This window comes from Janthinobacterium sp. GW823-FHT03B06, assembly GCF_058796955.1.
This window is the reverse complement of sequence record NZ_JBXAJE010000001.1, coordinates 171,036-283,755: the sequence shown is the minus strand read 5'-3', so window position 1 is coordinate 283,755 and position 112,720 is coordinate 171,036. Positions and strand designations below refer to the sequence as shown.

112 protein-coding genes and 1 tRNA gene (2 of these 113 only partly in view) are annotated in these 112,720 nt (G+C 62.6%); 68 read left to right on the top strand and 45 right to left on the bottom strand.

Annotation, left to right across the window (positions count from 1 at the left end; translation table 11 throughout):
* Positions 1-1,377: the 5' portion of a class I poly(R)-hydroxyalkanoic acid synthase gene (gene phaC, locus AC1RBA_RS01370; protein ID WP_070291543.1), read on the bottom strand. 369 nt of this gene lie to the left of the window's left edge; the window shows 1,377 of its 1,746 coding nt (coding positions 1-1,377); the start codon lies at positions 1,375-1,377; its stop codon lies beyond the left edge, outside the window.
* 217 nt (positions 1,378-1,594) lie between these two features.
* On the opposite strand from phaC, the gene AC1RBA_RS01365 reads away from it, so the two are divergent.
* A complete protein-coding gene (locus tag AC1RBA_RS01365; RefSeq protein WP_227741988.1) occupies positions 1,595-1,828 on the top strand; it encodes a hypothetical protein in 234 nt (77 codons plus the stop codon).
* 16 nt (positions 1,829-1,844) lie between these two features.
* Here the strand turns inward: AC1RBA_RS01365 and pgeF are convergent, their stop codons facing one another.
* Together pgeF and AC1RBA_RS01355 are read right to left on the bottom strand one after the other, a co-directional pair.
* Entirely contained in the window at positions 1,845-2,627 is a 783-nt protein-coding gene (gene pgeF / locus AC1RBA_RS01360; protein WP_492416157.1) for a peptidoglycan editing factor PgeF, read from the bottom strand.
* Positions 2,627-3,652 carry an RluA family pseudouridine synthase gene (locus AC1RBA_RS01355; RefSeq protein ID WP_070220225.1) on the bottom strand — a complete coding sequence of 342 codons (1,026 nt, stop codon included), beginning with the start codon at positions 3,650-3,652 and terminating at the stop codon, positions 2,627-2,629. The genes pgeF and AC1RBA_RS01355 overlap by 1 nt, the downstream gene beginning before the upstream one ends.
* An 89-nt stretch (positions 3,653-3,741) precedes the next feature.
* Between AC1RBA_RS01355 and AC1RBA_RS01350 the strand changes: the two genes are divergently transcribed.
* The gene (locus tag AC1RBA_RS01350) at positions 3,742-4,545 is read left to right on the top strand and encodes an outer membrane protein assembly factor BamD (RefSeq protein ID WP_070220227.1); all 804 of its coding nucleotides are present in this window, start codon (positions 3,742-3,744) and stop codon (positions 4,543-4,545) included.
* A 35-nt stretch (positions 4,546-4,580) separates the two neighbouring features.
* On the opposite strand, the gene yaaA is transcribed toward AC1RBA_RS01350, so the two are convergent.
* Positions 4,581-5,351, bottom strand: a complete 771-nt coding sequence (yaaA, locus tag AC1RBA_RS01345) for a peroxide stress protein YaaA (RefSeq protein WP_070220229.1) — start codon at positions 5,349-5,351, stop codon at positions 4,581-4,583.
* Between the two features lie 30 nt (positions 5,352-5,381).
* On the opposite strand from yaaA, the gene AC1RBA_RS01340 reads away from it, so the two are divergent.
* From AC1RBA_RS01340 to AC1RBA_RS01330, 3 genes are all read left to right on the top strand, one after another.
* Positions 5,382-5,816 carry a putative toxin-antitoxin system toxin component, PIN family gene (locus tag AC1RBA_RS01340; RefSeq protein ID WP_034755336.1) on the top strand — a complete coding sequence of 145 codons (435 nt, stop codon included), beginning with the start codon at positions 5,382-5,384 and terminating at the stop codon, positions 5,814-5,816.
* A gap of 83 nt (positions 5,817-5,899) precedes the next feature.
* Positions 5,900-7,078: a pyridoxal phosphate-dependent aminotransferase gene (locus tag AC1RBA_RS01335; protein WP_492416154.1), complete on the top strand. Its 1,179-nt coding sequence runs from the start codon at positions 5,900-5,902 to the stop codon at positions 7,076-7,078.
* Positions 7,079-7,119: 41 nt separating this feature from the next.
* Positions 7,120-8,223: an HD-GYP domain-containing protein gene (locus AC1RBA_RS01330; protein ID WP_070220233.1), complete on the top strand. Its 1,104-nt coding sequence runs from the start codon at positions 7,120-7,122 to the stop codon at positions 8,221-8,223.
* A gap of 38 nt (positions 8,224-8,261) precedes the next feature.
* Here the strand turns inward: AC1RBA_RS01330 and AC1RBA_RS01325 are convergent, their stop codons facing one another.
* The 3 genes from AC1RBA_RS01325 to AC1RBA_RS01315 all read right to left on the bottom strand — a co-directional run bounded on the left by AC1RBA_RS01325 (position 8,262) and on the right by AC1RBA_RS01315 (position 10,075).
* Complete coding sequence (locus AC1RBA_RS01325) at positions 8,262-8,726, bottom strand: nuclear transport factor 2 family protein (RefSeq protein WP_492416153.1); 465 nt, start codon at positions 8,724-8,726, stop codon at positions 8,262-8,264.
* Between the two features lie 236 nt (positions 8,727-8,962).
* The gene (locus AC1RBA_RS01320) at positions 8,963-9,622 is read right to left on the bottom strand and encodes a DUF2625 family protein (RefSeq protein WP_492416151.1); all 660 of its coding nucleotides are present in this window, start codon (positions 9,620-9,622) and stop codon (positions 8,963-8,965) included.
* 228 nt (positions 9,623-9,850) lie between these two features.
* Entirely contained in the window at positions 9,851-10,075 is a 225-nt protein-coding gene (locus AC1RBA_RS01315) for a hypothetical protein (RefSeq protein ID WP_492416149.1), read from the bottom strand.
* Positions 10,076-10,208: 133 nt separating this feature from the next.
* On the opposite strand from AC1RBA_RS01315, the gene AC1RBA_RS01310 reads away from it, so the two are divergent.
* Genes AC1RBA_RS01310 through AC1RBA_RS01300 form a run of 3 tightly spaced genes read left to right on the top strand, consistent with a single transcriptional unit; the run spans position 10,209 to position 11,845 of the window.
* The gene (locus AC1RBA_RS01310) at positions 10,209-10,781 is read left to right on the top strand and encodes a helix-turn-helix transcriptional regulator (protein WP_492416147.1); all 573 of its coding nucleotides are present in this window, start codon (positions 10,209-10,211) and stop codon (positions 10,779-10,781) included.
* Positions 10,782-10,810: 29 nt separating this feature from the next.
* Positions 10,811-11,620 (top strand): serine hydrolase domain-containing protein, encoded by an 810-nt coding sequence (locus AC1RBA_RS01305; RefSeq protein ID WP_492416146.1) that lies wholly within the window; start codon positions 10,811-10,813, stop codon positions 11,618-11,620.
* Positions 11,621-11,623: 3 nt separating this feature from the next.
* Entirely contained in the window at positions 11,624-11,845 is a 222-nt protein-coding gene (locus AC1RBA_RS01300; RefSeq protein ID WP_492416145.1) for a hypothetical protein, read from the top strand.
* Between the two features lie 7 nt (positions 11,846-11,852).
* Here AC1RBA_RS01300 and AC1RBA_RS01295 read toward each other — a convergent pair whose 3' ends face one another.
* The 17 genes from AC1RBA_RS01295 to AC1RBA_RS01215 all read right to left on the bottom strand — a co-directional run bounded on the left by AC1RBA_RS01295 (position 11,853) and on the right by AC1RBA_RS01215 (position 27,124).
* On the bottom strand, positions 11,853-12,755 hold the full coding sequence (locus AC1RBA_RS01295) for an alpha/beta hydrolase (protein WP_492416143.1): 903 nt from the start codon (positions 12,753-12,755) through the stop codon (positions 11,853-11,855).
* Positions 12,756-12,858: 103 nt separating this feature from the next.
* Positions 12,859-13,275 carry a hypothetical protein gene (locus AC1RBA_RS01290; RefSeq protein ID WP_492416142.1) on the bottom strand — a complete coding sequence of 139 codons (417 nt, stop codon included), beginning with the start codon at positions 13,273-13,275 and terminating at the stop codon, positions 12,859-12,861.
* 644 nt (positions 13,276-13,919) lie between these two features.
* Positions 13,920-14,978 carry a tetratricopeptide repeat protein gene (locus tag AC1RBA_RS01285; RefSeq protein WP_492416141.1) on the bottom strand — a complete coding sequence of 353 codons (1,059 nt, stop codon included), beginning with the start codon at positions 14,976-14,978 and terminating at the stop codon, positions 13,920-13,922.
* A 17-nt stretch (positions 14,979-14,995) separates the two neighbouring features.
* Positions 14,996-15,898, bottom strand: coding sequence for an ExeA family protein (locus tag AC1RBA_RS01280; protein ID WP_492402800.1), 903 nt, complete (start codon positions 15,896-15,898; stop codon positions 14,996-14,998).
* Positions 15,899-17,677, bottom strand: coding sequence for a pilus (MSHA type) biogenesis protein MshL (gene mshL / locus AC1RBA_RS01275; protein ID WP_070291636.1), 1,779 nt, complete (start codon positions 17,675-17,677; stop codon positions 15,899-15,901).
* 38 nt (positions 17,678-17,715) lie between these two features.
* The gene (locus tag AC1RBA_RS01270) at positions 17,716-18,111 is read right to left on the bottom strand and encodes an MSHA biogenesis protein MshK (RefSeq protein ID WP_492402798.1); all 396 of its coding nucleotides are present in this window, start codon (positions 18,109-18,111) and stop codon (positions 17,716-17,718) included.
* On the bottom strand, positions 18,096-18,779 hold the full coding sequence (locus AC1RBA_RS01265; RefSeq protein WP_492416140.1) for a hypothetical protein: 684 nt from the start codon (positions 18,777-18,779) through the stop codon (positions 18,096-18,098). The genes AC1RBA_RS01270 and AC1RBA_RS01265 overlap by 16 nt, the downstream gene beginning before the upstream one ends.
* Positions 18,779-19,438, bottom strand: a complete 660-nt coding sequence (locus AC1RBA_RS01260) for a PilN domain-containing protein (RefSeq protein WP_070220256.1) — start codon at positions 19,436-19,438, stop codon at positions 18,779-18,781. Before AC1RBA_RS01260 ends, AC1RBA_RS01265 begins: the two co-directional genes overlap by 1 nt.
* Entirely contained in the window at positions 19,435-20,394 is a 960-nt protein-coding gene (locus AC1RBA_RS01255; protein WP_070312058.1) for a type IV pilus biogenesis protein PilM, read from the bottom strand. The genes AC1RBA_RS01260 and AC1RBA_RS01255 overlap by 4 nt, the downstream gene beginning before the upstream one ends.
* A 130-nt stretch (positions 20,395-20,524) precedes the next feature.
* On the bottom strand, positions 20,525-20,959 hold the full coding sequence (locus AC1RBA_RS01250) for an agglutinin biogenesis protein MshP (protein ID WP_227741989.1): 435 nt from the start codon (positions 20,957-20,959) through the stop codon (positions 20,525-20,527).
* 5 nt (positions 20,960-20,964) lie between these two features.
* The gene (locus AC1RBA_RS01245) at positions 20,965-21,885 is read right to left on the bottom strand and encodes a prepilin-type N-terminal cleavage/methylation domain-containing protein (protein WP_492416138.1); all 921 of its coding nucleotides are present in this window, start codon (positions 21,883-21,885) and stop codon (positions 20,965-20,967) included.
* Positions 21,882-22,448 carry a type IV pilus modification PilV family protein gene (locus AC1RBA_RS01240; RefSeq protein ID WP_121669838.1) on the bottom strand — a complete coding sequence of 189 codons (567 nt, stop codon included), beginning with the start codon at positions 22,446-22,448 and terminating at the stop codon, positions 21,882-21,884. Before AC1RBA_RS01240 ends, AC1RBA_RS01245 begins: the two co-directional genes overlap by 4 nt.
* Positions 22,435-22,971 (bottom strand): pilus assembly FimT family protein, encoded by a 537-nt coding sequence (locus AC1RBA_RS01235; RefSeq protein WP_492416136.1) that lies wholly within the window; start codon positions 22,969-22,971, stop codon positions 22,435-22,437. Before AC1RBA_RS01235 ends, AC1RBA_RS01240 begins: the two co-directional genes overlap by 14 nt.
* 138 nt (positions 22,972-23,109) lie before the next feature.
* Complete coding sequence (locus AC1RBA_RS01230) at positions 23,110-23,613, bottom strand: type II secretion system protein (protein WP_492416134.1); 504 nt, start codon at positions 23,611-23,613, stop codon at positions 23,110-23,112.
* Between the two features lie 85 nt (positions 23,614-23,698).
* Entirely contained in the window at positions 23,699-24,184 is a 486-nt protein-coding gene (locus AC1RBA_RS01225; protein WP_070291526.1) for a type II secretion system protein, read from the bottom strand.
* Positions 24,184-25,419 carry a type II secretion system F family protein gene (locus AC1RBA_RS01220; RefSeq protein WP_070291525.1) on the bottom strand — a complete coding sequence of 412 codons (1,236 nt, stop codon included), beginning with the start codon at positions 25,417-25,419 and terminating at the stop codon, positions 24,184-24,186. Before AC1RBA_RS01220 ends, AC1RBA_RS01225 begins: the two co-directional genes overlap by 1 nt.
* Position 25,420: 1 nt before the next feature.
* Complete coding sequence (locus AC1RBA_RS01215) at positions 25,421-27,124, bottom strand: GspE/PulE family protein (RefSeq protein WP_070291524.1); 1,704 nt, start codon at positions 27,122-27,124, stop codon at positions 25,421-25,423.
* A 213-nt stretch (positions 27,125-27,337) separates the two neighbouring features.
* Between AC1RBA_RS01215 and AC1RBA_RS01210 the strand changes: the two genes are divergently transcribed.
* The 17 genes from AC1RBA_RS01210 (at position 27,338) to AC1RBA_RS01130 (ending at position 48,173) form a co-directional block, all read left to right on the top strand.
* Positions 27,338-28,066 carry an ABC transporter ATP-binding protein gene (locus AC1RBA_RS01210; RefSeq protein WP_070312061.1) on the top strand — a complete coding sequence of 243 codons (729 nt, stop codon included), beginning with the start codon at positions 27,338-27,340 and terminating at the stop codon, positions 28,064-28,066.
* Entirely contained in the window at positions 28,063-29,448 is a 1,386-nt protein-coding gene (locus AC1RBA_RS01205) for an ExeA family protein (protein ID WP_492416131.1), read from the top strand. Before AC1RBA_RS01210 ends, AC1RBA_RS01205 begins: the two co-directional genes overlap by 4 nt.
* Positions 29,449-29,555: 107 nt before the next feature.
* Positions 29,556-31,508 carry a pilus (MSHA type) biogenesis protein MshL gene (locus tag AC1RBA_RS01200; RefSeq protein ID WP_070220286.1) on the top strand — a complete coding sequence of 651 codons (1,953 nt, stop codon included), beginning with the start codon at positions 29,556-29,558 and terminating at the stop codon, positions 31,506-31,508.
* Positions 31,505-32,923: a tetratricopeptide repeat protein gene (locus AC1RBA_RS01195; protein WP_492416129.1), complete on the top strand. Its 1,419-nt coding sequence runs from the start codon at positions 31,505-31,507 to the stop codon at positions 32,921-32,923. The genes AC1RBA_RS01200 and AC1RBA_RS01195 overlap by 4 nt, the downstream gene beginning before the upstream one ends.
* 7 nt (positions 32,924-32,930) lie before the next feature.
* Positions 32,931-34,634 (top strand): GspE/PulE family protein, encoded by a 1,704-nt coding sequence (locus AC1RBA_RS01190; protein ID WP_070224563.1) that lies wholly within the window; start codon positions 32,931-32,933, stop codon positions 34,632-34,634.
* Positions 34,634-35,839 carry a type II secretion system F family protein gene (locus AC1RBA_RS01185; protein ID WP_070224564.1) on the top strand — a complete coding sequence of 402 codons (1,206 nt, stop codon included), beginning with the start codon at positions 34,634-34,636 and terminating at the stop codon, positions 35,837-35,839. Before AC1RBA_RS01190 ends, AC1RBA_RS01185 begins: the two co-directional genes overlap by 1 nt.
* A 21-nt stretch (positions 35,840-35,860) precedes the next feature.
* Complete coding sequence (locus AC1RBA_RS01180; RefSeq protein WP_492416128.1) at positions 35,861-37,429, top strand: hypothetical protein; 1,569 nt, start codon at positions 35,861-35,863, stop codon at positions 37,427-37,429.
* A complete protein-coding gene (locus AC1RBA_RS01175; RefSeq protein ID WP_492416126.1) occupies positions 37,426-38,109 on the top strand; it encodes a hypothetical protein in 684 nt (227 codons plus the stop codon). Before AC1RBA_RS01180 ends, AC1RBA_RS01175 begins: the two co-directional genes overlap by 4 nt.
* Positions 38,106-38,552, top strand: coding sequence for a hypothetical protein (locus tag AC1RBA_RS01170; RefSeq protein WP_492416124.1), 447 nt, complete (start codon positions 38,106-38,108; stop codon positions 38,550-38,552). Before AC1RBA_RS01175 ends, AC1RBA_RS01170 begins: the two co-directional genes overlap by 4 nt.
* Positions 38,549-39,283, top strand: coding sequence for a hypothetical protein (locus AC1RBA_RS01165; protein ID WP_492416122.1), 735 nt, complete (start codon positions 38,549-38,551; stop codon positions 39,281-39,283). Before AC1RBA_RS01170 ends, AC1RBA_RS01165 begins: the two co-directional genes overlap by 4 nt.
* Positions 39,280-39,990, top strand: a complete 711-nt coding sequence (locus AC1RBA_RS01160) for a type II secretion system protein (RefSeq protein ID WP_492416121.1) — start codon at positions 39,280-39,282, stop codon at positions 39,988-39,990. Before AC1RBA_RS01165 ends, AC1RBA_RS01160 begins: the two co-directional genes overlap by 4 nt.
* Positions 39,990-40,763 carry an ABC transporter permease subunit gene (locus AC1RBA_RS01155; protein ID WP_492416119.1) on the top strand — a complete coding sequence of 258 codons (774 nt, stop codon included), beginning with the start codon at positions 39,990-39,992 and terminating at the stop codon, positions 40,761-40,763. Before AC1RBA_RS01160 ends, AC1RBA_RS01155 begins: the two co-directional genes overlap by 1 nt.
* Positions 40,763-41,482, top strand: a complete 720-nt coding sequence (locus tag AC1RBA_RS01150) for a hypothetical protein (RefSeq protein WP_492416118.1) — start codon at positions 40,763-40,765, stop codon at positions 41,480-41,482. Before AC1RBA_RS01155 ends, AC1RBA_RS01150 begins: the two co-directional genes overlap by 1 nt.
* Positions 41,483-41,569: 87 nt before the next feature.
* On the top strand, positions 41,570-42,142 hold the full coding sequence (locus tag AC1RBA_RS01145; RefSeq protein ID WP_070291219.1) for a prepilin-type N-terminal cleavage/methylation domain-containing protein: 573 nt from the start codon (positions 41,570-41,572) through the stop codon (positions 42,140-42,142).
* Positions 42,143-42,169: 27 nt separating this feature from the next.
* Complete coding sequence (locus AC1RBA_RS01140; protein ID WP_070222900.1) at positions 42,170-42,535, top strand: YgiW/YdeI family stress tolerance OB fold protein; 366 nt, start codon at positions 42,170-42,172, stop codon at positions 42,533-42,535.
* A 233-nt stretch (positions 42,536-42,768) separates the two neighbouring features.
* Positions 42,769-47,253 carry a PAS domain-containing protein gene (locus AC1RBA_RS01135; protein ID WP_492416116.1) on the top strand — a complete coding sequence of 1,495 codons (4,485 nt, stop codon included), beginning with the start codon at positions 42,769-42,771 and terminating at the stop codon, positions 47,251-47,253.
* Positions 47,250-48,173, top strand: coding sequence for a diguanylate cyclase domain-containing protein (locus tag AC1RBA_RS01130; RefSeq protein ID WP_230504841.1), 924 nt, complete (start codon positions 47,250-47,252; stop codon positions 48,171-48,173). The genes AC1RBA_RS01135 and AC1RBA_RS01130 overlap by 4 nt, the downstream gene beginning before the upstream one ends.
* Before the next feature lie 86 nt (positions 48,174-48,259).
* On the opposite strand, the gene AC1RBA_RS01125 is transcribed toward AC1RBA_RS01130, so the two are convergent.
* From AC1RBA_RS01125 to AC1RBA_RS01095, 7 genes are all read right to left on the bottom strand, one after another.
* Positions 48,260-48,715 carry a MaoC family dehydratase gene (locus AC1RBA_RS01125; RefSeq protein WP_070222902.1) on the bottom strand — a complete coding sequence of 152 codons (456 nt, stop codon included), beginning with the start codon at positions 48,713-48,715 and terminating at the stop codon, positions 48,260-48,262.
* Positions 48,708-49,196, bottom strand: a complete 489-nt coding sequence (locus tag AC1RBA_RS01120) for a MaoC family dehydratase (RefSeq protein WP_492416114.1) — start codon at positions 49,194-49,196, stop codon at positions 48,708-48,710. The genes AC1RBA_RS01125 and AC1RBA_RS01120 overlap by 8 nt, the downstream gene beginning before the upstream one ends.
* Positions 49,193-50,338 carry an acyl-CoA dehydrogenase family protein gene (locus tag AC1RBA_RS01115; protein WP_492416112.1) on the bottom strand — a complete coding sequence of 382 codons (1,146 nt, stop codon included), beginning with the start codon at positions 50,336-50,338 and terminating at the stop codon, positions 49,193-49,195. Before AC1RBA_RS01115 ends, AC1RBA_RS01120 begins: the two co-directional genes overlap by 4 nt.
* A gap of 16 nt (positions 50,339-50,354) precedes the next feature.
* The gene (locus tag AC1RBA_RS01110) at positions 50,355-51,545 is read right to left on the bottom strand and encodes an acyl-CoA dehydrogenase family protein (protein WP_492416110.1); all 1,191 of its coding nucleotides are present in this window, start codon (positions 51,543-51,545) and stop codon (positions 50,355-50,357) included.
* Between the two features lie 183 nt (positions 51,546-51,728).
* Complete coding sequence (locus AC1RBA_RS01105; RefSeq protein WP_099411435.1) at positions 51,729-52,079, bottom strand: VOC family protein; 351 nt, start codon at positions 52,077-52,079, stop codon at positions 51,729-51,731.
* Positions 52,080-52,109: 30 nt separating this feature from the next.
* Positions 52,110-52,424, bottom strand: coding sequence for a hypothetical protein (locus tag AC1RBA_RS01100; RefSeq protein ID WP_492416108.1), 315 nt, complete (start codon positions 52,422-52,424; stop codon positions 52,110-52,112).
* Positions 52,425-52,509: 85 nt separating this feature from the next.
* Positions 52,510-53,097 carry a TetR/AcrR family transcriptional regulator gene (locus AC1RBA_RS01095; protein ID WP_070222914.1) on the bottom strand — a complete coding sequence of 196 codons (588 nt, stop codon included), beginning with the start codon at positions 53,095-53,097 and terminating at the stop codon, positions 52,510-52,512.
* Positions 53,098-53,329: 232 nt separating this feature from the next.
* Between AC1RBA_RS01095 and AC1RBA_RS01090 the strand changes: the two genes are divergently transcribed.
* Complete coding sequence (locus tag AC1RBA_RS01090) at positions 53,330-54,538, top strand: MFS transporter (RefSeq protein ID WP_492416106.1); 1,209 nt, start codon at positions 53,330-53,332, stop codon at positions 54,536-54,538.
* A gap of 12 nt (positions 54,539-54,550) precedes the next feature.
* Here AC1RBA_RS01090 and AC1RBA_RS01085 read toward each other — a convergent pair whose 3' ends face one another.
* From AC1RBA_RS01085 to AC1RBA_RS01075, 3 genes are all read right to left on the bottom strand, one after another.
* Complete coding sequence (locus AC1RBA_RS01085) at positions 54,551-56,140, bottom strand: aspartate:alanine exchanger family transporter (protein WP_492416105.1); 1,590 nt, start codon at positions 56,138-56,140, stop codon at positions 54,551-54,553.
* A gap of 245 nt (positions 56,141-56,385) precedes the next feature.
* Entirely contained in the window at positions 56,386-56,883 is a 498-nt protein-coding gene (locus AC1RBA_RS01080; protein WP_492416103.1) for a hypothetical protein, read from the bottom strand.
* 88 nt (positions 56,884-56,971) lie between these two features.
* A complete protein-coding gene (locus AC1RBA_RS01075; protein WP_492416102.1) occupies positions 56,972-58,459 on the bottom strand; it encodes an FAD-dependent oxidoreductase in 1,488 nt (495 codons plus the stop codon).
* A 76-nt stretch (positions 58,460-58,535) separates the two neighbouring features.
* Between AC1RBA_RS01075 and AC1RBA_RS01070 the strand changes: the two genes are divergently transcribed.
* Positions 58,536-59,192 (top strand): TetR/AcrR family transcriptional regulator C-terminal domain-containing protein, encoded by a 657-nt coding sequence (locus AC1RBA_RS01070; RefSeq protein WP_121669858.1) that lies wholly within the window; start codon positions 58,536-58,538, stop codon positions 59,190-59,192.
* 643 nt (positions 59,193-59,835) lie between these two features.
* On the opposite strand, the gene metE is transcribed toward AC1RBA_RS01070, so the two are convergent.
* Together metE and alaC are read right to left on the bottom strand one after the other, a co-directional pair.
* Positions 59,836-62,124 carry a 5-methyltetrahydropteroyltriglutamate--homocysteine S-methyltransferase gene (gene metE / locus AC1RBA_RS01065; protein ID WP_492416100.1) on the bottom strand — a complete coding sequence of 763 codons (2,289 nt, stop codon included), beginning with the start codon at positions 62,122-62,124 and terminating at the stop codon, positions 59,836-59,838.
* A 363-nt stretch (positions 62,125-62,487) separates the two neighbouring features.
* Entirely contained in the window at positions 62,488-63,705 is a 1,218-nt protein-coding gene (gene alaC, locus AC1RBA_RS01060; protein WP_070291227.1) for an alanine transaminase, read from the bottom strand.
* A gap of 308 nt (positions 63,706-64,013) precedes the next feature.
* On the opposite strand from alaC, the gene AC1RBA_RS01055 reads away from it, so the two are divergent.
* Both AC1RBA_RS01055 and AC1RBA_RS01050 read left to right on the top strand, forming a co-directional pair.
* A complete protein-coding gene (locus tag AC1RBA_RS01055; protein WP_492416098.1) occupies positions 64,014-64,697 on the top strand; it encodes a pentapeptide repeat-containing protein in 684 nt (227 codons plus the stop codon).
* Positions 64,698-65,031: 334 nt separating this feature from the next.
* Positions 65,032-65,988, top strand: a complete 957-nt coding sequence (locus AC1RBA_RS01050; RefSeq protein WP_492416097.1) for a hypothetical protein — start codon at positions 65,032-65,034, stop codon at positions 65,986-65,988.
* Between the two features lie 158 nt (positions 65,989-66,146).
* Here the strand turns inward: AC1RBA_RS01050 and AC1RBA_RS01045 are convergent, their stop codons facing one another.
* Positions 66,147-67,361: an MFS transporter gene (locus AC1RBA_RS01045; protein ID WP_492416095.1), complete on the bottom strand. Its 1,215-nt coding sequence runs from the start codon at positions 67,359-67,361 to the stop codon at positions 66,147-66,149.
* A gap of 120 nt (positions 67,362-67,481) precedes the next feature.
* Here AC1RBA_RS01045 and AC1RBA_RS01040 point away from each other — a divergent pair, with 120 nt between their 5' ends.
* On the top strand, positions 67,482-68,408 hold the full coding sequence (locus tag AC1RBA_RS01040) for a LysR family transcriptional regulator (protein ID WP_492416093.1): 927 nt from the start codon (positions 67,482-67,484) through the stop codon (positions 68,406-68,408).
* 198 nt (positions 68,409-68,606) lie between these two features.
* Here AC1RBA_RS01040 and AC1RBA_RS01035 read toward each other — a convergent pair whose 3' ends face one another.
* Entirely contained in the window at positions 68,607-70,874 is a 2,268-nt protein-coding gene (locus AC1RBA_RS01035; protein ID WP_492416092.1) for a carboxy terminal-processing peptidase, read from the bottom strand.
* 510 nt (positions 70,875-71,384) lie between these two features.
* On the opposite strand from AC1RBA_RS01035, the gene AC1RBA_RS01030 reads away from it, so the two are divergent.
* The gene (locus AC1RBA_RS01030; RefSeq protein WP_492416091.1) at positions 71,385-73,355 is read left to right on the top strand and encodes a methyl-accepting chemotaxis protein; all 1,971 of its coding nucleotides are present in this window, start codon (positions 71,385-71,387) and stop codon (positions 73,353-73,355) included.
* Between the two features lie 49 nt (positions 73,356-73,404).
* Complete coding sequence (locus AC1RBA_RS01025; protein ID WP_492416089.1) at positions 73,405-73,677, top strand: putative signal transducing protein; 273 nt, start codon at positions 73,405-73,407, stop codon at positions 73,675-73,677.
* 9 nt (positions 73,678-73,686) lie between these two features.
* Here the strand turns inward: AC1RBA_RS01025 and AC1RBA_RS01020 are convergent, their stop codons facing one another.
* A complete protein-coding gene (locus tag AC1RBA_RS01020) occupies positions 73,687-74,235 on the bottom strand; it encodes a thymidine kinase (RefSeq protein ID WP_034755172.1) in 549 nt (182 codons plus the stop codon).
* Between the two features lie 291 nt (positions 74,236-74,526).
* Here AC1RBA_RS01020 and AC1RBA_RS01015 point away from each other — a divergent pair, with 291 nt between their 5' ends.
* Positions 74,527-75,918, top strand: a complete 1,392-nt coding sequence (locus AC1RBA_RS01015; RefSeq protein WP_492416087.1) for a pyridoxal-phosphate dependent enzyme — start codon at positions 74,527-74,529, stop codon at positions 75,916-75,918.
* Positions 75,915-77,096 carry a trans-sulfuration enzyme family protein gene (locus AC1RBA_RS01010; RefSeq protein ID WP_492416085.1) on the top strand — a complete coding sequence of 394 codons (1,182 nt, stop codon included), beginning with the start codon at positions 75,915-75,917 and terminating at the stop codon, positions 77,094-77,096. The genes AC1RBA_RS01015 and AC1RBA_RS01010 overlap by 4 nt, the downstream gene beginning before the upstream one ends.
* A gap of 107 nt (positions 77,097-77,203) precedes the next feature.
* On the opposite strand, the gene AC1RBA_RS01005 is transcribed toward AC1RBA_RS01010, so the two are convergent.
* Positions 77,204-79,423: an acylase gene (locus tag AC1RBA_RS01005; protein ID WP_492416083.1), complete on the bottom strand. Its 2,220-nt coding sequence runs from the start codon at positions 79,421-79,423 to the stop codon at positions 77,204-77,206.
* Positions 79,424-79,437: 14 nt separating this feature from the next.
* The gene (locus AC1RBA_RS01000; RefSeq protein WP_492416081.1) at positions 79,438-80,277 is read right to left on the bottom strand and encodes a hypothetical protein; all 840 of its coding nucleotides are present in this window, start codon (positions 80,275-80,277) and stop codon (positions 79,438-79,440) included.
* 226 nt (positions 80,278-80,503) lie between these two features.
* Between AC1RBA_RS01000 and AC1RBA_RS00995 the strand changes: the two genes are divergently transcribed.
* The 9 genes from AC1RBA_RS00995 to AC1RBA_RS00955 all read left to right on the top strand — a co-directional run bounded on the left by AC1RBA_RS00995 (position 80,504) and on the right by AC1RBA_RS00955 (position 89,131).
* Positions 80,504-81,196: a hypothetical protein gene (locus tag AC1RBA_RS00995; protein WP_492416079.1), complete on the top strand. Its 693-nt coding sequence runs from the start codon at positions 80,504-80,506 to the stop codon at positions 81,194-81,196.
* A gap of 36 nt (positions 81,197-81,232) precedes the next feature.
* Positions 81,233-81,679, top strand: coding sequence for a DUF2939 domain-containing protein (locus AC1RBA_RS00990; protein ID WP_492416077.1), 447 nt, complete (start codon positions 81,233-81,235; stop codon positions 81,677-81,679).
* A 125-nt stretch (positions 81,680-81,804) separates the two neighbouring features.
* On the top strand, positions 81,805-82,308 hold the full coding sequence (locus AC1RBA_RS00985; RefSeq protein ID WP_070222954.1) for a DUF2939 domain-containing protein: 504 nt from the start codon (positions 81,805-81,807) through the stop codon (positions 82,306-82,308).
* 85 nt (positions 82,309-82,393) lie between these two features.
* A complete protein-coding gene (locus AC1RBA_RS00980; RefSeq protein ID WP_070222955.1) occupies positions 82,394-82,606 on the top strand; it encodes a hypothetical protein in 213 nt (70 codons plus the stop codon).
* Between the two features lie 11 nt (positions 82,607-82,617).
* Positions 82,618-83,007: a nuclear transport factor 2 family protein gene (locus AC1RBA_RS00975; RefSeq protein WP_070222956.1), complete on the top strand. Its 390-nt coding sequence runs from the start codon at positions 82,618-82,620 to the stop codon at positions 83,005-83,007.
* 311 nt (positions 83,008-83,318) lie between these two features.
* On the top strand, positions 83,319-85,052 hold the full coding sequence (locus AC1RBA_RS00970) for a methyl-accepting chemotaxis protein (protein ID WP_492416075.1): 1,734 nt from the start codon (positions 83,319-83,321) through the stop codon (positions 85,050-85,052).
* 435 nt (positions 85,053-85,487) lie between these two features.
* Positions 85,488-87,773, top strand: a complete 2,286-nt coding sequence (locus tag AC1RBA_RS00965) for a TonB-dependent receptor (protein ID WP_492417156.1) — start codon at positions 85,488-85,490, stop codon at positions 87,771-87,773.
* Positions 87,774-87,868: 95 nt separating this feature from the next.
* A tRNA-Leu gene (locus AC1RBA_RS00960) sits at positions 87,869-87,955 on the top strand.
* 168 nt (positions 87,956-88,123) lie between these two features.
* Complete coding sequence (locus AC1RBA_RS00955) at positions 88,124-89,131, top strand: tyrosine-type recombinase/integrase (RefSeq protein WP_492416073.1); 1,008 nt, start codon at positions 88,124-88,126, stop codon at positions 89,129-89,131.
* Positions 89,132-89,405: 274 nt separating this feature from the next.
* Here the strand turns inward: AC1RBA_RS00955 and AC1RBA_RS00950 are convergent, their stop codons facing one another.
* Positions 89,406-89,726: a hypothetical protein gene (locus AC1RBA_RS00950; protein ID WP_492416071.1), complete on the bottom strand. Its 321-nt coding sequence runs from the start codon at positions 89,724-89,726 to the stop codon at positions 89,406-89,408.
* A 758-nt stretch (positions 89,727-90,484) separates the two neighbouring features.
* Between AC1RBA_RS00950 and AC1RBA_RS00945 the strand changes: the two genes are divergently transcribed.
* Entirely contained in the window at positions 90,485-91,306 is an 822-nt protein-coding gene (locus tag AC1RBA_RS00945) for an AlpA family phage regulatory protein (RefSeq protein WP_492416069.1), read from the top strand.
* A 113-nt stretch (positions 91,307-91,419) separates the two neighbouring features.
* Here the strand turns inward: AC1RBA_RS00945 and AC1RBA_RS00940 are convergent, their stop codons facing one another.
* Genes AC1RBA_RS00940 through AC1RBA_RS00930 form a run of 3 tightly spaced genes read right to left on the bottom strand, consistent with a single transcriptional unit; the run spans position 91,420 to position 94,498 of the window.
* Positions 91,420-91,635 (bottom strand): hypothetical protein, encoded by a 216-nt coding sequence (locus AC1RBA_RS00940; protein WP_230503847.1) that lies wholly within the window; start codon positions 91,633-91,635, stop codon positions 91,420-91,422.
* A complete protein-coding gene (locus AC1RBA_RS00935) occupies positions 91,632-92,702 on the bottom strand; it encodes a phage portal protein (RefSeq protein WP_492416067.1) in 1,071 nt (356 codons plus the stop codon). Before AC1RBA_RS00935 ends, AC1RBA_RS00940 begins: the two co-directional genes overlap by 4 nt.
* Positions 92,699-94,498 carry a terminase ATPase subunit family protein gene (locus AC1RBA_RS00930; protein ID WP_492416066.1) on the bottom strand — a complete coding sequence of 600 codons (1,800 nt, stop codon included), beginning with the start codon at positions 94,496-94,498 and terminating at the stop codon, positions 92,699-92,701. Before AC1RBA_RS00930 ends, AC1RBA_RS00935 begins: the two co-directional genes overlap by 4 nt.
* A 136-nt stretch (positions 94,499-94,634) precedes the next feature.
* On the opposite strand from AC1RBA_RS00930, the gene AC1RBA_RS00925 reads away from it, so the two are divergent.
* The 24 genes from AC1RBA_RS00925 to AC1RBA_RS00810 form a co-directional block, all read left to right on the top strand.
* Entirely contained in the window at positions 94,635-95,423 is a 789-nt protein-coding gene (locus AC1RBA_RS00925) for a GPO family capsid scaffolding protein (protein ID WP_492416065.1), read from the top strand.
* A gap of 49 nt (positions 95,424-95,472) precedes the next feature.
* Positions 95,473-96,492: a phage major capsid protein, P2 family gene (locus AC1RBA_RS00920; protein WP_492402183.1), complete on the top strand. Its 1,020-nt coding sequence runs from the start codon at positions 95,473-95,475 to the stop codon at positions 96,490-96,492.
* Positions 96,492-97,208, top strand: a complete 717-nt coding sequence (gpM, locus tag AC1RBA_RS00915; RefSeq protein WP_492416063.1) for a phage terminase small subunit — start codon at positions 96,492-96,494, stop codon at positions 97,206-97,208. The genes AC1RBA_RS00920 and gpM overlap by 1 nt, the downstream gene beginning before the upstream one ends.
* A 96-nt stretch (positions 97,209-97,304) precedes the next feature.
* Positions 97,305-97,808, top strand: a complete 504-nt coding sequence (locus AC1RBA_RS00910) for a head completion/stabilization protein (protein ID WP_492416062.1) — start codon at positions 97,305-97,307, stop codon at positions 97,806-97,808.
* A complete protein-coding gene (locus tag AC1RBA_RS00905) occupies positions 97,808-98,023 on the top strand; it encodes a tail protein X (RefSeq protein ID WP_492416061.1) in 216 nt (71 codons plus the stop codon). Before AC1RBA_RS00910 ends, AC1RBA_RS00905 begins: the two co-directional genes overlap by 1 nt.
* A 47-nt stretch (positions 98,024-98,070) precedes the next feature.
* Positions 98,071-98,442, top strand: a complete 372-nt coding sequence (locus AC1RBA_RS00900; RefSeq protein WP_035820867.1) for a hypothetical protein — start codon at positions 98,071-98,073, stop codon at positions 98,440-98,442.
* Positions 98,442-99,002: a glycoside hydrolase family 108 protein gene (locus AC1RBA_RS00895; RefSeq protein WP_492416060.1), complete on the top strand. Its 561-nt coding sequence runs from the start codon at positions 98,442-98,444 to the stop codon at positions 99,000-99,002. The genes AC1RBA_RS00900 and AC1RBA_RS00895 overlap by 1 nt, the downstream gene beginning before the upstream one ends.
* On the top strand, positions 98,999-99,511 hold the full coding sequence (locus AC1RBA_RS00890; RefSeq protein ID WP_492416058.1) for a lysis system i-spanin subunit Rz: 513 nt from the start codon (positions 98,999-99,001) through the stop codon (positions 99,509-99,511). Before AC1RBA_RS00895 ends, AC1RBA_RS00890 begins: the two co-directional genes overlap by 4 nt.
* Positions 99,495-99,983, top strand: a complete 489-nt coding sequence (locus AC1RBA_RS00885) for a phage tail protein (RefSeq protein ID WP_492416056.1) — start codon at positions 99,495-99,497, stop codon at positions 99,981-99,983. The genes AC1RBA_RS00890 and AC1RBA_RS00885 overlap by 17 nt, the downstream gene beginning before the upstream one ends.
* Positions 99,980-100,447, top strand: coding sequence for a phage virion morphogenesis protein (locus AC1RBA_RS00880; RefSeq protein WP_492416054.1), 468 nt, complete (start codon positions 99,980-99,982; stop codon positions 100,445-100,447). The genes AC1RBA_RS00885 and AC1RBA_RS00880 overlap by 4 nt, the downstream gene beginning before the upstream one ends.
* Before the next feature lie 142 nt (positions 100,448-100,589).
* Positions 100,590-102,068, top strand: a complete 1,479-nt coding sequence (locus tag AC1RBA_RS00875; protein ID WP_492416053.1) for an ATP-dependent nuclease — start codon at positions 100,590-100,592, stop codon at positions 102,066-102,068.
* A gap of 247 nt (positions 102,069-102,315) precedes the next feature.
* Complete coding sequence (locus AC1RBA_RS00870) at positions 102,316-102,987, top strand: phage baseplate assembly protein V (protein WP_492416051.1); 672 nt, start codon at positions 102,316-102,318, stop codon at positions 102,985-102,987.
* Entirely contained in the window at positions 102,984-103,328 is a 345-nt protein-coding gene (locus tag AC1RBA_RS00865; protein ID WP_492416050.1) for a GPW/gp25 family protein, read from the top strand. Before AC1RBA_RS00870 ends, AC1RBA_RS00865 begins: the two co-directional genes overlap by 4 nt.
* Positions 103,325-104,236: a baseplate assembly protein gene (locus tag AC1RBA_RS00860; RefSeq protein ID WP_492416048.1), complete on the top strand. Its 912-nt coding sequence runs from the start codon at positions 103,325-103,327 to the stop codon at positions 104,234-104,236. Before AC1RBA_RS00865 ends, AC1RBA_RS00860 begins: the two co-directional genes overlap by 4 nt.
* Positions 104,229-104,849, top strand: coding sequence for a phage tail protein I (locus AC1RBA_RS00855; protein WP_492416046.1), 621 nt, complete (start codon positions 104,229-104,231; stop codon positions 104,847-104,849). Before AC1RBA_RS00860 ends, AC1RBA_RS00855 begins: the two co-directional genes overlap by 8 nt.
* The gene (locus AC1RBA_RS00850) at positions 104,846-106,375 is read left to right on the top strand and encodes a phage tail protein (protein WP_492416045.1); all 1,530 of its coding nucleotides are present in this window, start codon (positions 104,846-104,848) and stop codon (positions 106,373-106,375) included. The genes AC1RBA_RS00855 and AC1RBA_RS00850 overlap by 4 nt, the downstream gene beginning before the upstream one ends.
* Positions 106,376-106,609: a hypothetical protein gene (locus tag AC1RBA_RS00845; protein ID WP_492416044.1), complete on the top strand. Its 234-nt coding sequence runs from the start codon at positions 106,376-106,378 to the stop codon at positions 106,607-106,609.
* Between the two features lie 5 nt (positions 106,610-106,614).
* Positions 106,615-107,790, top strand: a complete 1,176-nt coding sequence (locus AC1RBA_RS00840; protein ID WP_492416043.1) for a phage tail sheath protein — start codon at positions 106,615-106,617, stop codon at positions 107,788-107,790.
* A gap of 59 nt (positions 107,791-107,849) precedes the next feature.
* Positions 107,850-108,359 (top strand): phage major tail tube protein, encoded by a 510-nt coding sequence (locus tag AC1RBA_RS00835; protein ID WP_492416041.1) that lies wholly within the window; start codon positions 107,850-107,852, stop codon positions 108,357-108,359.
* 39 nt (positions 108,360-108,398) lie between these two features.
* Positions 108,399-108,707, top strand: coding sequence for a phage tail assembly protein (locus AC1RBA_RS00830; protein ID WP_492416040.1), 309 nt, complete (start codon positions 108,399-108,401; stop codon positions 108,705-108,707).
* An 8-nt stretch (positions 108,708-108,715) separates the two neighbouring features.
* Complete coding sequence (locus AC1RBA_RS00825; RefSeq protein WP_071650284.1) at positions 108,716-108,829, top strand: GpE family phage tail protein; 114 nt, start codon at positions 108,716-108,718, stop codon at positions 108,827-108,829.
* The gene (locus tag AC1RBA_RS00820; RefSeq protein WP_492416039.1) at positions 108,830-111,700 is read left to right on the top strand and encodes a phage tail tape measure protein; all 2,871 of its coding nucleotides are present in this window, start codon (positions 108,830-108,832) and stop codon (positions 111,698-111,700) included.
* A 15-nt stretch (positions 111,701-111,715) separates the two neighbouring features.
* Positions 111,716-112,324 carry a phage tail protein gene (locus tag AC1RBA_RS00815; RefSeq protein WP_492416037.1) on the top strand — a complete coding sequence of 203 codons (609 nt, stop codon included), beginning with the start codon at positions 111,716-111,718 and terminating at the stop codon, positions 112,322-112,324.
* Positions 112,321-112,720 carry the beginning of a phage late control D family protein gene (locus AC1RBA_RS00810; protein WP_492416036.1) on the top strand. 833 nt of this gene lie beyond the right edge of the window, so 400 of the gene's 1,233 nt are visible here — the first part of the coding sequence; it begins with the start codon at positions 112,321-112,323; its stop codon lies beyond the right edge, outside the window. The genes AC1RBA_RS00815 and AC1RBA_RS00810 overlap by 4 nt, the downstream gene beginning before the upstream one ends.

The window sequence follows — 112,720 nt, the reverse complement described above, 5'->3', positions numbered from 1 at the left end:
ATGGTCTTCGCGCGAACCGTAGATGAAAGCGGGCGCATCGATGCTGCTCAGGTCAACCTTTTCGCCGGCCACCGTCAGCTTGCCCGGCACTTTCAGGCTGTTTTCCAGGTAGGTGTTGCGCAGATACCAGCAGAACATGGGGCCCGGCAAGCCCGTGCCGTCGCCATTCCAGTACAGCAAGTCGAACGCGGGCGGCTCCTTGCCCTTCAGGTAATTCGACTGCACGTAGTTCCACACGAGGTCGTTCGGCCGCAGGCTCGAGAAAGTGCTGCCCAGGTCGCGGCCCGACATCAGGCCGCCCTTGGCCAGGGTTTGCTCGCGCAGCGCCACTTGCGGCTCGTCGATGAAGACGTCGAGCGCGCCCGCGTCGCAAAAGTCGAGGAAGGTGGTCAGCAGGGTCAGGCTGGCGGCCGGATTCTCGCCGCGCGCCTTGAGCACGGCCAGCGCCGTCGAGACGATGGTGCCGCCCACGCAAAAGCCGAACATATTGAGCTTGTCCTGGCCGGAAATGTCCTGCGTCACCCGGATGGCTTCGATCACGCCCTGCTCCACGTAATCGTCCCACGTCAGATGCTGCATGCTCATGTCCGGATTGCGCCAGGACATCAGGAACACGGTATTGCCCTGCTCCACCGCATAGCGCACGAGCGAGTTTTCCGGCTGCAAGTCAAGGATATAGAATTTATTGATGCACGGCGGCACCATCAGCAGGGGCCGCTGGTGTACCGTGGGCGTACTTGGCGTGTACTGGATCAGCTGGAACAAGGCGTTTTCAAACACCACCGTGCCCGGCGTGGTGGCCACGTTGCGGCCCACTTCAAAGGCCGATTCGTCCGATTGCGAGATGCGGCCCTTTTGCATGTCGGCCAGCATATTGCTCAAGCCCTTGGCCAGGCTCTCGCCCTTGGTCTCGATCAGGGTTTGCTGGGCGTCGGGATTGGTGGCCAGAAAGTTGGCGGGCGACATGGCGTCGACGATTTGCTGCACGGCAAAGGCAATCTTTTGCTTCTGGTGCGGCGTCGCTTCCACGGCATCGGCCATGGCGCTGAGAAATTCCGCATTGAGCAGGTAGGCGGCCGCGTTGAAGGCCGACAGGGGGCTGGCGTGCCAGGCGGGCGCGGCAAAGCGGCGGTCTTTCAACTCCGGCGCCTTGCCAGCCATAAAGTCAGCCCACAAGCCCGTCAGCTTGGCCACGTAGGCATTTTTCAGTTGCTCGATCGCTTCCGGCTTGATGCTGGCGCCCGCATCCTGCAAAATGCCGGCAATCGGATTGCCCTGGGGCTGCGGTACCATGTTGAACCACGTCTTCCACTGCTCAGGATTGCTGATCTGCGCCATCCATTCCTTGGTCATCATTTGAGGATCGGGCATGTTCATAGCTATATAAGTCCATTCAAGAATTGGGGACGCCGAACAAAACCTACTGCGCGTCGGTATAGGCGGCCTGCGATGCTCACCGTACCTTCGTACGGTTGCGCATCTTAGCCACCTCTCCCTTCCGCTCGCTACGGTTTTGCGCGGCGTCGAAACGTAGTCGAAAAATAGAAAACTTTAATATCAACTGCATGCAAACTCTTACTAATTGCCAATACCAATGATGCTCATGACCGCTGTTGCCTGGATCTATGTCGTCGGCCTCATGGCGCTGACGGAACCGTCCATCGTCGCCGGGGTGATGACCTTCGTGCTGTACTGCGTCATCCCGCTGTCCATCCTATTCTATCTGACGGGCTCGCGGCGACGCAAACGCAAGGCGGCGCGTATCGCTGAACTGAACGCCCGCGCGCTCGCCTCAGCAGACGATAAAACAAAAACGGCAGACACATAAGTGTCTGCCGTGCAGATTATTTGCGCCAGATCAAACTGGCCTGTCTTCCCGTGACGCCGTCGCGCCTGTACGAGTAAAACTGCGCCGCATCGCTGACGGTGCAATATTCCCCGCCCGCCACTTGCGCCACGCCATCGCGCAGCAGCATGGTGCGCGCCAGCGCATAAATATTCGCCAGATACTTGCCCGGCTTGCCATCGATGGCGGCGAACGCATCCGACAACACTTGCCGCTCGACGTCATCGCGCGCGCCGTCGCGGAACGCCTGCAGCACGTCCTGCCCCACTTCGAATTGCTGCGGACCAATGGCTGGCCCCAGCCAGGCGAGGATCTCCGTCGCGCCCTGCGCGCGCATGCTGTCCACCGTGCGCTGCAAGACGCCGTTGGCCAGGCCGCGCCAGCCCGCGTGGGCCGCGCCGACGACCAGGCCATCGGTCGAACTGAACAGCACGGGCAGGCAATCGGCCGTCATTACCACGCACACGGCGCCCGCCTGCGTGGCGATGCTGGCGTCGGCGTCGGGCACGTGGCCGTCCAGCTTGCCAGCATCGGCAACGGCCACGCCATGCACCTGCGACAGCCAGGCCGGCTCGGCAGGCAGGATGGCTGCCAGCCGCGCGCGGTTGGCCGCCACATGGTCAGGGTCATCGCCCACGTGCGTGCCCAGGTTCAAGCCGCCGCCCTGCCCGTCACCATATGGCCCCTGGCTGACGCCGCCCGCGCGCACGGTCGCCAGCGCGCCCACGTTGGCGGGCAGGCCGGGCCAATGGGGAACAATGCAAGGCAACGGCGACGTCATCAGACCTGTTCCGGCTCGGGAATGCCGGCCGTGGCGATCAATTGCGCGAAATCATCGGCCAGCGGCACGATCCATTCGCACGCTTCCAGGGTGCCCGGATGCACGAGGCCCAGGCGGCGCGCCTGCAGCGCCTGGCGCGAGAACACGGACACCAGGTGCTGCTTGCCGTACACGGAATCACCGACCAGCGCGAAGCCCAGGTGCTGCATGTGCACGCGGATCTGGTGCGTGCGGCCTGTTTCCAGACGGCATTGCATCAGGCTCACGGGACGGCGGTCGAGTTCGCCGCTGCCGATCAATTCATAGTGCGTGATGGCGGGCTTGGCGGTGAAATTCTCCGACACGGCCATCTTGACCCGGTCGCGCGGGTGGCGCGCGATGGACGCATCGATGGTGCCTGCCATTTTCGGCGTGCCCCACACCAGCGCGAAATATTCGCGCTTGACGGTGCGCGCCTGCAACTGGCGCACCAGGTCCGTTTGCGAAGCCAGCGTCTTGCCGACCACCATCAGGCCGCTCGTATCCTTGTCCAGGCGGTGCACGATGCCGGCGCGCGGCACGCCGGCCAGTTGCGGGCAGTGGTGCAGCAAGCCGTTGAGCAGGGTGCCCGACCAGTTGCCGGGGCCCGGATGCACGACCAGTCCGGCCGGTTTGTTGATGACGATGATATGCTCATCTTCGTGCACGATGTTCAATTCCATCGCTTCCGGCTTAAAAGCCTCGTCTTCCGGCGCGCTTTGCGGCAGAATGACGATCTTCTCGTCGCCATAGGCGGTCATGTTGCGTTTGGCAACTTTTCCATCGACGGTCACGAAACCGGCTTCCAGCCACAATTGCAAGCGGCTGCGCGAGTATTGCGGCACCAGCTGGGCGATGACTTTATCGAGGCGGTGGCCGCAGGCGTCCGGCGTCAGTTCCAATGTAATCGGGGCCATTTCCTCGAAGACGTCGTCGGCGGCAAAATCGCCGTCAAACGCCTCTTCGGCGGCATGGTCAGAAAGGGAGTCAAACGCGGGGTCAGCCAAATTAGGCTTCGGAGTTAATATCACAGCATTCCCATCGGCTATAATCAGCCTATTGTAAAATCTTGGTTAAAACCTTCTTGCAAAACGTCATGCAAAAAAAATTATCGTTGGTAGTCGCTTCAGTCGTTCTGCTCGGCATGTCCGCTTGCAGCTTGTTGCCTGAAAAAGTGGATGAGACCAAAAACTGGTCCGTTACGAAATTATACTCGGAGGCGCGTGAAGAAATGGCCGGGCAGCACTATGAAGCTGCAATCGGCCTGTTCCAGAAGCTGGAGGCTAACTATCCTTTCGGCAACTATGCTCTGCAAGCGCAGATGGAGATCGCTTACGCGTATTATAAGTCGGGAGACCAGGCGCAGGCATTGGCTGCCGTCGAACGCTTCATCAAGTTGCATCCGAACCACGCCAATGTAGACTATATGTACTACTTGCGCGGCCTGATCAGCTTTAACGACCAGATCAGCTTCCTGAACTTCCTGTACGAGCAAGATCCGACCGAGCGCGATCCGAAAGCCACGCGCGAAGCGTTTGCGGCCTTCAAGCAACTGGTCGACAAGTTCCCAAATAGCAAATACGCGCCCGATTCGCTGGCCCGCATGAACTATTTGATCGATGCCATGGCGAAATACGAAGTGCACGTGGCGCGCTATTACTACCGCCGCGGCGCCTACCTGGCCGCCGCCAACCGCGCGCAAACGACGGTCAAGGACTTTGCCGCCTCGCCCGCCATCGAAGAAGCGCTGTTCATCATGTACCGCTCGTACGACAAGCTGGGCTTGACCGACCTGCGCGACGATACCTTGCGCGTGCTGACCAAGAACTACCCGAACACGGCATTCCTCAGCCCGGAAGGGGTGAACAAGGAACGCAAGTGGTGGAAATTCTGGCAGTAAAATAAGAAAAAACCGGGCTAGCCCGGTTTTTTTACTTATTCGCCGACCTTGCGCCGGAACACCCAGCTGGTGTCGTTCGACGCTTCCGGCACGAAACCGTAGCCGTCCACGTCGAACTGCTTGAGCTGCTGCGGATCGCGGATATTGTGGACGGCCGCATAGCGGGCCAGCATGCCGCGCGCGCGCTTGGCGTAGAACGAGATGATTTTATATTTGCCGTTCTTCCAGTCCTCGAACACGGGCGCGATGACGGGCACGTCCAGCTGGCGCGGCTTGACGGATTTGAAATATTCTTCGGAAGCAAGATTGACCAGCACTTGCGCGCCCTGCTCCTTCGCTGTGCGGTTCAGGCCGTTGGTGATGGTGTCGCCCCAGAACGCATACAAATCCTTGCCGCGCGTGGTGGACAGCCGCGTGCCCATTTCCAGGCGGTGCGGGTGGATCAGGTCCAGCGGGCGCAGCAAGCCGTACAGGCCAGATAAAATGCGCACGCGCGACTGGGCATAGTCGAGCTGGGCCGGCTGCAGGCTGCGCGCCTCGAAACCGGCATACACGTCGCCATTGAAAGCCATGATGGCCTGGCGCGCGTCCTCCAGTTGCGGCGTCCAGGACGCGTAGCGGGCCACGTTGAGGGCCGACAAGGCGTCGGAAATGCCCATCAGGCTGCCCACTTCGGCGGGCGAGAACTGGCGCATGCGGGCTATGAGCTGGGCAGAATGGTCGAGAAAATCGGGGGTGCTGTGCAACGAGGTTGTTGGCGGCGTCTCCAGGTCGAGACTCTTGGCGGGCGAAAGCACGATCAACATAAATTATCACTACAGAATAGAATTGCCGACATGATACCTGCTCCACAAAAACTCGTCCTCGACACCAACGTTTGCCTCGACCTGTTCGTCTTCAACGACCCGCGCTGGGCGGGCCTGCTGGCGGCCATGGAAAGCGGCGCCGTGCACGCCATCACGCGCGAAGATTGCCGCGCGGAATATCTGGTCGTGCTGCATTACAAGCATTTGCCGCTCGATGAAGCCAGCCGCGCCGTCGCCGCCGCCCGCTTCGACGCCCACATCACGGTGGTGGCGCCGCCCGTGTCCGGCGTGCGCCTGCCCGTCTGCACGGACAAGGATGACCAGAAATTCCTCGAACTGGCGCGCGACGCCAACGCCGACATCCTCATCACCAAGGACAAGGCGCTGCTGAAACTGGCCCGCAAGACGGCCAAGGCCGGCATGTTCAAGATCATGGTGCCGGAAGGCTGGGCATTGCCCGGCTGAGCCGCCAAAGCCCCGCACGCGACGGGGCGCGCTGCGCTAGAATGGGAAACGATTCCACTTTCCGCACCGCGACCCTACCGTTCATGAACAGCCCGTCCCTGCCCCACCTGACTCCCACCCTGACCACCCGCTTGCCTCTGGTGGGCACCACCGTGTTTACCCGCATGTCCAGCCTGGCGGCCCAGCATGGCGCCGTCAACCTGGGCCAGGGCTTTCCGGACTTCGATTGCGACCCGGCACTGGTCGAACGGGTCAGCGACGCCATGCGCGCCGGCCACAACCAGTATCCGATGATGACGGGCGCCGCCCCCCTGCGCGAAGCCATCGCCGCGAAGATCGCCAGCCTGTACGGCCACGCCTACGATGCGGGCACGGAAATCACCGTCACGGCCGGCGCCACGCAGGCGCTGACCACGGCGATTTTATGCTGCGTGCATCCGGGCGACGAAGTCATCGTCATCGAACCGGCCTACGACAGCTACCTGCCCGCCATCGCGCTGGCCGGCGGCGTGCCCGTGCTGGTGGCCATGCAAGTGGGTGAACAAGGTTACAGCGTGCCGTGGGACAAGCTCGCTGCCGCCGTCAGCCCCAAGACGCGCTTGATCATCATCAATACGCCGCATAACCCGACGGGCACGATTTTGCGCCCGGCCGACGTGGCCGCGCTGGCCGACATCGTGCGCGGCACGCAAATCCTGATTTTATCGGACGAAGTCTACGAGCACATGGTGTACGACGGCGTGCCGCACGCCTCGCTCTCGCGCCACCCTCAACTGGCGGCGCGCAGCTTCATCGTGTCCAGCTTCGGCAAGACGTATCACGTGACGGGCTGGAAAGTCGGGTACGTGGCGGCGCCCGCGGCGCTGACGGCGGAATTTCGCAAGGTGCACCAGTACAACGTGTTTACCGTCAACACGCCCATGCAGCACGGCATTGCCGGCTACATGGCCGACCCGCAGCCCTACCTGGACTTGCCCGCGTTTTACCAGCGCAAGCGCGATTTGTTCCGCGACGGCCTGGCGGGCAGCCGCTTTACCCTGCTGCCGGCCGACGGCACGTATTTCCAGTGCGTGCGCTACGATGCCATTTCGCAAGAGACTGAAGCGCAGTTCGCCGAATGGCTGACGGCGGAAATCAAGGTGGCCGCCATTCCCGTCTCCGCGTTTTACGCGCAGGGCAAGGAGTCGGGCATCGTGCGCTTCTGCTTTGCCAAGCAGGACGAGACCTTGCGCCTGGCGCTGGAGCGCCTGCGCAGCATTTAACGACAGTATTTCTCCGCCACGGCGGAGTAAAGGATGACAGCATGGTACAGCGTCGCATCGGCCCGGCCGACCTGGTTCCCGGCGAACCCCTGCCCTGGGATCTGTTTCTGGCTGACCACAGCGCCGGCCCGCAACTGCGCAAGGGGCAGATCATCACGGACGGTGCGCAGCTGGGACGGCTCATGCAATTGGGCCTGTATGTGGGCACGCCGGAGCAGCCGTCCGTGTTGCGCTTGCTCAATGAAGCGGCGCAGCGCCTGGAGCGCCTGCTGCTGGCCTTGCGCAGCGAAAGCAATGCCGAGCGCGACGTGCGCGACATCGCCCGCGAACTGCTGCGCGCACTCGAACACGATGCCGACATCGCCCTGGCCAGCATCCTGCTCAACCAGATCGCCGGCAGCTACGCCGTGCGCCACTGCATCGAAACGGCCTTGCTGGCCATGCTGGTGGGCCGCAGCATGCACAAGTCCCACGATGAACTCTTATTGATCGGCGCGGCCGCGCTGACGATGAACGTGGGCATGCTGCGCCACCACGACAGCTTCCAGGACCGGCGCGGCCCCCTGAACGACGAAGAAATGCGTATCGTGCGCCAGCATCCGCAGGAAAGCACGGAACTGTTGCGCTGCGCCGGCGTCGACGACGAGGAATGGCTCAGTTGCGTGCTGCTGCACCATGAAAACGACGACGGCAGCGGCTACCCGCAGGGGCGCACGGCCGACGAAATCCTGCAAAACGCCAAGCTGATCGGCCTGGCCGACCGCTATTGCGCGCGCGTCTCGGCGCGCAACTACCGCCGCTCCATCGTGCCCGACCAGGCGCTGCAGCACATCTTCCTCGACCAGGGCGTGCCCATTGATCCGCTGCTGGGGGAACGGTTCGTCAATCTGCTGGGCAAGTATCCGCCCGGTACCCTGGTGCGCCTGCGCAGCGGCGAACTGGGCGTCGTCACGCAGCGGGGCGCCGCCCTCGTGCATCCGCTCAGCGACCCGCTGGGCGCGCCGCTGGCCGCCGCCCAGCTGGCGCAGATGACGCCGCGCGACACGGGCGACAGCCAGTTCGCCATCGTCTCGTCGCTGCATGAAGACGATGCGGGCGTGCACTTCAGCATGCGCCATGTGTGGGGCGATGAAGCGCGGCTGTAGTCTGGCCGGGCAACGCCGGCGGACAGCGCCACCAAATGTTATTTCGCGGTTTTCGGCGGACGGATGCCCGTGTACTGTGCGCTGACGAGCAGCCATTGCTTGTCGACTAGCCGGGCGACGTACCCTGCGCGCATGGCGAAGTTGCGGGCAACCCCTTCCTGATTGACGCGGTAGGACAACCGGGCCGAGATGAGCGCCGTATCGCCAAAGAGGCGCACCGCCGGTTCATCGACCTGGACTTCCGGACTCGGCCGCTTCTGCTCGGGCGCATAGAAGGACAGCATTTTTTCACGCCCGTCCACCTCGCCGACCGGCGATATTTCCACATAATTCTCGGCCGTGACGGCTTTCAAGGTAGCTTGATCGAAGCTGCTCTGGGCCTGCGCATGGCGCTGCACCAGGGCCAGCAGTTCCGCATCGGCGGGAGCCGCCTGCGCACCACCCATCGCGCCCAAGGCGCCCAGCAGGCAGGTGGAAAGAAGATATGAAAGGGGTAATTTCATGCGTATGTCATCCTGATCGAGGTCATTGGGAAGCATCCGTTGATGACGGCGCTACCGTCAGCATCGAACACTCGCTTGCGGGCAGCCCATCATGAGGAAACCCATCACATGCTATCGCCTTGCCATTTTCTCGCCCATGCCATTGCGACAAACTGCTGAATCGGGGGATTGAAACGCCATTCCACCGCGTCGGGATGCGCATGGCGATGCTTTCAGATATGCCCGCAAGCCTTGCCTCAGCGCGCGTCGGGCAACTTCTTTTGCAGATCAAGGTTGAGCGCCCACTGCTCTTCCACGGCAATGACGCGCCGCGAACTGGTCTTGAGCGAGCCCTCTTGCGTCCACAGAAATGGATAAAAATTCAGGCATAGCTCGCCGGGCAAGGGCAATTCGGGCAATTCGTCAAAGTCCTCCGCGTCGCCAGGCTGGCGGCCGTAAAACTGCCGCAACTGGCTGGTAAAAGCCCATTGGACAAACGTCGTGAAGCCGATCTCCAGCGCTTCCCACTCCAGCGTCTCGGGAGCCAGGTAATACATATTGCCCTGGTCGTCCCCGAGTGCGCCGCCATTGATGGCAAAAAATCCGCCCAGCACGTCGTCGGCGACCAGCAGAAAACCGTCGGCCTTTCCTTTGTTCCAGGCAGCGATATCCCGGCCCAGCCTGGCATGTCCCGACCCCAGTATGCGCAGCCAGCCGTCATCCACCAGGATGCCCCCCGTTTCATAGGCTATCGCCCCCAGGGGAGAACGCGTGGTGACCTGCAGGCTCAGCAGCACATCCTCCCTGCCGGCCGCGGGCGGCAGCAATTCCACCGGCAAGTCGGCCTCGTCGGCCCATTGCCTGATCAGGGGAAACGCCGGGTCTTCGCTATCGAGTAATTCATTCAATGTACGCATGCAATCTGACCTTATCGATGACCGCTTCCGGCGGTCGGAATGTGCACGGCGACGCAGGCACTGTCTGGCGGGCACCGCCAGGCATGCCAGCCGCTTGCCCATGGCGTGATCCGGTATCAATGATGCAACCTGAACACTTTGCAAATTTTACACAGATACACCGCTGCACGGCCGCACGCTTGCCACGGCAAGCCGGCTTGATGCCACGCAACTCCCGTGCATTCCCCTTTATCGACCGTTCATCCTGCGCCTGGCGCCATTCGTCGGCCCGCGCTGGCCTGGCCTGGCGGCCGCACATACCATGCCGATATGACCACTCCACTCCAGTTCAAGTCCGGCCAGTTCTATGGCGACGTGCATCACGGCGCGCGCGGCAGCATCTTCGATATCCGCCGCCTGAAGGCCACGCGCGGCGAGGATGAAGTCGAAACGCACCGGCATGACGATGCCCATTTCGTCTTCGTCCTGTCGGGCACCTATATTTCCAGTGCCCTGCACGCCCCGCCGCGCGCGCCTTCGCCCACCCTCGTCTTCAATCCGGCCGGCACGACGCCGCGACCGCTTCGTCGATGGCAAGGGCAGTTTCATGACGGTATCGCTCGACCCGGCCCTGCTGTCGGGCGCCGAGGAATTGCATGCGGCCCAGGAGTGCGCCACCGTGCTGCGCGATACGGCCAGCGCGGCCGCCGCGTTCCGGCTGGCGCGCGAAATCGGCCGCGGCGGCGATGGCGGCTTGATGGAAGCGGGCGCGTGGGAGATGCTGGCCAGCCTGCACAGGTCGCCCCAGCAGGCGCGCCCGTCCTTGCCCGGCTGGGCGCACCAGGCCTATGCGGCCGTGATGGACCTGGCCAATGACACGCATCTGCGCATCGCCGACGTGGCCGCCGCCCTGGACGTGCATCCCGTGCACCTGGCCCGCGTCTTCCGCCAGGCCTGGGGCTGTTCGCCGGGCGACCTGCTGCGCTGGCGCCGCGTCGAGCAAGCCGGCGGCCTGCTGCGCCGTCCGGAACTGAGCATGGCCGAGGTGGCGCTGAGCGTGGGCTTCGCCGACCAGAGCCACATGACCCGCGCCTTCCAGGCCCGTTACGGCATGACGCCCAGCAACTATCGCCGCCAAATGTTTCAAACGTCCAAGACAATGCCCGATTTGCAAGACTAGACTGCACTTTTCCAACCTCGGAGTACACCATGTTGCGATATCTACCCCTACTTCTGGCCTTCGGCAGCAGCGTCCACGCGGGCGAGCTGGACGGCATCACCACCGCCATCGAAGCGGGCGACTTCAAGCAGGTCACCAGCGTCGTGGTGGCGCAGCGTGGCAAGTTGCTCTACGAACACTACTTCGACAAGGACGGCGCGGAAAGCCTGCGCAACACGCGCTCGGTCGGCAAGACGGTGGCGGGCATGCTGGTCGGCCTGGCCATCGAGCGCAAGTTCTTGCGCGCCGACACCCCCGTGCTGCCCTATTTTCCGGAACTGCGCCCGCTGGCCTACGCCGACCCGCGCAAGGACAAGATCACGGTCGAGGATTTCCTGACCATGAGCTCGCTGCTCGAATGCGACGACGACAACCAGCATTCGCGCGGCAACGAAGAGCGCATGTATCTGGTGGAAGACTGGAGCCGCTTCGTGGCCGACTTGCCGATCCGCGGCTTTCCCGAATGGCAGCCCCGCCCCGAGCAATCGCCGTATGGCCGCGCCTGGAGCTATTGCACGGCGGGCGTAACCCTGCTGGGACCGCTGCTGGAAAAAGTGAGCGGCCAGAGCGTGCCCGACTTCGCCGCCGCCAACCTGTTCCAGCCGCTTGGCATCGACAAGGTCAAATGGCAATTCCAGCCCAAGGGCAGCGCCATGACGGGCGGCGGCTTGCAGCTGCGCAGCGTGGATCTGCTGAAGCTGGGCCAGCTCTACCTTGACGGCGGACGCTGGAATGGCAAGCAGGTGATGCCCGCCGACTGGGTCAGGCGCTCGATCGCGCCCCACGCCAACGCGCGCTAAGGCATGGACTACGGTTACCTGTGGTGGCTGCAGCCGTTCACGGCCAATGGCCGCACGGTGCCAAGCTATGGCATGGCCGGTTCGGGCGGCAATAAAGTGCTGGTATTGCCGGAACTCGATGCCGTGGTCGTCATCACCACGACCAACTTCCAGGTGCGCGACGCCCATGGTCTCAGCGAAAAATTGCTGACCAAGCTGATCCTGCCGGCATTGATGCGCCCCTGAACGCCCTTCATTTCGAGGACGTCAGATACGCCCGCAATCCATGCGTGAGCACAAAAGGAAACACGCTCGCATGGTCTTCGTCCTCGAACACGCGCAAACGCGTTTTCAGATTTGGAAACTTGCGCGATTTCAGCTTGCCGTCGAATTCGCGCACGTCGGCCACCATGTCGGCGTCTTCCTCGGAGCGCGAACGTTTCTTGCCTGCCGCCAGCTTTTCCAGGCCGCCGATGCCGAAGAACACGGAAGCTGGCAAGTCCTTGTGGCTGGCGGCATACGCCTGCTCGCGGTCGAACATCACGCCGGCGTCGTACCACAGCGACGGACTGCCAAGGATGTAGTGCTCGAAGGTGCGCGGTTCCGTCAGCAAAAATTGCAGGCCCAGCAGACTGCCGTAGGAATGGCCGATAAACACCTTGCGCTGCATATTCACGCGATAGTTACTGGCGATAAAGGGAAACACCTCGCCCGCGATGAACTGGCCATACGCCTTCGCTTCGCCGAACGCCGGCTGGCGCCCCGGCATGTCCGAGCGGTAATCGTGCTTGCGCGGCGTGGTGGGCGTGTAGTCGCGGCGGCGGCTGTACACACCGCCATCGCCGTTGGCGTACGACAGGCCGACCACCACTACTTCTTCCATCCCGGCATGCTTGTTCAGGCGCTGCGCGATATTGCGCACGACGGGAAACGCATAATTGGCATCGACGACGAACAGCACCGGGTAGCGTTTATTCCCCTGCCGATAGGAGTCGGGCAAGGCCACATACACCTGGTAGTCGCGCTTCAAGGTTTGCGCATGGATGTCGCGCACTTCCGTATTCTCCAAAACGTAACTGGCGGGGGCGGTGGCGGGGGCGGCATGGGCATTGTTGAGCAGGCAGCAGAGTGCGAGCAGCAGGCTGAGGGATTTCAAACGGGGTTCCTTGACGTAGTCAGTGATGGCGCGATGATATCAACAATCCGAAAAAGAAATGACACTGTTCCAATCATGCCAAAAATACATCCGCACTACAATATCAAAACTCGCCCTCCATGAGCAAGTCTTCCGGCAAGGTCTCTGGCATGAGGGCCAGCAGCGCTGGCGGGATATATTGCACGGCTTGCCGCTCGTCTTCCGCCAGACATTGAAAATCGACGATGAAATGCGCGATATGGCTCAGATACTGCTCGACCAGTTTGCGATACGGCTCGCTGACAAGTTCTGCCTTCAACTCCAGCAGCGTTGCATGGGCGCGCTGGAGGAAAATAGGGATCACGTAATAGTTCTTGCTCAGGAAAAGGCCCGTCACCTGGTTGACATGGCACACCAGCGCATACGTCGGGCTGGCCATGCGGTAACACTGGTCCGGACAAAGGCGCGGCGAATTGATATGTTCCTGGTAGCGCCTGATTTCCCGGCACGCCTCTTTAGCCCCCTCGCGTTCATTGCGCATGGCGCGTCCTTTCAATCTTGTTCACTAGCAATATCCGCCACATGCAGGGGGTGGAACGCGAGCAGGTCGCCATAGCTGGCCACCGCATGCTGCGGATGGTTCGCGATGGTGCCGCTGTAGCAGAGCATCGCGTACCGCGGCCGGCGGCGGCTCGATATCCGTCAAATAGCGGGAAAGCCAGACGGCGTCTTCCAGGTAATAGCCCTGTTCGGCAAACGCGGGAAACGGCTTGTCCTTGAAACGCTCCCAGTGTCCCGCCCCGTCATCCCGCTGCGCGCCCCAGCCACAGGGCAAGTCATGCAACTCTGCCAGCAAGTCATCTCTTCGTATCATGTCTGTCAGACAGACAATCTTGACTGAACTCAACATCGTTTCAGTTGAGGCCGCGTGAAATTGCCAATCCCCTTCGGGGACACCAGCACGATGGGAGCGCCGTTCAAGACCTCCGTGATCGTGAAGCAGGCGGTATTCGGGGCATCGGGGAATTTCCAGGCAGCGCTCATCTTGTCTTGTCCACGGATTCATCCGTTCCAGGCAATTGCCGTGGCGGCGGCTGTGGATAGCGCCAGCAACGCTGCCGACAGGAGAAGCGTACGTATCGTGCCCGCCCCGCTTGCCAACGGCGGCGCCGCAATCGGCCGCACTTACTTGGCCGCCGTCAACTGCACCAGCTTGCGCTCGACAAACGCCTGCAGCTGCGGCGACAGGGTTTGCAAGCCCTTGGCGCGCTCGAACGCCTGGCGCGCCTGGGCCGGATGGTTGTCCGCTTGCAAGGCGATGCCAAGACCCATCCACCAGACGCCGTTGTCGGGCGCCGCCTGCAGGGCCAGCTGGTAGTGCTCGGACGCTTCGCGGTAGCGCTGCTCGCGCTGCAGCACGCCGGCCAGGAAGGCGTGGTATTCGCCGCTGTCGGCGGCGTACGGCAAGCTGCGCATCAGGGTGTCGAGGGCCGCCGCGCCGCCGTTGGTCTTGTCCAGCTGCAGACGGGCCAGCATCATCGCTTGCGCCGGCTGTTTCGGGTCCAGCGCCAGGCTCAGCTGCAGCTGGCGGGCCGCCTCGTCCGGACGCTGCGCTTCGAGCAGCAGGCGCACCAGGGTTTCGCGCGCGCCCTGGTGGCGCGGGTCCAGCTGCAGGGTCTGCTGCAAACCGGGCAACGCTTCGGAGACGCGGCCATCCTGCAACTGGGCCAGCGCGCGCCGGTATGCATTCTCCACGCGCTGCTGCGCAGTCACTTGCTTGCCGTCGATGAGGCGTTCGCTGGCGGCGGGCGCTGCCGTCCTTACAACGGGCGCAGCGGCAGGCTTGGCGGGTTTTTCCGTGACGCGCCGCATTTCGGCGGGCCGCGCCCTGGCGGGCGCCGGGGAAGCTTCCTCGGCCTGGGACACGGGTTCGGGCTCAACCGCCGGGGCGGACACCACCGGCGCAGGCGCTACGGCGACAGGCACAGGAACGGGTACCGGGACAGGCGCCGGAAGCGGGTTGCTGGCCACATTCACCAGCACGGGCGGCACGGGCGGGCGCTTCAGGTAGACCCAGCCCAGGGCGATGGCCGCCGCCGTCAGGCCGGCAGCGCCGCCGAAGATCAGCGCGCGCGGCAAGCCCCGCTCGCGTTCGGGCACGGAGCGGATGCCGGCCGCGTCGCCGCGTCCATCGGGAGTGCCGCGCGCATCGAGGTCTTGCAACATCTTGTTAATCAGGCTCATCTACAGGCTCATCTTCGTCATCGGTTCAATAAAGTCCAGCTCACGGCGCAGGCGGCGGCCAGCACGCCGGCGCCAGCCAGCCATGGCCAAGGCTTCCGCCACAAGCGCGGCTTGCTGGCCAGGGTATCGCTGGCGGCCAGCGCCACGTGGCGCCCGCCGACCTGCTGCCGCCCTTCGCCATACGCCACCATCAGCGCCTTGTGCGCCATGATGTTGATCAGGCGCGGGATGCCGCCGGAAGCCTGGTACAGCTTGCGCACGCCGCCCCGGCTGAACAGACGCGCGCCATCGAAACCGGCCACGCGCAGACGGTGCGCCACATAGAAATCCACGTCGTCGCGCGACAACGGCCCCAGGTGATAGTGAAAGGTGATGCGCTGCGCCAGCTGGCGGATTTCCGGCAGGGCCAGCTTGACGTCGAGTTCGGGCTGGCCGAACAGCACGATTTGCAGCAGCTTGCGTTTTTCCGTTTCCAGGTTCGTCAGCAGGCGCAGCGCTTCGAGGCTGTCGACGGGAATCGCCTGCGCTTCATCCAGGCACAGCAGCACGCGCTTGCCTTGCGCCGCCAGGTTAAGCAGGCGCAAGTTGAGGGATTTGAGTAGCTGGTGCTGATCAGCATCTTTCTCCAGCAATACATCGAGGTCGTCCGCCAGCGCCAGGATCAGCGATCGGGGCGGCAGGTTAGGATTCGGGATATAGGCCGTGACGAAATCCGGCCCCAGCGATTGCATGAACTTGCGGCACAAAAAGGTTTTACCAGTGCCCACTTCGCCAGTGATCTTGATGAAGCCCTCGCCATTGCGCGCCGCCACCAGCAAGGTGTTGAGCGCCTTTTGCGACTGCGGGCCGTTGAAAAAGAAACTGGTATCGGGCGTGAGGCCGAACGGCGCCTCGCGCAAGCCGAAATGGGCCTGGTACATTTAGCGCCGCTCCGACGGCCGGCGCGGGTCGAGCGCCTCGATGCGCTTGCCCGAATCGAGCAAGTCCTCGTTCCAGCTGTTGGCGCCTTCGACGATGGTGGGCTTGATCAGCACCACCAGTTCGCGCTTCTGGATCACCTGTCCCGTGTTGCGGAACAGCGCGCCCAGCACGGGAATATCGCCCGCGCCCGGCACCTGCGAGCGGTCCGAGGTCGTGGCCTGGCGCATCAGGCCGCCGATGGCGACGATGCGCCCATCCTGGCTGCGCACCATGCTGTCCATCTCGGACGTGCTGGAAGCGGCCAGCGGCAGTTTCAGCGAGCCGGCGCTGCCCAGGTCGATTTCCTTGCTGATGGTCGACACCTGACTGACGGACGGGTGCACGTGCAGGATGATGTTGCCATCCGCATCGATCTGCGGCGTCACGTCCAGCACCACGCCGGAAAAGAACGGCTGCAAGGTCACGTTGGGGCTGGTGGTGGCGCCGCTGGCCGTCGTATTCGTGGTGGTGGACACGCCCGTCACGTAAAACTCGTCCGTGCCTATCTTCAGCACGGCCTTCTGGTTGTTCATGGTGGCGATGCGCGGACTCGACAGCACGTGCACAGAGCCTTGCGATTCCAGGAAGGAAATCATGGCGGCAAAGTTGGCCGTCTGGAACGCCAGGCCGAACATGGAGCCGGCCGCCGTCGCCGCCGAGCTGAGGCCGAAGCCGCTGCTGGCCGTCAGGCCGCTGCCATTCGTCATGTTGGGCGGCTGGCCGCCGTTGAACGGCAGCGGCGCCAGGCTGCCGCCCGGCTGGATGAAGCCCGTCGAGATGCGGTTCGTGTGGCCGCTCTTGATCGAGGCGAACGAGGCCCAGTTGATGCCCGTCTGCGTGTTGTCGTTGAGCTCGACTTCGAGGATTTTCGCTTCGAGGATCACCTGGCGGTCGACGGACAGCTGCGTGGCCTTCAGATACATGTCGACGTTGCGCAGCTCTTCCGGCATGGCGCGGATGACGATCACGCCCGACTGCGGGCTCAGCACCACTTGCCGGCCGCCCTCGGTGCTGCCGACGATGGCTTCCAGCGCCGCCTTCAATTCCGGCCAGAAGTCTGCCGTGGACGAGGTGGTGAGGTTGCTGCTGTCCAGGGTGCGGCCGCCCTGGCCGCCATTCGTCTGCTGGTTCTGCTCGCTATTCTGGTTGTTGCCCTGGTTGCCATTGCCGCCCGAACCGCCCGAACTGGTCGAACCGACCGAGCCCACCGAGGTCGACGACACGCGCAGGTTGGAACTGCCCCTGCGCGCGCCCGTCAGGTAATTGACATGGAACAAGCGCGTCTGCATGGTCAGCGGCTTGATGTAGATCTGCGTGCCTTCGACCTTGTAGTCGTAGCCGTACAGCTCGCGCACGGCGTCGAGCGCCTGGAACAGGGTCACGTCCTTCAGGTTGGCCGAAATCGTGCCGCCGATATCGGGATGGACCAGCATGTTGTAGCGCGTGCCGGCCACGATGGAGGTGAAGAACTGGCGCGCCGGCACATTGTTGAAGGCCACGTTGAAGCGCTCGTCGAGCGCGGCGCGGGCCTTCGGCAATTGCTGGGCCAGGGCCGCCACGGGCGGCAGCAGCGCCGCTTCCACGGCATCGGGCTGGGCTGCCGGCGTGGTGGTGGCCGCCGCGCCCTTGACGGCGTCGGTAATCGCATTATAGGTATCGCGCTTGACGGGCGCGACATTGCAGCCGCCCAGGCCCAGGCTGACGCTGACAAGCGCCGCCATCGTGCTGATCTTGAACATGCTCGCCTTGTGTTGATTGAATTGCTTGGCCACTTCTTCTACTCCTGCTTGCGGTCGGTCTTGCTGTCGGTCTGAGGCGGTATCTTGCTGCCCGGGTACAGCTTGAAGGTTTCCAGTGTTTTGCCACGCCGCAATAATACGGCCGTGTCGCGGATCTCCGTCACCACGGCGTCGCCCACCTTGCTGCCGACCTTGACTGTCTGGCCATCGATGACGGCGAGGCGGCGGCCGCCCGGCTGGGTGGAGATGAGCACCGATTGCAGGCGCGGCTGTGCGGGCGCGACGGGAACGGCGCTGGCGGGCGCCCACAGGGCCGCGGGCGGGCGCGTGGGGTCGTCCAGCGCCTGCGCCTGCACGCCGCTGCAGGCCAGGCACAGCGCCAGGAGCGGCGCCCAGCGGCGCGGCGCGCGGCCGGCGGTCACAGTGCGATCCATGTGTCATCCATGCTGAGGGTATATAAAGTCAGGGTCAGCGTCGCTTGCGGGTAGGTTTCGGCCTCCAGGCGGGCCTGGCCCCAGAAGACCCGCGTCGGCATCGCCTGCAGCGCCTGCATGTACTGCAGCATGTCGGCATAACTGCCCTGCAGCACCACTTCCACGCCATGCCGGTGCAGCAGGGGCGCCGGGGCGCTTGCCTTGGCGGCGCCGTCGCCGGACGCTGCGGCTGCCGGGGAAGCGCCCACGCCACCTCCAGACAAGGTTTTCAGCGCGACCACGCGCAGGCCGGCATGCCGGCGCAGCAACTGTTCCAGCAGCGCGACCATGCGTTCGGGCGCCACCAGGCCGTGCTGCTTCTGGCGCAGCTGCTCTTTCATTCTCGCCCCTTCCGCCAGCAGGGCCGCCAGACGCGCGCGCGCATTCTGGTCCGGATCCACTGCGTGCGCCAGCATGGTCAGTTCGATTTCCTTGGCGATGGCTGCCTTCTGGTTTGGCTTTTGCGCAATGCTCGCATGCAGCGCCGCGCGTTTCGCGAACAGCGGATTAAAGAACAAAAAATAGAAGACGAACAGGAGCGCGGCCACGCCCGCGCCGAACAGCATCAGCCGCTCGCGCCGGCTGAGGGCGTCGAAGGCAGCGGCCCATTTTTTCAGCAAGGGCTGCATCAGTGTTTTCCTCCCGCTGCCGCGGCGGACGCCGCAAGCTGGCTTGATGATTGCAAGCTGAAAGTCACATACGGCGCCGCCGGTGCCTTGCCTTCGGTGACAGCCGGCACCGGCGGCTGGCCGATGTCGAGGCTGGCGAAGCTCTTGCCTGCCAGCATATCCTGCTGACCCAGACGCGTGATATACGCGGGCAGCAGCGACGCGCGCAAGGCGCGGCCCTGCAAGCCGAGTTCACTGCCGGCACCGGCGATATTGATGTTCGTCAACCATACGCCTTCCACCCTGGCCTGCGCCAGCGCGCGGAAATAGCCGGCAAAGCCCTGGGTATTGCCCAGTTCGCCACTGGCCAGCACGGCCGACGCATCCAGCAGCAACTGGCGCTGCGCCTCGGCGGCCGCGACTTCCTGCGCCAGCGCCGGATCTTTCTTGCGTGGCGGAAAATCACGCAAGGCCTGGTCGCGCCTCGCCTCTTCTTTTGCCAGCGCCGCCTGGACATCCGCGTCCTGGCGCTGCAGTTCCGTCAGCGAGCGCTGGCCCAGCACGCACAGCAGCAGCAAGCCCAGCGCCAGCGCACCGAGGCAGGCGCCGGCGGTGCGCGCCGACATCTGGTGGGTCGTCTGTTCGAACTGGGGGTTGAACAGATTGATCTGCTGGCTCATGCGCCCTTCCCTTCGCTCTTGCCCGGGAGCATGCCCCCCTCGCGCAAGGCCGCGCCCAGCGCCAGGAAGTAGCGCGCCTGCATGTCCGGCTCGCGCAAGGCGGCAACCCGGGAAAAGTCGAACACCTGATTCAGGTCCAGCCGTTCGACCGGCATGTACAGATTATCGGCCAGATAGCCGTGCAAGCCATCGCTGGCGCCCGTCATCAGCATCAGGCGCGAGAGCGAAATGAAGTGGAACTGGCGGTCGAAGTGGTCGAACGAGCGCTGCAGCTCCAGGGTGACACGATCGTAATACTGGCTGGCGTCGGGAGAGTGCAATTGCGGCAAGGTCACATCGATGCGGCGCGCCTGGTACAGCTCGCCATTGAAACTCATGGTCAGCAAGCCGCCGTCGCCATCGAAGGACAGCACGGCGATGCCGCGCCCCGGCGTTTCCAGCAGGGTGGCGATATTGCGCTGCGCCATTTCCGGGATATCGATCACGGACAGGCCGATCTTGCATACGCCATACAGCCCCTGGCGCCGCGACACGGCGCTGTTGCGCGCGGCGACGGCAAACACGCTGCTGCCGCGCTGGGTGCCGTTCGGGTCGCCGGGGATGTCGAACACGTCGATGGTGGCCTCGGCCAGGGGAAAGTCCAGCATGTCCTTCAGGCGCCAGCCCACGGCCGTCTTCAATTCCTCGCGCGGCACAGCCGGCGCTTCCAGCGACAGCAGCTGGTACTCGCCGCCGGCCAGCACGGTACTGCAGTGGCGCGCCGCGGCCTGCAGTTCCTTGCCCAGCTTTTCCAGCACCTCGGCCGACGCGGGCCGTTCCGCCGCCTGGTAACTGGCGCACAGCACGCGCGGCAGGCCGTCGGCGGGACGCTCGACAACGACGGCGCTGACACCTTCGCGGCCAAACGCCGTCGCCAGCCAGCCATCGTATTTTCTTGCTCTTGCGAATAAACCCATGCGAACTATCCAGTGTAAGTGCCTGCCCGACTTGTCGCGCAGATAATGCATCAAGCCAATTCTAATTCATGAAACCAATTTTGTTGTGTAAAAACAATAAATTAGCGATCTTTTTTTCAAGCAGTTGACCTTACTGCGACAGCACGGCCTGCAGGCGGCGCTGGACGTAATCGGGGTTGTTGCCCGCGTGCGGACATAACGGCTCGGCCGCGGCCGGCTGGTTGCAGGACGTGGCCGTGATGGTCCAGCTGCTCAGTGTGCCCGGACCCGTGGCCTTGACGCACTGTACGCTGACAGAAAAGGAGGACAGCGATGTGCCTGCCGGCAAGGCAAACGACACGGAAGGAGCGCAGTTTCCATCGATCAGCTGGCTGTACACGCCCCACTCGATGCCGGCGCGCGCGGCCTGCTCGGCGCGCACGCCCTGCACGTCCATCGCCGATTCAACTTGCTGCAGGGTAAACACGTTCACCATCACGGCGCCCAGCCCCGCCAGCACCACCAGCAGGAAGATGGCCGTCACCAGGCTGAAGCCGCGCATGCGGCGGGAGGGAAATATTCTCATGGCGCTCATGGTGTGTTACTGACCTGTACCTGCTGCACCAGGCGCAGCGTGCCGGTATTGCTGTTTTCCGCGCCGAGGCTCAGGACGATGCTGAGCAGGCCGCGCGGCCCGTTCTTCAACACCTCATAGGTAAAACAGCCTTCGGGGGGAGCCTCTGTTTGACCAGACCGCGTCACCGTGTTTTTCAGGATTTTTTGCGCCAGCAGTGCGCGCACGGGGGCCGTTGACAAAGGCGCCGCCGCCGCATCGAGCGGCTGCGCCGCCTGGATGACATAGCCGGAATAACGCATCAGGGTACCGGCCTGCGGATCGCAAACATAGCTGACAGGCGTCGTCACCACCTGAAAACGGTGCGATGGCGAGGGGAACTTCAGCGGCGCCTGCGCGAGGAAGGGATTGCTCTTCAGGGTCACCAGCGTGCCGCTGACGGCATCGACCTGCGCCAGATTGCAGATGCCGGCGTTGACGGCACAGCCGTAGGCATCCGGCAGGTTGTCGCCCATATTGTAGACGGCGATAAAGTCGCCGGGCGCGATCTCCGGCGCGCTCCCGACGACGGTAAATTGATTGGCGTTCGCGCCGGCGGCGACGGGATTGAAGGCCAGCACGGCTCCGAGACCCGGTGCATCGTCCTCGGACAGGTAGCGGCCGCCCGATTTCGTCAACAGCAACTCCAGGTATTTCCCGTCCGCGCTGACGCGCACGCTGTTCGGCAGGGCAAGGCGCACGTCGCGCGCGATGCGCCGCGTGGCGGTATCGGCCAGGTCGGCCAGGTCGGCGCGGGCATTGGCATCGATATAACCTTGCACGGGCAGGCGGATGAACATGGCCACCATGCCGCCGATGATGCCCGTGATGACGATCACAATGATCATCTCCACCAGGGTAAAGCCGCGCGCGCGGCGCCGGAAAGAAGAGGTATTCATGGGATGCTGTTCGGCGCGTAGCGCGTGCGGTAGCCGTCGAGTACGACCTGCTGCTTGTCGCCATAGGCGACGCTGACCTGGATATGCAGCACCTTGGGCGCCGCGATGCCGTTCAGCGCAACGGTATTGATGCTCACCGTCGCCGCATACTGACCGGCAAGCGCTGAGAACGGGTTGCCGGCCACATCCGTGGTGTATGTCGAGGTTCCGCCGTCGCTGGCCACGTAATCATTGACGTTGTCGTAAGGCCGCTGCGTGGTGGCGCCCTGTATGCCAAACGCTTCCTTCGTGGCGCAACCGGCCTCGCCGGTCGCCGTCTCGGCTGCCGGGTCATCCACTGCGCAATAAGTGAAGCGCGCGCCCTCGATTTCGTCGAGCATGCCTTGCGCAATGGCCAGCGCCTGCTTGCGCAGCTGCGGGTCGACGCTATTGCGCGTCGTCAAGCTCATCACGCCAAGGATGGCCGTCACCGCCACGCCCACGATGACGATGAAGAGCACCAGTTCGATCAGGGTCACGCCGGCCTGGCCGCGCCTGGCGGCACGGCGCCTAGCGGTACACATAGCCGGTCTCCGGTGCGACGTTGACCTGGTATTGCTGCCCGCCCGCAACCACGGTCAGCACCAGGATAGTGGAAAAATCGCCGTACGTCGCGTAATACGGGCGCCCCAGCGGGTCAAAGTAAAACCCCGCGCCGCCCGTCAGCGTAACGGCCGCAGGCCATCCTTCGCACAGCCAGTTGCTCCTGTCGCTGCAAGCGAGCAGTGTTTCCTTGCTGCCGCTGTTCGTGCCGGCGGGCGGCACCACCTTCTGCGCATCGCTGCAAGCGGCATCGAAGCACAGCGCCACGCTTTTGCCGTCGATGCGCACAAACACGGGACGGTTTTGCGCCACCGCAAGCTTTTGTCCATAGCGCACGATACTCGCCACCTGATCGCTGGTACTGCGCGCATCAAAGGCATCGCGCTGGAAAAACCGCGAAACGGCAAACGTGGCCAGCAGGCCGGCGATCACCAGCACCGCGACCAGTTCGATCAGCGTGAAGCCGCGCGCGCGGCGCCGCAGCCTGGGCCGTGAGAGCGTCATACGTTGCGGCAAGGTGGTCGATGGCAGGGACAATGGCAATACCCGTAAAAAAGCCCAACCGGCATGGCCTGGCGTTGGGCGGGCGGAAAACATGGCGTGGCCATGCCGGCTTGCCGGCATGGCAGCTGCACGCCCGGATTAGCTGCAGTTGGCCGAGGTCAGGGCCGTCGCGTCAACCACCGCCGGCAGGACTGGCGTGGTGCCTGACGCAGCCACGGCAGTCGTATAGGTCACCTTGCAACTTGTATGCTTACTATCAGGCAACACCGTCAGCACGGTTCCCGTCGCCGCAACGGTGGTCGTATCGTAGTCAACCAGACCGCCTGCCGCCGAGGCGATGCCAGGCGATGCGATGCCGGGGTAGCCGCTGATGCCCTTGATGTCCGTGCCTTCCATGTTGACGGCAACGGCGTCGGCAGGCGAACCCTTGACCAGCCATTGTGCGTGGAACAGGGCCGAACCGGATTTCAAGGCGCCCGCTGCCGCCTGCATCTTGGCGATGCGCGCATCGGTCGACATGTCGACGAATTTAGGAATGGCCGTCGCTGCCAGGATACCCAGGATCACGATGACGACGACCAGTTCAATCAGGGTAAAACCCGCCTGGGCGCCGCTTTTCATACTACGTAAGGATTTCTTCATACCAGCTTCTCCAAAATCAAATAAAAACATCAAAACCAACGCCATGAAACGTGCGCTGCACGGCACGCCGTTGCAGCGCGTCAGGCTATTTCCACACCACAATATCGGGTTCCTGGACGAGCTTGTCAATATCGGCGTCTGCACCTGGCAAGATTACCTTAAATTTCACTGCATCAAGCTCTGAACCGGGAAAAATATTGCCATTACTAAACAAATAGATGATTTTTTGTTCTTTTCTGTCGTACAACCAATTCCCGCCGGGTAATTCATCGAGCACGGGGGCATCGAATTCGCCCAGGTAGTTGGCTGGCTTGTCGGCCAGCCAGTCGAACGGGTTTTGCCGCGCCAGCGCCGGTATGCGCGCGCGCCCGTCCGCCAGGTACAGCTGCAGCACCTGCACCCGCAAGCCGGTGCGCAAGGCCCCCAGCGTCTGCGCCATAGCCAGCTGCTGCGCCTGCTGCTGGTAGTAGCCGGCCCGGTTCAGGAACACGCCCACCAGGATGGCGAACACGCTTGCCACGACGGCCAGTTCGAACAGCGTGAAACCGCGCTGGCGGGCAGGCAGCGCCATCAGTGCAGGGCCGCGCGGCCCAGGTCCCAGATCGGCAGGAAGATGCCCAGCGCCAGCACCAGCACCATGGCGCCGAGGAAGACGATCAGGATCGGCTCGATCTGCGCCGACAGGGTTTTCAGCTCGTAATCGACTTCGCGCTCGTACATGTCCGCGATCTCGTCCATCAGGTCGTCGAGCGAACCGGACTCCTCGCCCACGGCGATCATCTGCAGCACCACGGGCGTAAACACGCCGGCCGCCACCGAGGTGCGCAGGATGCTTTCGCCCCGCTCCACGCCGTCGCGCATCTGCTCCACGCGCGCGCTCAGGTAGGTGTTGTCCACCGTTTGCGCCACCACCGTCAGCGCCTGTACGATGGGCACGCCGCTGGTGCTCGACAGGGCGAAGCTGCGGGCGAAGCGGGCCATCGTGCCCTTCAGGATGATCTTGCCGGCAATCGGCAGGCGCAGCTTGGCGCGGTCCCATTTATACAGGCCCTCTTTCGTGCGCAGCCAGGCGCGCCAGCCGAAAAAGCCGCCCACGCCCAGCATCAGCAGGATGGGCCAGTAGGTCACCGTGAAGCGCGAGGTGCCGATCAGGAAGCGCGTCATCAGGGGCAGTTCAGCGTGGAAACTGGCGAACACTTTTTCGAACTGGGGAATGACGAAGATATTCACCACGATCATCGCGGCGACCATGGCGAAGACGACGAAGCTCGGGTAGCGCGTGGCCGACTTGACGCGCGCGCGCATGTCGCGGTCGAATTCCAGGTGATCGAACAGGCGCAGGAACACTTCGTCGAGGCGCCCCGTCATTTCGCCCACGCGCACCATCGACAGATAAAACGGCGTGAAGATGGCGGGATGGCGCGCCATGGCGGCCGATAGTTCGCGCCCCGCGTCCAGCGACTCGCGCACGTCCTTGATGATGCGCCCGAACGCCGGGCTGATGGCGGATTCCTGCAGGCCGGCCAGTCCCCGCATGATGGGCACGCCCGCCTTGAGCAGGGTGTACAGCTGGCGGCTGAACAGCTGCACGTCCATGGGCGTGACTTTTTTCTCGGTCAGCTTGTCCCACCAGCCCAATTTGCTGGCGCCGGCGCCCGCCACCGTCTGTTTGGTGGCGCTGATGTCGACGGGCGTACTGCCGCCCGCCATCAACTGATCGGCCACGGCGCCGCTGTCGGCGCCCTCCATCACGCCCGTCAGCAGTTCGCCGTTGGCATTGCGCGCCTTGTAAGCAAAAAACGCCACGTCAATCCTCGCTCTGGTTGCTGATGCGCATCGCTTCCATCACCGTCGTGCGGCCTTGCACCACCAGCTGCACGGCGTGGCGGCGCAAGGTGTCGCCGGCCATTTGCGCCGTCGCCACCTTCATGAAGTGCGATGGATCGGCATGGTTGGCGGCATCGGCCACGGCGCGCGTAATTTCCAGCAATTCGTACACGCCCGTGCGGCCCCGGTAACCCATGCCATTGCAATGCGAACAGCCTTTGCCGTGGAAATACTGGTTGCGCTCGACCAGCTCGCCCAATTCCAGGCGCAGCCATTCGTATTCGTTCGGCGTGGGCTGGTACGGCGTGCTGCAGCTTTCGCAGATCACGCGCACCAGACGCTGCGCCAGCACGGCTTGCAGCGAGCTGCCCACCATGTAGCGGGGCACGCCCATGTCCATCAGGCGCAGCGGCGTGCTGATGGCGTCGTTCGTATGCAGGGTCGACAGCACTAGGTGACCCGTCATGGCGGCGCGCAAGCCGATTTGCGCCGTTTCCTGGTCGCGCATCTCGCCGACGAGCACGATGTCGGGATCTTGCCGCAAGGCCGAACGCAGCACTCTGGCAAAGTTCAGTTCGATCTTGTCGTTCACTTGCACCTGGTTAATGCCGGGCAAACGGTACTCGACGGGGTCTTCCACCGTGATGAGCTTTTTTTCCACGGAATTGAGTTCGGACAAGGCGCAGTACAGGGTCGTCGTCTTGCCGCTGCCGGTCGGCCCCGTCACCAGCACGAGGCCGTTCGGGCGGCTGACGATGGCGCGGAACTGCTGCACCAGCTTGGGCGGCATGCCGATCGCGTCCAGGCGCAAGGTCGTGCCGCCCTGGTTCAGCAGACGCATCACCACCGATTCGCCGTACTGCGTCGGCATGGTGGAAATACGCACATCGATGCGCTGGTTTTTCACGCGGATGGCGAAACGGCCGTCCTGCGGCAGGCGCTTCTCGGAAATATCGAGGTCCGACATCAGTTTCAGGCGCAGCGCCAGCGAACTGGCGATCTTGCTGTCCGCTTCGGTCTGCAGGTGCAGCACGCCGTCGATGCGGAAGCGGATCTGCAGCCGGCCTTCCTGCGGCTCGATGTGGATGTCGGAGGCGCGCACCTGCGTGGCATCCTCGAACACCGATTGCAGCAGCTTGACGATGGGCGCCTCTTCCAGGCCCGGGTTGGCGGCCAGCGCGCCGAAGTCGACGGACACGTCGCCCAGATCCTGCTCCAGCTCGCGCGTCAGGGTCGAGATGTCTTCCGTGCGGCGGTAGATGCGGTCGATGGCGGCCAGCACTTCCGTTTCATTGACCACGGCCAGCTCGATCTGTCGCTTGACCAGGCGCGAGATTTCATCGTACGCGAACAGGTCGGTGGGATCGGACATGCCGACCAGCAAGCCCTCGCGGCGGTCTTCCAGCACCAGCGCGCGGAAGCGGCGCGCCTGGGTTTCCGGCAGCAGCCGCACCAGTTCGGGATTGATGTTGAAAAACTTCAGATTGATGTAGGGAATGTCGAGCTGGCGCGCCAGCGCGCCCGAAATCTGCTCTTCCGTGACGAAGCCGTGCTCGACAAAAACGCGGCCCAGCTTGCGTCCCGAACGCTTCTGTTCCGTCAAGGCCTGGCCCAACTGTTCTTCCGTCAGCAACTTCTGCTGCACCAAAATTTCACCGAGCCGGACTTTCTCTGGCCTTGCCATTGCTTACTCCTCGACAAACAAATTTCACAGAAGATACACGCCTGCGGCGCGCACAGGCATTTTATTCCAGAACCTGTTGTTTCTTAAAGAAAATACATTCCATCATTTGATTTTTGCGCATTTGAACACGATGCAAGGAAACACTTGCCGCCCGCCTGCGCCCATGGCAATAATGGCAGTCGTTCACCGTCTTCCCTGCCGACCATTGCCCCTATGAACGCCTGCGCCATCGAGTTCCACAACGTACATCTGCAGCTGGCGGGCAGCGCCGTGCTGCGCGGCGTCGACCTGCAGGTGCGCGCGGGTGAACTGTTCGGCCTGGTCGGCGTGAATGGCGCGGGCAAGACTTCCCTGCTGAAATGCCTGCTCGACTTTTGCACGCCCGAGCGGGGCGAGATCGCCATTTTCGGCCGGCCGCACCGGCACGGCGCGGCGCGCCAGCCGCTATCGTTTCTGCCGGAACGTTTCCAGGCGCCTTATTACCTGACGGGCGGCGACTTCCTGCGCTACCTGTCGCGCCTGCACGATGTGCGGCCCGATGCGCACGCCGTGCAGCAAGCCCTGGACGCGCTGGACCTGGCGCCGGACGCCTTGCTGCGTCCCGCGCGCGCCTATTCGAAAGGCATGATGCAGAAACTGGGGCTGGTCGCCTGCCTGCTGTCGGGCAAGCGGCAACTGGTGCTCGATGAACCGATGAGCGGACTCGACCCGAAGGCGCGCGCGCAATTCAAGCAGGTGCTGCGGCAAGCGCATGCGCAGGGCCGCGGCGCCCTGCTCACCTCGCATGCGCTGGCCGATGTGGAAGAATTGTGCGACCGCATGGCCATCCTGCATGCGGGCCGCATCGTATTTACGGGCACGCCCGCCGAATGCCGCGCCCGCCATGGCGGCACGGAAGACGCCAGCCTGGAGCAGGCTTTTCTCAATTGCATCGCGGCATGAACACCGACACGCAGGTTTCCAGCCACTACGCGCCCTCGCCGTACGGCATGTATCTGCGCCATTTCGGCTTGCGCACGGCGCCGTTCGGCATCACGCCGGACCCGGCCTTTTTCTATCCCGGCAATACGCGGGGCGAACTGCTCGATGCGCTGCTGTATGCCGTCACGCAAGGCGAAGGCATCATCAAGCTGACGGGAGAAGTGGGCAGCGGCAAGACCATGCTGTGCCGCATGCTGGCCGAACGCCTGCCGCCCCAGGTCGACGTGCTGTACCTGCTCAATCCCTGCCTGGAGCCGGACGAAGTCCTGCACGCCATCGCTGCCGAACTGGGCCTGGAACTGGACGGATGCCGCGCCGATGCCGCGCTGCGCGCCCTGCACGGCGAGCTGATCGCCAGGCATGCGGCCGGGCGCCAGGTGGTGCTGCTGGCCGAAGAGGCGCAAGCCATGCCGGGCGCCACTCTGGAAGCGCTGCGCCTGCTGACGAACCTGGAAACGGCCAGCCACAAGCTGCTGCAAATCGTGCTGTTTGGCCAGCCGGAATTGCAGCACACCCTGGACTTGCCCCAGTTCCGCCAATTGAAGGAACGCATCACCCACAGTTTCACCGTGCCGCGCCTGCCGCAAGCCTTGCTGAACGATTATCTGGCGTGCCGCCTGGCCGCCGCCGGCCGCCTGGCGCCGCTCGTTTTTACGCCTGCCGCGCTGCGCCGGCTGGCGCGCGCGGCGCAGGGCATCGTACGCAGGGTCAATATCCTGGCCGACAAGGCCTTGTTGGCCGCGTTTGCGGACGATGCGCAGGAAATCAGCGCGCGCCACGTGCGCCTGGCCATTGCCGACAGCCCCTTTCACCGCCCGCCCTGGCATGCGGGCAAGCTGCTGGCAGGCGTCTTGAGCGCGCTGATGCTGCTGCTGGCTGCGGCACTGCTGTGGCAATGGCTGGTACCGGGCCAAACGGCGGCTATCTCGGCCCCGGCTGCCGTCCCACGCGCACCGCTGCCGGCGCCGTCGACGCTGCTCGACAGCAAGCTGGCCGAATCGCGCGACTGGCTGGCACGGCAAAGGCCGCAGCAACTGGTGCTGCAAATCGCCAGCCTGCCCGCCACCGAAACGGCTGCGGCGGAAACTTTCCTGCAGCAGGCGCAGCAAGCGATCGGCCTGCGTGACCTCCACGTGTTTCGCCTGCCTGGCGCAGCGCCCGCGAGCGCCGCCGCGCGCCTGGACATCGTCTACGGCAGCTTCGCCGACCGGGCCAGCGCCGAAGCCGTTTGGGCGAGGCTGGCCCCCTCGTCGCCACAGAAAATATTGCTGAACGACATAGATAGTATCCGTACGGAAATGAAAGCCACGGCACCGCTACAAACGACGCGTGGTAGCCCCTGACTTTATTTCGGTATATTGCCTCCGGAGCCCGCACAGCCGATTGATTTTAGGCGATCATGCTGGGTAAAATTGCAAAGGCACAACACGACTCCAAGGGCGAACTTTTCATGAATCAACACCCTATTCCTGTGCTGGCCTCCTGGGTCGCCCTCGCCTGCGGCACCGTGCTGTCCGGCTGCGCCACGCATCAAATGCCGCTGTCGCCTGCCCACCTCAATACCGCGCCCGTCGCCGGCGGCGCCATTCCCGAACCGGTGCAGCAAAGCAGCGCGCTGGCCGCGCCCTTGCCCGCGCCCAAAGTGGAAACCTACAGCGTCACCGTGCACAAGGTGCCCGTGCAATCGCTGCTGTTTGCGCTGGCGCGCGACGCGGGCATGAATATCGACATCCACCCGCAGATCGAAGGCAGCGTCACCCTGAATGCGCTGAACCAGACCCTGCCGCAATTGCTGGCACGTATCGGCAAGCAAGTCGATATGCGCTACGAAATCGATGGCAAGAACCTGACGGTGCTGCCCGACGCCCCCGTATGGCGCAATTACAAGATCGATTACGTCAACATCGCGCGCAGCACCAACAGCAGCGTGAATATCGCTACGCAAATTTCCACGGCGGGCGGCGGGTCGAACAACGCCAGCAATCCCGTTGGCAGCACGCAAGGCAGCGGCGGCAACGGCAATAACAATTCGACCACCCTGGTCGTGAATCGTTCGGAAAATAACTTCTGGTACAGCCTGGAAAAAAATATCCGCGACCTGCTGCGCGACACCACGCTCAACGACGTGCAGGTCGACCCGCTGGCGCAGCTGAACCAGCAATTGACGGCCGCACAGGGCAATACGCCAGGCCAGCAGGGACAAGCGGGTCAGCCAGGCCAACCGGGCCAGCAGCAGAATCAGGGCGGCAACCAATACGGCAGCCAGGCGCCGATGCAGACTGGCGGCCAGTATGCGCCAGGCCAGCAGGCACCCAACCAGAATGCGAATCCTGGCCAGCAGCTCGACGCGAACGGCCTGCCTCTATTAAAACTGGCCAACAAGGGCAGCCCCTCGTCCGTCGTCGTCAACGTGGAAGGCGGCTTGATCGCCGTGCGCGCCACGGGTCGCCAGCACGAAAAGATCGCCGAATTCCTCGATGCCGTGTTGCACAGCGCCAAGCGGCAAGTGTTGATCGAGGCGACCATCATCGAGGTGCGCCTGAGCAATGAATATCAGCAAGGCATCAACTGGTCGCGCCTGACGGGCAGCCTGAGCCTGAACCAGGGCCGTGTCGGCACCCTGCCCCTGCCCAGCGGCGTGCTGCCGGGTACGTCGCCCGGCATCTTCGTGCTCAACTACATGAAGGATAGTTTCAGGACCACCATCCAGCTGCTCGAATCGTTCGGCAAGGTGAAAGTGCTGTCCAGCCCGAAGATCAGCGTGCTCAACAATCAAACGGCCATGCTGAAGGTGGTCGACAACAATGTCTTCTTTACCATCAAGGTGACGCCCGCCGTGATCAGTTCGACGGGCACCATCACCACACCCGCCACCTATGAGTCGAAACTGGAAACGGTGCCCGTCGGCTTCGTCATGAGCGTCACGCCGCAGATTTCCGACAGCGACGAAGTCACGCTCAATGTGCGCCCCACCATTACGCGCATCGTGGGCTATGTGCAAGACCCGAATCCGGCCCTGGCCACGGCCAGCGTGATCAGCCGCGTGCCCGTGATCCAGGCGCGCGAGCTGGAATCGATCATGAAAGTGGGCAATGGCCAGATCGCCGTGATGGGCGGACTGATGCAGGATTCCATCGACAATGCCAAGGATGGCGTGCCCGGCCTGTCCAGCCTGCCCGTCGTGGGCAATTTGTTTACCTATCGTAATGAGGCAAGCAGCAAGACGGAGCTGGTGATCTTCATGCGCCCCGTCGTGGTCAAGGATGCCAGCATCGAAGGCGATTACCGCGACTACCGTTACCTGCTGCCCGGCCAGGCGCCGCTCAACAGCCAGCCGTACACGGATGGCCCGCCGGCGCCAGCCGTCCAGCCGCAGGCACGCCTGCAGGGAGACGTCCCATGAGCTTGTTGATGCAGGCGCTCAAGAAAGCCGAGCGCGCCAAGCAGAACAGCCTTTCCGACGAAGAACTGGAAAAGCCGTCCGAAGCCTACGACCAGGTACTGGAACTGGCGCCGGCCGACGCCCTGCCGCCCCGCCCTGTGCCTGCCGCACCACCGCCCGCGCAGCCGGCAAGCAGCTTGCGCCTGGAACCGCTGCAGGACGCTCCCGCGCCGCAGCCCGAGTCCAGCGGCGCGCAGCCCGGTTCACAGCAAGGCAAGCAACCTGGCCCGCCCCCCGAGCCGCCGCGCGCCCGTCCGGAACCGCCGCCCGCCAAGCCACGCGCCAGCCGCAGCAATCCGCCGCCGAAAGGCCCCACCGGCCCCATCAGCGTCGACCCGGCCACCGTGCGCCTGGCCGTGCTGCTGGCGATCCTGCTGCTGGTGGCGGGATCGCTGGCGTACTGGTACTGGCGCGCCAGCAGCAGCCCCGGCGCGGGCGCCAACCTGCCCGGCGTACCCATGCCGCTGACGGACGCCCCGGGCACGGCCGGCGTTGCCGGCCCCATCGTGGTGCTGCCCGGGGCCGGCGGCGTTCTGCCGGACGCCCCGGCGCCCGCACCGCTGCCGCAGGACGCGCCGCGCGAACAGCGCCCGCCAGCCGGCGCGGCGGAACAGCAGGCGATGATCCAGGCCGCAGCACAAGCGGCCGTGGCCGCCCAGCTGGCGCAACTGCCGCCGCCTGCGCAGCCCAGCCTGCCACCGGTGGCCGCGCCCGACAATAGCCAGATCCAGGTGCTGCGCAACGATACGGCGCCGCAAATCAACCCAGGCGTGCAGCAAGCCTACCAGGCCTTCAACGGGGGCCAGCTGGGCCTTGCTCGCCAGCAATATGAAAGCGTGCTGCGGCAGGATGCCAACAACCGCGACGCGCTGCTGGGCCTGGCGGCCGTGGCCCTGCGCGAGAACCAGGGCGCGCAGGCGGCGTCGCTGTACGTGCGCTTGCTCGAGATAAACCCGGACGATGGCGTCGCGCTGGCCGGCCTGATCGGCCTGCGCCAGGGCGACGTCGTGCAGAGCGAAGCCAGGCTGAAAGCCCTCCTGGCCCGTACCCCCGACAGCGGCCCCGTGCTGTTTGCCCTGGGTAATGTGTATGCCAAGCAGCGCCGCTGGAACGAAGCGCAGCAGCAATTTTTCCGCGCCTACGGCGCCGCGCCCGGCAATCCCGACTATGCCTTCAACCTGGCCGTCGGCCTGGACCGGCTGAACCAGCCCAAGCTGGCCGCCACGTATTACCAGCGCGCCTTGACCCTGGCGCAAACCACGCCCGCCGCGTTCGACCAGGCCGTCGTGCAAACGCGTTTGCGCGAACTGGCGGCCCCCGCACCGGCAGCACCGGCCCCTGCCGAGCCCGTCACCATCACACCCCGTCAGGAATAAGCACTACATGGCAGAACAGGCAAAACTTCCGCTGGGCAAATTGCTGATCCAGAAAGGGGTGATCAGCGAAGACCAGTTGCGCATCGCCCTGATCGAGCAGCGGCGCAGCAGCGAACCGCTGGGCAAGCTGCTGATCACCCTGGGCTTCGTCACGGAAGCCACCGTGCGCGAGGCCCTCAGCGAAAACCTGAAACAGGTCAGCGCGGACCTGTCGAGCCTGGTGGTCGACGCCATCGCCCTGAAGCTGATTCCGAAGGACGTGGCCAAGCGCTACCGTGTCTTTCCCATCGTCTACGAGCGGCAGGCGGACAACCTGATCCTGGCCATGGCCGACACCAGCAACATCGTCGCGCTCGACCAGATCAGCGCCATGCTGGTCAAGGGCATCACGATTTCCACCGTGCTCGTCAACGAATCGGACATTTCGCGCGCCATCGACCAGTACTATGGTTTTGAATTGTCGATCGACGGCATCCTGCACGAAATCGAGACGGGTGAAGTCAGCTATCAAAGCATGGCGTCGCCATCGGACGAGTACAGCCAGCCCATGGTGCGGCTGATCGACGCGCTGCTGGCCGACGCCGTGCAGAACGGCGCCTCGGACATCCATTTCGAGCCGGAACAGTCGTTCCTGCGCATCCGCTACCGCATCGACGGCATCCTGCGGCAAATCCGCAGCCTGCACAAATCGTACTGGCCGGCCATGGCCGTGCGCCTGAAGGTGATGTCGAACATGAATATCGCCGAAGCGCGCGCGCCGCAGGATGGACGCATCAGCATCAAGTTTTCTGGTCGGCAAATCGACTTCCGCGCGTCCGCGCAACCCACCACGCATGGCGAAAACGTCGTGCTGCGCGTGCTGGACCGGCAAAAGGGCATCGTCCCGCTGGACGGGCTGGGCCTGGCCGAAGCGGAACTGAACTTGCTCAAACTGATGATCGCCCGCCCCGACGGCGTGATCCTCGTGACGGGCCCGACGGGCAGCGGCAAGACCACCACCCTGTATTCGATACTCAACCATATCAATACGGAAAGCGTCAACATCATGACCCTGGAGGACCCGGTCGAGTATCCGATGAACATGATACGCCAGACCTCCGTCAACGAATCGGTCAAGCTGGGCTTTGCCGACGGCATCCGCTCGATGATGCGGCAAGACCCGGACATCATCCTCGTGGGCGAGATCCGCGACCGCGAAACGGCGGAAATGGCCTTTGCCGCCGCCATGACGGGCCACCAGGTGTATTCGACTTTACATACGAGCTCGGCCATCGGTTCCGTGGCGCGCCTGCTCGACATCGGCATCCTGCCCGACATCATGGCCGGCAACATCATCGGCATCGTGGCGCAGCGGCTGGTGCGCCGCTTGTGTCCGCATTGCAAGGAAACGGTGATCGCCGACGACGTCGAACGCCGCCTGCTGGGCCTGGCAACAAGCGATGCGCCCGCCTCCATCTGCCGCGCCGTCGGCTGCGAGCGCTGCGCGCACCAGGGCTACAAGGGCCGCCTGGCGATCATGGAAATCCTCAAGATGACGGCTGAACTCGATGAATTGACGGCGCGCCGCGCCAGTTCGCGCGAATTGAAGAACGCGGCGCGCGCGGCCGGCTTCAAGGGCATCGTCGACGACGGCGTGCGCCGCGTGCTCGAAGGCGTGACCACGCTGGAAGAAGTGGGCCGCGTGGTCGACTTGACGGAAAGGCTGGCCTGATGGCGCAATATGTCTACCGCGCCATGGATGCCGCCGGCGCATTGATTCCCGGCAGCATGGAGGCGGCCAACGTGCCGGACCTGGAAGCGCGTTTGCACCGCATGCAGCTGGACTTGATCGACTGCAAGATCACGGGCCAGTATCTGGTGCTGCTGGGCAAGCGGGTCATCCACCGCCGCGACCTGATCAACTTCTGCTTCCACATGGAACAATTGACGGGTGCGGGCGTGCCCATCCTGGAAGGCTTGAACGACTTGCGCGAAAGCACGGACCACCCGCGCCTGCGCGAAGTCGTCACGGATCTGATCGAAAGCATCGAAGGCGGCTTGCCGCTGTCGGGCGCGCTGGCCCAGCATGGCGACATCTTCGACGCCACGTTTACCAGCCTGATCCTGGCGGGCGAACAGAGCGGCAAGATCGCCGAAGTGTTCAAGAATCTGTCGGAGAGCCTGAAGTGGCAGGACGAGCTGGCCTCGCAGACGCGCAAGATCGTCATGTACCCGGTCATCGTCGCGCTGGTGGTGGCGGGCGTGACGTTTTTCCTGATGATTTATCTGGTACCCCAGCTGACGGCGTTCATCCGCAACATGGGCGGCGAGCTGCCGCTGCACACGCGCGTGTTGATCTTTGTATCGAATGTGTTCATCGATTACTGGTATGTGCTGCTGGCCTTGCCCGTGCTGCTGTTTTTCGGCCTGCGCGCCCTGATCCGCCGCAGCGAAGCGGCCCGCTACGCGTGGGATGGCTTGAAGCTGCGGCTGTGGCTGGTCGGCCCCGTGCTGCACAAGATCATCCTGGCCCGCTTCGCCACGTTTTTTGCCCTGATGTATGCTTCCGGCATCACGATACTCGAATGCATCCGCCTGTCCGAAGGCATCGCCGGCAACCAGGTGGTGGCGGCCGGCCTGCGCCGCGCCGCCCAGCTGATCAGCGAAGGCCATGGCGTGACCGCCGCCTTCCAGCATACGGGCATCTTCCCGCCGCTGGTGATCCGCATGCTCAAGGTGGGCGAGGCCACGGGCTCGCTGGACACGGCCTTGCGCAATGTCAGTTACTTTTACAACCGCGAAGTGAAGGAATTGATTGAAAAAGTGCAGGCCATGATCGAGCCGGCCATGACGGTCATCCTGGGCCTGCTGCTGGGCTGGATCATGCTGTCAGTGCTGGGGCCGATCTACGACACCATCAGCACGATGAAAACTTGAGACCCGAGACCTGAGACCGCCGTGTTCCGCAAACAATTACTCTACATCACCAGCGACGCGCTGTGCGCCTACGACTGGGACCACGGCGTGCTGGGCCAGGGCCAGGCCTTCCCCGCCAGCGCGGCCGGGCTGGACGGTTTCGCCGCGTGGCTGGAAGATCCGCAGGGGCAACGGTCGGGCGTGCCCGCCTACCTGCTGACGGACTTGATCGAGGAAGATTTCCAGCGCCAGCTGCTGCCCCACGTGCGCGGCAAGGCCGGCCGGGCCCTGCTGGAGCGGCGCAAGCAGCAATTACACCGCGACACGCCCTACCGGGGCAGCACCCTGCTGGGCCGCGAAAGCACGGGCCGCCACGACGACCAGGTGCTGTTCTTTGCGCTGACCAACCCGTCCTTGCTGCAGCCATGGACGGAGGCGCTCGAGCACCTGCGCGTGCCCGTGGCCGGCATTTATTCGACCAGCCTGCTCAGTATCGCGCTGGTCAAAAAGCTGTCGATCGCGCATGAACACTTGCTGCTGGTGACGCAGCAGTCGGGCGGCTTGCGGCAAAGCTACTATGAAAAGGGCCAGCTGCGCTTTTCGCGCCAGACGGCCACCATCGCGCTCGACGGCGTGGCCGTGAATATTGCGCTGGAAACGGAAAAAACGCGGCAATTTCTCACCAGCACGCGCATGCTGGCGCGCGGCGACGTCTTGAATACCGTCATCCTGGCGCCGGCCGCGCAAATCGCCAAGCTCGAACTGCTGTGCGACAACGGCGTCGAAGTGGCTTACCACTTCATCGACCTGCAGCTGGCGGGCGAACGGGTGGGCTTGCGCCGCACGCCGGCGCTGGCCGACGAATTGCTGCTGACTTTGCTGGGCAAGCATCCGCCGTCCAGCCACTATCCGCCCGGCGCGCTGGCCCGCTACTACCATTTCCAGCGCGCGCGCAAGACGCTGTATGGCGCCAGCACGCTGATCGGCGCATCGGCGGCCCTGTGGTGCGCGATTAACTTGCTCGGCGGCATAGCCGACGGGGCCGCCATCGAACGCCTGGCGCAGGAAACGGCGTCCTATCAGGAGCGCTACCGCAGCGTCATGTCGACCCAGCCGCCGGCGCCGGCCAAGACGCAAAACATGAAAGTGGCCGTGACCCTGGGCCACATGATCGCCAGCCAGGCGCCGGAGCCGGGCCGGCTGCTGGGCATGCTGAGCGCCGCACTGGACCAGGCGCCGCAAGTCGCGCTGGGCCAGCTGCACTGGCATGCGGGCCAGGCGCCCGCGCGCGTGGCGAGCAATCAGACGCCGCCACAGCAGCAGCAAAGTACGGGCGCACCGGCCGGCAGCGCCCTGGCCGGCATTCCCGTCGCGCCGCCGCAGGCCTTGCGCCTGGAAGCGGACGTGGCCATGCCGAACAACGATTACCGCGCGGCCCTGGCGGCCATCACGGCCTTCGCGCAAACCCTGGCGCGCCAGCCGGGCATGCAGGTGACGATCGAGGAAACGCCGCTCGACCTGCGCCCCAGCGCGGCCCTGTCCGGCAAGAGCGCCGTGCCGGCGCCGGCCAGCCAGGCCCGCTTCACCCTTTTGCTCGCGTGGCAGCCATGAGCGGCCCCGTCAAACAGCCGCCCCTGCCCGGCATGCAACGGAGCGGCACGCCCGCGCGCGCGCTGCCCGCCTGGCTGGGCGAACTGCATCTGATACGCCGCGCCCTGCTGTGCTTTGCGCTGACCTTGCTGGCCAGCGTGGTGCTGCTGAGCCTGAGTGCCGCCTACCGGGCGCGTCAAGCACAGCAGCTGGACCTGGCCCAGCGCACGCGTTCGGCGGCCGCCCTCCTGTTCAACCATGCGGAGGCGGAAAAGCAGGAAATCCGCGCCTACGAACCGCAATTCCTGGCCCTGCGCCAGCGCGGCCTGATCGGCGAGGAAAACCGCCTGGCCTGGATCGATGCCATCCGCCGCAGCCAGGAACAGCGCAAACTGCTGCCGATCAGCTATGACATCAGCCCGCAGCAAGGGCTGCAAGTACCGTTGCCCATGGTGATGGGACAATATCAGCTGCGCGGCAGCCGCATGCGCCTGCAGATGGATTTGCTGCACGAGATGGATTTGCTGAACCTGCTGAACGATTTGCGCCAGGCCGGCTATTTCGCCGTGCAGGATTGCACGCTCAAGCGCCACGCTGCGGCCGGGGCCGGTCCAGGCAGCGGAGCTGCGCCCACCGTGGGCGCCGAATGCGAGCTGCTGTGGCTGACCCTGGGCAGCGCGCCCGTGCCGGGGCGGCCATGAGCGGCGCCCCCGTCCTTCGCCTCCCCCTCCTGCGCGCCCTCGTCCTGGGCGTGCTGCTGGCCGGCGCCGCGCTCACGGCCCAGGCACAGTCGCCGCAACTGGGCCGTTTGTTCCTGTCGCCCGACCAGCGCGCCCAGCTCGACGCGCAGCGCTACGGCCCGCCGGCGCCCGATCCTGCCCTGGCGGCGCCCCCGGCCCCGCCGCCGCCACCGCCGCCTGCCCCGCCCGTGGAATTGAATGGCGTGGTGCAGCGCAGCAGCGGCCGCTCTACCGTCTGGCTGAACCAGGAAACGCAAAACGAACCGCACAACCGCCTTGCGCGCGACAAGTCCGGCACGCCCGGCGCCCTGACCTTGCGCCTGTCGAACGGCCAGGTGGTGCTCCTGAAGCCCGGCCAGCGCTACGACCCGGCCAGCGGCACGGTCACCGAGGCGCCGCCATGACGCCTCACCAACCGCATCGCCAACTTCGTCGCCAGCGCGGCGCCGCCCTGTTGCTGCTGGTGGCCGTGTTGGGCCTGGGCACGGCCAGCCTGCTGATCGGCGCCTTCGGGCGCAACACCGGCGAAGCCGAACGCCAGCAGCGCACCCTGGCCACCCTGGCGCAGGCGCGCGACGCCTTGCTGGGCTTTGCGGCGACCAATGGCCGCCTGCCCCGTCCGGCCGCCTCCGCCCTCGACGGGCGCGAACGGGCCGCCGACTGCGCCGGCGACGCCGAGTGCAGCGGCTTTTTGCCGTGGGTGGCGCTGGGCGTGGACGGCGTCGACGCCTGGGGCAAGCTGCTGCGCTACAGCGTCACGCCAGAAATGGCGCGCGCGCCCATCGTCTCGTTTTCCGCTGTCGCCAACAGAGTCGTGCTCACGCGCGACGGGCGCGGCGCATTCGCCTTCGTGGCGGGACAGGACCAGTGCGACGTCAGCGCCCAATGCCTGCCCGTCGTGCTGTTCTCGCAAGGCAAGGATCACTACGGCACGGCCGCCAGCGGCGTGGCGCAGATCAACACGGCACGCGGCAATATCGACGAAGCCGCCAACGACGGCGCCAGCCGCCGCTTCATTAACCGCCCCGCCACCGACCTTGCCACGCTGCCCGGTGGCGCCTTTGACGACATGCTGACCTGGATTACCTTGCCCACCCTGTATCAACGCATGCGCGCCGCGCGCAACCTGCCATGAGCGCCCTCCATGCGCGCCGCCAGGGCGGCTTTTCCCTGATCGAGATCGCCATCGTGCTCGTCATCGTGGGCCTGATGATCGGCGGCCTGGTCACGCCATTGACGGTGCAGCTGGAACAGCGCAAGGTGGCCGAGACGCAACAGGCGCTCAATGAAGCGAAGGAAGCGCTGACGGGCTTTGCGCTGCGCTACGGCTACCTGCCGTGTCCCGCCATCTCCGCCGGCAATGGCCTGGAAGACCGGCGCGGCGCCCGCTGCACGGGCGAAAAACGTGCGGGCTTCCTGCCCTGGGCCACCCTGGGACTGCGCCAGGGCGACAGCTGGAACAATCTGTTCCGCTACAGCGTGACGCCCGCCTTCAGCGACAGCGAGCAGCAATTCAACCTGGGCACGCCGCGCGACATCAGCATCGTCACGCGCAATGGCGGCGCGCTGCTGCAGGCGACGGCGTTAAGGGACATCCCCGCCATGATCATGTCGCACGGCAAGAACGGCTTTGGCGCCACGGGCGTGCAGGGCCAGCGCCAGGCTATTCCTTTCAGCAACAATGTCGACGAGCGCAACAATGCATCGAACGCCACCACTGTCATCAGCCGCGCCGCCAGCGGCCCGCAGCAGCCGGGCGGCGAGTTCGACGATATCGTCGTCTGGCTGTCGCCGAACATCCTGTTCAACCGCATGGTGGCGGCGCAAAGGCTGCCCCGCTGATGCCGATGCTCTGGCCCGCCCTCACCATCGCCCGCTACACGCTGCTCGAAGCGCTGCGCAGCCGCCTGCCGTGGCTGTTCGTGCTGGCCGCCTGCGCCGCCGCCGGCCTGGCCGGCTTTCTGCAGCAACTGGCGCTGACGGAAAGCGGCGCCGTGCAGGCGGCGCTGCTGGCGGCCGCCTTGCGCCTGGCCGGCGTCTTCCTGCTGGCCACGTTCATCATCACCAGCATGGCGCGCGAAGCGGCCGACCGGGGCCTGGAATTGCTGCTGGCCTTGCCCATGCCGCGCGCAGCCTACCTGCTGGGCAAACTGCTGGGCTACGGGGCGCTGGCGGCAGCGCCCGCCGTGCTGTTCGGCCTGCTGATGGCGCTGTTCGCCGCGCCCGCGCAAAGCGCGCTGTGGGCGCTGTCCTTGCTGGGAGAATTGTGGATCGTCGCCGCCTTCAGCCTGCTGTGCGCGGCCAGCCTGCAGCAGGCCTTGCCCGCGCTGGCCGCCACTAGCGGTTTCTATGTGCTGGCGCGCATGCTGGGCAGCCTGCAGCTACTCGCGCACGGCCCGCAGGCGGGCGACTCCCTGGTGCAACGGGCCACGGCAGGCGCCATCGACGTGCTGGCCCTGCTCTTGCCCCGCCTCGACGCCTTTGCGCGCACGGAGTGGCTGCTGTACGCGACCGGCGACTGGCAAGCCCTGGCCGGCGTGGCGGCGCAAACGGCCATCTATGTGGCCTTGCTGGCCAGTTGCGCGCTGTGCGACTTTTACCGCAGGAACATCTGATGGCCTCCGCCCAGCGTCCGTGGTCGAGCGTGCCGCGCCCCCTGTGCTGGCTGCTGGCGGCCTGCCTGCTGCTGCAGCTGGGCTGGCGCCTGGCGCAGCAGCAGGCACCGCCACAGGCGCGGCCCCTGCCCGCCGCGCCGCCGGCAGCCGTGGCGCGCCTGGCCAGCCTGGGCGAGCCGCTGGCCATGGCCAAGGCCATGCTGCTGTACCTGCAATCGTTCGAAGACCAGCCCGGCGTCAGCCTGCCATGGCGCAAGCTCGACTATGACCGCCTGGCCGGCTGGCTGGAGACGGCGCAAATGCTCGACCCGCGCAGCCAATACCCGCTGGTGGCCGCCAGCGAAGTGTACGCGGGCGTGGCCGATCCGCAGCGTGCGCGGCGCATGCTGGCCTTCGTCGCCGCCAGCTTCGCCGCCGACCCGCAGCACCGCTGGCCCGCCATGGCGCAGGCGGCGCTGGTGGCCAAACACCAGTTGCACGACCTGCCGCTGGCGCTCGCCTATGCACGCCAGTTGCGCCGGCTGGCGACGGGGCCGCAAGTGCCAGCCTGGGTGCGCGAAATGGAAGCGTTCATCCTGGAAGACATGGACCAGCTCGACAGCGCACGCCTGGTGATCGGCGGCCTGATCGCCAGCGGCCAGATCAGCGACCCGCACGAACTCGCTTTTCTCGCGCGCAAGCTCGATGCACTGGCCGACAAGAAAAAGGCGGCGCCATGAGCCACCGTCCGACATGCCGTGCGCGCGCGGCGCCAATTGCAGTAAACTGCCATACCAGTCCCCAGCACTTTTTTCCAAGGAAATCCCATGCTCCCACGCCGCCAGCACGGCTTTACGCTCGTAGAAATCGCCATCGTCCTGGTCATCATCGGCTTGCTGCTCGGCGGCGTGCTCAAGGGACAAGGCTTGATCGACAGCGCCAAGGTGAAAAACATCATCCAGCAGTCGAATGCGCTGACGGCCGCCGTCAACGCCTACCAGGACAAATTCCGCGCCCTGCCCGGCGACGATATCCAGGGCACCGTACACGTGCCCAATTCGGCCGGCAACGGCAATGGCGACGGCCAGATCGGCGACGGCCAGCCGCGCGAATTCACGCTGGCGCCGCAGCACCTTGCGCTGGGCGGCTTCATTACCGGCTCGTTCAACGGCACCTCGCAATTCATGACCAGCGCCCAGGGCGGCGCCGTCTACCTGTACAACGATGAAGTGGGCGGACGGGCCGGCAACGGCATCCGTTTCGACAACCTGCCCGAAGGCTACGCCGAGCAGATCGACAGCAAACTCGACGATGGCGTGGCCAGCACGGGCAGCGTCCGGGCGAACATGCCCTATGGCAATACCGGTGCTATCATCCCCCGCACCGCCGTCTTTTTCTGAGCCGCCACTCACTATCGAAGGAATACCATGCCACTGCACCGCAAACTCATCGTCTCCCTGGCCGCCGCCTGCGCCTTGCTGGCCGGCGGCGCGCACGCCCAGTACGTGGGCCCGACAGCCGGCCCGGCCGCGCCCGGCAATGTGGCCGCCATCCTGAAAAATCCCGTCGACGACCAGGCCGTCGTGCTGCGCGGCCACCTGCTGCGCAAAGTGGGGAACGAGAAATACACGTTTTCCGACGGCACGGCGGAAATCCGCGTGGACATCGACGACAAGGTCTTCATGAACCGCCAGATCGACGCCAGGACCCGCGTGGAAATTCGCGGCGAAGTGGAAAAGGATTTCATGGAAAGCCCGGAAATCGATGTCGATGTGCTGACCGTGGTCCCCTAAGTTTCCTTGCCCTCCCGCCGCCACGGCGGGAGGGGCGTCACCTCCCTTCTGTATTCCTTGCGCAACCTTTTTTCCATCCAAGAAACTAGGCTTGTCAGAACAATCAATTTCGTCTAGCATCTTTTCATTCAAGGTCAGCCAGCGCCAGCGTGAGCCTGCCTGTCGACTCATCCATTCTGGGAGCTTTCCGGGTGCAAGATTTGCCTTCGATACGCTCAAGAATTTCATGGCTGGTGTTCGCCTGGGTCATTCCGACGGCCCTCGTGTTTCTCCTGCTCGTGGCGCAAAGCTACACGCGCGAACGCGACCATGTCGTCAGCGAAACGGCGCAGGCGGCGCGCGCCGTCTCCGCCGCCATCGAACGCGACTTGAGCGGCGCCCAGATGGCCGCGCGCCTCATGGCCGACTCGCCCGCCCTGCAAGACGACGATATCGACGCCCTGCGCGCCCTGGCCGGCAGCCTGCTGCAGCCGGGCCTGGCCGTCAGCGCCTTCATCGTCTCCGACGCCAAGGGACGCCAGCTCATCAATACATCGCTGCCCGCCGGCCAGACACCGCCCCCTTTGCCGCAAAAATGGGCCGCCAGCATGGACCGCGCGCGCGACTACGGCAAGCCACGGCTGACCAGTTTGCTGACGTCGCCGGACGAGGTGCCGCGGCTGGCCCTGAACCAACGCTTGCCGCGTAACAAGGGACCCGCCTATGTGCTGACGGCGCTGTACCCGCCCGACTACCTGCCCTTGCTGCTGCGCGAGCTGCACCTGCCGGCCTACCTGGGCGCGGCCATCGTCAACGCCGACGGCATCAACGTGGCGCGCACCCTGGCGCCCCAGCGCTATGTGGGCCAGCGCAGCCCGGCCCCCTTGCTGGAGCAGATACGCCAGCAGCGCGAAGGCGTGCTGCGCCACGCCACCCTGGAAGGCATCGACGTGTATACGGGCTTTCGCCGCGCGCCGGACGACGCCTGGACGGTGGCCGTCACCATCCGCACCAGCACGGTGGCCGAAGCCCTGCTGCGCTCCGTCGTCACCGGCTCCCTCATCCTGGCCCTGCTGCTGGGCGCCGGCTTTGCCCTGGCCTGGCGTGTGGGCGGCCGCCTGGCCCGCACCCTGCAGGAACTGACCGTGCAGATCCATGCGCTGGCGCAAGGCAAACCCCTGCTTTCGAACAAGCACACGGACCGCGAATCGGCCGACATGGCAGCCGCGCTGGGCGCGCTGGAACGCGACTTGCGGCGCCACCGCACACAGCTCGAAAGCCTGGTGAGCGAGCGCACCCTGGCCCTGGAAAAATCCACGCGCCTGCTGGAAACCGTCTACGCGACGGCGCCCATCGGCATGCTGTTCGTGGGACTGGACTTGCGCGTCGTCATGATCAACCAGTACCTGGCCGCCATCCACGGGGCCAGCGTGGCGCAGCATCTGGGCCGTCCCGTGGGCGCCATGCTGTTCGACGCCGCCGTGCGCATGGAGGTGGAACGCTGCGTGCGCCAGGTGCTCGAAACGGGATCGCCCATCGTCGACCTCGAATTGCAGGGCCATGGCGGGCGGCAGCGCGAACAGCTGAGCCACTGGATCGTCTCGTATCACCCGATTTTCGGCCCCGAGCAGCAGTTGCTGGGCGTGTCGGGCCTGTGGCTCGACATTAGCGAGCGCAAGCGCAGCGAAGCGGAATTTCGCCGCTCGAAACACCTGTTCGGCACCATCATTGAAAACATCCCGGCCATGGTCTTCGTCAAGCGCGCCGACAAGCTGAGCTTTGAAATGGTCAACCGCCACGCGGAACTGACCCTGGGACGCTCGCGCGAGCAATTGCTGGGCAAGACAGACCACGATTTCTTCCCGCCGCAGCAGGCGGCCGCCTTCGTCAGCGCCGACCGCAAGCTGCTGGCCACGGGGCAGATGGTGGAAATCGAACAGGAGCCGATCAACACGGCCGACGGCACCACGCGCCACTTCACCACGCGCAAGGTGGTGCTGCGCGACGACGCGGGGCGCGCCAGCCACGTGCTGGGGGTATCGATCGATATCACGGAGCGCAAGCGCGCCACCGAGGTGCTGCACGCCACCACCTTGCGCCTGGAACAGAGCGAGCGCTTCATCCGCACCGTCACCGACAACCTGCCCGGCATGGTGTCGTACTGGGGTGCCGACTTGCGTTGCCGATTCGCAAATAATTTCTATAATGAATGGTTTGGCCGCAGCAGCGCCGAACTGGCCGGCATCCACATGAGCGAATTGCTGGGGCAGGAACTGTTCGACGTGTATGCGCCCCACGTCGAGGGCGTGCTGGCGGGCCGGCCGCAAAGCTTCGAGCGCGACCTGCTCGACCCCACGGGCCAGGTCTGCCATACGTGGACCAATTACATCCCCGACGTCGACGACAGCGGCGGCGTGCGCGGCTTCTTCGTGCTGGCCTCGGACGTCTCCGAGCTCAAGCGCACGGAATTGCGCCTGCACGAACTCAATGAGCAGATGGTGCGCGCGCGCGACAAGGCCGAGGCGGCCAGCACGGCGAAGAGCGAATTCGTCGCCAACATGAGCCATGAAATCCGCACGCCGATGAACGCCATCATCGGCCTGGCGCGCCTGCTGGAAGAGTCGCCGCTGGAACGGCGCGAGCGCAGCTACGTCGGCAAGATCCAGATGGCCACGCAGTCGCTGCTCCATATCGTCAACGATGTGCTCGATTTTTCCAAGATCGAGGCGGGACAGATGGTGCTGGAACAGCGCCGCTTCCAGCTCGAACGCATGCTCGGCAGCGTCGGCGTGCTGCTGGCCAGCAGCGCCTGGGCGCGCGGCGTGGAGCCCGTGTTCGTGCTCGACCCGGGCGTGCCCGATGAACTGATCGGCGACGCCCTGCGCGTGGAACAGATCCTGATCAATCTGGTGGGCAACGCCGTCAAATTCACTTCGCATGGCGAAGTGGTGCTGTCCATCGGCATGGCGGCCGAGGACGCGGCCAGCGTGACCCTGGAGTTTTCCGTGCGCGACACGGGCATCGGCATCGGCGCGGCCGAGCAGGAACGCATCTTCGACGCGTTTTCCCAAGGCGACAGCGGCACCAGCCGCAAATACGGCGGCACGGGATTGGGGCTGGCCATTTGCCGGCGCATGGTGGAATTGATGGGCGGCCAGCTCAGCGTGAAAAGCGCGCTGGGCCAGGGTTCCGACTTCCGCTTCCGCTGCCGCTTCGGCAAGGCGGCGGCGCCGCACGAGCCGCGCGGCAAGGGCGCGCCCAGGGCCCTGTCGCTGCTGATCATCGACGACAACGCCAGCGTGCGCGCCATGCTGGAAGACTGGTGCGCGGCGCAGGGCTGGCACAGCCGCAGCGCCGACAGCGGCGCGGCCGGCCTGGCCTTGCTGCGCCAGGCCGGTGGCCCGGACGGCTTGCCGCCGGCAGACCTGGTGCTGCTCGACGCGGCCATGCCAGGCATGGATGGCATTTCCATGCTCACCGAGGCGCGCGCCGATGCGCTCTTGGCGCTGCCGCCCGTGATCATGCTGGTGGCCGACCAGGACAGCGAAAACCTCGAACGCCTGGCCGACAGCCTGATGCTGGCCGGCATCGTCTCGAAACCGGCCACCCCGGCACGCCTGCTGGCGGCCGTGACGGCCGTGCGCGAAGGCCGTAGCGCTCCTTCCGCGCTGCCCGTGTCCACGCCCTTGTCGGGCTTGCTGGAAGGTATGCGCGTCCTGCTGGTGGAAGACAATGAAATCAACCAGGAAGTGGCGCAGTACATCCTGCTGCACTCGGGCGCGCGCGTGGCCGTGGCCGCCAACGGCCGGCTGGCCGTCGACTTGCTCACGAGCACACCGGACGCCTGGGACGTGGTGCTGATGGATTTGCAGATGCCCGTCATGAACGGCTACGACGCCACCCTGGCCATCCGCGCGCTGGGCTTGCCGGACCTGCCCATCGTCGCCATGACGGCCAATGCCATGGACGAGGACCGTCTGCGCGCCATCGCCAGCGGCATGAATGCGCATGTGGCCAAGCCCATCGATGTCGACGACATGATCGAGACCCTGACCCGGCTGGTGCCGGCGCCGCCGGGTGCGGGCACTGGCGGCAGCGCCATGCCGGCCGCGAACGCCGTCGCGTGGATGGCCGATGTGCCGGCCACGGTGCCCGGCATCGACCTGGCGGCGGCCCTGCACCGCTTCGGCGGCGACTACGGCGCCTTCCTGGCCCTGCTCAAGCGCTTTGAAAATTCGCAAGGCGACGCCGTCGAGGACACGCGGCGCCTGCTGGCCGCCGGCCAGACGCGGCAGGCGGCGCAGCTGCTGCACCGCGTATGCGGCGTGGCGGCCAACCTGGGCGCGGCCCACGTCGCCAGCCTGGCAGGCGAGGCGGAAAAAACGCTGAAAACGGCGCAATCGCACGCGACACCCGCCTTGCTGGGACAGCTGGAACTGGCGATGGCCGAAGTCATCGAAGCGGCGCGCACCCTGCCCTCGCCCCTGCGGCGCGGGCAGGGTGCACCCGCCGCACCCGGCAGCGCGCCGCCCGACCTGCGCGCCGGCCTGGCCGACTTGCTTGTCCTGATCCGCAACAATAACCTGAAGGCGCTGGCCCAATTCCACGCGCTGCACCCCGCCCTGCAACAATCAGACCGGGAAGCGGCCCTGGCGCTGGCCAACGCGATCGAAACCCTGAATTTTTCCGAAGCGGAAAAACTCGTGCTCGATCAGCTGAAACGAGAGGAAAACAAGTGAGCTGGACCAACCTTGCCATGAACGGGCGCATCCTCATCGTCGATGACGCCATGGAAAACATCCAGATCCTGCACCAGTTGCTGCGCGAGGAACACGAGGTGCTGTTCGCCCTGAGCGGAGAGAAGGCGCTGGAAATTGCGCATAATCAACTGCCGGACCTGATCCTGCTCGACGCCGTCATGCCCGGCATGGATGGCTACGCCGTCTGCAATGCGCTGCGCGAATCGGCCATCCTGAGCGCCATTCCCGTCATTTTCGTCACGGCCCTGAACCAGCCCGAGGACGAGACGCGGGCGCTGGAAGCGGGCGCCGTCGATTTCATCACGAAACCGTTCAACGCAGCCGTCGTGCGGGCCCGCGTGCGCAGCCAGCTGACCATCAAGCGGCAGGCCGACGCCATGCGCGAGCTGTCGCTGACGGATACGCTGACGGGCGTGGCCAACCGGCGCAGCTTCAATGACACGATGGACAGCGAATGGCGGCGCTGCGCGCGCGACGGCGTGCCGATGGCCCTCATCATGGCCGATATCGACCACTTCAAGGATTACAACGACACGTATGGCCACCAGGCGGGCGACCTGTGCCTGCAGCAGGTGAGCGACGCCCTGCGCCGCTGCGCCGTGCGCCCGCCCGACCTGCTGGCGCGCTACGGCGGCGAGGAATTCATCATCCTGCTGCCGCAGGAAACGCGCGACGGCGCCGAAGTGGTGGCCCAGCGCATCCTCGACGAAGTGCGCGCGCTGCAAATTGCCCACGCCAGATCGAGCGCCGGCCCGCACGTCACCGTCAGCCTGGGCATGGCCAGCGTCATGCCCACGGAAGGCATGGACCCCAGCGCCCTGATCCGCGCCGCCGACGCCCTGCTGTACCGCGCCAAGCAGACGGGGCGGGACAGGTATTGCGCGTCGGAGGGGGAGTAAAGAGGAGGCGCGCGCGCATGCGTCGGCTTACGCCCTGCGGGCTAAGCCGACCTACGCCGACCTGCGATGTGGGCTCAGCTTGCCGCTCAGGGATAGCAGCGCATCAAAAATTCCGCCACGCACACGGGTTTCGTGTCGCCTTCCCTCTCCATTGTCACGGCCCAGTTCACTTGCGCCCCTTCCGGCACGTCCTCGACGGAGAGGATGTCGAGCCGCGCGCGCAGGCGGCTGCCGACGGGCACGGGCGCGGGGAAGCGCACTTTGTTCAGGCCATAGTTGATGGCCATGCGGATGCCGGCCATGTGCAGCGCACCCTGTAGCATGGCGGGCAACAGGGACAAGGTCAGGAAACCGTGCGCCACGGTGCAGCCGTACGGCGACTCGCGCGCGCAGCGCTCGGCGTCCACATGGATCCACTGATGGTCGTCCGTGGCGTCGGCAAAGGTATCGATGCGCTGCTGCGTGATGGTGAGCCAGTCGGAGACGGCCACGTGCTGTCCCGACAAGGCCTGGAAACCGGCGATGCCGGCGATATCACGCATGGTGCTCTCCTGCCGGACGGCGCCCGAACATGTCCATGCCTTCGACGGTGGTCACCACTTCGCCATGCTGGTTGCGCACGCTCCACACGGAAATGACGATGCCGCGGTCCGGCTTCGAGGTGGACGGGCGCACTTCCTTGACCTGGTAGGTCAGTTGCAGGGTGTCACCTGCGCGCACGGGTTTGAGCCAGCGGATGCTGTCCAGGCCGGGCGAGCCCATGCTGGACGAATGCTTGAGCAGGTTATCGACCACCACCCGCATCATCATGCCGCAGGTATGCCAGCCGCTGGCGATGACGCCCTTGAAAATGGTCTTTTCCGCCGCAGCATGGTCGACGTGAAACGGCTGCGGGTCGAAATCCGTGGCGAAGGCGATGATTTCCTTTTCTGTCACGTGGCGCTGGCCCAGGTCGATTTCCAGGCCTTGCGTAAAGTCTTCGAAATACCAGTGTTTCGGGGCAATAGCGGTCGATGCGGTCATGCGGTCTCCGTCGGCAAGAAGCCCGGCTGGGCGATAAAGCGCTCGATGTGATGGTCCACGTCGCCCAGGGTCAGGGCGATCATGGAGAGGCGCTTGAAATGGTGGGCGGCAGGCAATTCGTCCGTCACGCCCATGCCGCCATGCAATTGCACGGCTTGCTGGCCGACAAAGGTGGCGGCCAGGCCCACCCGCGCCTTGGCGGCGGACACGGTACGGCGGCGCTCAGACGCGTCGTCGCTATCGGCCTTGGCGGCGGCCAGCATGGCCATCGAACGGGCTTGCTCCAGGTGGATGAACATGTCGGCCATGCGGTGCTGCAGGGCCTGGAATTTGCCGATCGGTGCGCCAAACTGCTGGCGCGTCTTCAAGTAGTCGAGCGTGGCGGCAAAGATGGCGTCCATGGCGCCCACGGCTTCCGCGCACAGCAAGGCGGCGCCATAGTCGAGTGCGGCATCGAGCACGGGCCAGCCCTGCCCCTTTTGTCCGACCAGCGCCTCATGCCCCAGCACCACTTGCACGAGGGTCACGGTGGCGGCGCGCTGGCCGTCGATGGTGCGGCAATCGCGCACGGAAACGCCGGGCGCGTCGACGGGCACGAGGAACAGCGAAATGCCCTCCGTCTCATCCTGGCCGCCGCCGCTGCGCGCCGACACGATCAGGGAATCCGCCTGGGCGCCATGGATGACGACGGTTTTCTCGCCGTCGAGCACGAAACCGTCGCCGCTGGCCGTGGCCGTCGTGGCGATATCGTGCAGGTCGTGGCGCGACTGGCGTTCACCGAGCGCGCACGCGAGCTTCAGGCTGCCGCTGGCGACCTGTTCCAGCACCGCATCATGGCCGCCCGCCAGGGTCAAGAAGCGCGCGCCCAGCACGGTGGCGAAATACGGTTCGACCACGAGGCCACGCCCCAGTTCCTGCATCACCAGCAGCATATCGACGGCCGTGCCGTCGAAACCGCCCGCGGCGGCCGGCAGCGGCAAGGCCGTCATGCCCAGCTCGGCCAGGGTGGCCCAGGCGGCATCGGACGTACCTGTGGCGGAATGGATGATGGTTTGCCGCGTCTCAAACGGGTAATCCTTGTCGACCCAGCGCCGGAGCGCGTCGGCGAATTGCTGCTGTTCCTGATTAAAATGGAAGTCCATGTCGTCTCCTTCTGGCTTACAGGCCCAGGATCATCTGCGTGATGATGTTTTTCTGGATTTCATTTGAGCCGCCATAGATCGATGTCTTGCGGTAATTGAAGTAATACGCGGCCAGCGGCGCGGTCAGGTCGTCGCCAGCGCTGCTGTGCGGCGCCCCGCCGTCAAGAAATGCCGGATCGAAAGGCAAGGCTTGCGGGCCGATGGCTTCGACCATCAGTTCCGTCAGTTGCTGCTGCAGTTCCGAGCCGCGCACCTTCAGCATCGACGCCTGCGGTCCCGGCCCCTTGCCCTCTTCGCTGATGACGCGCAAGACCGTCATTTCCAGCGCCATCAATTCGATTTCCAGGGTAGCGACCTTGGCGGCAAACGCGGGATCGTGCAGCAGCGGCGCGCCGCGCTTGGTTTGCTGCATGGCCAGCTGCTTGAGGAAAGTCAATTCGCGCTTCGAGCGGCCCACGGCGGCGATGCCCGTGCGCTCGTGCCCCAGCAGATACTTGGCGTAGGTCCAGCCCTTGTTTTCCTGGCCGACCAGATTGCTGACGGGCACGCGCACATTGTCAAAAAAGACTTCGTTCACTTCGTGCTCTTCGTCGAGCATGATGATGGGGCGCACGGTGATGCCCGGCGTTTTCATGTCGATCAGCAAGAAACTGATGCCTTCCTGCTTGCGCACCGTGCTATCCGTGCGCACCAGGCAAAAGATCATGTCCGCGTGCTGGCCCAGGGTGGTCCAGGTTTTCTGGCCATTGACGATGTAATGGTCGCCGTCGCGCTCGGCCGTGGTTTTCAGCGAGGCGAGGTCGGAACCGGCACCGGGCTCCGAATAGCCCTGGCACCACCAGTCGTCGCAATTCAAAATGCGCGGCAGATAATATGCCTTTTGTTCGGCGTTGGCGAAGGCCATGATGACGGGCGCCACCATGTTGATGCCGAACGGCAAAATCGGGGGCGTGGCGACGCGCGCGCACTCGTCTTCCCAGATATGGCGCTGCACGGACGTCCAGCCCGTGCCGCCGTATTCGACGGGCCAGGCCGGCGCGGCCCAGCCTTGTTGCGCGACAATCTTGTGCCAGCGCACATAGTCGTCCTTGACCAGGCGCAAATGCTGGCGCACCTTGCGTTGCAAGTCCGCCGGCAGATGGGTGTCGAGGAAGGCGCGCACCATGTCGCGGAACGCCGTCTCCCCGGCCGTGTAATGCAGGTCCATGTCTGTCTCCTTGTTCTTATGAGTTGCCGTGATGCCTGCACGCAAGGAAGCTCAGCGCACAAAAAAGCACGACCGTTCTCAATGATTGTACAACAGATTGGGAGGCGCGCCAGCCCTTTTACACAGGCCGGCGCCGGGTGGCATTGGCCCGCTGGCGGCGCGAAGCCGCCGTTGGCATCTTGTCTATGTGTGCGACAGAATATTGATGAGCTTGCCGAAAGGGTCGCGCACGAAAAAGCGCCTGACGCCCCAGGGCTCATCGCTCAGCCCATACTCGATGGCAAACCCTGCGGCAACCATGCGTGCAAATGCGGTATCGACGTCATCGACTTCAATCGACAGGTCTGGCACGGCCGTGTTCGAGCCGCCTTGCTTGGCGAAGCTCACTTGAACACTCATCTCGGTTTGCGCACCATACGTCATGATCCAGCCGTGGTCCATCAGCAGGCTCAGGCCCAGCACCTCCTCGTAAAACCTCCGCGCCAGGCCCGGATCTGACACGGGGACATTGGCAACGATACGCTTGACTTGCATATTTTTCCTCCGTGTTAATGATTGAACCATTCAAAGCTCACCCCTGCCATTCCACATCCACAACCGCACCCAGAAGTGGTGGCGAATCGAATTGAAATTCATTCCATGGCAGATAGCCAATTCCACCACCTGCCGGTAGTAGGCAGCCAACTCGCCCTCTCGTCCGCCAAGTTCGGACGTAAGTACCATGGATGGTTCAGACCGTGGAAATGAAGGCGGCTGAAGGCACTGTGTACATGTTGACGTGTCCACGCCTGCATGTCTGTCCGGACCGAAATAGAACTCTTTCTTCAAGAGAAAGCAAAGCTCTACATTCAGCAACGAAACTGGTTTGGCTTCAGTCATCCAAGATTTCATATGGTTGCAATAAAATTAATCTCAAGGGTTCTACGGAAAGGTCCGCTTCTGATGAGATTGCCACTTTTCACGATTACCTCTTTAGTAACAGCCCACGTAGAAGCAAATCCAATGCCGCAACTCCTTTTATCAAGCGCGCATTGCCTTCGTCACCGTCGGCGATCCAGAACGCCGCTTCTGCGAGACTGCCGTAGATCATCGAAGCCAGTGCCTCTGGGCAAGTGTCGGCCACGATGCCTTGATGAATCAGCTCGCGGATAAGCCCTTGCATCGACTCGAGGCAATGACGCTGCGAGTCCGGTGAAGCGCCTCCCAGCACCGCCCTGGCATCGCGTAAAACGATGCGCTGAATTTCCGGCTCCAAGGCCATCTCCAGATAGGCACGGCAGCGATGGCGAAAGCCTTCCCACAGATCGCCAGCGCTGTCGGAGATGCTTTGCAGGCGACCATCCATTTCCGCGTCGATCTGCTCTACCACCGCCAGCAGCAAGCCCTTCTTATCGCCGAAGTGATGATACAGCGCACCACGCGTCAGTCCTGCCTGCGCGGTGAGGTCGTCCATTGACGTATCGGCATAACCGCGCTCGCTGAACACTGTGCGGGCGGTAGCCAGCAACGATGCCCGGGTTTCTTCCATCTCCACACGCGTGCGGCGAACCATTGCTTTCTCCTTACATACATAACGTATGATTGTTTACATACAGTGCGTATGAATATATACTATTCATACGCGATGTATGTATTATCACTGGGACGCGTCTCCGCTGCAAGCATCGCATGCAGGGACCGATATCGATCCCCTTTGGCATCCGCTGCCACTGCATAGCAGCGGTCCGACGCCGCCTTTACCGGCACAAGCCGTTTATCGAATGATCAAATGAAGGATATGCACCATGAGTACGTCCCCCTACGCTGCCGCAGAAACGGCTGTCCGCCACCCGTGGCTGGCGGTCAGCGCTGTCGGCATGGCCACCTTTTCGGTCGTGACGACGGAAATGCTGCCGGTCGGCCTGTTGACGCCGATCGCTGACACCTTGGGCACCTCCACCGGAACCGCCGGGCTGATGATCTCGCTGCCGGCATTGCTGGCGGCCTTGTTCGCGCCGCTGGTCGTGATCGTCTCGGGAAACCTGGACCGGCGCACAATTCTCTGTGGCTTGCTCACTCTATTGTTGCTCGCAAACATAGCCTCGGCTCTGGCGCAGAACATGGCGTGGATGCTGGCGGCACGTGTTCTCGTCGGTTTTTGCATGGGCGGAATCTGGGCCATCGCCGGCGGTCTGGCGTCCCGGCTTGTTCCTGCCCGCTCGATCGGCCTGGCAACGTCGATTATCTTCGGTGGCGTGGCGGCCGCTTCCGTGCTGGGTGTGCCGCTAGGCGCACAAATCGGCGACGTTGCAGGATGGCGCTGGGCCTTCGGCGCCATGGCGCTGTTCAGCGGCCTGGTACTGGTGCTGCATCTGGCTGTCATTCCCGCCCTGCCCGCTGCCGGTTCGACGACCTTGCGCCAATTCGGCAAACAGCTGCACAACCGGCAGTTGCAGGCGGGGCTGCTCCTGACCCTGTTGCTTGTAACCAGCCATTTCACGGCCTTTACCTTCGTGCGCCCGCTGCTGCTGTCGATATCGGGGTTTAATGCGCAATGGCTGGGCACACTGCTGTTTTCCTATGGCTTCGCGGGCATCATTGGCAACTTCCTGGCCGGCGGCGTTGCGGCGCGGCGCGCAGCGCCAACCATCCTAGCCATCGCGGGCGGCCTGCTGCTCACGCCACTGCTGTTTCTGGCTGTCGGCGACTCCAGCATCGCTGGCGGCGTGGTCTTGCTGGCTTGGGGACTGGCCTACGGCGGCGTATCGGTCGGCCTGATGACCTTGATGCTGAAGGCGGCGCCCGGGGCCGTGGAGATCGTCGCCGCGCTGTATGTGGGAGTCTTCAATATCGGCATTGCGCTCGGGGCGTGGGCCGGCGGTCAAGCCGTGGACAGGCTGGGCCTCTCGGCCAACCTCTGGCTTGCCGCAGGTTTCGCCGCTGCTGCTTTGCTGCTGGCTTTTGGCATCAACTTTGTTAATGCCAACAAACAACTTGGCCCTGCACGAGATTGACTCTTGCCGCCATCAGCCATACAAATGCAGCAACACCTGCACGGCGACGATCTTGACGATGGTCATGCTGGGGAAAATCATCGCGTAGCCGAGGTTCGGGCGGTCCGACTTGGCGAGGCGGTTGGCGAACACCAGCACGGCCGGGTTGCCCGTGGCGCCGGCCGCGATACCGAGCAACTCGGGAAACGGCAGGCGCAGGAAGACCTTGCCCAAAATCACCACGAGGGCCACCACCACCAGCACCGTCACGGCACCGAGCGCCAGCATGGGCAAGCCGTCGGCGCCCACCTGCTGCACGAACGGCAAGCCGGAGGCCATGCCGACGGAGGCGAGGAAAATCGTCAAGCCATAGTTGCGCATGACCAAGTTGGCCGACAGCGGCAGGCGCCAGCTGATCTTGCCCACCCTGCCCAGCCGTCCCAGGATCAGCGCCATCACCAGCGGACCGCCGGCCAGGCCCAGGCTGAACGAGCCTATCCACGGCAACGGTATCGGCACCAGGCCCAGCAGCACGCCCAGCACCATGCCCATGCCCAACGAGACATAGCTGAACTCGGCCGTGGCCGTGATGGAATTGCCGAACAGCTTGCGCACGTCGGCCGCATGTTTGGCCGGCGCAATGGCCATCACCCTGTCGCCAAATTCCAGTGTCAGGAAAGGATGGGGCAAGATCATGGCGTCGCCACGGCGGATGAAGGCGATCTGCAGGGGAAAATCCTTCGCCAGGTTCAACTCTCCCAACGGTACGCCGACGATTTCCGCGTCCGAGACGAACACTTCCGTGCCGTCGAACGCGCTGCGGTCCTTCATCAGCCGTCCCGGGTCCAGGTGGCCCAGCGCCGTGCGCGCCGCCTCCACGCCCGCCACCGTGCCCGACACCATCAGCGCGTCGCCCACGCCGAGCACCAGCGAGGGATCGGGCAAGCGGTTCTGGTGACCCTGGCGCACGCCGATCACTTGCACGCCGGCCAGCGGACCGTCGGCCAGTTCGGACAGGGCCGCACCCGCCAGTTTCGCTTCGTCGATGGTAATTTCGGACACGACGATGGGGGCCGGCGGCGGCGTCAGCACGGGTTTTAATATGCGCCCGGCCAGGTACAGGCCCAGCATGGGGCCGACGACGCCGAACGGATACGCGACCGCATAGCCGACGGCCGCGTCGCCATTGCCGTGCGACGCTTCCAGCGCCGCCTGCAAGGCGGCCGTGCTGGTCATGGCGCCGGCAAACACGCCGCTGGCCATGCGCAGCGAGATATCGATCCACTGCCCGCCCCAGACGGAGACAGCCAGGCCGCCCATGACGGCGGCAAAAGCGATCAGATTGTGTTTTTGCCCCGCCCCGCGCAAGCCGGCGAAAAACTGCACGCCGTATTGCACGCCTATGCCATACAGAAACAGCAGCAGGCCGATGGAGCCGACCATGGCCGGCGGCACGGAACCGGGTGCAAATGCGCCCAGCGCCAGCCCCGCGAACAGCACGCCGCCCACGCCCAGCGAAAAGCCGAACACGCTGATGCGCCCCAGCGCATAACCGGCGCCGATGACGAGAAACAGGGCGAGGATGGGCGTGGACTCCAGCGTGTGGCGAAATAATTGAAGCATCGGGCAACCTTGGTCTGGGGAAGGCCTAGTTTAGCATGCACAAAAGCAACACGATGGCGATGATGACAAGCAAGCGTGCGCAGGTTTGCACCTTAAAAACGGGCAAAAAAAAAGCCCGCTGCGGGAGCGGGCTGAATCTAATTCCTGTGAGGAAGTAGAGGAGACAGGTGCAATGATGCCGCATCGCAGCATATCAATCCAATTGCATGTTGTGATGATAGAAATATGCTTTATCAATATCTCGTTCAGGCCGTGCCAAAAATGACGAGTTTTCGATGCGATCGTTGTTCACGCGTCACCAGCACGCGGGCTTGCCCCACGCTTACGCAAACCTGCGGCGCAAACCCCGCTGGCAAGGTCTGCGCATCGCGCGCGATGCGTGGCGGCTCATTGATCACGTCATAATCTGCACGCTTGAAAAACAGGTGCTCGATACCGGCACCGGCGTTTTCCGCTGGCTGCGGCTTGACGACGATGAGCGACCAGTTCTCGTCACCGAGAAACTGCTTTTGCTTCAGGAAGGCGTTGACCCTGTCCGCAGGCGGCGCCGAACCGGACAACTCGTTCTGATACAGCGCCAGCGGACACAGTAGCGTGCCGGGCGGCCACCCCATCTCAGGCAGCGCTGCGACCGTATCCGGCCGCAATAGGGCGAGATGGCGCTCAAGCGGATGCCGCTCGTCCGAGCAGGCGCCCAGCGCCATCAGCGCGAGCATGCCCGCGGCGCGAAACAAAGGCTGCATCAACTTGTCACCTTGTATGTTTATGGTTAAGCAAGCTTATATTAATGTGGTACTTACAGTGCATGCAGATTCGGCCTGACGATGGTTATCACGCGTTCCTTTTGATGCCCACAGCGTGATCCACGTAGCCGTCGGGACGTATGAGCAAGGCATGCGCGCCTGCCGGTGTTACTTGTGAGTCCGCAGGCACAGCTTTGATCGTATCGACCCATCGCATATCGAGCTCAGGCGTGTAGTTGCCACCCTCGCGATCCTCACTGGTCGTCAGTTGCAGCAGTAGCCAATGGCCACTCCGCAAAAAACTGAACAGCGAGGCTTGACCACCGTTATCCAGTTTTAACTGCCAGTCAGGCAGCCGCCGCCCTGTCCAATCGGGCAGCAGCGCCCATCCCTGCGGAACATCGACAACTGAGGTCGGGTATCGAATCCCGTAGCCGGACAAGTCATGCGCAAGCACTGCATTAAGAGCGGGAATTTTCATCAGCTCACTGAACGTCTCTCGCAGCGCCTGTCCCGGAGCATCAAACGAATTCATCATTAGTGCACTTTGCGCCAAGGTATTTTGGTACAGCGCGGCACCAACGGCATGACGCTCTTTGTGGTAGCTGTCTAGCAGCGACTCTGGCGCATGTCCGTTCACTACGCCCGCCAGCTTCCAGCCCAAGTTCATCGCGTCCTGCATGCCCACGTTCATACCCTGGCCGCCCGCAGGAAGGTGGATATGTGCGGCATCACCGACCAGCAGGATTCGATCTTTGCGGTAGACACTCGCCAGGCGGGTTTCATTCGAGAAGCGTGATAGCCACGTCGGTGCATGCAGACCAAAGTCCTGTCCCGCCACCCGTGTGGTCGAATCAGACAACTCTTCGAGCGTGACGGGCGTGGTCGCAGGCACATCAACTCGGCCGGTATCGATCACGATGACGCGGAACATACCACGACCTAAGGGAACGATCATTAATCCACCTGCCGCGTTGCCTACACTGAATCCCGGCGTAGACGGCGGTGCGCTCAGACGAACGTCGCCAAGCATGACAGTCTTCGTAGCCGGCAGACCATGGAAGGCGATGCCTGCGTGCTGGCGAACCAGACTGCGCGCGCCGTCTGCACCGACCACGTAGCTGCCAGAAATATCGAAAGGGGTGCTGTGCTGTTGCCCCATCACGGAAATGCCATCGGCCGTTTCGACAATGCGCTCCACCGTAGCATTCCTGCGCAATTCAACCCCTAGCTCAAGCGCCCATGTCTCCAGCAGTTGCTCGGTCACGCTCTGTGGGATGAACAGTGTGTAAGGATAGGTGGTGTCGATCACCGAAAAATCAAGTCGCGTCTTCAATCCCGCAAAATGCCCGCTGGGAATCTTTATGCCGTTCGCCAGAAAGCGCTCAGCCACGCCACGTTGGGCCAGCATCTCCACCGTCCTGCCGTGCATGGTTAGCGCGCGCGACTGCGCTATTGGCGCGTCACGGCGCTCTAGTACTGTGACGCGTATTCCTGCCAACCGCAATTCGCATGCCAGAGTTAAACCTACAGGGCCTGCACCTACTACGATCACATCCACATTTTCATTTTTCATTTGCACCTCAATCTAACATCGTTAGTTAAAAAATTTATGTTAATCTAACGTCGTTAGCCTGTCAAACAAGAAGTTTATGAAGATCCAACGTAAAGCCGTAATTGCCACCGCTTTGAACCTGCTGGACGAGGTAGGTATAGAGGGTCTTACAATGCGCCGTCTTGCCCAGGAACTGGACATCAAAGCAGCATCACTGTATTGGCACTTCGCCAATAAGCAGGCTTTGATGAATGGCATAGCCGACGCTTTGATTGAAGGGGTCGCGCATGGGCATCCGGACGAACTGTCCCCCTCGACTGCTTGGTTCAATGCGGTCAGCGTGACCGCACATGAGATTCGAAATGCGCTGCGCAAGCGGCGGGACGGTGCACGCGTATATGCTGGCACCTACGTCATCACCGACAACACACTTCGCGTTGCCGAGGCGTTGATCGGCCCTTTGTGTGAGGCTGGGGCCTCCACTCGGTTGGCGTCTTGGGGTGCCTTCAGCATCATCTATTACGTAATGGGCTTCGTGATGGAAGAGCAACCGCTGGCTGACCCTAGTGAAATATCGCTGGCCATCGCAACTCACCGTGACCAGTTTGAAGCTCTGGCGGCTAAGGGCTATCCACATGTTTTGGCAGCGGCAGCGGATTTATTCAACCCGGATTTTGATGCGCGATTTGACGCTGGCCTCGATCTGCTTATCACCGGCCTTCGCATGAGGATCGCAGAAAGTTCCCATGCTTGAACTAATTATTAACTTTTTTACTTCACACTTGCTCCGCGAACTTATGTCATACCCTTTGGAGGGTTATAGGTCGAGGAACACGATTTTTCTTCAAGGATTTATACTAAGCGAGCGAGCTGCATTGATTCTCACGTATTGCACGGCATGTCGCCCGGTCGAGCGATGCAGTATCTGGAGCCCTGGAATTCCTCGCCGTGGCGTTTTCAATACGAGGTGACGTATTAGCCACATCACGCGTTTTAAAGTCTGCTTTCGGCCGAAGCGGAAATTGCCTCTGAGGTATTGTCCGTACAGGTAAACCCATGCGAGGCGCCGCATCGAGACGATTTTCATGCCTCACATGGGTTGGTACGGAACCTTCGAGACATTGGCGCCCGATTGTCTAGACCCAAACGAGACGATGTCCATGGCCTTCGGGTGCTTGAACTTAAGCGATGCGGCCGTGGCAGCCCGCGCGATAAGGCGCAAGGGCAAAAAAAAGCCCGCTGCGGGAGCGGGCTGAATCTAATTCCTGTGAGGAAGTAGAGGAGACAGGTGCAATGATGCCGCATCGCAGCATAGCTATCCAATTGTATGTTGTGATGACAGAAATACGATTGCTCTATATCTCAGCCATAGGGGCCTCCCCCTGCCCCTGCGATTCCTATGCCACGTTGTCGGCACGCAAGGTTTTCGCTGCCGCCACCATGTTGGCCAGCGCGGGAATCACTTCTTTCCAGCCGCGCGTTTTGAGTCCGCAATCGGGGTTGACCCACAGGCGCTGCGCGGGAATGCGTTCGGCCGCCTTGCGCATCAGATTCACCATCTGTTCCTGGCTCGGAATATTGGGCGAGTGAATGTCGTAGACGCCGGGGCCGATGTCATTCGGATAATTGAACTCGTCAAAGGCGTCGAGCAATTCCATGTCGGAGCGCGAAGTTTCGATCGTGATGACGTCCGCATCCATGCCGGCGATCTGCGCGATGATGTCGTTGAATTCCGAATAGCACATATGCGTGTGGATCTGCGTTTCATCGGTCACGCCATTGGCCGTGATGCGGAACGATTCCACGGCCCAGCGTAGATACTCGGCCCAGTGCGACTTGCGCAGTGGCAAACCTTCGCGCAAGGCCGCCTCGTCGATCTGGATCACGCGGATGCCGGCCCGCTCCAGGTCCTGCACTTCGGCACGCATGGCCAGCGCCAGCTGGTGGCACGAGACGGAACGGGGCTGGTCGTCGCGCACGAAGGACCAGTTCAGGATGGTGACGGGCCCCGTCAGCATGCCTTTCATCGGCTTGTCCGTCAGCGACTGGGCGTAGGTGCTCCACTCGACCGTCATGGCGCGGGGGCGGCTGATGTCGCCAAACAAAATGGGCGGCTTGACGCAGCGCGAACCATACGATTGCACCCAGCCGAACTGGCTGAAGGCATAGCCGTCGAGCTGTTCGCCAAAGTATTCCACCATGTCATTGCGTTCCGCTTCGCCGTGCACGAACACGTCCAGGCCCAGGGTTTCCTGTTCCCTGACGCAACGGGCGATTTCCCCCTGCATCAGCTTTTTGTAGCTGGCTTCGTCCAGTTGGCCGTTGCGGAACTGGCTGCGCGTCTGGCGGATTTCCGCCGTCTGCGGGAAGGAGCCGATGGTCGTCGTCGGATACAGCGGCAGTTGCAGCAGCGCAGCTTGCTTGACGGCACGCTCGGCATAGCCGCTCAGGCGCTGGCCCAACGTCGCATCGATGCGCGCCAGGGCCGCTTTCACGTGCGGATTGTGCACGCGGGTCGACTGGCGGCGCGCTTGCACGGCCACAAGATTAGCATCGAGTGCCGCCTGCACGGAGGCGCGGCCCTGGTTCAGGGCGCCGGCGATGGTGTGCACTTCATCAAGCTTCTGGCGGGCAAAGGCCAGCCAGGACCGGATATCGTCATCGAGCTTTTGCTCGCTGTCCAGGTCGACAGGCACGTGCAGCAGCGAGCACGACGGGGCGATCCACAGGCGCGATTGCAGGCTGGCGTGCACGGGTTCCAGCCACGCCAGCACTTGCGTCAAATCCGTCTTCCAGATATTGCGGCCATTCACCACGCCCAGCGACAGCACGCTGGTGGCGGGCAATTGGGCGATCACTTGCTCCACTTCATCGCGGGCGTTGACGGCATCGAGGTGCAAGCCTTGCACGGGCAGCTTGCACGCCAGCGGCAAATTGTCTTGCAGCTTGCCGAAATACGTGGCCAGCAACAGTTTGACGTGCTTGACCTTGCTCAAGGCATCATAGGCCGTGACGAGGGCCTGCTGCCACGCGCCGTCGAGTTCCGTGACGAGTATCGGCTCATCGATCTGCACCCATTCCACGCCTTGCGCGGCCAGTTCCTGCAGCAATTGCACGTAGACGGGCAGCAAGCCTTGCAGCAGCGCCAGCTTGTCGGAATCATCCTTGGCCTTACCCAGCCACAAATAGGTGACGGGGCCGATCAGCACGGGTTTGGCTTTCACGCCGAGCTGGCGCGCTTGCGCCAGTTGCCGCAACAGGCGGCTGCTGTCTAGCTTGAATTGCGTCTCGGCCGAAAATTCCGGCACGATGTAGTGATAGTTGGTGTCGAACCATTTCGTCATTTCACCGGCGTGGACGCAGCTGCAATCGCTGTCGCTGGCCGAGCGGCCTCGGGCCACGCGGAAATAGTTGTCGAGCGCGGCGCCTTCCAGGCCGCGCACGCGCTGCGGCAGGTTGCCCAGCATAAAACTCAGGTCCAGCACCTGGTCATAAAAGGAAAAGTCGCCCACGGGCGCGAAGTCCAGCGCGCGCTGGTCTTGCCAGTGACGCTGGCGCAACTCAGCGCCCTGGCCTTCCAGCGCGTCCAGGCTGCTTTGGCCCTTCCAGTAGTCTTCCAGGGCGAATTTCAGTTCGCGTTTGGCGCCGATGCGCGGGTAGCCCAAATTGTGTGTCGTGACGGTCATGGCGGTTGCCTCCCAGTGAAGTGTGGGGTCATCATAGAGGCTTTCATCCATGAAAAATAATGGTAAAACTTCATACATCCATTATTAATATTCATGCATTAGCATGCTGAACGTATTCACGAGGCCGCGCCGCGCGGGGGCGGGCGCCTCGTTCGCCGCGCGTGCCGGCCGGTGCCCAGGACCAAAACGACAGGCAAAAAAAAAGCCCGCTGCGGGAGCGGGCTGAATCTATTTCCTTGGAGGAAGATAGAGGAGACAGATGAATGATGCCGCGTTGCAGCATATAAAACCACTTTATATTCGTGATGTCAGAAATACGCAGCAGTGATATTAGGGGCAACAGACAATTCCATGCGGAAACTTTTATGCTGTCGCTTCCGTCTTTCCGTCGCTGGAACGCAACATATTCTTGATGCCGCGCAAGGCTTGCCGCACGCGGGCCTCGTTTTCGATCAGGGCAAAGCGCACGTATTCATCGCCGTACTCGCCGAAACCGATGCCGGGCGACACGCTCACCTTGGCCTTTTGCAGCAGCAGCTTGGCAAATTCCAGCGAGCCCAGGTGACGGTAGGCTTCCGGGATATGCGCCCAGATATACATCGAGGCCTTCGGCTTTTCCACCATCCAGCCTGCTTCATGCAAACCTTTCACCAGCACGTCGCGGCGGCGCTGGTACTGCGCGCAGATTTCCGTCACGCAGCTCTGGTCGCCTTCCAGCGCGGCAATGGCCGCCACTTGCACGGGCGTAAAACTGCCATAGTCGTGGTAACTCTTGATGCGCGCCAGGGCCGCCACCAGTTCCGCATTGCCCACCATGAAGCCGATGCGCCAGCCCGCCATGTTGTAGCTTTTCGACATGGTGAAGAACTCGACGGCCACGTCGCGCGCCCCGGGCACCTGCATGATGGACGGCGCCTTCCAGCCATCGAAGGTGATGTCGGCGTACGCCAGGTCGTGCACAACGAGGATATTGTGCTGCTTCGCCAGCGCGACGACGCGCTCGAAAAACTCCAGTTCCACGCATTGCGCCGTGGGGTTGGACGGGAAACCCAGCACCATCATCTTAGGCTTCGGGTAGCTTTCGCGGATCGCGCGTTCCAGTTCGGCAAAGAAGTCCACGCCCGGCCCCATGCGCACGGAACGGATATCGGCGCCCGCGATGACGGCGCCCCAGATGTGGATCGGGTAGCTGGGGTTCGGCACCAGCACCGTGTCGCCCCGGTCCAGGGTCGCCAGCATCAAATGGGCCAGGCCCTCTTTCGAGCCGATGGTGACGATGGCTTCGCTGTCCGGGTCGATGTCGACCTCGTAGCGCTTCTTGTACCAGTGTGCAATCGCGCGGCGCAGCCGCGGAATGCCCTTGGACGCGGAATAGCCATGCGTGTCGGGGCGTTTCACCGTTTCGACCAGCTTGTCCACGATGTGGGCCGGCGTGGCGCCATCGGGATTACCCATCGACATGTCGATGATGTCCTCGCCACGGCGGCGCGCGGCCATCTTGAGTTCGGCGGTGATGTTGAAAACGTAGGGGGGAAGACGATTGATGCGCGAAAAGCTGCGCGGAGCTTGGCTGTCGGTCATGGTATCTCTATACGTAAGCGCCCGGATCCGTCCGAGCGACGTTGGTGCAATGAGTGCGCCTGCAACGATACTAACCCGGTTTATCCAGCACTGGCAAGGGTGCTGCAGAGTCGTTACAATGCAGGCTGATCGAAAATGAGCGCACCGGTTGGTAACCCGGTAAGTGCCCGGCACAGTCCGGCATGCTCCCGCCCACGCGGACCCACGGCGCTGACCCTTGGCTGTTACACCAGCCGGGGAGGTGTTCTGGTTCGTGCATTTTCCCGCCGCGCCATCCCTCCCCTGCTTTGATTAGGAATATAAAACGGATGGCAACACACGACACCGCAGTAACTGGCATGACCCTGGACCGCGCCGGCATCGAGCAGCAACTGGCCCTGCCGGTGCGCCACTTCATCGATTGCGCCTTCGATGGCGAAGACCTGTCGCGCCTCGACTTGCAGGGCTGTACGTTTGAACGCTGCACCTTTGCCGACACCAGCTTGTTCGCCAGCAAACTCGCGCGCAGCACCTGGCGCCGCTGCCGCGCCGGCAGCGCCGATTTCGAATCCGTCGACGCCGTCGACGCGAATTTCGAAGGCTGCGACCTGAACAACACGAAATGGCGGCGCGCCAAGCTGGCATCGGTCACCTACCGGGGCTGCAAGCTGACGGGCGCCTCGTTCGAGGAAGCGGCCCACCTGGGCTTGACCTTCGAAGACAGCCTGCTGGTGGGCGCCGACCTGCGCGGCTTTTCGTTCCGCAAGGCGATACTCAAACAGCTCGATTTTTCCGACGCCTACCTGGCCGGCTGCGACTTCCGCGACGCCGTTTTCGAAGGGGGCAGCTTGCGCAACGCCACCATCAAGCTGGCGAAGTTCCAGGGCGCGGACTTGCGCGGCGCCGATATCGACGGTTTCAAACTGAGCGAAGCTGCGCTGCTGAAAGGCGCTGTCATCACGCATGCGCAGGCGGCCAACTTCATGCGGGCGCTGGACCTGGTGGTGGTGTAAGCCTTGCCCCACAGCCGTTCTTCACAGCAAGCTTGCGGTAAAAGCGGGTTGCCGCAACCAAGGGTTCAGGGCTGGTGGCATTTTCCATGTCCATCGCCCACGCTGCGTCGCTCGCCAGTGGTTTTTCAGGCCCACACAATTTCTCACGCCACGCGATTCACCGCAGTCCATGCCAAATAATGCGTGCTATATTCCGCACGCAGGTTTCCATTTAAACATCCGCCGACGATACTGCCCAATAACAATGATGAAGATAATAAAAATAATCTTATTCATACTGCTGTGCATCCTGACATCCATCACTATTCCGCCAGCCGGAATAATCTTTAGTTTCATGGCGCTGCGTGAAAACAAGGAGAGCATCAGAAGATTCATCGTCAAGATATCACCCGACACCGAAAAAATCATCCCTGCGCTGATCGAAAGATATAACGATCCCAAGACCATTCTTTCACTTGTTATTTTTTCCATTGCCACGATAGGCGGCCTGATCCTCCTGATCTCGCACCTGCATATCCAGGAAACAGAGGATTATGTAAATTACATCCTCGAACAGGTGGCGCTCACAGGCATTCTCGTCGTTGGGGTGTCAGGCATTGCATGGGTACTCTTTTCGCTGAATTCCGTTTTTGCAAGCCTGCTGGCAAAAGTGGGGGTTTCCCTGGCGGTGTCTGCCTGCGTGATTTTTTCGCGCCTGAGCGCTGTCGATTTTTTTGCGGCCAATTTTCCTTTTCCGCCGTCCTACCTGCCCTTTTCGTTTGGCCTCGCCACCCTGATATTTGCCTTCTCGTTCAGCGCCTTTGCCTATGCTGTGCTGGCAATCATTTTTGAGGTCATTTTCCTGTTGTTCTTGTTTATTTTCGATTTCAAGACCAATAAAAAAACCACTTACTTCCTCTTTGCAATCTCCATTGCTGGCTTTATCGGAAGTTATTCGGCGGCCCAGGCCATGATCCAGGGCATATCAAACAAGGGGCCACTGTTCATGATCAAGGCCGCTGAACGGTATGACTTCACTACCAATCATATGTGCCAGGTGCAGGAGGGCGAAACTGTCCTCTTCATTGACAATGTAGCGGATCGCGCGATTGCAGCGACTTTCCCGCCGCCCCCGCAAGGCGAAAAAATTTCCCCTCGAAATATCTCTGACGCCACATTAAAAAGCTATCTGCCGACACATTTCCGCACCGTGCATTGCAACCAGCTAGCCGAAGCACAAAAGGAAGCTGGCTGGTGCGGCAGTCCCCAACGTTATGGCTATTGTGATGCCGATGGCAAACTGCGCAAATAAAGAGGCAAAAAAAAGCCCGCTATGTAAGCGGGCTGAATCTATTTCCTTGGAGGAGATAGAGGAGACAAGTGCATCTTGCGGCATCGCGGCATATCACGCCACTTTATATTCATGATGATAGAAATATCCATCAGTGATAATGAGATGCCATCAGGGTTTCAAGCCGTGCGGCGCGTGCCCAAGGGTAAAAATTCTGCCAGCCACACCAGCAGGGCCAGGCCCGGAAACGCCATGCCGGTCAGCAAGGTTGCCTGCCAGCCATAGCTGGCATACACCCAGGCGCCGACGGCCGAGCCGGCCGCGCCGCCGGCGAAGAACAGCGCGAAATACAGGCCGTTCAAACGGCCCCGCACTTCCGCGCCCAGGCTGAAGATGGCGCGCTGGCCCAGTACCAGGTTGGCCGCCACGCCCATGTCGAGCACGATGGATGCCACCACCAGCAAGCCCAGCGCCACATGTGTCGATTCCGGGGCGAACATGGGTAAGGCAAACGCGGCGATGCCCAGCGCCAGCGCAGCAGCCGTGGCGGGCAAAGTGTGGCCAGCATCGGCCAGGCGGCCCGCGATGGGCGAGGCGACGGCACCCGCCATGCCCACCAGGGCAAAGATGGCGATGCCCGTTTGCGACAGGCCGAACGCGGGGCTGGCCAGCACCAGCGGCGTGACGGTCCAGAACAGGCTGAAGGCGCCAAACAAACCCGCGTGATAGGCGGCGCGGCGGCGCAGCACGGGCGTGCCCAGCAGCAAGTGCCACAGTGAGGCCATCAGGGCTGGATATTTCATGCTCGACACGGGTTGGCGCACGGGCAAGGCGCGGCGCAGCACCAGCGCCAGCAATACCATCAGCACGGCGGCGCCGCCAAACACCACGTGCCAGCTGGCGTGCGCGGCCACCAGCGACGCCACAGGACGGGCCAGCATGATGCCCAGCAACAAGCCGCTGACCACCTTGCCCACGGTTTGCCCCCGCGTCGCTTCCTGCGACAGGTGGGCGGCAAACGGCACGATCACTTGCGCCGCCACGGAACCGAGGCCGATGGCCAGGGCGGCGGCCAGGAAGACGATGGCGCCCGTGGAGAGGGCCGCCACCACAAGGGCCGTGGCCGTCACCAGCAAGGCCGTGACGATCAGGCGGCGGTTTTCCAGCAAGTCGCCCAGGGGCACGACAAACAGCAGGCCCAGGGTATAGCCGACTTGCGTCAGCGTGACGATCAGCCCGGCCGCCTTGGCGGACAGGCCCGTCGACGCGCTGATGGGGCCGACGAGGGTTTGCGCGTAATACAGATTGGCGACGATGAGGCCGGAAGCGATGGCCAGCAACAGCACCATGGCCGGTGCAATGTCGTGGGGAGCGGAAGGTGAGGCCTTGTTCATGTTGTTTCCTCGGTTCGATAGGGATGTCGCCATTCTAGGGAAAACTATGGCAAAGATAATCAGGGCATAATCCACTTATACTTTTCACATAAAATGAACAATGAGAATGGAAGATATCCTATGGACAAGATCAAGGCCATGCAAACCTTCGTGCGCATAGTCGAAGCCAACAGCTTTTCCAAGGCGGCCGAGACCCTGAATTTGCCCCGTGCCGCGCTGACGGCCACCCTGCAAAAGCTGGAAGCCTACCTGGGCACGCAATTGCTGCAGCGAACCACGCGCCGCTTGTCGCTGACGCCGGAAGGGGCCGAATACTTTCGCCATTGCATTGATATTTTGAAAGCCGTCGACACGGCGGAACTGGCATTTCGTGGTCCCGACGCGACAAAACCGCGCGGCTTGCTGCGCATCAACCTGCCCAGTACGGTGGGCCGCAGGTTGGTCGTGCCGCATATCGCGCACTTCCACGCCGCCTGGCCGGACGTGCAATTGCAGCTGAGCCTGACGGATCGCCTGGTCGACCTGACGCAGGAAGGCATCGATTGCGCCTTGCGCGTGGGCACCTTGCAGGATTCCGCGTTCATCGGCAAGCAGGTCGGCCTGATGCACTTCGTTACGTGCGCTGCGCCCGCCTACCTGGCGCGGCACGGCACGCCGCAGACCCTGGCCGACCTGGCCACGCACCAGGGCATCATGCATTACTCGGGCCGCACGGGACGCGCCTTCGACTGGGATTTCCAGCAAGGCAAGGAAGTGCTGCGCGTACAGATGGCCGGCCCCATCGCCGTCAACGATGCGGACGCCAGCGTCGATTGCGCGCTGCAAGGCCTGGGACTGGCGCAGGCGGCCGTGTACCAGGTACGCCAGCATCTCGACAGCGGCGCCCTGGTGGCCGTGCTGGCCGATCATCCGCCTACGCCGATGCCCATGTCGCTGCTGACGCCGCAAGGCCGCCTGGCCACGCCCAAGCTGCAGGCGTTTGCTGGCTGGATCACGGCCCTGCTGGCGGCCCAGCCCGACGTGCAAGCGCCCACGCACAGAATCTGAGGCAAAAAAAAGCCCGCTGCGAGAGCGGGCTGAATCTATTTTCTTGGAGGAGAATAGAGGAGACAAGTGCATTATGCTGCATCGCGGCATATCGATCCAATTGATTGTTGGAATGATAGAAATACGCCAAACGGATAACTGATCGGGGCGAAAAAAAACCGGCTCCGCAAGGAACCGGTTTTCTAGTGCATGAAAGCCTTACTTCGCTGCCGTCACCGGCGTCGCCTTGCCATCCGCGCCATATGGCAAGACCTTGGCCGCCATGCGGGTATCGGCCTTGATCAGCGCCACTTCGTCGGCCAGGATGCGCGCCGCTTCGTTCAGCAGCACGTCCTTGGCGCTCTTGGCGGCCGTTTCGGCGTCCAGTTCCGCACTCAGCGCGCGCTCGTCGCCCTGCAAGCCGTCGTCGGTGCGCAAGGCGCCCTTCACGGCGGCAATCTGCTTGGCCGTCTTGTTGGCCGCCTTCGCGCCCTTCAGCACGTCTTTCGGATCGGGAATCACCACCAGGTCGTCGGCAGGATTCGAAATCTGCGCGATCAGGCGTTTTTCACGGGCCTTGGCGCGCGCTTCCTGGGCATCGCGCTCCTTGCGGCGCACGGTTTCATTGAGCGAAATCTGGTTTTCCTTGCGCTGCTTGACGACGAGAGCGATGTCATCGAGCAAGTACTGGAAATCCTTGTCCTTGGCCACGCGCGCTTCATGCTTCTTGTCCAGCAGCGGCACGATATCCTTCAGGTCGCCCGTCGGCATGTACGGCGCCGGCTTGATGGCCACCCATGGCAGGGCATTGTCATAGCTCGATTCACCGAAATTTTCCGTGTCCGACATGGCCGGCAGCTTGATGTCGGGCGTGACGCCGCGCAACTGCGTGGTGCCGCCGTTGATGCGGAAGAACTGGGCGATGGTCATTTTCAGCTCGCCGAAACGGGCTTTCTCGCTGCCGCCGAAACGGTCGAGGTTGAACAGGGTCTGCACGGTGCCCTTGCCGAAGCTGCCTTCGCCGATGATGACGCCTCGGCCGTAATCTTGCACGGCGGCGGCGAAAATTTCGGAAGCGGAGGCGGAGCCGCGGTTGATCAGCACGCCCATCGGGCCATCCCAGGCCAGGCCGGAATTGGTGTCGCTTTCCACGTCGACCTTGCCTTCGGCATTGCGCTGCATCACGACCGGGCCCTTGTCGATGAACAGGCCCGTCAGTTCGACGGCTTCGTTCAGCGAACCGCCGCCGTTGTTGCGCAAGTCGATCAGGACGTTGTCGACCTTGTCCTTCTTCAACTCGGCCAGCAAACGGCTGACGTCGCGCGTCGCGCTTTTAAAGTCCTTGTCGCCACGGCGGCGCGCTTCGAAGTCCTGGTAGAACGTCGGCAGGGCGATGACGCCGATGCGGCGCTTGACGCCGTTCTCGCGCACTTCGATGATCGATTTCTTCGCCGCCTGCTCTTCCATGCTGATTTTCTTGCGCACCAGCGGCAAGACGACGTGCTTGGCATCGGGGCCGGCATCGGCCGGCAGGATGTCGAGGCGCACGACGGAATCCTTGGCGCCGCGGATCAGCTGCACCACGTCGTCGATGCGCATGCCCAGCACTTCGGTGATGGGGCCGCTTTCGCCCTGCCCCACGCCGACGATGCGGTCGCCCACTTTCAGCTTGCCCGACAGGCCGGCCGGGCTGCCTGGCACCACTTCGCGCACCACCGTGTATTCGTCGCGCGTCTGCAGCACGGCGCCGATGCCTTCGAGCGACAGGCGCATGGCGATGTCGAAGTTATCCGAAGCGCGCGGGCCCAGGTAATTGGTGTGCGGCTCGATCGACATGGCGTACGAATTCATAAAGATCTGGAACACGTCTTCGCTGTTGAGCTTGCGCGAACGGGTCGTGTAGCTTTCATAGCGCTTGTCCAGCGTCTCGCGGATGGCCTTGTCTTCCTTGCCCGCCAGTTTCAGGCGCAGCCAGTCGTTCTTGACGCGCTTGCGCCACAGGTCGCGCACTTCCTCGTCGTTCTTCGGCCAGGCGGCCTTTTCGCGGTCGAGCTGGTAGCTCTCGTCGGCGGTAAAGTCGAACTTGGTTTTCAGCAATTCACGCGCATACGCCATGCGCTCGTCGAAACGCTGCTGGTACAGGTTGTAGATGGCAAACGGCGCCGTCAGGTCTTCATTGATGATGGCGTCGTCGAGCTTGGTGCGCAAGGGAGCGAAGCGGTCGATGTCGGCCTGCACGAAGAACAGTTTTTCTGCGTCCAGGGATTTGAAATAGCGGTCGAAGATTTTCTCCGACATGGCGTCGTCGAGCGGCATGGCCTTGTAATGGACGCGCGTCAATACGCGCGATGCCCACAAGGCGGCCTGCGTTTGCTGGGCCAGCGGCTTCATGGTGAGCGGAGGAGCGGCGCTCTTGTCCGTCTGGGCTGCGCCAGCGTGGGCTGACAGGGCGAGCACCAGGGTGACCAGCATCATTTGCTTCTTCATCGGCTTCTCCGAAAATTTAGTTAAATCAATTCCAGGCGGCGCAGAGATGCATGCGCCAGCCAGCAAGACAGTAAGGGGATACACGACTGGTCTGCATATTATTCTACAGGATACGGCCTGGCAGTCTCCCAAGGAAGATCAGTTTCTTCCTGGAAGCTTAAACGCGGATTAAAGGCGGCGTCTCAAGAGAAACATTCGTGAGAAAAATCGCATCATTCAGCAGCGATGAATATCAACATGCGCCACTGGAATGAAAAAAGTCAATAGATTGAAGCGGCAATCCTTGATCTCAATGATGTTTTTATGTGAAAAAGTGATTCCTGCGGGAAACACTTAGTAACAAATGGCAAGCAACATGCTATCATCGCGCCCTGAAATACAGCTTGCCTGCGCGCCGCTCCCACAGCCGGCGCGCTTTCGTTTCAACAGTGTCCCCACCAGATCCCCTCCCCGCGTGTCATGTCATGACCTGGAATGGCCGAGCTGATTACCCTTTGCCAGACTCACACTATGCCTACAATTTCCTTCTCCCCCCGCCATTGGAGTGTCGGCGGCAAGATTACCGTCTTCACGTTTGCCCTCGTCAGCCTGATCCTCGCCAGCCTGACTGCCTTGATGAGTATCAATACCTCGCGCGTGCTGGAACAGCGTGCCGAAGCGGCCGTCACCAGCGAACTCAATAGCGTCATGACGACCACGCAAGTCTTCCATACGGCCATGGTCAACGAAGCGGCCAGCTTTGCGCGCCTGTTCGCGGCCGAATTTCCCGGCCCGTTCACCGTCGACGCGGGCGCCATGGTGGCCGTGGCCGGCAAGGCCACGCCGGCCCTGGCCAACGGCGGCAAGGTGCTCAACCTCGATACGGCCCTGGTCGACCGCTACACGGCGCAGACGGGCGTGATCGCCACCATCTTTGCCGCCAACGGCGATGAATTCGTGCGCATCAGCACGTCGCTGAAAAAGCAGGATGGCGAACGCGCCATCGGCACCCAGCTCGACCACAACCACCCCAGCTACGCGCCGCTGCGTGCGGGCCAGCGTTTCGTCGGCATGGCCACCTTGTTTGGCAAGCAATACATTACGCAATACGACCCCGTGCGCGACGCGGCAGGCAAAGTGGTGGGCGTGCTGTTCATCGGCCTCGATATCAGCAAGAATCTGGCCATGCTGAAAGAGAAGATTCGCCAGGTCAAGATCGGCCAGACGGGCTACATCTACATCGTCGACACGGCTCCCGGCGCCAATTACGGCCACCTGGTGCTGCACCCGAACAGCGAAGGCAAGAGCGCGCTCGAATTCAAGGCCAGCGACGGCCGGATGTTCATCCAGGAAATGCTGGCGCAAAAAGACGGCGCCATGCGCTATACGTGGACGGCGCCCGGCGAAACGGCTGCCAGCGCGCGCGAAAAACAGTTGTACTACCGTCAATTCAAGGATTGGCAATGGATCATCGCGGGCGGCACGTTCACGGACGAAATCACCTTGGAAGCGCGCCAGCTGCGCAACCAGCTGGCCATTTCCGGCTTCGTCGCCCTGCTCGTCTTCGCCCTGCTGCTGTACTGGCTGGTGCGCACCCTCGTCTCGCGCCCGCTGGCCGCCGCCGAAACGGCCGCTGCGCAAATCGCCGCCGGCGACCTGACGGTGCACCTCGATACGACCAGCCTGGACGAGATCGGCCGCCTGCTGCGCGCCATGAACCGCATCAGCGACAACCTGTCGCAAGTGGTCGGCAACGTGCGCGGCAGCGCCGGGCAAATCGCCACGGCGTCCGGTGAAATCGCCAGCGGCAACCTGGATTTGTCGAGCCGCACGGAACAGCAAGCCAGTTCGCTGGAAGAAACAGCCGCCTCGATGGAGGAACTGAGCTCCACCGTGCGCCAGAACGTCGATCACGCGCAGCAAGCGAGCAAACTGGCGCATGAATCGTCGAGCCTGGCAGCCGAAGGCGGCGCCGCCGTGGCGCAGGTGGCCAGCACCATGGACGCCATCCGCAGCTCATCTGGCAAGATCGCCGACATCATCGGCGTCATCGACGGCATCGCCTTCCAGACGAATATCCTGGCCTTGAACGCGGCCGTGGAAGCGGCCCGCGCCGGCGAACAGGGACGGGGTTTCGCCGTCGTCGCCACCGAGGTGCGCACGCTGGCACAGCGTTCGACGGCCGCCGCGAAAGACATCAAGGACCTGATCCAGGCATCGGCCGGCACGGTGGACCTGGGCCACGCCCAGGTGAGCCAGGCCAGCGCCACCATGGACACCGTGGTGGCCAGCGTCCAGCAAGTGAGCACCATCATGGCCGAGATCGCGCAGGCGAGCGAAGAGCAGCGCAGCGGCATCGAGCAGGTCAACCAGGCCATCGCCCAGATGGACCAGGTGACCCAGCAGAATGCGGCCCTGGTGGAAGAAGCGGCCGCGGCCGCCGACGCCCTGCAGGAGCAGGCGCATGAGCTGAACCAGGTGGTGAGCGTGTTCAAGCTGTAAAAGCGGGCGCGGTGCTAAGATGGCGCATACCACCTTGCCAGGAGACACGATGCACGACGACTATGTTTTGATTGCCCGGCTGATGATCCCCACAGATGCGCACGTCATCCGCGGCTGCCTGGCAGCGGCCGGCATCGACGTGCTGCTGACGGATGACCAGCACATGCAGGCCGACATGCTGCTGGCAGCCGCCATCGGCGGCGCCCGCGTCATGGTGCGCGAACACGACGTGGCGCGCGCCAAGGACATCCTCGCCGCGTTCGAACGGGGCGATCTGGCGCTGTCCGACGATGCGGACGTGGGCGTGCCCGTCGCCGAATAAGGAATTAGCTTAGGAGTAGAAACAGCGCCCGCAAGCCTGGCGGTAACTCTCGTTGCCGCCTATGCTGATCTGCTCGCCTTCCTTGATGCGGCGGCCCTGCTCGTCCACGCGGATGTTCATCGTGGCCTTCTTGCCGCAAGTACAAATATTCTTCAATTCCTCGATATCATCGGCCAGCGCCAGCAAATAGGCCGAGCCGGGGAACGGTTCGCCCTTGAAATCCGTGCGCAAGCCGTAACAGATGACAGGCACGCCCTTCACTTGCGCCAGCTGGTGCAATTGCTGCACCTGGGCCGTGCTGAGAAATTGCGCTTCGTCAACCAGCAGGCAGGCCACCTGGGGAATATCGTCGAGGAAATTCGTGTCGGCATGGAAGATATCGACCTGGCGCTGCGGGCCCAGGCGCGAGGTGACCCGGCCCACGCCATAGCGGCTGTCGATGGCGGCCGTGTACAGGCGCACCTGCTGGCCCTGCTCTTCATAGTTGTGCGCGACCTGCAACAAGGCCGTCGACTTGCCCGCGTTCATCGCGGAATACCGGAAATAAAGTTTTGCCACCGCCGCCTGCCCTGTCTGGTTGATTTTCAATACTATTTAGTATCTTTTCGAGGCGTGATTATAAATCGCAATGGCGGGCTTGCGGCAGCTTAATAGTCCTGCCTGTGGTGCGGCAAGCGGGCGAAAAACGGCGCATACTCGCATCGCGCACCTTGCCGCCGATATGCGCAGCGCGCATATGCAAGTATATAAACATTCGTTCGCCGCACTCATCCACCCGCCTACACTGCGCGGCACGGAAGGCGGCTCGGGACACGATCCTGAGCGGCTGTTTCTCTGACAGGAGCCACCATGAATGATCGAATGCCATCCCCCTCCCAGCCGCCAGCGCTATACAAGCTGATCGGCAACACTCCGCTGGTCGAAGTCACCAGGCTCGATACGGGCCCGTGCCAGCTGTTCCTGAAACTGGAGTCGCAAAATCCCGGCGGTTCCATCAAGGACCGCATCGGCCTGTCCATCATCGAAGCGGCCGAAGCCGACGGCCGCTTGCAGCCGGGCGGCACCATCGTCGAGGCCACGGCTGGCAACACGGGCATCGGCCTGGCCCTCGTCGGCCGCATCAAGGGCTACCGCGTGATTCTCGTCGTGCCCGACAAGATGTCGACGGAAAAAGTGCTGCATCTGAAGGCGCTGGGCGCCGAAGTGCACACCACGCGCTCGGACGTGGGCAAGGGCCACCCCGAGTACTACCAGGATTATGCGGCGCGCCTGGCGCGCGAACTGCCGGGCGCCTTCTTCGCCGACCAGTTCAACAATCCCGCCAACCCGCTGGCCCACGAAACGACGACGGCGCCCGAAATCTGGGAGCAAACTGGCCATGACGTCGACGCCATCGTCGTCGGCGTCGGTTCGTCCGGCACCCTGACGGGCCTGACGCGCTACTTCCGCAAGACGCAGCCCAAGCTGGAATTCGTGCTGGCCGACCCGCAAGGCTCCATCCTCACGGAATACATCGACACGGGCAAAGTGAGCGACACGAGCGGCTCGTGGGCCGTGGAAGGCATCGGCGAAGATTTCATCCCGTCGATTGCCGACATGGACAGCGTGAAAAGAGCCTACACCATCAGCGACCAGGAGAGTTTTGATTCCGCGCGCGCGCTGCTGCGTGCGGAAGGCATTTTAGGCGGCTCGTCCACCGGCACCCTGCTGGCCGCCGCCCTTAAATACTGCCGCGAACAGACTAGCCCGAAGCGCGTCGTCACGTTTGTCTGCGACACGGGGACGCGCTACCTGTCGAAGGTCTACAACGACGGCTGGATGCGCGACCAGGGCCTGTTGCAGCGCGCGCTCTCGGGCGACTTGCGCGACCTGATCGGACGCCGTTACGACGAGGGCGACGTCGTCAGCGTGGCGCCCGGCGACACCCTGCTCACGGCCTTCAACCGCATGCGCGCCAGCGACCTGGCGCAACTGCCCGTCATCGACGGCGGCCAACTGGTCGGCATTATCGACGAATCGGACTTGCTGCTGCATGTGTCGAGCGACGCCGCCCATTTCGCAGGTCTGGTGGGCGCCACCATGACGACGCAGATCGAAACCCTGGCGCCATCGAGCGGCTTGCCCGCCCTGCGCGCCACCCTGGACCGGGGCTTGACGGCCGTCGTCGCCGACGATACCGGCTTCTATGGCTTGATCACCCGCTTCGACCTTCTCAACCACTTACGCAGGACTTTATCTTGAGCCAAGAAACCACCCGCAAGCGCCATCTGGCCACCCGCGTCATCCACGCCGGCCAGTCGCCCGACCCGTCGACGGGCGCCATCATGCCGCCCATTTACGCCACCTCCACCTTCGTGCAGGACAGCCCCGGCGTGCACAAGGGCCTCGATTACGGCCGCTCGCACAATCCCACGCGCTGGGCGCTCGAGCGCTGCGTGGCCGACCTGGAAGGCGGCAGCGCGGCGTTCGCGTTCGCTTCGGGCCTGGCCGCCATTTCGTCCGTGCTGGAACTGCTGGACGCGGGCAGCCACATCGTCGCCGGCGACGACATGTACGGCGGCACGTATCGACTGTTCGAGCGCGTGCGCCGGCGTTCGGCCGGCCACGCATTCACGTACGTCGACCTGACGAATCCCGAGAACCTGCTGGCCGCGCTGCGCCCGGAAACGAAGATGGTGTGGGTGGAAACGCCCACGAACCCCATGCTGAAACTGGCCGACTTGCGGGCGATCGCCGACATCTGCCGCGAGCGGGGCATCATCGCCGTGGCCGACAACACGTTTGCCAGTCCGCTGGTGCAGCGCCCCCTGGAACACGGCTTCGACATCGTCGTGCATTCGACCACCAAGTATTTGAACGGCCACTCGGACATCATCGGCGGCATCGCCATCGTCGGCGCGGAAGAACGCCAGGCGGAATGGCGCGAGCAGCTGGGCTTTTTGCAGAATTCAGTGGGGGCGATTGCCGGGCCGTTCGACAGCTTTCTGGCCTTGCGCGGCGTGAAAACCCTGGCCATCCGCATGCAGCGCCATTGCGCAAGCGCCCTGGCCCTGGCGCAGTGGCTGGAGCAGCAAAAGGAAGTGAAAACCGTGTTTTATCCGGGCCTGGCATCGCACCCGCAGCATGCGCTGGCGCAGCGCCAGATGAATGGTTTCGGCGGCATCATCTCGATCGACCTCGACACCGACCTGGCTGGCGCGCGGCGCTTCCTCGAGCGCTGCGAAGTATTTGCCCTGGCCGAAAGCCTGGGCGGCGTGGAAAGCCTGATCGAGCACCCGGCCCTGATGACGCATGCCAGCATTCCCGCCGAACAGCGGGCAAAACTGGGCATCGGCGACGGCTTGATCCGCCTGTCGGTGGGGATCGAGGATATCGAGGATTTGCGCCATGATCTGCGCACGGCGCTGGACGCGATTTGAGGGGAGAGGTGTCGGATTACGCTGCGCTAATCCGACCTACGCTATGCCGAGGCCGGTAGGTCGGATTAGCTCGGCAACGCCGGGCGTAATCCGACACACCACAAACCTCACTCCCCCGGCCGATACCTGCGCTCCAGGTGCTTCGCCACGTCCTCCGGATAAAACAACACCTCCTTGAATTCGCCGCGCGCATACATGGCCGCCTGGTCCTGGAAGTGCGGCGACTTCGGGTCGCCGCTCTGGCCGCCCGCGAGGATGCTTTTCGCCTTGATGCGGGGGCCGAATTCCACGGCCGCGACAAAGCTGTTGCCGCGTTCGCCGTAGATGCGTTTCGTGCGGCTCTTGCTGCTCTGTCCATACGCGGCCAGCGCGCCCCAGTTGCCCGACGCGTAAGGCACGGGCAAGCTGGCTTGCGCATCGTCGAACGGCTGCACCACGTCGCCCGTCAGGCGCTGGAAGCGGTTGATCTCGCCCCACGGCGTTTGCCAGCTACCGAAATCGCGCTGCAGTTTGTCCGCCGCCGTCGCCAGGGCAGCCAGCCGCTGCGCCGCCGTGACCTTGTCCGTCGCCAGAAAATCGACCACGGGCACGCCTTGTTCCCTCGCCTGCTTGCCCGTCAGCTCGGCCAGTTCCTGGCCCCAGAACACGGCCAGCGAGGTGGAGGTGGACGTCAGCGAGTAGCGCCAGTCCCAGGCCCGCAGCAAGGCGATCTTGTCGGCCAGCGCCAGCTGTTGCGCGTCGCCCGCCGGCAGGGCATCGTAGGCGGCGAACAGCGGCGGCAGCAGCGCTTCGAAGGCCGTCAGTTCGCTGTCGTAGGAGGCGGCGATCAGGCTGTCGAGCGTGAAATCCTTCCTGTTCTGGAAGATCTTGACGGCATGCAGGCCGCGCGCGTTTTCGCCGTAGACCGACATGTAGGCGGGATAGTCCTGCTGGCGCGGGCTGTTGGCGCCCGCCGCCGAATACGGCCAGTTGTTCGTGTTCTGAATCCAGCCATTCTTCGGATTGAACAAGGTGATGGTTTGCGCCACCGTGTGCAGCCCCTTCCATTCCGTGGCCGGGTCGCTGCCGTCGACGGGCTGCTTCCAGTTGAAGCGCGGGTCGCGCACGGGGATGAAATTGCCGTGAAAGTAGGCGATATTGCCATCCCCGTCCGCATACACCGTGTTGTTCGACGAATTCGTGCGCAGCTCCATCGTCTTGTAAAAGGCCGCGTAATCGCGCGCCTTGGTGCGCGTGTACGACTGCGTCAAAGCCTTCAACGGTTCATTCATCAGGCGCACGGCCACCCATTTACCGTCCAGCGCGCGCACGATGGGGCCGTGGTGGCTGTAATAGACGGTGATGGTTGTCGATCCCATGCGGCCATCGGCCAGTTTATAGGGCACGGTGATCGGCACGGCTTTCAAAGGGCGCAGCCCGCCGTCATAGCGGTAGAACCATGCGCCGTCCTTGTCGACGATGCTTTCCAGGTATTCGTCGATGACGTCGCCGCCGCCCGAGGTATGCATCCAGCCCAGGCGGTCGTTAAAACCCTGGTAAACGAAGAACTGGCCCCAGGTGACGGCGCCGTACGCGTTCAAGCCTTCGCCGCTGGTGACCTGCACTTCGGGACGGAAGTAGAACGAGGTGTGCGGGTTGATCATCAGCAGCGCATGGCCGTTTTTCGTGATGGCGGGCGCGATGGCGAAGCCGTTCGAGCCGCTCGGTTCGGGGTCCAGACCTGACGCCAACCTGGTCTCCACGCTGGCCAGCGCCATGGCGACGGGCCTGGCCTGCTGGCCGTAGAACGCTTCGAGCTGCGTCAGGTTGACCGATTCGATATCGCCGCCGATGCTGCCCTCGCTGAAACTGAGGGCCATCCACGGCTCGAAATGCGTAATCAAGCGAGGTTTGACGTGCGGATGCGTGGCCAGGTAAAAATTCAGGCCGTCGGCAAACGCATCCATGAGTTTCTGCAGCCACGCCGGGCTGGCGCGGTACTGCGCCTGCAGCTCCTGCGGATCGATGAAGAGCTTCATGCGCAGGTCGCGGTACAGCTCCCGCTCGCCCTCCACTTCCGCCAGCCGCCCCATGGCATTGATATAGTTCAATTCCACGCGGGGGAAATCGTCTTCGGCCTGCGCATACATCAGGCCGAAGACGGCATCGGCATCCGTCTTGCCCGTCACGTGGGGAATGCCCCAGGTGTCGCGCGCGATGCTGACGTTGGCAGCCTGCGTCTGCCAGCGGGCCATGTCCGTGACGGAAGCGGCGGGCGCCGCCAGCGCGGGAGGAGCGGCAACGATGCCGCAGGCGATGGCGGCGAACAGGGCACGGCGAACTGGCATGCACTACTCCAATATCAGGATGCGTCGATCAGGGTGGCGATACGCTGGTTCAACTCCACATTTTCCGCCTGCAGCTGCGCCACTTTCTGCTTCAAGCTGGCGATCTCGCCGCGCAGGCGTTCCGTTTCGGACGGCGCCTGGGCCGCGTTTTCCGCCCACGGTTCGTTGCCCGTCTCCGGCGTATCCTGCGACACGTGCGGCGCCTTCGGCTCGCGCGGCGTGCGCGTGGCGGCGCGCTGTTCGCGGATTTCCTTGGCCGCTTGGCGTAATAATTTTTTGCCGCCGGCGACAGCCGCCACCTGCTCTTCCGGCGGCAGCGATGCCACGGTGGCCGCCGCATTGATGGAGATCGTGCCCGAACGGACGGCTTCCACCAGTTCCGGCGAGGCCGCCTTCTGGATCTTCTCGATCTGGCTGATCTGGTTGCTGCTCAATCTGGCCGCCTTGGCCACCTCTTCGCGCGTGCTCATGGGAGGCTTGGGCGCGTTTTCGCCATCGGGCGCGTCCTGGGCGCTGACGGGCGCCGGGCTGCGCGCGGCGACGATTTCCTTCTTGCGCAAGGCCAGCACGCCGCGCTGGAAGTCCGACACGCTGCGGCGCGCCAGGTGATTGTCTATCATCCACAGCATGACGTCGTCAAGCGAGGTAAAGCTGGTGTTCTGTATGGTCTTGAATTCGATGCCGTGCTGGCGGCAGATGGCGTAGCGGTTATGCCCGTCGATCAGCACGTCGTTCCACAACACCAGCGCATCGCGGCAGCCTTCGGCCAGCAGGCTGCGCTCGAGCGCCGCGTACTCGTTGGCGGTGAGCGGGTCGATATACGACTGCAGCACCTGATTGATAGTGATATTCATGGTTGTCCTCAATATTGCGGCGCGATGGTCCGCGCCGGCACGAATGCTACACCATCCGCCCTCCATAAGGCTGACCGAGGTCCCCCATCGCTCGTCACGGCAGAAAAAAGCACATTTTTCCTTTCCTTCAGAAGCAACTGAACTTATCATTTGGCAATATTTAACGACCTTCCCCTTACTCGCGCCTGCTTGCGTATGAGCGCTTCGAAGACAAACAAGGAAATCAATGAAAAAGTTATGCCGCGTCGCCATCGCTGCCCTGGTACTCAGCGGGTGCGCCACCATGGAAGTGCGCGAGACCACCCGCACGATGGAACGCATCGGCCATGATCCGCAACTGAATGTCGTTTCAAAGGTCACTTCCGGTGAAGCACTGTTGTCCACATTTCAATACACAAGCAAAACGGGCTATCAGATTTACGATGGACGCGCCGTGTCGATTGGCGGCGGACGTGTAGCCGTCATCGAGGGCGACTTCCTGTACCGCGCCGATGTCGAGGGAAAACCTGCTTACTGCACTGAACGGCAGGTATTCAATATGCTGCTGCCCGGAATGACCAAGAATGCCTGTTTTGCCGACCGAAACAATGATGGCCTGCTGGACCAGGTGATGATCGCAGGCGATCTGGCGTGGTGGCACGAAGACGTCAGCCCCGGCATCAAATTCGGCCCGGGAGTGGAAACTGCACCTATCGACAGGTCCATCAATTCACAATTGCTATATCAGGGCTACAGCAATAAGACTTTGCGCATTGCCTACCGGGAGTATGCGGGCAGCCTGGCAAGGCCGTCGTTTTCGCAAGATTTATCATTCGAGATCACAAATTTTCCTGCGGAAATCACCTTCAGGAAAATCAAGATCCAAGTACGTAGCGCAGGAAATCAGGGCCTGGAATACCAAATCATTGGCGGCTACTGACACTCGCGGGCAAGCTGCGACCCAGGCAGATATAGCATGAAAAGAAAGTACGCCACCGCGATCATTTTTACCGTCGCCGCCATCGGCTTCACCTGGGTCAGCCCCTACATCGCCATGTACCGCATCAGCATCGCAGCGAAATCCGTGCGCCTGGAAACCCTGGCGCAGCAGGCCGACCTCCCTGCGATCCGCGCCAGCGTGGCGCGCCAGCTGCGCGCGGGCGGCGAAACGGCCAATGACGATGATTTCAAGGAAATGCTCGACACCATCGTCTCGCCGCCCGGCATCACAGTATTGATCTTGCACGGCAAGCAGGGGGCTGATGGCAAGCGCCACGACTTCGGCATGGCGTACCGCTCGTGGAATGAAGTGGTGCTGCGGCGCAGCGGCGCCGGCCCCGCCGCCAGCCAGTTTCTGCTGCGCCGCCATGGCATCTGGGACTGGAAACTGATGGACATTACCCTGCCGCCGGAATTACTCTAAAGAAACTTGATCTAAAACAACACTTACCTAAACCGTCATATTGATTTTGGGAAATATTATGTAGAATGCCAACACCTCAGGCGCACCGGGTCGCCAGGCATCCGAGAGATTGCACGATGAAAAGAATGATGCTTCTCGCTGTAGCGGTACTGGTCGCGCTGGCCGGCGTCTTCTATGGCAGCCCGTACTTCACCATGAACAAGATCCGCGCGGCCACCATGGACGAGGATACGCAGGCGCTGGCCGCGCAGATCGACCTGGCCCAGTTGCGCGGCAGCCTGGGGCAGCAACTGCACACCCTGTTCTCGGCGCCGGAAGTGGCCGACGATATCAATCCCGAGGTCATTGATCCCTTGCTCGACACCATGCTGATGCCCGAAGGCATCGTCGCATTGATGAAGCTCAATGACCGCTACGAAAACCCGATCGCCAAGGTCAGCGACATCAGCGGCCGCAAGCGCAACACCAAGCCCGACTACAGGCTGCGCTACACCTCGTGGAACAGCGTGGTGGTGCAGCGCGCCCACAGCAAAAGCCATATCGGCGAACTGACCCTGACGCGCGACGGCCTGTGGCACTGGAAGCTGGTATCGGTGGCCCTGCCAAAGAACTTGCTGGCCGACGCGTAAGCGCCCGCCCCTCTTGTCGTCAATCCAGCGGCTATCCGACACCGGACACTGCTATCATCGGATTTTGATTTCCAACGGAGGCAGCATGTCAGACCTGGTACAACACGCCCTGGCCCACGCGGGCAAACCGGCCACCACGCCCTGGGTGGTGACCTTGGTCGGCGGTGAAAAACTCACCGGCCCCATTTCCCCGCTCAGCGACGGCTGCTACGCCATCGGCCTGGGACAAATCAAGTACTTTTCCAGCGACAAGGTCGCCTGCCTGAATGTATCGGGCGCGGGCGCATTTCCTATCTGAAGATCTTGCCAATGGATGACGCGCGGGATACTCAGCAGGACAGCCTGGCGGCGCAGCTGCAGGCGCTGGAAGCGGCGCTGCAAAGCCAGGCGGTGCGCGCCGACAGGGCCAGGCTGGCGGCCCTGCTGGCTGACGACTTCGTCGAGTTCGGCAGCTCGGGCAATCTCTGGACGCGCGCGGCAACCCTGGCGGACTTGCCGGTGGAAGACTTTTGCCAGCGCAGCATCCACGATTTTCAGGCCCGCTTGCTGGCGGACGATGTTGCCTTGGTTACCTACCGCTCGCAACGCCACGCCAACGGCACCCTGCCCGCCAGCGCCAGCTTGCGCAGTTCCTTGTGGAAATGGCGCGATGGCCGCTGGCAAATGATTTTTCACCAGGGCACGCCCATTCCCGGCTGATCCACCTCCCCGAAGATACTGTCCTGCGCCCGATCAAACGGCGCAGGAACCAGCATCCATGCCGAAAGTTGTTTTTTGACACGCAAAATATCATTGATTTAATGAATTTTTTGTGCAACAATGAATTTAATAAATAAAACAAATAAATTATTGAAATCGGTTTTTTAAATTAATTCCATCCTTGCACCACGAATCCGTGTTCTGGATAGAAAAGCACTGCGTAGGACTCGACCCGTCGCCAGGCAAGCGCCTGCCACCGGTCTCACGCAAGCCCCCTTTCTAATCATCACCACGTATTTTGGAGAGACATTATGGACAAATTCACCGTACGCACCCAGCTCACTCTGGCTTTCGGCCTGCTGGTCTTTTTCCTCATCGGCATATCGATCCTGTCCGTGCGGAGCTTTTCCAACTTCAACGCCAGTTTTGACCAGTATGTCAACGGCATCACCGCCCGCGCCAATACGGCGCACCGCGTACGTGACGCAATCGACATGCGTGCCGTGGCGGCCAGGAATCTGGTGCTCGTCACCAAGCCGGAAGACCTGGAGATCGAACGCAAACAGGTCTTGCAGGCGCAGGCCGAGGTCGTCAAGAACATGCAGCATCTGCTGCAGCTGACACAGCAGCCTGAGGTATCGGATGAAGTGCGCGCCATAGTCAACAAGATAGACGGCATCGAAAAACGCTATTCTCCCGTAGCGATGGCTATCGTGGACCTGGCGCTGCAAAAGAAAACCGACCAGGCCATCGTCAAGATGAATGAGGAATGCCGCCCGCTGCTGGCCGCCCTCGTCGCCGCCAGCGATGAATATTTCGCCCTGACGGACCAGCGCTCTACCGCCATCTTGCAGGAAGACAACGAGCGTTACACGCTCAACAGGAATATTCTCATCGGCGCCAGCCTGCTGTCCATCGTGCTGGCAGCCCTGGCGGGCTGGCTCATCACACGCAGCCTGCTCAAGGCGCTGGGCGCAGAACCGAAGCAGCTGTGCGACGCCGTCAGCCTGCTGGCCGGCGGCGACCTGACAGGCAAACTCAACGTTGCACCGCACGATACCGCCAGCGTGCTGTCGGCGCTGCAGCGCATGCAGGAGTCGCTGACCACGGTAGTGTCGTCCGTGCGCCAGGATTCCGACACCGTTTCCCTTGCCGCCGCGGAAATTTCCAGCGGCAATAGCGATCTGTCGCTGCGCACGGAACAGCAAGCCAGTTCGCTGGAAGAAACCGCTTCGTCAATGGAAGAGCTCACCAGCACCGTGCGCAAGAATGCGGAAAATGCCCGCGAAGCCAATGTGCTGGCCACGACGGCATCGGACGTCGCCAGCAAGGGTGGCGCCGTGGTGGGGCAAGTGATGGGCACCATGGACCTGATCAGCGAATCGTCGCGCAAGATTGTCGACATCATCAGCGTCATCGACGGCATCGCCTTCCAGACCAATATCCTGGCCCTGAATGCCGCCGTGGAAGCGGCACGTGCCGGCGAACAGGGCCGCGGCTTCGCCGTCGTGGCGACCGAAGTGCGCGGCCTGGCCCAGCGCAGCGCCAGCGCAGCCAAGGAAATCAAGGCGCTGATCGACGATTCCGTCAGCCGCGTCGATGCGGGCTCCAGGCTGGCGGCGCAAGCGGGCACGACGATGTCCGAGGTGGTCGCCAGCGTCGCCCGCGTCAGCAACATCATCGCTGAAATCACGGTGGCCAGCCAGGAACAGTCCGCAGGAATCGAGCAGATCAATCAGGCGGTGGCGCAGATGGATAGCGTCACGCAGCAAAACGCCTCGCTGGTGGAAGAAGCGGCGGCGGCGGCCGAATCGCTGCGCGAGCAGGCCGGCCACCTGGTGGAAACCGTGAGCATCTTCAAGACGCATGACAGCCATCTGGCGGCACCCGCACCGGCGCCAGCACCGGCACGCGCCAGCCACAAGCCGCTGCGCCTGGTACCGGCAGCAGCGGCCAGCAGCCCCGCCAAGCGCCAGGCCGCGCCGGCAAAACCCCGTGCGGCGCAAGCGGAAGCCGTGACGGCCGGCGACTGGGAAGAGTTTTAAGCACATAGAGGCATGCAGCCACGCATGCCCCGCTTCACACGCACAGGGGAGAGCCGCAGCCGGCCTCCCCTGTCGCGTTGCAACAACACGCCCCTCACATAAAAAATCCGCGGCAACTGTTGTATTTGTGCCGCCCCGGATCTCGCTACTACGCCGAAATGGCGCATGCTTTTTTGCGCCGCCGCAGGAAACCTCGTCGTCTTGTCCAGCCTATTTTGTTCCCGCACAAGCCTGCCGGCACTCCACTATGCACCCGCCAGATAGTGACGACAAATACGATTTTATTCGCGTATTGAGTCGAAACGGATATGAATAGCCATCGTTGGAAAATGGCATGAATACCAAAATTTCCCGTGCTAGCATGATTTTTCGTTCAGCTGGCCAGCGCCAGCTTGCATGCCCCCAACAACCTTGACCGACAGGAGCCGTTTCATGATGACACCGCATGCCAGCACAGTACGCCACACCCTGATTGCCCTGGCAATCAGCGCCGCCTTTCCGCTGCAGGCGATGGCACAGGATAGCGTCCCGGCGCCAGCCGCCGACGCGCCTGCCGCGCCGGCGGCACAGACCGGTCCTGGCCAGCTGGAAACGGTGATCGTGACGGCGCAGCGGCGCGCGGAAAACATCAAGGACGTGCCCATGTCCATCGCCACCTTGAAAGGCGACAAGCTCGACACGCTGACGGCCGGCGGCGCCGACATCCGCTTCCTCAACAGCCGCTCGCCCAGCGTCTCCGTCGAATCGGATTACGGCCGCACCTTCCCCCGCTTCTACATTCGCGGCCTGGGCAATACCGACTTCGACCTGAACGCCTCGCAGCCCGTGGGCCTGGTGATGGATGACGTAGTGCAGGAAAACGCCATGCTCAAGGGCTTTCCCGTGTTTGACGTGGATCAGGTCGAAGTGCTGCGCGGCCCGCAAGGCACCTTGTTCGGCCGTAACTCGCCAGCCGGCGTGATCAAGTTCGATTCCGCCAAGCCCGTCTTCAAGACGGAAGGCTACCTGAGCGGCGGCTTCGGCAAGGATGGCATGAAGAACCTGGAAGGGGCGTTCAACGTGCCCGTCAGCGACACGGTCGCCCTGCGCTTTTCCGGCCAGACGCAGCGCCGCGACGACCGCGTGCACAACCCGCGCCCCACCGGCACGCGCGACTTCGAAGGCTATGAAGACAGCGCCGCCCGCCTGCAGGTATTGGTCAAGCCCACGCGCGACTTCACGGCGCTGTTCAACGTGCACGCGCGCAATCTCGACGGCACGGCCACCCTGTTCCGCGCGAATATCCTGAAACAGGGCACGAACGACCTCGTCGAGGGCTTTGATTACGACAACTACCCGACCGACGGCATCAACCGCCAGCACCTGAAAACCAAGGGCGCCAGCATGCGCCTGAAATGGGACTTGCCCGGCGTCACCTTGCATTCGATCACCGGCTACGAAAAGCTCGATTTCTACAGCCGCGCCGACGTCGACGGCGGCTATGGCGCCGTGTCCGCGCCGCCGATGGGCCCCGGCTTCATCCCGTTCGTCGTGGAAACGGCCGACGTGATCCCCAACCACAAGCAGATTTCGCAGGAATTCCGCGCCGAGTCGTCTGCCCGCGGCCCGCTGCAATGGATAGCCGGCCTGTTCTACTTCAAGGAAGATATCCAGATCGACAGCATCGGCTTCAACAGCCTGGCGCCCGGCAACCCGCAAAGCCCGAACTACGCCACGCAAAACCAGAGCTCGAAGTCGTACGCGACGTTCGGCTCGCTCAACTACACGGTCTCGGACACCCTGAAACTGCGCGCCGGCCTGCGCTACACGACCGACAAGAAGGATTTCTCCGCCAAGCGGGTGGAGGCGACCACGGCCGGCCCCTTCGACTTGCACGACACCTCGCACAACGTCAGCTGGGATTTGAGCGGCACCTATGTACTCACGCCGGAAACGAATGCCTACGCGCGCATCGCCACCGGCTACCGCGCGCCGTCGATGCAGGGCCGCCTGAACGGCCTGGCCGACCGGCCTTCGTTTGCGGGCGCCGAGAAAGCGCTGTCCGTCGAGGCGGGCATAAAGCAGGACCTGTTCGACAAGCGAGCGCGCCTGAGCCTGGCCATATTCCAGTACCGCGTGAAGGACAAGCAACTGACGGCCGGCAGCGGCGCCGTCAACATGAACCAGCTGATCAACGCAGACAAGGCCACGGGCCGCGGCGTGGAACTCGATTTCCAGGCGAACCTCAGCGATTCGCTCAGCATGACCCTGGGCGGCAGCTACAACTACACGGAAATCCAGGACAAGAAGCTGTTCGTGCAAAGCTGCGGCAACGCGCAAAACAACCCGGCCAGCGGCTGCACCGTGACCGACCCGCTGGGCCCGTTCAAGGGCACGGCCTACATCGACGGCAACCCGCTGCCGCGCGCGCCGGAATGGCAAACCAACTTCACATTAAAGTACAGCATTCCCGTCGCCAATGGCGAGTTCTACGCCTACACGGACTGGGCCTACCGCACCAGCTACAACTTCTTCCTGTATGAAGCGAAGGAATACAAGGCCAAGGAACTGCTCGAAGGCGGTTTGCGTGTCGGCTACAAATGGGACAAATACGAACTCTCCGCGTACGGCCGCAACATCACCAACCAGATCCAGTCGCTGGGCGCGATCGATTTCGACAACCTGACAGGCATCGTCAACGAACCGCGCACGTATGGGGTGCAGTTCAAGGCAGTGTTTTGATGGCGGGAAGCTGATAACAGGCCATTGATGCTGGCCCATCGCTCAGGCACAAGATGGCGTAATACACATCACCTGTGCTAGAATCTCGCCGCGCTGCCCGGATGGTGAAACTGGTAGACACTGGAGACTTAAAATCTCCCGCCTGTAAGGGCGTGCCGGTTCGATTCCGGCTCCGGGCACCAGCGCACAGAATTCAGAAACATCAAAAAAGCCATTAAACCCAATAAAATCAACGGGTTAGTGGCTTTTTTTACGTCCCGAGATTTCTATTAATCCATATTAAACCCGACAAAAACCAGTAGCGATTACGCCAAATTTACGCCATGATTACGCCTCAACGAGAGGGATGCATGGCTTCATTCAGGAAACGGGTTGGCGGTTGGCGGGCAGAGATCGCCATCCACGGCACACGGGAATCTAAAACATTCAGCACCAAGGCCGAGGCTGCGGCCTGGGCGTCGGAACGCGAAACCGAAATCCGGCGCGGCGCCGACAGTGGCATCGTCATCGGGAAAAGCTGCGGCGACGCATTCGACAGGTACCTGGAAGAAGTCTCCATCCACAAGCGCGGCGAGCGCTGGGAAAGGCTGCGCCTCAACGCCATCGGCGAAGTGGTCATTGGCGGCGTGAAAATCAAAGATATCAAGCTGGCCAACGTAACACCTGAACTGCTCGGCGCCTGGCGCGATCAGCGCATGACCGGGGAAAGCAAGGTAAGTGGCGCTACCGTGAATCGTGAGCTGAACTTGCTGTCGCACGTATTCACCACTGCGCGCAAGGAATGGAAATGGCTTGCGGACAGTCCGACCAGCGACGTGCGCCGCCCCAAACCTGCCGCCGCACGCGAACGCATTCCAACCGATGATGAAATCGAGCGCCTGTGCAACGCACTTGGTTTTACCGACGAGCCGGTGACGACGAAGAGCCAGGCCGTGGCAGTCGCCTACCTCTTCGCCATCGAGACAGCGATGCGGGCCGGAGAAATATGCGGGCTGATGCCTGCCTGGGTTGATGGCGCCGTCGCCCGCCTCCCCGCCACGATCAATAAAAACGGCGTGCGGCGAGACGTACCGCTATCGACGCGCGCGCTGGAACTACTGGCGCTGCTGCCGGACTCCGGCGATGCGCCATTGTTCGGTATTTCCACGGCCTCGCTCGATGCCCTATTCCGCAAAGCGCGCGAGCGATCGTGCATCGAGGGGCTGACCTTCCATGACAGCCGGCATGCGGCCATCACGCGATTGGCAAAAAAACTGAACGTGCTGGACCTGGCGCGCATGGTCGGCCACAGGGATTTGCGTATGCTTCAGGTCTATTACAACGAGAGTGCCGAAGATATGGCAGTTAAGCTAGGGTGAACACTATGATCAGTGAGTTTTTCGGAACATTCGCTAGCACAGCTCGTTGCCACAAAACTGGGTTGCGCCTGCAAACGCAAACCTCTCAAATTCATGTTATCAGGTTTTGCGCGGCACGCTTTCTATTCAAACGATAAAATCAAATGTCCAGGCCGCGCCCAATTGGCAGCCTGGAACCTCGAAAGCACTCACAAACGAGCGCCTATTGAAATAACAGGATTCACTCTAGCAACTTTGAACTGTAATCAAGTTGCCTACTCAAATTAAAATGGTCTTAGGGCATTCGTTGGATCCCTTGGGGCACGAATGAAAAGACTATTTCAGGCAACGAAATTCCCCCAACCACGTGAGTGACACGCAGGTTATCCATTTCTACTTCACCATACACTTTAGTATTGAAAACAAGCCCAAGCGTTTCAAACGCTGTTTTTATTGCTTTTTCACAATCTATAGCATTCGCCTTATCGTCTTCTGGCAAAATATACCAGCGTTTTATCCAAAGAAAGACTTTCGTAGCATCATCATCAGACAACGGAATAAATACAGACGGCACATCGACATCAATTAATTCACAAGACGCGTTTGTTACTTTCATTTTCGAAAATTCCTTATTTAGCCCAACTTATAATATAGCGCAAAACAGCACGTTGCCCTGGATATCTGCGACAAGAGCCAGCAAGGCGCACCTTCGATATTTTAACAATCATAGTTACATCCGAATAAAATACTGCATACACATACAGTGTATCAAGTGTTCTTGTGGCCCCAATACTCGGCAATGATGCGAGGGCGTGAAGATGAATGATGCTTAGAATGCAGACGCCAATACATGGGCCAGAACCGCGCCAGGACGCGGCGCAGCGCGAAAACTACACCGTTCCCACGTCGCCACACCACTCACACCAAAAACCGCTAAAAGTGCGTCAAAATGCGTCAAAATGCATACCCCCTCTTTGCCCCGCCGCACCAGTCTTCATGCGCCTTCGGCCATGGCGCACATTTGAGTCAAAAGAGCCCTATATAGCGGGCAGGTGTGGAGGGGGGACAACTGCGCGCGCCGGGCCGATAAAGGGCATTTGATTGCTTTTAAGATATTGAACATATTCATGACCGTGGGCACGGGCGGCCGCTGCGGCGCTGACAGCCCTGCCGCAGCATCACCTTGGCATGCGAGCGCAAGGGATGGGGGGTAAGGTCGACATTCAGACTGCTGCGCAACAGGCACTCATTCGCCCCCAAAATACCAGGCGAGCGTCACTAACATGTAACCCGGCTCTCGAAATTTCCATTGCACAGAGTTCACAGAAGTCTCATAATGTCCACTGGCGTCCACACCACTTCGAAAGGAAATTTATGAGCTTTTTTAATTTCACCAACGACAACATTTTACGTATCGAAGATGTTATGGCTCGAACTGGACTTTCGCGATCAATGATCTACAAGCTACAGAGCGCACACGAATTCCCAAAATCTATCTCCCTCGGTGAACGTGCGGTGGGCTGGAGCCAAGCCGACGTGGATATTTGGATCAGCAAGAAACGTGGTCGCCGAACTGCATCGCGTGACCTGCCGATAATCTATATGGCGGGAAAAATGGGGGAGCCTTTCGACAACAAGCAACCGGGGCACAGCTTTTCATGTTGGCGGATATTTAACGTTGCTGAATCCATGAAGAGCGGAGAGTTAGAGATGGATAGAGGCGACAACGACGTTTTAATTGCTGAACCTGAATTAATGACATTTCATGGCACAAATGTCAACTTCCTTTACTCCGGCCCCTGGAAGGCACGAGGCAGTTATCACGGCTATAGGCACGGAATCACCACATGCAGCCCCGAATGGGCGGAAGGCGCCGCTTATCGAGGTGCAATCCAAGGCATAACACGTGCAGATATCTTTGTCGCTTTTTTGGAAGATCTCACGGCATTCGGTACATTGGTTGAGATCGGTTATGCGCGTGCTCAAAACAAAAAAATCATTGTGGTGACTCCTTATGGGAGTGGTGATTATGGGCGATCAGAATTGCAGAACGATTTATGGTTCGCGTTACGAGCGGCTGACAAGCACATTGTCTTGCCAAATAAGCGGTTCGAGAGCAACGAGGAAAAGTGGTCACATGCTCACGGCGCCGTCGCGGCAGTAGTGAGCGAATGGTACCCAGCCACTGCACTTTAACGGTACGTCGCAAATACAAAAGCCGCCTCGTGGGCGGCCTGTGCGGTGGCTGGGGCGCTCTGACGTGGCTGCGCTGGCGCGGCCCCGCCCTGCCGGTCAGCGCGGCGTGGCGGTCATGCTGGACGGCCGGCGCGCACCTTGGCCGCCTGCTCCTTGTCGTAGTCGTCGCGGCAGTCCACATCGCAGAACAGCAGCGCGGGCGCCAGCGCCTCGTCGCAGTAATGGCAGCAGCCGTGCGCCACCAGGGCGGACCGGCCACGCACCGCGGCCAGGCCGCGCGCCACTTCGGCGAAGATGATCTTGTCGGTGTTGTCGATGTGGTCGCTCATGCCGTGCCCTCCCCGCCCGTGGCCAGGTCATACGGGGCGAACCTCACCACTTCCACGCCGGCCCACTCGTTGATCGCCTCGAACTGCGCCTGCAGCGGCACCAGCTCATTGCGCGCGAAGACGCGCGCGGCAGGTTCGACGGCGCCGAAGCCGCCGGCATTGTTTGGCAGGATGCCCATGAGCTGGGGCGGCACGCGGTGCGCGGCCAGCTGGTCGTCGCGCGTGACGCTCTTGATGTTGAAAAACTCGTCCTTGGCGGCCACGTCCGACACCGGCAAAATCTGGATGCCGTCCTTCTTGCCGTTCGGCGCGTACATGAACAGGTTGCGGAAGTTGCCCGGCCCCTTGCTGTCGCGCATGGCCTGGCGCAGGTTGTCCACGTCCTGGGTGTTGGCGGCCGCGTCCGTCATGTAGAACACGAAACCCGCGTGTGAGCCGTTCTTGTAGTACTTGCGGCGGAACAGGGTGGCCGCCTCGTTGAGCCAGGCCGACTGCAAGGCACTCAGGTACTGCGGCACGCCGTACAGCTCCTGATTCACGTCCGGCTCCATCAGGTGGAACACGCGGCCCCTGTCGAACTGGTGCACGGCCTGGTAGCCGTTCACAAAATAATAGGTATCCAGATCGACGCCGCGCCGCATGTACTTGGCCAGCGCATGCTGGTACGCCAGCGCCTTGCCGCTGCGGCTGGGCCGGTCTTCCAGGTAGGCATTGCCAAACGTCAGGAAGTCCAGGGCCATGCGTTTGAAGGCGTCGCGCGACAAGTACTTGCTGGGAATCAGCGTGGACGCCAGCACATTGGCCTTGAAGTGGATGGCGCTGCTGTGGTGCACGCCCGCGTTGAACGACTTGGCCAGGCCGGCCAGGTTGACGGGCGGCTCGTACCAGTGGCCGTTCTTCCAGCATTCGAAGCAGTCGAGAATGTCGGCGTGCTCGAGCACGGGCGTGGGGTCGCCGAAGGAGAACGCCTCGATGCCGGCGGCGGCCGGCGCCGTGGCAATGACCGTGGCCGCTGTGGATGGTGCGCCCCCGGCCTGCTGGCCGCGCAAGTGTCGTGCTTTACTCAAGAATAAATCTCCATGAAAGAGTGGTGGTTGTCGGTGGTGCCTTCGAACGGCTCGTGATCGAGGGCGTGCATGCAGGCCCATGCCAGGTCGGCGTGGCCGGTTTCGTCGCTGCGGCCGGCGATATAGGTCACGTGCCGCCCGCTGGGGGTGAGGGTCTTGTGGATGGCCATGAACGACTGCGCGATGTCGGTCCAGCCGGCGTCAAACTCCAGCCGGCCCTTGCTGATGATGTTTTTGGCTTTCAGCACCATGCGGGTTTTGACTTCGGGCGAGTAGTTCAGGGCCGTGACGGCCGGGAAGAAGCCGCGCACGATGGGCAGCACGCCGATGCCCATACCCGTGGTATCGATGCCGATATATTCGACGTTGTAGCGCTGGGTCATCTGGCGGATGGCGTCGGCGTGATCTTCGAAACTCTGCCCGCGCCACTGGTGGCGCTCCAGGATGCGGAACTTGCCGCCGGCCGTCATGGGCGGCGCCAGCACCACGCAGCCGGCGCTATCGCCGTTCAAGGCCGGGTCGTAGCCGATCCACACGGGCCGGTTGCCGAACGGGCGCAGGCCCAGCAACGGCTTGTAGTCGTCCCATTCGACCCAGGAATCGACCATGCAGCGCTGCAGCTCGGCCAGCGGGAAGACCGAGGCCGAGTCGTCGATAAAGTTGCACATCAGCAGGTTGTCGAACTGGTCCGGGCTATATTCGAAGTTGCGCAGCTCGTCAATGTCGAACAGGTTGCAGCCGCCGCGCTCGGCGTCCAGGATGGTGACGATCTGGCGCCATATCTTGTCCTCGCCGGTAAAACCCGACGAGAGGCGGCCATGGCTCACGTCGATATTCACCTGGTCGGCCTTGGCGCGGCGCTTGTTGAACAGCTCGCCCGTCCAGAACGGGTAAGCCTGGTGCGTGGTCGAGGATGGCGTGGAAAAGTAGGTTTTGCGCCATTTCTTGTGAATGGCCATGCCCGAGGCCACCTTGTTCAACTCCTGGAAATTCTGCGTCCAGAAGAATTCATCGAAGTAGAAATTGCCGTGGTAGCCCTGCGCCGTGCGCGCATTGGTGCCCAGGAAGTACAGATGCGCGCCGTTCGGCAGCACGATGGGGTCGCCCGTCAGCTCGATGCCGGCCGCCTCGCGCGCGAATTGCACGATGTATTGCTTGAAGACATGGGCCTGGCTCTTGGAGGCGGACAGGAAGATTTGATTGCGGCCCGTCGCCATGGCGTCGGCCAGCGCCTCGCGCGCGAAATACCAGGTGGCGCCGATCTGCCTGGACTTGAGGATGGCGCGCGTGCGCTGGTCGCCGTTGCGATACCAGACCTTTTGATAGTCGAAGAGCGAGTCCTGGAAGGCGTCGAGCAGCTGAATGCGCTGTTCGTCGCTGAAGTCGTTGCGCGTCGGCTTCTTCTTCGGGCCGGCATTGCGGTTCGCCAGCTTCGGGTTGAGGTCCACCTCGTTGCCGCCCGGCTGCTCATAGCGGCGCACGCGCGCCGCCTGCACGATGGCGCGCATCAGCAGATCGATTTCCTTGTAATCGCTGCCGCTCTTGACCTCTTTTTCGATCAGTTTCACCAGGCGCAACTCGGCCGCTGCCTCGACGTGCTCGATGGCCTGCGCCTGGTCCCACTCGTCGCGGGCCTTCCAGCTGTTGATCGTGCTGCGCTTTACCCCTAAGTGTCGGGCGATGGATGAAATACGCCAGCCCTTCCAGTACAGGGCACGGGCGGCGCGGCGCGGCTCGGATTCGGGCACGGCCAGTTCGGCGATTTTTTCTTCAGGGGTTTGATGGATTCCTAACATGCCGCCAGCGTAGGCCGCGCGCGCGCAAAGCGGGGGAAGGCAAAAGTCGCTATGGCCCATAGCAACCCGCCCCGCATTGAATCGCAGCGCCAAGACGTTGACCATGGCGTTATCCGATCAACCGAGAACGCCTACCATGTCCAAATCGAAATTCTTCCGCGTCGCCACCGAAGGCGCCACCACGGACGGCCGCAACATCGACCGCGCCACCATCGAGCAGATCGCCGCGACCTACAACCCGAAAACCTACGGCGCGCGCATCTGGCTGGAACACATCCGGGGCATCCTGCCCGACAGCCAATTTAAAGCCTACGGCGACGTGATCGCGGTGAAGGCCGAGGAAGTGGACACCGACAGCGGCAAGAAACTGGCCCTGTTCGCGCAGATCGAACCCACGCCGGAGTTGGTCGCCATCAACAAGGCGAAACAGAAGCTGTACACGAGTCTGGAAATCCAGCCTGACTTTGCCGACACGGCGCAACCCTATCTGGTCGGCCTGGGCGTCACCGACAGCCCGGCCAGCCTGGGCACCGAAGCGCTGCAATTCTCCGCCAGCCGCAAGCAGCAAAGCGCCAACCTGTTTACCTCCGCCGTCGAGGTGACGCTGGAGTTTGATGAGCCGCAGGGCACCAAGCTGGCCGACGCCGTGAAAAACCTGCTGTCGCGCTTTTCGAATAAATCCGGCGCCGACGCGGCGCAGTTCGCGGACATCAGCGAGGCCGTGCAGGCGTTGGCCGGCCACGTCGTCACCGTCAACGACAACTACGCGGACGCCGTGACGCGCCTGGAGAAAGCCGAAACGGCATTGCAGGCCACGCAGGACGAGCTGGCCGCCTTCAAGGCGCAAATGGACGAAGCGCCCGGTAACGGCCCGCGCCGCCCGGCCGCCACCGGCAACGACGGCGCCGTGCAGACCGAGTTTTAAGCGCCCGCGCCATTCCACGACACCCCAATCAACAACGGAGCAATTATTTATGAAAAAGCAAACGCGCCAGGTCTTTGGCCAATATGAAACCCGCCTGGGCCAACTGAACGACACGGACAACGTGGCCAAGACCTTCAGCGTCACGCCCAGCGTGCAGCAAAAGCTGGAAAACAAGATGCAGGAATCGAGCGAATTCCTGTCGAAAGTGAACATCATCGGCGTGGGCGAGCAGGAAGGCGAAAAGCTGGGCCTGGGCGTGTCCGGTCCGATTGCCAGCCGCACCAACACCAAGGACAAGGAACGCGAAACGCGCGACCTGTCCACCCTGGACAGCACCAAGTACCGCTGCGAGCAGACCAACTTCGACACGCATTTGAGCTATGCCAAGCTGGACGCCTGGGCCAAGTTCCAGGACTTTCAATCGCGCGTCGCCAATGCCATCTTGACGCGCCAGGCGCTGGACCGCATCGTCATCGGTTTCAATGGCGTGAAAGTCATGGCCACCACCGATCTGGCCGCCAATCCGCTGCTGCAGGACGTGAACAAGGGCTGGCTGCAGCACCTGCGTGAACAGGCGCCCGAGCGCGTGCTGGGCCTGGTGGCAGCCGGCATGCCGGGCAAGGTGGTCATCGGCGACGTGGACGGCGCCGACTATGCCAACCTGGACGCGGCCGTCACCGATGCCGTCAACCTGCTGGACCCGTGGTATCAGGAAGACACCAACCTGGTGGCCATCGTCGGGCGCAAGCTGCTGAACGATAAATACTTCCCGCTGGTCAACACCAAGCAGGCGCCCACGGAAACCCTGGCGGCCGACATCATCATCAGCCAGAAACGCATCGGCGGCTTGCCGGCGGCGCGCGTGCCCTACTTCCCGGACAACGCCATCCTCATCACGCGTTTCGACAATCTGTCGATCTACTTCCAGGACGGCGCGCGCCGCCGCCGCGTGGTGGACGAACCGAAGCGCGACCGCATTGAGAATTACGAGTCGTCGAATGACGCCTACGTGATCGAAGACCTGGGCCTGGCTGCGCTGGTGGAAAACATCGAGCTGAAAGACAAGTGATGAGCAACCAATCCCCCGCCCTGCGCCACCGCGCGCGCATGCTGGCCGAGCGCACGGCCGGCGCCGCCGCGCCGCAGGGCGTGACCACCGGCACGGCCTACGAGCTGATGCTCTACAAGCTGGCCGACGACCGGCGGCGCCTGAAAGCCATTCAGTCGGTGGAACGCAAGATCGAGGTCAAGGCCACCTTGCTGCCCGACTATGCACAGTGGATCGACGGCGTGCTGGCCGGCGGCAAGGGCGCCCAGGATGACGTGTTTGCCACCCTGCTGGTGTGGCACATCGACACGGGCGAGTACGACCGCGCCCTGGTCATGGCCGAATACGCGCTGGCGCACAAGTTCACCCTGCCCGACACCTACAGCCGCGACATCGCCACCCTGATGCTAGACGAGTTCGCCGAAGGCTATTTGCACGGCAAGCTGGCCGCCGATCCGCAGCACGCGGCCCAGGTGCTGGGCACCGTCGAGCAGTTGACGGCCGCCAGCGACGCGCCCGACCAGGCGCGCGCCAAGCTGCACAAGGCCATCGGTCTGGCCATGATCGCCGTGCTCGATCAGGCGGACGAGACGGACATCGCCCCGGAACTGGTGGCGCAGGCGGAAAACGCCATGGCTCAGTTGAAACGCGCGCGCGCCCTGTCCGAGTCCTGCGGCGTCAAGAAAGATATGGAACGGCTGGAGCGGCGCCTCAAGCGCGCGGCCGGTTCCACGTAAAGAGCATCCCCCGCAGCACGGCGACACGGGGGGATTCTGGCTAATTCATTTGCCTGATGAACCCCGTCCACCGCCCCCTTTTTGAAAGCGCCCCGTATGTCCTTCATGGCCCTGCCCCCGTCCATCCCACCCGGCACCACCCCGGCGCCGCCCGCGCCGGCCGCTGGCATCATCGAGAACGACGGCTGGTTTCCCGACATCCTGCTCACCGATATGCGCGACGCCATGCGCCTGGATGGCACCGTCACCGACGCGCGCCTGGTGCAAGCCGTGGTCGATGCCATCCTGCAGGTCAACCGCGAACTGGCCGACTGGCAGGGCAAGCAGGCTGCTGCCGGTATCGCCGCCCTGGTGGACGTGCCGGCCACACGCATCAACCGCGAATCGCGCTTGCTGGCGCAGTACCGGCGCGCCGTCTACAGCACGGCGAAAGCCGATCTGATCGAGCGTTACCGCGACTACGACAGCACGGCCACTTCCGTGAGCGACAAGAAAAGCATGGAGTGGCTCGACGACGCCCCCGGCGCGCAGCGGCGCAATGCACAATGGGCCATCGCCGATATGGTCGGCCGCACGCACCTGACCGTGGAATTGATCTGATGCAGGTGCGCACGCGGCAGCACGACACGGTGGACGCCCTGGTATGGCGCTACCTGGGCGACGGCGCGGGATACGTCGAGCAGGCCTTGGCGCTGAATCCCGCCCTGGCGCGCCACGGCGCCGTGCTGCCGGCCGGCCTGGTCGTCACCTTGCCCGAGCCGGCGCCCAGCACGGGACAGGTGGCCGCCGCCGATCTTGTGCAGCTATGGGACTAAATTTTTTAACAACACCTCTACTTATCCTCATCATGGAGAAACAAGCAATGTCCGCAGAATCGTTTGGTGGTTTCGCCACCCTGGTCAAACTGTACGGCTTCAAGGCGGCGCTGGGCATGGTCGGCGCCGCCATGCTGTACATCGTGCTGCCACCGCTGAACAGCGACGGCACCTTCAACAAGGGCGAATTCGTCGCCCGCCTGGCTTGCGCGGGCGTGTTCTCGTGCCTGCTGGGCGGCACCGTGTACCAGCTGCTGTGCGCCCAGCTCCCGGCCATCGGCGCCATGGTCAACGCCTCCGCCATCGATCTGATCGTCGGCGCGCCCGGCTGGTGGGTATCGCGCGCCGTCGCTCTGTGGTTCCAGCGCCGCAGCGACAAGGACATCGCCGAGCTGGTCAAAGACGCGAAGGAGCATTGATGGCCACCATGGAAAACCCGCTGATCGCGCACGTCATCGACGCCATCCTGCGCGCCGAAGGCGGCTATGTGAACGACCAGCACGACAAGGGCGGCGAAACCAATTACGGCATCACTGTCGCCGTGGCGCGCGCCAACGGCTATCAAGGCCCGATGCGCGAGCTGCCCGTTGCCCTGGCGCGCGCCATCTACACGGCGCGCTACATCACGGAACCCAAGTTCGACCAGGTGCTGGCCCTGCATGCCGGCATCGGCACCGAGGTGATCGACACGGGCGTGAACATGGGACCGCACCGCGCGGCCGAGTTCCTGCAGCGCTGGCTGAACGGTTTTAATGACACGGGCGCCCGCTATCCCGCCCTGTTCGTCGACGGCCGCCTGGGTGCGCAGTCGCTGGGTGCCCTTGCATCCTTCCTGAAATGGCGCGGCCAGGATGGCGCCGCCGTGCTGCTGCGCGCCCTGAACGGCCTGCAGGCGGCGCGCTACCTGGAAATCACCGAAGCCAATAAGACCCAGCGCCGTTTTCTGTTCGGCTGGATCAAGGAAAGGGTGGCCATGTGAGCACCACCACCTGGCGCCCGCTGGCCGCCTGCCTGCTATGCGGCACCCTGGCTGGCTGGACGGCGCAGGGCTGGCGCAAGGAGGCCAGCATCGCCGAGCTGCAGCGGGAGGCCGCCACCGACAAGAAAACCGCCGCCACCGCGCTGGCCCGGGCCACCGCCCGCGTGCTGACGCTGGAGCGCGCCGCCGGCGCCGCCCTGGCACAGCGCGCCGACCACCTCAACCAGGAGCAATCCCATGCAAAAACTGAACGCGACCGTTTCAATGCTGATCTGCGCAGCGGCGCTGTGCGCCTGTCAATCCCCGTCGCCGGCGGCCACTGCGCCACCACTGCAGATACCGCCGCTGCCGCAGGCCATCGGCACCAAACGCGCGCCGAACTTGACCCAGCGACTGCGGCAGCTCTTGACGCCATTGCCGGCGACGGCGACGACGCCGCCCGCCAGCTGAACGCCTGCATCGACGCCTACAACCTAGTACGAGACACCTACCATGTACAAACCGAATAGCCTGCGCCAGCACCTGGCCGCCGCGATTCCCCAGTTGCAGCGCGACCCCGACCGCCTGCTGGTCTTCGCCGACGAGGGCAACGTGGTGGCGTCAGCCACCGCCTCCCTCTCCTTCGAATACCGCTTCAAACTCAACCTGATCGTCACCGACTACGCGGGCGACGCCGACGCCATCATGGTGGCCCTGATCGCCTGGCTCAAAGTCCACCAGCTCGACCTGATGGCCAACGAGGAAACGCGCAAGCACGGCATCGCCTTCGAGGTCGATTTTAATAACCATGAAACGGTCGACATTTCCATCAAGCTGGACCTGACCGAGCGCGTGGCCGTCAAGGCCGGCGAGGCGGGCCGCCTCGACATCAAGCACCTGGCCGAGATACAGCACATGCCGGCTTACGCGGACGACTTCTGGAAGCTGTATGCCGGCGACACCCTGCTGGCCGAATGGCGCACGCCCGAGGCAACGCCATGAGCGACGACCTGCACGCGCTGGAAGCCTGGGCCGGCGCCCTGCTGGCCAAGCTGCAGCCGGCCCAGCGCCGCGCCATCCATCACAAGGTGGCCATCGACTTGCGCCGCAGCCAGGCGCAGCGCATCAAGGCACAGCAAGGACCGGACGGCACGGCCTATCCGGCGCGCAAGCGGCGCAAGGAATTCAAGGGGAAGAATGGACGGATCAAGCGGCAGAAGGCGGCGATGTTCTCCAAGATTCGCACCGCCAAACACCTGAAGGTGAAGGCGACTGGCGACCAGATCGAGGTCGGTTTCCTTGGCTGGGTGGCGCGCGTGGCGCATGTGCATCAGTTTGGCCGGCAAGACCGCGTGTCAAAAAAAGGGGCCGTCTACAAGTACCCGGAGCGGCCGCTGCTGGGGTTAAGTAGAAAGGATCGCACATTGATCCGCGAATCTTTTCTGCTCCACATGAGAAAAAACTAAGCGGCTGCAACGTAAACTTCAACTGACATTCGTTATCAAATGAGTTAGAGTTGAGAAAGTAAAAACACCGCCTCTTTGAATATTGCATTTAAGATAACTATAATTGCAAATTATTTAATATTAATTTTTTATCGGAGATTTAGTGGAAAATGTAAAAGTCGTTATTAAAGATATTAAAAGCATTAAGCATGCAGCGCTTGAATTGCCGTTAGAAAGTGGCGTATATTGCTTTGTTGGAAATAATGGATGTGGGAAAAGCACCTTACTACTTGCACTTTCACAATTAACGAGCAAGTATAGGTTAAGGGCATTACGAGCAGAAGATTTTACAGATCAATCTTATGTGGGTTTCGATTATTCAGATAAAGTAGACAGCTGGAAATTTTCAAACGAACAGTGGAGAACAGAAACACCCTTCCAAAAAATTAGATTCAATGGAATGTACGAAGGAAGCCTATTCTACGGAACGAGATTTAGTGACTCTAGAATAGTTGATAGTCTACTAGAAGAAAACAAAATATCCGCAGAGGAAATTGTTGAATCTGACGACTATATAAAAGAAAAATTAAGCTTCATCCTGCATGGCAATTACAATCACTACAAGACATTAAAAAGAATTAAAAATAGAGGAATTGCAAGGAAGTTTGATCTTGCCAATGTACCTTATTTTTACATGGTTGGTGAAAAATTAATTAGTCAATATCGGATGAGCTCTGGCGAGTGCCTACTAATATCGTTATTGCATTTTGTATATAACGCAATTATTAGAAAATCACTTCCTGTGGATCAAAAAATTTTAGTGTTGATTGATGAAATAGAATTGGCCTTACATCCTATTGCAGTAAGCCGCTTTCTTGATTTATTGAAGGATCTTCACGATGGACATGGAAATCTCGTTATCTATCTAACATCCCATGCGCCGGACGTCATTCGAAAAATTGACCCTAAGAACATGTTTATGTTGAGAAATAATGATGGGAATTTAGACTTAATAAATCCGTGCTTTCCTAGTTATGCAATTCGCGATGTATATAAACATGATGGATTTGATCATTTATTGTTGGTAGAAGACGCCTTGGCAGCATGTATTGTAAATAAAATTTTATTAACAAATAAGTTGAAGGATAGCAAATTAGTACATGTGGTTCCAGTTGGCGGATGGCATAATGTTCTTCAACTACACAAAGATTTACTGATGCACAACGTCCTTGGTTTAGGCAGAGAGATAACAAGTATACTTGACGGAGATATTGCCGCAGATGTTGGAATTGATTTTAAATCAATGCGGAAATTATTTTTACCTATAAAGAGTGTCGAGAAGTTTCTATACGCCATGATTTTCGAGACAAAAAATTCCTCAATCAAAAAAATATTGAATGATAAATATTTTACCATTCAATCCATAGATGACCTTCTTTCCGAGCATCATACAAAGTACAAAACAACGCCAGACAACCCAGATAAAAAATTCTATTTCCGAATGAAGAAAAACCTACAGGAACGCGGAATTTCTGAAGATGTTTTTATGCAAAGCTTGTGCGATGACATAATGCGAGAAATTGATTTTTCAAAATTTGAAACGGCTCTTGCAAAGTTGCTTTTAACCAGCAAACAAGCCTGATTTATCCTACGCCGCCCAATCTTAATTATGTGTCAATCTTTTAAACTGAAAATTTAAACCATTCAATTTTCATAGCAATTTTACATGTTAATGATTTTAAAAAATTGTTTCTGTCTGCCTTGCGGTAGCGACCATCCACACGTTTCCTCTAAGTGGAAAGTATGAGTTTAGACCTCACAGTCTGCCGTGGTCACTAATCCGCATATCAACCCGCCCCCGCGTGCATCCGCACGCGGACTTCGGCAACATGCACTGCATGAACGCCGACCTGTCCGACCTCCTCCGCTTGCTGCAAAACCTGATCCGCCTGGGCACCATTGCCGAGGTCAAAGGGGCCAAGGCGCGCGTGCGGCTCGGGCCGACACTCACCACGGAATGGCTGAAATGGGCCGCCCGACGTGCCGGCAGCACGCGCACCTGGTCGGCGCCCACGGTCGGCGAACAGGTGATCGTCTTTTCCCCCGGCGGCGACCTGACGCGCGGCATCATCCTACCGGCTCTGTATTCCCAGGAATTTGACGCGCCCGAGTCCAGCGACAGCATCCACACCACCCACTACCCCGACGGCGCTGTGGTGCAGTACGACCACGCGGCACACGCCTTAACCGCCGTGCTCCCCGGCGGTACCGCCACCATCACCGCCGACAAGGTCACGTCGAACGCCCCCAGCACCATCTGCACGGGCGACCTGACCGTCATGAAAAACCTGATCGTCAAACAGTCCGCCACCGTGGAAGGCGCCACCGCCCTGAACGGCGGCGTAAATGCCAGGGCCGGCGCCGCTGGCGGCGTGGCCATGGCCGTGCAAGGAACAATCAAGGCCAGCGAGGATGTGCTGGCCGGCGCCATCAGCCTGGCCAAGCATGCGCACGGCGGCGTCAAAGCCGGCGGCGATCAGTCGGGCGGGCCGCAAGCATGATGGGCATGCACGCCGCCACCGGGCGCAGCCTGACGGGCCTGGGCCACCTGCGCCAGTCCGTGGCCGACATTCTCACGACGCCGATGGGTTCGCGCATCCGGCGCCGCCGCTATGGTTCCGAAGTGCCCGAGCTGATCGACCAGCCCTTGAACAGTGCGACGCAGTTGCGCATCTATGCCGCCACCGCCTTTGCCCTGCGCCGCTGGGAGCCGCGTTTGCAGCTCGCCAGCGTGCAGCTCACGCGCGACACGGACGGCGCCATCGCGCTGCTGCTCGATGGCACGGCGAATGGCCAGGGCATCACGATGGCCGTGCCCGTCAAGCAAGGGGGCGCTGTATGAGCACGCCTATCGACCTGACCCAATTGCCGGCGCCGAGCGTGGTCGAGGTGCTGGACTTCGAAGCCATCCTCGCCAACCGCAAGGCACACCTGGTCAGCCTGCTGCCGGAAGCCGAGCGCGCGGCCGTCACGGCCCTCTTGGCCCTCGAATCGGAGCCGGCCACCAAGCTGCTGGAAGAAAACGCGTATCAGGAAACCATCCTGCGCAACCGCGTCAACGACGCGGGCAAGGCCGTCATGCTGGCGTTTGCGCTCGATGGCGACCTGGACCAGCTGGGCGCCAACGTCAACGTGGCGCGCCTGGTCATCACGCCGGCCAATCCCAACGCCCTGCCGCCCGTGGCGGCCGTCATGGAAGACAACGACGCCTACCGCCTGCGCATCCAGGAAGCGCCGGATGGCCTGTCCGTGGCCGGCCCGAAAGCCTCCTACGAGTTCCATGCACGCAGCAGCGACGGCCGCGTCAAGGACGCGAGCGCCACCAGCCCGGCGCCGGCGCACGTCGTCGTCACGGTGCTGGCGAACAATGACACCGGCATCGCCGACGCCGAACTCTTGGCGACCGTGGCGCGCGCGCTCAACGCCGAGGAAGTGCGCCCCCTGGGCGACCGCCTCACCGTGCAGGCCGCCCAGGTCATCGACTACCAGATCGAAGCCACCTTGTATATCGGCGTCGGCCCGGAAGTGCCGATTCTGCTGGCCGCCGCGCGCGCCAACGCCGTGCGCGTGTCGCAGCCGCGCCGCCCGCTGGGCCACAGCATTTATCGCTCCGCCTGCAGCGCCGCCGTGCACGTCGAGGGCGTGCGCAAGGTGGTGCTGGCCAGCCCGGCGGCGGATATCGAACTGAACGCCACGCAGGCCGCGCGCTGCACCGCCATCAACCTGAATGTGGTGGTGCTCGATGAATAAGATCGTGGCCACCCTGCCGCCGAATACCACCGCGCTCGAGCGCGCCATTGCCATCGCCTGCGCCGAGCTGGTCAACGTGCCTGTGCCGCTGCGCGACCTGTGGAGCACCGACCGCTGCCCCGTTACCCTGCTGCCGTTTCTGGCCTGGGCCTGTTCCGTCGACCGCTGGGACGACGCCTGGCCCGAGTCGATCAAGCGCGGCGCCATCAAGGCGTCCTATTTCATCCACAAGCACAAGGGCACGATTGCCGCCGTGCGCCGCGTGGTCGAGTCCCTGGGCTATCTGATCCGCATCACCGAATGGTGGCAGACCACGCCACCGGGCGTGCCTGGCACGTTCCGCCTTGACGTCGGCGTGCTCGACACCGGCATCACGGATGCCATGTTCCAGGAAATGGAGCGCCTGATTGCCGACGCCAAGCCCGTCAGCCGGCATTTGACGGGCCTGGCGCTGTATCTGGAAACCCGTGGCCAGGTGCGGATCGGCTTGAGTACCTATCACGGCGATGCGATGACGGTGTATCCGTGGATCGCCGAAGAAATCGAAGTGCGCGGCACGCTGTTGCAGGGCGGCGCCCCCCATACCATTGACACCATGACCATCTATCCATGAGCACATATTTCGCTATTCTGACGCAGGTGGGCGAGGCCAAGCTGGCCAACGCCATCGCCCTGGGCCAAACCCTGAAACTGAAAAAAATGGGCGTCGGCGACGGCAACGGCGCCCTGCCGATCCCGGACCGCTTGCAAAAGGCGCTGGTGCGCGAAATGCGCCGCGCCGACCTGAACCAGCTCGCCATCGACCCGGCCAACGCCAGCCAGATCATCGTCGAGCAAGTCTTGCCCGAGGACGTGGGCGGCTGGTGGCTACGCGAAATCGGCATCTACGACGAGGCGGGCGACTTGTGTGCGGTTGCCAACTGCCCTCCCAGCTACAAGCCCCTGATGGTCGAGGGCAGCGGCCGCACGCAAGTGGTGCGCGTGGTGCTGATCGTCGCCAGCACGGCCGCCATCGAGCTGAAAATCGATCCGTCCGTGGTGCTGGCCACGCGCAAGTATGCCGACGACAAAGCCGCCGAGGCTGTCATGGCGCATGAGGCGAAGGCCAACCCGCACCCGCAGTACCTGAGCAAGATCGACGGCGAGGCCAAGATCGCCGCAGCGATTGCCGCCCTGGTCGATAGCTCGCCGGAAACCTTGAATACCCTGGCCGAACTGGCCGAAGCGCTGGGACGCGATCCGCATTTCGCTACTACCATCACCAATGCGCTGGCGTTGAAAGCCCCGCTCGACTCACCGGACTTCACCGGCACTCCACGCGCACCGACGATCCCCCACGGCGACAATTCCGCGCGTCTCGTCAATGCCCGCGCCCTGGTCGAGGCGACGCAGGGCCGTGCCGGCGTGCAGGGACTGGTGGGCGCGAACAGCGTCGCTTCGCCGGCGAACAAATTTACCGTGTCCGCGCTCGCCGTCACGATGCGCAACCCGACCACCGGACAGACCATCACGAAATATGCCACCGGCGCCCTGACGGCGGACGTGTCCGTGGTGGGCGCGAACGGCCGGGATCAAGCGGCCGTCATTGCCGGCACCACGTCGGTGCATCTGCACTTCATCTTCAATCCCGCAACGGGCGTCACCGCCCTGCTGTGGAGCCTCTCGGCGGACGCCCCGACGCTGCCGGCCGGGTTCTCCTTCTTCGCCTATGCCACCACCGTCCGCTACCAGGGGGCCAACGTCATCACGCCGATGATCGTCCGTGGCGCCAAAGTCTTTTACGCCAACGACTCCAGCGCAACGCGCGTGCTGAGCGGCGGCTCAGTGACCTCCCCACCCGCGCCGGTTGACTGCTCCCAGTACGTCCCGGCGAACGCGACAAGGGCAATCCTGCACTGCGAGCTACAGCTATCTAGCTCATCAACAGCGATGTTTTTGCTATCCATCGTCGTCCTGGGCATGCAGTTCGCGCCGGTGCAATTTTCCATCGCCACGCCCGACACCTACATGCAAGGCGCAGGGACTGTCGAGATTCCCCTCGACAGCGCCAGGCGCTTCAACTACGCCATCACGGCCGGAGCTAAGGGTGGCGCCTATATCGCCGTCATGGGCTATATCGTTCCCAATGGAGATTGCTAAGTGAAAAATTCATTTCGTGCCCCCATCACGCACGTCCTCAAGGCCTGGGGCTTTGTCGATGCCAACGAAGTGGGCGACCTGTCGCGGGCCGAACCCCTGAGCTTCAACCTGGTGCCCGGCGACTGGCGTCTGGTCGATGACGTATGGATCGCCGTTCCAGCAGCTTTGCCCCCGGCACTTACCGCGCCTGACCCGCGCACCCCATCCACCGATTACCCAATTGAACAGGAGTAGCAAGAATGGCCACCGACTACCACCATGGCGTGCGCGTCATTGAAATCAACGAGGGTTCGCGCCCCATCCGTACCGTCTCCACGGCCGTGCTGGGCCTGATCGCCACGGCCGACGATGCCGATCCGGCTGCCTTCCCGCTCGACACGCCCGTGCTCGTCACCAACGTGCTGGCCGCCATGGGCAAGGCCGGCAAGACCGGCACCCTGTATCGCGCGCTGGAGGCGATTGCCGCGCAGACCAAACCGCTGACCATCGTGGTGCGCGTGGCCGAAGGCGAGACGGAAGCGGAAACCACCACCAACGTGGTGGGCGGCGTATCGCCGGACGGCAAGTACCTGGGCGTGAAAGCCTTGCTGGCCGCGCAAAGCAAGCTCGGCGTCAAACCGCGCATCCTGGGCGCGCCGGGCCTGGACACCAAGGCCGTCACCAACGCCCTGGCCAGCGTGGCGCAGCAACTGCGCAGCTTCGTGTACGCCTCCGCGTATGGCTGCAGCAACGTGGTGGCCGCCACCACCTATCGCGGCCAGTTCGGCCAGCGCGAGGTGATGATTATCTGGCCCGATTTTGTGAACTGGGATACCGCCATCGATGAAGAGGCCAGCATTTCCGCCGTGGCCTACGCCATGGGCCTGCGCGCCAAGATCGACGAGGAAACGGGCTGGCACAAGACTCTGTCGAACGTGGTCGTCAACGGCCCGACCGGCTTGACCAAGGACGTATTTTTCGACCTGCAAGACCCGGCCACCGACGCCGGCGTGCTCAACGCCAAGGAAGTGACCACCCTGATTAACATGGGCGGCTACCGCTTCTGGGGTTCGCGTACCTGCGAGGCACCGGGCGGCTTTTTCTATTTCGAGAACTACACGCGCACGGCCCAGGTGCTGGCCGACACCATCGCCGAGGCACATTTCACCTTTGTCGATCTGCCCTTGCACCCATCCCTGGTCCGCGACATGTTGGAAAGCATCAACGCCAAATTCCGCGACCTGAAATTGCAGGGCTACATCGTCGACGGCCACGCCTGGTATGACGAGCAATACAACGACAAGGACACCTTGAAGGCGGGCAAGCTGGCCATCGATTACGACTACACGCCCGTGCCGCCGCTGGAAAACCTGCGCTTCCAGCAGCGCATTACCGACCGCTACCTGGCCGACTTCGCCTCGCGCATCGCCGCCTAAGCATCCAATCACCACCCTGCCCGCGCCCACGCGGGCGCAACTGAACAACGGAGAACGCTATGGGTCTGCCCCGCAAACTGAAAAATTTCAACCTGTTTCAAAACGGCGTGTCCTTCCTGGGCATGGTGCCCGAAGTCACCCTGCCCAAGCTGAGCCGCAAGATGGAAGAGTACCGCGCCGGCGGCATGAGCGGCCCCGTGTCCGTGGACTTCGGCAACGAGGCGCTGTCGCTGGAATGGAGCGGCGGCGGCCTGATCGCCGAAGCGCTGAAACAGTACGGCGCGCACACGCACGGCGCCGTGCAACTGCGCTTTGCCGGCGCCTACCAGGAAGACGATGACGGCACGGTCGCCGCCGTCGAGGTCGTCGTGCGCGGCCGCTACAAGGAAATCGACATGGGCACGGCCAAGATGGGCGACGACACCACCCATAAATACACGATGGCCTGCAGCTACTACAAGCTGCTGATCGACGGCGCCACCGTCATCGAACTGGACTTCATGAGCGGCACCGAGAACTTCGGCGGAGGCGACACCAACGCGGCCATCCGCAAGGCCATCGGCCTGTAATCTCTTTTTTAATTACCCCTACCCTACAAGGACAACACCATGACCAACGACACCCAAAACCAAGCCGTCATCGAACTGGACGAGCCGATCAAACGCGGCGACACCTTCATCACATCGCTGACCGTGCGCAAGCCCAAGGCGGGCGCCCTGCGCGGCATTTCCCTGATCGAGCTGGCCAACCTGAACGTGTCGGCCCTGCAGATCGTGCTGCCGCGCATCACCGAACCGACCCTGACCGCGCACGACGTCGCCAACATGGACCCGGCGGACTTGCTGGCCGTGGGCGCCGAGGTTGCCGGTTTTTTGGCGAGCAAAGCCGATCGCCTTTCGGTATCCCCGGCGAAGTAGAAGACGCCATGGCCGACATCGCCGGCGTCTTTCACTGGACACCGGCCGCGATGGACGGCTTTACGATTGATGAACTGATGGCCTGGCGCGAACGCGCCCGGCAGCGAAGCGGAGCGGAATAGATGGCTGGTCGGGATCTGAAATTACAGGTGGTATTTGCGGCACTGGACAAGATTACCGGCCCGCTGAAAAAAATCATGGGCGGCTCCAGCGACACGGCCAAGGCATTGAAGGCGACCAGCGACCGCTTGCGCGAGCTGAACGCCCAGCAAAAGAACATCGGCAAATTCCGCGAGCTGCACGGTGGCCTGGACGCCACCCGCACCAAGCTGGAAGCGGCCCAGCAGAAGGTGGCCAGCCTGGCCACCAAGATGAAACAGACGGAAGCACCCACGCGCGCCATGACGCGCGAGTTTAACGCCGCCGTCAAAGCGGCCGGCGCCTTGAAGACGGCAGGCCAGCAGCAGGCCCAGCAACTGCAGGTCATGCGCGAGCGCCTGGCAGGCGCCGGCATCGGCACCAAAGACCTGGCCAACCACGAGCGCACCTTGCGCCGCGAGATCGAGGCCACCAACAAAACCATGACCTTGCAGCAGCAGAAGCTGGCCAACACGGCCGCCAAACAGCAGCGCGTTACCAACGCCACCCAGCATGCGGACAAGCTGCGCAACAAGGCGGGCAATCTGGCCATGGCCGGCGCCGGTGCTGCCGCCACGGGCGCCGTGCTGGGCGCACCCGTCGTCAAGGGACTGAACGAGGCCAAGCACTATCAAACGGAAGTAGGCCGCGTCAACGCGCTGGGCCTGGGCGACAAGGTATCAGCCGAGGCCGTCGCCTTCGCGCGCAACATGAAGACCTACGGCACCAGCCAGCTCGACAACCTGCAGTTGATGCGCGACGGCATGAGCGCCTTTGCCGACGTGCACCACGCGGAAATGGTCGCCCCTACCCTGGCCAAGATGAAGTTTGCCAATCATGCCTTCTTCGGCGAGGCCGAGGGTGCCGACAACGAACGCAAGTTCATGGACATGCTCAAGGTCATCGAGCTGCGCGGCGGCCTGGAGAGCAAGGAAAAGTTTGAAGCCCAGGCCAACATCGTGCAGCAGGTCATCACCGCCACGGGCGGGCGCGTCGGGCCGAATGAATGGCTGAACATGATTAAAACGGGTGGCATCGCGGCCAAGGGCTTGAAGGATGACGCCTTCTACTACCAGATGGAACCGCTGGTGCAGGAGATGAGCGGCAATCGCGTCGGCACGTCCTTGATGAGCGCCTACCAGAACTTGTACCAGGGCCGCACCACCAAACGCTCGGCCAAGAAACTGGAAGAATTTGGCTTGATCGGCGACAAGAGCAAGGTCACGCATGATAAAGCGGGACAACTTTCCTTTCTCAATCCTGGCGCGCTGCTGGGTTCCGAGCTGTTCCGCGAAAATCAGTTTGAGTGGATGGAAAAGGTGCTATTGCCGCAACTGGCCAAGAAAGGCATCAAAGACAAGAACCAGGTGCTCGACGCCATCGGCAGCATCTTTTCGAACCGCACCGCGTCGAACCTGTATTCGCAGATGTATTTGCAACGCGGGCAAATCCACAAGAATGAAAAGCTCAACCGTGGCGCCGCCGATATCGGCCGGCTGGACAAGCTGGGGCGCGACTCGGCCGCCGGCAAGGAACTGGAAGCGCAGTCGAAGCTGGCCAACTTGAAACTGACCATGGGCGAAAAAATCCTGCCGCTGTATGCGCAGGGGCTGGAAATGGCGATTTCCGCCGTCATGCGCCTGAATGGTTTCATGGAGCGCAATCCGACCGTGGCCAAGGTCATGATTACCGCCTTTGCCGTGCTGGCCGGCATGCTGCTGGTGCTCGGCCCGCTGATGCTGGGTATTGCCGCCCTGATCGGCCCGTATGCCATGCTGCACGTCATGTTTGCCAAGATGGGCGTGACGGGCGGCGTGCTCACGCCCATCATGCGCGGCCTGGGCGGGGCCTTCATGTGGGCGGGCCGCGCCGTGCTGTGGCTGGGCCGCGCTCTTCTGATGAACCCGATTGGCATCGCCATCACGGTCATCGCCGGCGCCGCCTACCTGATCTATAAATACTGGGAGCCGATCAAGGGTTTCTTTACCGGCATCTGGTCGCACGTCAAGACCGCCTTTGCCGGCGGCATCGGCAGTGTCAGCAGCCTGATCGTCAACTGGTCACCGCTGGGCCTGTTCTATCGCGCCTTCGCCGGCGTGCTGGGCTGGTTCGGCATTGCGCTGCCGGCCAAGCTCACGGACTTTGCCGGCAACATTTGCCGCAGCATTGTCGCGGGCCTGGCGCCGCTGACCGGGTTCATTGCCGATCTGTGGTCGCGGCTGCAAGCCACGTTGGGCGGCGGCATGGCCAGCATCAGCGCGCTGATTATCAACTGGTCGCCCGTCGGCGTGTTTTACCAGGCGTTCGCGGGCGTATTGAGCTGGTTCGGCATCCAGTTGCCGGCCCAGTTCACCGAGTTCGGCGCCAACATCCTGCGCGGCCTGGTCAACGGCATCACCGGTTCCATGGGCGCCGTCAAGGACGCCATCAGCAATGCCGGTTCCAGCACCATTGCCTGGTTCAAGGAAAAGCTGGGCATCCACAGCCCGAGCCGCGTGTTTGCCCAGCTCGGCGACTACACCATGCAGGGGCTGGCCGTGGGCCTGGACCGCAGCGAGGGCGCGCCGATTGCCAAGGTTTCCGGACTGGCCCAGCGCCTGACGCAATTGGGTGCCGGCATTGCCATCGGCACGGCCACCGCGTTACCCGCCAGCGCCTTCGACACGCGCGCGCCGCTGGCCCAGGGCGGGTTCGGCGCCGGAATGAGCATCCAGGGCGACAAGATCGAAATCACCTTCCACGTGCAGGCCGGCACCGATCCGCAGGCCATCGCGCGCGCCGTGAGCGAGGCGTTAAACCAGCGCGACCGTGAAAAGGCGGCACGCATCCGCTCGTCCCTGCGCGACCACGATTAAGAAAGAGGCACCACCATGATGATGATTTTAGGAATGTTCGTTTTCAGCCTTCCGACGCTGGCCTATCACGAGCTGCAGCGGCAAACGGAATGGAAGCACGCCAGCACGGCCCGCGTGGGCCTGCGCGACGCGCACCAGTACGTGGGGCCAGGCGACGACACCATCACCCTATCGGGCTGGGTGGCGCCGGAACTGACCGGCTCCCTGTACTCGCTCGATGCGCTGCGCATGATGGCCGACACGGGCAAGTCGTGGATTCTGATCCAGGGTACGGGCCGCATTCTCGGCTCCTACCGCATCACCAGCATGACGGAGGGCCGCACCATCCTGGACGGCAGCGGCGGCGCGCGCCGCGTCGAGTTCTCGATTGCGCTCAAGCGCGACGACGACGGCGTGCTGGCCATGGTCGGCCTGGGCGATATCGGCGACCTGAAAAACATGCTCAGTATCGACGGCATGACCAGCAGCATCGCGGGCGCTGCCAGGAATGCCGTGGGCAGCGTGGTGGGCAATGTGGTCGGCGGCATCACGTCGAAATATGGCGGTGTCGTCAGCGAGATGAAAGACAAGATCAGCGGCAGCATCAGCGGCGTCATCGGCAGCGCGGCGGACAAGTTCAAATGAGCGAACATATCCCCGCCTTCAAGGTCAGCATCGAGGACAAGGATTTGACGGCCATCGTCTCGCCGCGGCTCATCAATCTGACCTTGACCCTGTGCCGTGGTGACGAGAGCGACCAGCTCGACATTGCACTGGACGACAGCGACGGCAAACTGGCCCTGCCGCCGCGCGGCGCGCAGATCGCCCTGGCGCTGGGCTGGCAAGCGTCCGGCCTGGTGGACATGGGCAAGTTCACAGTCGACGAGGTGGAGCACAGCGGCGCGCCCGACACCATCACCCTGCGCGCCAGGTCGGCCAACCTGATCGACACCTTCAAACAGCAGCAGGAACACAGCTTTCACAAGACCACCCTGGGCGCCATCATCGAGGCCATCGCCTTTCGCAACGAGCTGGCCTCTA

Coding starts and splice junctions, on each gene's coding strand:
- AC1RBA_RS01365 (WP_227741988.1), top strand. CDS start 1,595: ATGATGCTCATGACCGCTGTTGCCTGGATCTATGTCGTCGGCCTCATG.
- pgeF (WP_492416157.1), bottom strand. CDS start 2,627: ATGACGTCGCCGTTGCCTTGCATTGTTCCCCATTGGCCCGGCCTGCCC.
- AC1RBA_RS01350 (WP_070220227.1), top strand. CDS start 3,742: ATGCAAAAAAAATTATCGTTGGTAGTCGCTTCAGTCGTTCTGCTCGGC.
- yaaA (WP_070220229.1), bottom strand. CDS start 5,351: ATGTTGATCGTGCTTTCGCCCGCCAAGAGTCTCGACCTGGAGACGCCG.
- AC1RBA_RS01340 (WP_034755336.1), top strand. CDS start 5,382: ATGATACCTGCTCCACAAAAACTCGTCCTCGACACCAACGTTTGCCTC.
- AC1RBA_RS01335 (WP_492416154.1), top strand. CDS start 5,900: ATGAACAGCCCGTCCCTGCCCCACCTGACTCCCACCCTGACCACCCGC.
- AC1RBA_RS01330 (WP_070220233.1), top strand. CDS start 7,120: ATGGTACAGCGTCGCATCGGCCCGGCCGACCTGGTTCCCGGCGAACCC.
- AC1RBA_RS01325 (WP_492416153.1), bottom strand. CDS start 8,726: ATGAAATTACCCCTTTCATATCTTCTTTCCACCTGCCTGCTGGGCGCC.
- AC1RBA_RS01320 (WP_492416151.1), bottom strand. CDS start 9,622: ATGCGTACATTGAATGAATTACTCGATAGCGAAGACCCGGCGTTTCCC.
- AC1RBA_RS01315 (WP_492416149.1), bottom strand. CDS start 10,075: ATGGGCATCGTCATGCCGGTGCGTTTCGACTTCATCCTCGCCGCGCGT.
- AC1RBA_RS01310 (WP_492416147.1), top strand. CDS start 10,209: ATGACGGTATCGCTCGACCCGGCCCTGCTGTCGGGCGCCGAGGAATTG.
- AC1RBA_RS01305 (WP_492416146.1), top strand. CDS start 10,811: ATGTTGCGATATCTACCCCTACTTCTGGCCTTCGGCAGCAGCGTCCAC.
- AC1RBA_RS01300 (WP_492416145.1), top strand. CDS start 11,624: ATGGACTACGGTTACCTGTGGTGGCTGCAGCCGTTCACGGCCAATGGC.
- AC1RBA_RS01290 (WP_492416142.1), bottom strand. CDS start 13,275: ATGCGCAATGAACGCGAGGGGGCTAAAGAGGCGTGCCGGGAAATCAGG.
- AC1RBA_RS01285 (WP_492416141.1), bottom strand. CDS start 14,978: ATGAGCCTGATTAACAAGATGTTGCAAGACCTCGATGCGCGCGGCACT.
- AC1RBA_RS01280 (WP_492402800.1), bottom strand. CDS start 15,898: ATGTACCAGGCCCATTTCGGCTTGCGCGAGGCGCCGTTCGGCCTCACG.
- mshL (WP_070291636.1), bottom strand. CDS start 17,677: ATGTTCAAGATCAGCACGATGGCGGCGCTTGTCAGCGTCAGCCTGGGC.
- AC1RBA_RS01270 (WP_492402798.1), bottom strand. CDS start 18,111: ATGGATCGCACTGTGACCGCCGGCCGCGCGCCGCGCCGCTGGGCGCCG.
- AC1RBA_RS01265 (WP_492416140.1), bottom strand. CDS start 18,779: ATGCAGCCCTTGCTGAAAAAATGGGCCGCTGCCTTCGACGCCCTCAGC.
- AC1RBA_RS01260 (WP_070220256.1), bottom strand. CDS start 19,438: ATGAGCCAGCAGATCAATCTGTTCAACCCCCAGTTCGAACAGACGACC.
- AC1RBA_RS01255 (WP_070312058.1), bottom strand. CDS start 20,394: ATGGGTTTATTCGCAAGAGCAAGAAAATACGATGGCTGGCTGGCGACG.
- AC1RBA_RS01250 (WP_227741989.1), bottom strand. CDS start 20,959: ATGAGAATATTTCCCTCCCGCCGCATGCGCGGCTTCAGCCTGGTGACG.
- AC1RBA_RS01245 (WP_492416138.1), bottom strand. CDS start 21,885: ATGAATACCTCTTCTTTCCGGCGCCGCGCGCGCGGCTTTACCCTGGTG.
- AC1RBA_RS01240 (WP_121669838.1), bottom strand. CDS start 22,448: ATGTGTACCGCTAGGCGCCGTGCCGCCAGGCGCGGCCAGGCCGGCGTG.
- AC1RBA_RS01235 (WP_492416136.1), bottom strand. CDS start 22,971: ATGACGCTCTCACGGCCCAGGCTGCGGCGCCGCGCGCGCGGCTTCACG.
- AC1RBA_RS01230 (WP_492416134.1), bottom strand. CDS start 23,613: ATGAAGAAATCCTTACGTAGTATGAAAAGCGGCGCCCAGGCGGGTTTT.
- AC1RBA_RS01225 (WP_070291526.1), bottom strand. CDS start 24,184: ATGGCGCTGCCTGCCCGCCAGCGCGGTTTCACGCTGTTCGAACTGGCC.
- AC1RBA_RS01215 (WP_070291524.1), bottom strand. CDS start 27,124: ATGGCAAGGCCAGAGAAAGTCCGGCTCGGTGAAATTTTGGTGCAGCAG.
- AC1RBA_RS01210 (WP_070312061.1), top strand. CDS start 27,338: ATGAACGCCTGCGCCATCGAGTTCCACAACGTACATCTGCAGCTGGCG.
- AC1RBA_RS01205 (WP_492416131.1), top strand. CDS start 28,063: ATGAACACCGACACGCAGGTTTCCAGCCACTACGCGCCCTCGCCGTAC.
- AC1RBA_RS01200 (WP_070220286.1), top strand. CDS start 29,556: ATGAATCAACACCCTATTCCTGTGCTGGCCTCCTGGGTCGCCCTCGCC.
- AC1RBA_RS01195 (WP_492416129.1), top strand. CDS start 31,505: ATGAGCTTGTTGATGCAGGCGCTCAAGAAAGCCGAGCGCGCCAAGCAG.
- AC1RBA_RS01190 (WP_070224563.1), top strand. CDS start 32,931: ATGGCAGAACAGGCAAAACTTCCGCTGGGCAAATTGCTGATCCAGAAA.
- AC1RBA_RS01185 (WP_070224564.1), top strand. CDS start 34,634: ATGGCGCAATATGTCTACCGCGCCATGGATGCCGCCGGCGCATTGATT.
- AC1RBA_RS01175 (WP_492416126.1), top strand. CDS start 37,426: ATGAGCGGCCCCGTCAAACAGCCGCCCCTGCCCGGCATGCAACGGAGC.
- AC1RBA_RS01170 (WP_492416124.1), top strand. CDS start 38,106: ATGAGCGGCGCCCCCGTCCTTCGCCTCCCCCTCCTGCGCGCCCTCGTC.
- AC1RBA_RS01165 (WP_492416122.1), top strand. CDS start 38,549: ATGACGCCTCACCAACCGCATCGCCAACTTCGTCGCCAGCGCGGCGCC.
- AC1RBA_RS01160 (WP_492416121.1), top strand. CDS start 39,280: ATGAGCGCCCTCCATGCGCGCCGCCAGGGCGGCTTTTCCCTGATCGAG.
- AC1RBA_RS01155 (WP_492416119.1), top strand. CDS start 39,990: ATGCCGATGCTCTGGCCCGCCCTCACCATCGCCCGCTACACGCTGCTC.
- AC1RBA_RS01150 (WP_492416118.1), top strand. CDS start 40,763: ATGGCCTCCGCCCAGCGTCCGTGGTCGAGCGTGCCGCGCCCCCTGTGC.
- AC1RBA_RS01145 (WP_070291219.1), top strand. CDS start 41,570: ATGCTCCCACGCCGCCAGCACGGCTTTACGCTCGTAGAAATCGCCATC.
- AC1RBA_RS01140 (WP_070222900.1), top strand. CDS start 42,170: ATGCCACTGCACCGCAAACTCATCGTCTCCCTGGCCGCCGCCTGCGCC.
- AC1RBA_RS01125 (WP_070222902.1), bottom strand. CDS start 48,715: ATGCGTGATATCGCCGGCATCGCCGGTTTCCAGGCCTTGTCGGGACAG.
- AC1RBA_RS01120 (WP_492416114.1), bottom strand. CDS start 49,196: ATGACCGCATCGACCGCTATTGCCCCGAAACACTGGTATTTCGAAGAC.
- AC1RBA_RS01115 (WP_492416112.1), bottom strand. CDS start 50,338: ATGGACTTCCATTTTAATCAGGAACAGCAGCAATTCGCCGACGCGCTC.
- AC1RBA_RS01110 (WP_492416110.1), bottom strand. CDS start 51,545: ATGGACCTGCATTACACGGCCGGGGAGACGGCGTTCCGCGACATGGTG.
- AC1RBA_RS01105 (WP_099411435.1), bottom strand. CDS start 52,079: ATGCAAGTCAAGCGTATCGTTGCCAATGTCCCCGTGTCAGATCCGGGC.
- AC1RBA_RS01100 (WP_492416108.1), bottom strand. CDS start 52,424: ATGACTGAAGCCAAACCAGTTTCGTTGCTGAATGTAGAGCTTTGCTTT.
- AC1RBA_RS01095 (WP_070222914.1), bottom strand. CDS start 53,097: ATGGTTCGCCGCACGCGTGTGGAGATGGAAGAAACCCGGGCATCGTTG.
- AC1RBA_RS01090 (WP_492416106.1), top strand. CDS start 53,330: ATGAGTACGTCCCCCTACGCTGCCGCAGAAACGGCTGTCCGCCACCCG.
- AC1RBA_RS01085 (WP_492416105.1), bottom strand. CDS start 56,140: ATGCTTCAATTATTTCGCCACACGCTGGAGTCCACGCCCATCCTCGCC.
- AC1RBA_RS01080 (WP_492416103.1), bottom strand. CDS start 56,883: ATGCAGCCTTTGTTTCGCGCCGCGGGCATGCTCGCGCTGATGGCGCTG.
- AC1RBA_RS01075 (WP_492416102.1), bottom strand. CDS start 58,459: ATGAAAAATGAAAATGTGGATGTGATCGTAGTAGGTGCAGGCCCTGTA.
- AC1RBA_RS01070 (WP_121669858.1), top strand. CDS start 58,536: ATGAAGATCCAACGTAAAGCCGTAATTGCCACCGCTTTGAACCTGCTG.
- metE (WP_492416100.1), bottom strand. CDS start 62,124: ATGACCGTCACGACACACAATTTGGGCTACCCGCGCATCGGCGCCAAA.
- alaC (WP_070291227.1), bottom strand. CDS start 63,705: ATGACCGACAGCCAAGCTCCGCGCAGCTTTTCGCGCATCAATCGTCTT.
- AC1RBA_RS01055 (WP_492416098.1), top strand. CDS start 64,014: ATGGCAACACACGACACCGCAGTAACTGGCATGACCCTGGACCGCGCC.
- AC1RBA_RS01050 (WP_492416097.1), top strand. CDS start 65,032: ATGGCGCTGCGTGAAAACAAGGAGAGCATCAGAAGATTCATCGTCAAG.
- AC1RBA_RS01045 (WP_492416095.1), bottom strand. CDS start 67,361: ATGAACAAGGCCTCACCTTCCGCTCCCCACGACATTGCACCGGCCATG.
- AC1RBA_RS01040 (WP_492416093.1), top strand. CDS start 67,482: ATGGACAAGATCAAGGCCATGCAAACCTTCGTGCGCATAGTCGAAGCC.
- AC1RBA_RS01035 (WP_492416092.1), bottom strand. CDS start 70,874: ATGAAGAAGCAAATGATGCTGGTCACCCTGGTGCTCGCCCTGTCAGCC.
- AC1RBA_RS01030 (WP_492416091.1), top strand. CDS start 71,385: ATGCCTACAATTTCCTTCTCCCCCCGCCATTGGAGTGTCGGCGGCAAG.
- AC1RBA_RS01025 (WP_492416089.1), top strand. CDS start 73,405: ATGCACGACGACTATGTTTTGATTGCCCGGCTGATGATCCCCACAGAT.
- AC1RBA_RS01015 (WP_492416087.1), top strand. CDS start 74,527: ATGAATGATCGAATGCCATCCCCCTCCCAGCCGCCAGCGCTATACAAG.
- AC1RBA_RS01005 (WP_492416083.1), bottom strand. CDS start 79,423: ATGCCAGTTCGCCGTGCCCTGTTCGCCGCCATCGCCTGCGGCATCGTT.
- AC1RBA_RS01000 (WP_492416081.1), bottom strand. CDS start 80,277: ATGAATATCACTATCAATCAGGTGCTGCAGTCGTATATCGACCCGCTC.
- AC1RBA_RS00995 (WP_492416079.1), top strand. CDS start 80,504: ATGAAAAAGTTATGCCGCGTCGCCATCGCTGCCCTGGTACTCAGCGGG.
- AC1RBA_RS00990 (WP_492416077.1), top strand. CDS start 81,233: ATGAAAAGAAAGTACGCCACCGCGATCATTTTTACCGTCGCCGCCATC.
- AC1RBA_RS00985 (WP_070222954.1), top strand. CDS start 81,805: ATGATGCTTCTCGCTGTAGCGGTACTGGTCGCGCTGGCCGGCGTCTTC.
- AC1RBA_RS00980 (WP_070222955.1), top strand. CDS start 82,394: ATGTCAGACCTGGTACAACACGCCCTGGCCCACGCGGGCAAACCGGCC.
- AC1RBA_RS00975 (WP_070222956.1), top strand. CDS start 82,618: ATGGATGACGCGCGGGATACTCAGCAGGACAGCCTGGCGGCGCAGCTG.
- AC1RBA_RS00970 (WP_492416075.1), top strand. CDS start 83,319: ATGGACAAATTCACCGTACGCACCCAGCTCACTCTGGCTTTCGGCCTG.
- AC1RBA_RS00965 (WP_492417156.1), top strand. CDS start 85,488: ATGACACCGCATGCCAGCACAGTACGCCACACCCTGATTGCCCTGGCA.
- AC1RBA_RS00955 (WP_492416073.1), top strand. CDS start 88,124: ATGGCTTCATTCAGGAAACGGGTTGGCGGTTGGCGGGCAGAGATCGCC.
- AC1RBA_RS00950 (WP_492416071.1), bottom strand. CDS start 89,726: ATGAAAGTAACAAACGCGTCTTGTGAATTAATTGATGTCGATGTGCCG.
- AC1RBA_RS00945 (WP_492416069.1), top strand. CDS start 90,485: ATGAGCTTTTTTAATTTCACCAACGACAACATTTTACGTATCGAAGAT.
- AC1RBA_RS00940 (WP_230503847.1), bottom strand. CDS start 91,635: ATGAGCGACCACATCGACAACACCGACAAGATCATCTTCGCCGAAGTG.
- AC1RBA_RS00930 (WP_492416066.1), bottom strand. CDS start 94,498: ATGTTAGGAATCCATCAAACCCCTGAAGAAAAAATCGCCGAACTGGCC.
- AC1RBA_RS00925 (WP_492416065.1), top strand. CDS start 94,635: ATGTCCAAATCGAAATTCTTCCGCGTCGCCACCGAAGGCGCCACCACG.
- AC1RBA_RS00920 (WP_492402183.1), top strand. CDS start 95,473: ATGAAAAAGCAAACGCGCCAGGTCTTTGGCCAATATGAAACCCGCCTG.
- gpM (WP_492416063.1), top strand. CDS start 96,492: ATGAGCAACCAATCCCCCGCCCTGCGCCACCGCGCGCGCATGCTGGCC.
- AC1RBA_RS00910 (WP_492416062.1), top strand. CDS start 97,305: ATGTCCTTCATGGCCCTGCCCCCGTCCATCCCACCCGGCACCACCCCG.
- AC1RBA_RS00905 (WP_492416061.1), top strand. CDS start 97,808: ATGCAGGTGCGCACGCGGCAGCACGACACGGTGGACGCCCTGGTATGG.
- AC1RBA_RS00900 (WP_035820867.1), top strand. CDS start 98,071: ATGTCCGCAGAATCGTTTGGTGGTTTCGCCACCCTGGTCAAACTGTAC.
- AC1RBA_RS00895 (WP_492416060.1), top strand. CDS start 98,442: ATGGCCACCATGGAAAACCCGCTGATCGCGCACGTCATCGACGCCATC.
- AC1RBA_RS00885 (WP_492416056.1), top strand. CDS start 99,495: ATGTACAAACCGAATAGCCTGCGCCAGCACCTGGCCGCCGCGATTCCC.
- AC1RBA_RS00880 (WP_492416054.1), top strand. CDS start 99,980: ATGAGCGACGACCTGCACGCGCTGGAAGCCTGGGCCGGCGCCCTGCTG.
- AC1RBA_RS00870 (WP_492416051.1), top strand. CDS start 102,316: ATGCACTGCATGAACGCCGACCTGTCCGACCTCCTCCGCTTGCTGCAA.
- AC1RBA_RS00865 (WP_492416050.1), top strand. CDS start 102,984: ATGATGGGCATGCACGCCGCCACCGGGCGCAGCCTGACGGGCCTGGGC.
- AC1RBA_RS00860 (WP_492416048.1), top strand. CDS start 103,325: ATGAGCACGCCTATCGACCTGACCCAATTGCCGGCGCCGAGCGTGGTC.
- AC1RBA_RS00855 (WP_492416046.1), top strand. CDS start 104,229: ATGAATAAGATCGTGGCCACCCTGCCGCCGAATACCACCGCGCTCGAG.
- AC1RBA_RS00850 (WP_492416045.1), top strand. CDS start 104,846: ATGAGCACATATTTCGCTATTCTGACGCAGGTGGGCGAGGCCAAGCTG.
- AC1RBA_RS00840 (WP_492416043.1), top strand. CDS start 106,615: ATGGCCACCGACTACCACCATGGCGTGCGCGTCATTGAAATCAACGAG.
- AC1RBA_RS00835 (WP_492416041.1), top strand. CDS start 107,850: ATGGGTCTGCCCCGCAAACTGAAAAATTTCAACCTGTTTCAAAACGGC.
- AC1RBA_RS00830 (WP_492416040.1), top strand. CDS start 108,399: ATGACCAACGACACCCAAAACCAAGCCGTCATCGAACTGGACGAGCCG.
- AC1RBA_RS00825 (WP_071650284.1), top strand. CDS start 108,716: ATGGCCGACATCGCCGGCGTCTTTCACTGGACACCGGCCGCGATGGAC.
- AC1RBA_RS00820 (WP_492416039.1), top strand. CDS start 108,830: ATGGCTGGTCGGGATCTGAAATTACAGGTGGTATTTGCGGCACTGGAC.
- AC1RBA_RS00815 (WP_492416037.1), top strand. CDS start 111,716: ATGATGATGATTTTAGGAATGTTCGTTTTCAGCCTTCCGACGCTGGCC.